Consider the following 115,343-nt stretch of genomic DNA (forward strand, 5'->3'; position numbering starts at 1 on the left):
TCCCTTCTAAAAGCAGATGGGTTCCTATATGGTAATCACAATACTGATTAGCGATTCTTTCAGAAAAAACTGTTAAAGAGTTCTTTTCCATCCAGCATTTTAGTTCATCCCAGTGCGACTGAATCTTTTCTGCATAGTCAGGTTTGTACTGTCTGTCAATCAGCTCTGCACTACATAGTTTAATTAATTCACTGATATCTGTTACCATAGACAACGTTCTCCTTTCATAAATGTCTTTAGTAACAGTATCGGCATTATTATGTAAAGAAATCTACAAATAATTGCTTATACTACATGGGTTGTTATTATTTCTTTACATAAAAAATAACTTGTCATAACCCTTGGATTCCGGATCGTATCCACGACATAAACGGACTTCAAAGTTTACTTCTGAAAGGTAGCTCTGGAAGCCATCTGTATATATGATGTCTCCATGATTCTCGCTTACCGCCAGGATTTTATCCTGATCGTAGACAATCTCTTTGGGACGCCCTCCCAGAAAAGTAAATGCTTTTACATGTGCTATTACAAACGTTTCCGTTGTAAATGGGTGTTCCTGCCATAGTACGAACTTGTACCTTGAATGCGCGAGAACCATTGCAAAGCAGTATATCTTTTTGTTCCTTCCGGTTGTGGTCGCAACATAAATCTCGCCCATATCCACCTGAGCCTGCTGTCCGGGTGGTAGCTCCTCCACAGCTTCATACTGTCTGCTATGTACAGGCTTCTTTATGTCATACTCTTCACGGATACGTTTGACATAATCCCTGAATGCACGCTTTTGGAAATCAAGTGTTTCCAGTCCATTACGCTCCTTGATCCAGTCATAGATCTGAGCTGCGGACATGTCAGGGTAATCGGTAAGGCAGGAGACTATAAAGTCCTTATATTTATCAACCTTACTTTCCCTGTGCTGGGATGCCTCAAGCCTTTGGGCGAACTTATCCGGTGGCATATCCCAGTATGTCCGTACTGTTTCTCTGTTGAGATTCAGCCATCTGGCTGTCTGGGTCTTGTTCAGACCCTTTCTTTTGGCTTCTTGAATCTTGGTGTAAATCATCCAGTCAATCATCCTTTCTTCACCTCCCAAATGCCATTATAAAATGACATCTGAGATGTTGATGACTGCTGGTTTCTGACTGCCAAAAACTGCTGGATCTTAACTGCCTAAATTTGATGGTTTTAGATTACCACTTACAAAGGGATTATCAAAACGGGTATTTTCCTGTGTTTGGTATCCTTTTTGGTGGTTTTTTTAAGGGCTTTCTCTGGAAAATGGAAATTATTCGATGAAAATAGTAATTTGGTATCCCTAAATCTTAGATATAGGGGTACCAAATTGAAGAAAATGTAGTTGTGTTACCAACAGAACAAAATATATCTGGAAAAAAGCGTAAAAAAGGATACCAAATGGGAAAAAAGAGAAAATATTTCCAAATTGAATGAATTTCTATGAGCAAGCTTCTCACTAGCACGCGCGGAGGGAGCCATGCCCGACAGACTCGGAACCGCAAGGGGAGGGATATACCCCGCACGCAAGATTCGGAATCGTGAAACGATTCCTCATTTACGCGGCATTCGCCGCATAAATTAAAAAGAAAGAGGACAACGCCTTAGGTGAGCAAGCTCCTTTCGTACGCGCGGAGTGAGCCATGCCCGACAGACTCGGAACCGCTTCGCTTGTTCCTCGTTGTCGCGGCGTTCGCCGTATAAAAAAGAAGATATATAGAATTCTTAGTGAGCAAGCTCCCACGAATTCTACATATCTTCTTTTTGCATGGCTCTCTTTAACGCGCAAAAAAAGTACCGCCCCATGGGATATACCCACAAAACAGTACTCGGCGTGCGCCTCCAGGGGCTCGAACCCTGGACACCCTGATTAAGAGTCAGGTGCTCTACCAACTGAGCTAGAAGCGCTTGTTTGGTGTTGCTTTCGTGTCGCTGTCTTAGCGACAAGTGATATATTACTACGGTTTTTTTAGGAATGCAAGCACTTTTTTAAATTTTTTTCAAAATTTAAATTTTTTTTACAATAAGTACCGCGGAAAGCGCATAAATACGTGATTCTTTGATTTTAAAAAATCAAAAAGTTTCCACAAATAAATTATATACTAATGTTATCGGGAAGTGAATCGGGAAAGGGCAAAGAATGGGGCAAACCCTTGACAAATCTGGCTTTGACGCATTAACATGAAACAAACTATGCGAATTAGATAGAAAAATAAAATAAAAAAATTTTTTTAGGAGATTTTATTCATGGCACAGGATGGAAAGAAACTTGTATCAGAGATAACCTCAATGGATGAGGATTTTACACAATGGTACACCGACGTAGTTACTAAGGCAGGACTTATAAGCTATTCAAATATTAAGGGCTTTATGGTAATTAAGCCTGCAGGATATGCAATATGGGAGCTTATTCAGAAGCACCTGGATGAGAGATTCAAGAAGACCGGGGTTACAAACGCATATCTGCCAATGCTGATTCCGGAGTCTCTTCTTCAGAAGGAGAAGGATCACGTCGAAGGTTTCGCACCTGAAGTGGCATGGGTTACACATGGTGGTACAGAGCCTCTTACAGAGAGATATTGTGTACGTCCTACATCAGAAACTCTTTTCTGCGATTATTATAAGGGAGAGATTCATTCCTATAAGGATCTTCCCCAGGTTCTTAATCAGTGGTGCAGCGTTGTTCGTTGGGAGAAGGAGACACGTCCCTTCCTTCGTTCAAGAGAATTCCTCTGGCAGGAGGGTCATACTGCTCACGCTACCTTTGAGGAGGCTGAGGAGAGAACACAGCAGATGCTGAATGTATACGCTGATTTCCTTGCTGAGGATATGGCTATCCCGGTAATTAAGGGGCAGAAGACTGAGAAGGAGAAGTTTGCAGGTGCTGAGGCTACTTATACTGTAGAGGCACTTATGCACGACGGAAGAGCTCTTCAGTCAGCTACAAGCCACAACTTCGGTGATGGCTTTGCCAAGGCATTCGAGATTCAGTATGCAGGAAAAGATAATAAGCTTCATCATGTATTCCAGACATCATGGGGCGCTACAACAAGACTTATCGGAGCTATGATCATGGTTCACGGCGATAACTCAGGTCTTGTGCTTCCTCCGAGAATCGCTCCTGTACAGGTTATGATCGTTCCTATCCAGCAGAAGAAGGAAGGCGTTCTTGAGACAGCAGGTAAGATGCTTGAGGCACTTAAGGACTTCAGAGCTAAGCTTGATGATTCAGACAGAAGCCCCGGATACAAGTTCGCAGATCAGGAGATGCGCGGTATACCGCTTCGTATTGAGATCGGCCCTAAGGATATTGAGGCCGGCAAGTGCGTTATCGTAAGAAGAGATACCAGAGAAAAGATCGAGTGCGCTATTGATGAAGTAGCTGCCAAGGTTGGCGAGCTCCTTCCCAAGATCCAGCATGATATGTACGACAGAGCCAAGAACCACCTTGATACTCACACTTTTGCTGCTACAACCAAGGAAGAGTTCGAGGAAGCCTTCAAGGAGACCAAGGGCTTTGTAAAGGCTATGTGGTGTGGCGACAGAGCTTGTGAAGATAAGATTAAGGAAGATTATTCTGTAACAAGCAGATGTATTCCTTTTGAGCAGGAGAATCTGTCAGGAACCTGCGTATGCTGCGGTAAACCTGCAACCAAGATGGTTTACTGGGGCAGAGCATATTAATGCAATACCAAGACGAAAGATAGAAGAAAGATTTGAATAGACAAACAATCAAAATTGATATACCTGCGCCTGCAGCCGAGATTCTGGACAAGCTCCATGATGCCGGATACGAGGCCTATGTGGTTGGCGGATGTGTCCGCGACAGTATTCTGGGCAGGGAGCCCGGAGACTGGGACATCACCACAAGTGCAAGGCCTGAGCAGGTTAAGGAAATATTTGGAAGAACCATAGATACCGGAATACAGCACGGTACAGTTACAGTAATGATGGGCAAAGAGGGCTTTGAAGTCACCACCTACCGCATAGACGGTGAGTATGAGGATGGAAGGCATCCCAAGGACGTGACCTTCACAGCCAGTCTCGTTGAGGATTTAAAGAGAAGAGACTTCACCATCAACGCCATGGCTTACAGCTATGAGGATGGCCTGATCGATGAATTTGATGGCCTTGCTGATATCGATAAAAAGATAATCAGATGCGTAGGAGAGCCCAGGGAGCGTTTTACCGAGGATGCCCTTAGAATGATGAGGGCGGTCAGGTTTGCAGCTCAGCTCGGCTATTCTATAGAAGAGGATACAAGGAAAGCCATAACGGAGCTTGCGCCCACGCTGGACAGAATAAGTGCTGAGAGAGTACAGGTTGAGCTTGTTAAGCTCATCACTTCCGATAATCCGGGAAAAGTTAAAGAGTTATACGAAACAGGCTTATCCGCAGTTTTTATGCCTGAATTCGACAGGTGCTTCGATACACCTCAGAACAATCCTCACCATGCCTATGATGTGGGAGATCACATCGTCAAGTCTGTTGAGAGTATTGAAGGTGACAAGGTTTTAAGGCTTACAATGCTTCTTCATGATATTGAGAAGCCTTCCTGCAGGACTACGGATGAAAAGGGCATAGACCATTTTTATCACCATGCTGAAAAGGGCGCCAAGACAGCAGCTGCTATATTGAGACGCCTTAAGTTTGACAGGGATACCATGGATAAGGTTGAAAAGCTCATTTGGTGCCATGACTGGCGCTTCCCTGCTGAGAAGAAAAATGTCAGAAGGGCCATGAACAAGATAGGGGATGAGCTGTTTCCCTGCTTTATCAAGGTGAAGATGGCTGATACTGCTGCTAAGAGCAGCTATCACCAGGATGAGAAATATGAATGGATCGGGAAATTGAACGATCTGTATGAGGAGGTAAAGCGCGATGGTGAGTGCTTTTCTCTTAAGGATCTTGCCGTAAACGGTAAGGATCTTATCGGAAAGGGTATTACTCCCGGGAAGGAGCTGGGAGATATTCTGGCAGCAATGCTTTCGGATGTTATAGATGATCCGTCTCATAACACCAAGGAGTATCTGCTGGATGAAACTAATTTCGCAAGATTTTCTATGAAAGGGAATGAATAGAGCTTGGGGTTATTTCCAAAAGTATTTTTGGAAAAGGGGGAAGACTTATGAAAAATAAATTTCAGAGATTCTTCATACTGCTGCTGGCGGTGGCATTTACAATGCAGCAGCCGCTAAGTGTGTGCGCTACGGAATCGGTTATAACAGAGGATGCCAAGGTCAGGGTTTCCCTGCTTGGTAAGTACGATTCTGCAGACACGGCATCTGTAAAGCAGGTCAATACATATTCCAAGACTATACAGTTCAGAAATCACGACATTGGTAAAAACTATACCTTAAGCTACGACAACACTTCCATGATATATGACATTCATGGAAGACCGATGTCGGCATCAAGGCTTGAGGTTGGACAGGTGGTTGATATCACCTTCTTAAAGGGTGTGAAGCACCTTAATTCACTGATAATTTCAGACGATGCCTGGGTGGAGGAAGAGGTCAATAATTTTGACCTTGTAAGTGACGATGAGACAGCAAAGGTAAACAGCACAGTTTTTCATATAACACCCAAGACACTGATAATATCAGACGGACAGTCGGTTAACCCGGAAGATATCCTTATGACTGATACGATTCGTGTCAGCGGAATAGATAAAGAAATCTACAGCATAGTGGTCACAAGGGGACACGGCTATGTGAGCCTGTCTTCTGACAGAGTTAATGACAGGAGCCTTGTGGGTGCCTGGATTGAGCTGGACAAGGAGGTAATTCGTAAGATTACCCCCAATATGCTGATTAGCGCTCCTGAGGGTAATTACAATGTCAGCATTCTTGGAAATGGTGCGAAGTTTTCATCTGAGATAGTTGTAAACCGAAATGAAGAGACTGTAATAGATACCAGCGTAGCTGAGGTAGAGCCGATAAAGGAAGGAAATGTCACCTTTGTGGTTACACCTTCTACCGCAAGAATATTTGTGGATGGAGATGAGATTCTGTCAGAGGTGCCTTATACCTTTACCTATGGAAAGCATAAGCTTCACGTTATGGCAGAAGGGTATGAGCCTCAGGACCATACGCTTAAGGTGGCTGAACCCAATGCGACACTTTTCATAGATCTTGAACCAAAGGATGGCACAGGTGATTCATCGGATGAGGCTTCAAGCGATGAAGTGACATCTGGCGATGCGGCAGGCGACTATTCAAGTGAGCCCTATGATTACAGCAGATACAATGTGAGTGATGGAAATGCGTCCGATACCGCTTCCACAAAGAAGAAAAACTCATCAAAGTCTTCTTCAAGTGCTTCAAGCGGAACAACGGCAGGAGTTGACTCTGAGGCGGCAACAACAGTGGCGGCTTCGGATGATGATGACGAAGATGATGATTCCGACAGCTCTGATGGAAATAAGGGTTCAGGTGCTGCTACAACAGGTGATGGATCAAGTTCATCAAGCTCCGGATCAAGTGAAGAGGATGTGCTTATCGGCTACAAGGTGACCTTCGATGCACCTATAGGCGCAGAGGCATATTTTGATGGCAATTACGTGGGAATCATGCCTGTAAGCTTTGCCAAGACACCCGGAAAGCATATGGTCACACTTCAGAAGGATGGCTATGAGACCAAGAGCTATACCATCCAGATTGATAAGGAAAAGAGCAATGTTACTTACTCATTCCCAGCACTTGTGCCTGTAAAGAAGGATGAGGGCAGTGATGACAGCGGAAATGCAGACACAGGAAGTGATTCTGCAGATGAAGATAAAACCTCAGAGCCCGGAGGAACAGATGAAGATCCGGCAGAGGTAAGTGGAGGAGAACCGTGAGACTGGATAAATATTTAAAGGTTACAAGACTTATTAAGAGAAGAACAGTAGCAAATGACGCCTGCGATGCAGGAAGAGTCATGATAAATGACAGAGTGGCCAAGGCAGGCACTGAAGTTAAGGCCGGAGACATCATATCAATAAGCTTTGGTAACAAGGATGTTAAGGTCGAAGTACTGGACGTAAAGGAGACAATCCATAAAGAGGATGTGTCATCGCTTTATCGTTACATTTAATCCTTGCGATTTGACAGTACATTTAGTGCGTACTAAAATAGAATTGAAGGATTTTATCTCCGAAATAACGTTTGTATGTAAAATTTCGGATGGGGAGCAAAAATGGCAACAAGAGCAAAGTACAAAAGAGGTAGTATTCAAAGTACATACGGTATGATTATGGCTACTGTTGCTGTGGCACTTCTTCTTGTGGTGGTATTAGTCAGGAGCTTTGGACTGGTGCAGAAGAGAGACCAGTATCAGAGCAAGATCGAGGCACTGCAGGCGCAGATAGATGAAGAGCAGCAGCGCAGTGAAGAAATTGCAGAATTTGAGACATATACAACAACCAGAAAGTATATTGAACAGATTGCAAAAGAAAAACTGGGTCTTGTATATCCCGGAGAAATAATTTTCAAGGATAAAAGCTCAGCAAACTAAAAGGTGATAAGAGCTCCGGAAATAAAACTTCCGGAGCTTTTTAGATTAAAGATGAATAGTCTGACAGAAGAATTAAAAAAATTTATAAAAGGCGAGAAGCTAATTACGGGTGGAGAGATAATACTTGCCGGCGTGTCCGGTGGAGCTGATTCTGTCTGCCTTTTTCATACTCTGTGCGAGCTTAGGGAGGAACTGGGCTTTGGCCTGTATGTGGTACATATTAACCACATGATACGTGATGTGGCAGAGGACGAAGCGGTTTTTGTGGAAGAGCTGTGTAAAAAATGGGATGTTCCGTTTTACAGAAGAGATATAAACATTCCGGAAATTACTAAGGAGGCGGCGTATTCCGAGGAAGAAGCCGGTAGAAACGAAAGATACAGGGCTTTTTGTGATATAGCAGGAGAGATATCAAGAAAGACAGGAAAGCCTGTGAAAATCGCAACGGCACACAACAGAAATGATCAGGCTGAAACTGTACTCCACAACCTTTTCAGAGGAAGCAGGATAAAGGGGCTCTCCGGAATAAGAGCCAGGGGAACAAGGGAAGGCTTTGAGCTCATAAGGCCGCTTATCATGACGGGAAGGGATGAGATTGAGAAGTACCTGTCTGAAAAGGGGTATGAGCACTGTACTGACAACAGTAATTTTACGGATGAATACACCAGAAACAGGATTAGGCACAATATCATTCCCGTGGCAAGGGAGCAGATAAATCCCAGGGCAGACATACATGTGGCTGAAACGGCGGAGTATCTTGCAAAGATTGATGATTTCCTTGAGGAGCAGGCTCTGGCCGTTAAAAACTGGCTGATAGAGAGTTCTAAGGAGGAAGTGGTTCTTGACTGCATTGTACTTGCAACGGTACCTGAGATAATCAGGGAGAGGCTGATAATAAAGGGAATACATCTGCTGTATCCCCATGTGAAGGATATTCAGTCCGTACACATACAGGAACTGTCCGGAATGGTGCTTAGCACGGACGGTTCAGCAATGTTAAGCCTCCCATATGGGATAAAAGCAGTAAGAAACTATGGGAAACTTTATTTTTACTTTGAATCAGATGAGAAATTATCTCATAATGAGAGTATAGAGCTTGACCTTAGTAAAATGGAGAGCGGGGATATTCTTGAGAAGGAAATTCCAAATCTGGGGTTGGTAAACTTAAGGGTTTTTCCCTATAAAAGCTCATTCAAAATACCGACAACTGAATATACTAAATGGTTTAATTATGATAAAATAAATAATAGTTTGCAATTCCGAACACGAAGGACTGGAGACATCATTTCGGTCGGAAATGGAAATAAAAAACTGAAGAAATTCATGATAGACGAAAAGATCCCAATTAACAAAAGAGATGAGCTCTATATACTGGCTGACGGGGGTAATGTTCTCTGGATTCCCGGATACCGTATAGGCGATTTCTACAAGCTTGGTGATGATTCAGACAGAGTTTTGGAAGTAACAGTAATAAAATGATTAAGAAAGACGGAGTGTATGACATTTCCGGAAGAGAGGTAATTATGGCAGAATCAGTTAGAGTATTACTTTCTGAGGAAGAAGTAGACAAGAGAATACAGGAGATAGGAGAGCAGATCAGCAAGGATTACGCAGGTAAGACAGTACACCTTGTATGTGTTCTTAAGGGCGGCACATTCTTCATGTGTGAGCTTGCCAAGAGAATCACTGTTCCTGTAACTATGGACTTTATGTCAGCTTCAAGCTATGGATCTTCAACAAAATCCAGTGGCGTGGTTAAAATCGTTAAGGATCTCGATGAACCCCTTACAGGTAAGGACGTTCTTGTAGTTGAGGATATCGTGGATTCCGGAAGGACTCTCAGCTATCTTCTTAAGATGCTTGGTGACAGAGGCCCTGCAAGCATTAAGCTTTGCACACTTCTTGACAAGCCTGAGAGAAGAGTTATGGATGTTAAGGTTGATTACACAGGCTTCAACATTCCTGATGAGTTCGTAGTTGGTTATGGTCTTGACTACGATCAGAGATATAGAAACCTTCCTTTCATTGGGGTTGTAGAATTCGATTAAAGGGGATAAACAGTGAATAAAAGCAGGGGATTTAGTTTCTACTTTGGGCTTATTATCGTTCTCCTTCTGGCCTTGGCCTTCCTTGAGTACGGGAAAGGAAGAATCCAGTCTTCGGACACGGCCTATACGAGAGGACAATTGGAACAGGATGTTGAAAGCGGGAAGCTGTTATCTGCGGTTATTATACCTAACCGTGAGACACCTACAGGTGTGGTTCAGATTACACTTGCCGACGGACAGGACAAGGTTCTGTACGCAACTGATGTTTCAGTAATTGAGGAGATTCTTGTCAGCAATGGTATAGATCCTGTAGTGAGGGATGTACCAAGCGAGAATCTGCTGATCAGCAGTATCATTCCGATACTGGTCGGATTATTTGTTATTACCTTCCTGTTCGTGATGATGAACAATGCTCAGGGGCAGTCATCCGGTAACAGCCGTATGATGAACTTCGGTAAGAGCAGAGCTCGTCTTTCAACAGGAGATGACAACAAGATCAAGCTTTCAGACGTAGCAGGTCTTGTTGAGGAAAAAGAGCAGCTTACAGAGATCATCGAATTTCTGAAGGATGCAGGAAAGTTTACCAGGGTCGGTGCGAGGATTCCTAAGGGTGTTCTCTTAGAGGGTGCTCCCGGAACAGGTAAGACTCTTCTTGCAAGAGCTGTCGCAGGAGAAGCAGGTGTTCCCTTCTTTAGCATTTCCGGTTCTGACTTCGTTGAGATGTTCGTCGGTGTTGGTGCTTCCAGAGTAAGAGACCTGTTCTCAGATGCTAAGAAAAATTCACCCTGTATCATCTTCATTGATGAGATAGATGCAGTTGCAAGACGCCGTGGTACAGGTATGGGCGGTGGCCACGATGAGCGTGAGCAGACTCTGAACCAGCTCCTTGTTGAGATGGACGGTTTTGGAGTTAATGAGGGAATCATAGTAATGGCGGCTACAAACCGCGTAGATATTCTTGATCCCGCTATCCTTCGCCCCGGACGTTTCGACAGAAAGATTACTGTTGCCCGTCCTGATGTAAGGGGAAGAGAGGAGATCCTCAAGGTACATGCAAGAAACAAGCCGCTTGGCGAGGATGTAGTACTTAAGGATATCGCTCAGACAACAGCCGGCTTTACAGGTGCTGATCTTGAGAACCTGCTTAATGAAGCAGCTATCAATGCAGCTATGGATGACCGCACCTATATCAAACAGAATGATATTCAGAAGGCATTTGTTCAGGTTGGAATAGGAACCGAGAAGCACAGCCACATCATTTCCGACAAGGAAAAGAAGATCACTGCATATCATGAGTCAGGTCATGCGATACTTTATCATGTACTTCCTGATGTAGGACCTGTCTACACCGTATCAGTTATTCCTACAGGTATGGGAGCAGCAGGCTACACAATGCCTCTCCCTGAGAAGGACGAGATGTTCCTTACAAAGGGCAAGATGCTTCAGGAGATTATGGTTGTTCTTGGTGGAAGAATTGCCGAGGAGATTATCTTTGGTGATATTACCACAGGAGCTTCAAGTGATATTCAGAAGGCAACAAGTGAAGCGAGAAAGATGGTTACCGTATACGGCATGTCAAAGAAGATCGGTATCATCAATTACAACGAGCAGGAAGAGGACGTTTTCATCGGCTACGATATTCAGCATAACAAGAGAAATTCTGAGCTGATGGCAGGTGAAATTGATAAGCAGGTCAAGGATATTATTGATCTTTGCTATGCAAAGGCTAAGGAGATCATAAGATCCTATGAGGATATTCTTCATTCCAGTTCTGCACTTTTGATTGAAAAAGAAAAAATAGGTCGCGAGGAGTTTGAAGAACTTTTCGCTTCTCACCCTGCTGTTTCACTAAGGGAAGACATAGCAGCACTGGCTGAAAAAATCTAAGCTTGTGCAAAATATACAAAAATGGGCAAGGGGTTTTAGTTATTTTGTGAAACGTGAGTATTTACCGGAAAAGAGAGCGGTGCTAATATAATCACGTAACCCCCAATACATTAAAGTTTTTTGCTATACCCATAAGAAAGAAATACCTTCTCTAAAAAAGACAGCAACCCTAAGCTGTCTTTTTTTCATTTCAAGGAGAATTTTTTATGATTAGAAGGGACAGACTGTTCCATGATATGACACTGGACTTTCTTCAGCCGCCGCATCCCAAGCCCGGCAATACAGTGTTTTTGCATTTCCGATGCGGACAGGATGATGCAAAAAAGGTAATACTTGTTTACAGGAATGGTGTTCAGCTTGTAGAAGAAGAGATGAAGAAGCACCACTCCGAGGATGGTTACGACTACTACTTATTCAAGGAAAAGATTCCAGAGAACAGCGATACAATATATTACTATTTCAGAATTGAAGGGGATGGAGAGACACTCTACTATGACAGAAGGGGAGTGAGCTTCTCCGTTCCGGATTACTATAAATTCAGAATGATACTTGGGTATGAGACACCGGACTGGGCCAAGGGCGCAGTAATGTACCAGATTTTCGTGGACAGATTCAGAAACGGTGATCCATCCAATGATGTTTTAACAGACGAATACAAATATGTTGGCGGCCGAAGCATTCAGGTTACCAACTGGAAAAAATACCCGGATCCTGACGGGGATATAAGAGAGTTTTACGGTGGAGACCTTCAGGGCGTTCTTGATAAGCTTGATTATCTTAAGGATCTTGGAATAGAGGTTATATATTTCAATCCTCTGTTTGTGTCGCCATCATGTCATAAGTACGATACGCAGGACTATGATCATATCGATCCTCATTTCGGAGTTATCATCACGGATAACGGCGATCTGCTGGAAGAGAATGATGAAAACAGAAATGCCACCTGTTATATAGACAGGGTTACAAATAAAGAGAATTTAGAGGCGTCTGATGCACTTTTTGCAAAGGTGGTATCGGAGGCCCATAAGCGCGGAATAAGGGTTATTCTTGACGGCGTATTCAATCACTGCGGTTCATTCAACAAGTGGATGGATAAGGAGCGCATATATGAGAATGCCCGTGGGTATGAGCCCGGCGCTTATATAGCCAAGAACAGCCCCTATCACGATTATTTCAGCTTCTACGGAGGAGAGTGGCCCTACAACAATAACTATGAGGGCTGGTGGGGCTATGATACTCTTCCCAAGCTTAATTACGAAGGCTCCAAAAAGCTGGAGAATTATATCTTAGACATCGGAAGGAAGTGGGTTTCTGCTCCTTACTATGCAGACGGATGGCGTCTTGACGTGGCTGCGGACCTTGGTCATTCCTCCGAGTACAATCACAGCTTCTGGAAGAAGTTCAGAGAGGCTGTAAAGGAGGCCAATCCTGATGCGCTTATTCTCGCTGAGCATTATGGAAGTGCCCATGAATGGTTAAAGGGCGGCGAATGGGACAGCGTAATGAACTATGACGCCTTCATGGAGCCCCTGACCTATTTCCTCACAGGAATGGAGAAGCACAGCGATGAGTTCCATGGTGAGCTGATGGGAGATGTAAACAGATTCTGGGATACGATGATTACAGCAGGAGCGGATAACTTCGTTCAGGAATCTGCTCTGGTAGCCATGAACGAGCTCTCTAACCACGATCACTCCAGATTCCTGACTAGGACAAACCATGTGGTTGGAAGATGTGGAACTAAGGGCTTTATAGCTGCTGAAGAGGGCGTGAGAAAGGCCGTGATGAGGCAGGCTGTCACAGTTCAGATGACCTGGCCCGGAGCACCGACTATATACTATGGCGATGAAGCGGGAATGTGCGGCTTTACAGACCCTGATAACAGAAGAACATATCCCTGGGGAACAGAGGATCAGGAAATGATCCGCTTCCACAAGGAGATGATCCATATCCACAAGACAAGTGTGGAGCTGAAAACCGGTTCAATCGTGCGACTTGATGCCGGAGACGGAGTTCTCGCTTTTGGGCGCTTTAACAGAATCAGCGCTACGGTTGTGGTCATAAACACAAATGAGTACCTCACTGTCAACGAGATAAGTCTCGCACCCCTTGGTATTCCTGATGAGGCCAGACTTATAAGAGTCATGGAAAGCAATAATAAAGGCTTTACAACAGACCCCTTAAGCTATACTGTTAAAAACGGTAAGCTTGTAAGGGCTTATGGCAGTGATTCTGCAGTTGTACTACAGTACAACAGAATAACAGCGGTGAACGAGGAAGCATTCTGGTCTACCAACTTCTTCCGTATGTAAAAATAAAACTAAAAAGAGGTTGATAATAATGAAATCTTCATCTGCCGGATCCAGAAGAAAAGCATTTATCTGTTTTACTTTGATTTATATAGTGATTTCCGTTCTTGTTTGGGGATGGTTCTTTAAAAGCGGGAAATCACTTATTAACAGCTCGGATGCCTTTAAGCAGCATATAAATGCCCTGGCAAAGTACGGACGCTTTATACGAGGCATTTTTTACAGACTGTTTACTGAGCACAAGCTATCCCTGCAGAGTTATGATTTCGGAATAGGATATGGCGCGGATTTTTATACATCAATGCAGTATTATGCAGTGGGAGATCCGCTTAACCTTCCTGCGGGATTATTGCCCTCAAAATACATCTACTATTATTTTCAGTTTTTGATATTTCTTCGCCCCTACCTTGCAGGTCTCGCATTCCTTCTTCTTACTGGAAGAAAGGAGCGCTTTGCACTTACTGCAAGGCTCACGGGAGCGTTATCTTATTCTTTTTGCGGTATCGTGTTATTCATAGGCATGTGGAACCCCCAGTTCGTTCAGCCTATGATCTGTCTGCCGCTACTTATCTATGGCGTTCAGAAATATATCGATGAAAAAAGATCACTGCCCTTTATTCTGGCAGTAGCCTTTTCGGCAGTCAGCAATTTCTATTTCTTCTATATGCTGGTGCTGATGATTATTGTTTATACGGTAATCTATATAATCACCGAAAAGACAGCCAAAGATTTCAAAGAGGGAATTACCGTAATTGGAAGCTTCCTTGGCTTTGGCGTGGTTGGAACTCTTATTGCAATGCCGATTCTCCTTCCTGTGGTTCTTTCATTTTTATCAAACCCCAGAGCAGGACTTGGCTCACATGCAGTACCTGTAATATATTCTCTGGACTATTACAAGGAGCTACTCTGCAGCATGATTTCCTATAAATATTTTCCCAGATATGACACTGTTATCAGTCTTACCTTTATTGCGCTACCTGCTCTTGCACTTCTTTTCCTTAAAGCGGATGAGAATAAAAAGGGAGAGGTCGTAAGGTATAGAATAATCGCGATAATCATGACAGCTATGCTACTTATTCCTGTGGCAGGCTATGTCATGACAGGCTTTTCATACACCATCAACAGATGGAGCTTTGCATATTGCCTTCTGTTGTCTTACCTCATCACGTATTTTGCAGAGGAGATCGTTCTGCAGGATTTAAAGAACATTTTTATCGCAGGAATAATCAGTGTGGTTTATGTTGGAATTCTCATATTATTTGGAGAAAAGTCACCTAACATCTATCCGCAGCTTTTACTACTTGCAGTGATGTTTGCGCTTCTCTTCGTAGTTAAGCTCCCTGTGACAGTAAGAAGAGGCGGAGTGCTACTCTTAGTTATTATTGGAATAGTCATAAACGGATATGTTGCCAATGCACCTGATAAGGGCAATCTTCCAAGCGGCTACGTTGATAAGATGTCGCCCGAGGAGTACGATGACCTGGTAATGAATACCGAGCTTAAGGCTCTGGCAGAGACCGTGCCTGAGGGTGCTGATAATTACTATAGCTATTCGGGAAGAAGTCTTACCTGGAATGCGTCACTTCCCTACGGTATACCTTCAACCCAGTTCTACTGGAGTCTTGCAAATGGAGCTGTTTCTGATTTTATGGAGTCTCTTGCAGTTAATGAGATGTCCAATTTCTCATTTTTCGGGCTTGATGACAGAACAATTCCGATGGAGCTTGCAGGAGTGAAGTACTACACCCTTCGTTACAACAATGAGGAGGAGCAGAGATACATTCCTTATGGCTATGCTCCGTTTTCAGAGTGGTACAACTTTGGAATTTTCGCAAATACCTATGCGCCTGCCCTTGGCTACACCTACAGACAGACCATGTCCAGAGAGGACTATGACGCTCTTGATCCTGTAAAGAGGCAGCAGGCTATGCTTTACGGCGCAGTAAGGGAAAAGGAAAACAGCGACGTTGCAGTAGAATTATCAGAGCTTGATACAGCATCTGAGGGATTATTTACAGAGACCTCTGTTTCCTTCGAGGTAACTGATAAGCACAAAGTAAAGATTAAGGACGGTGCCTTTGTGGCTAAGAAGGATGGGGCAGAGTGCACACTTTCCTTCGAGGGAATTCCCGGATCAGAGACATATCTGTATTTTGAGAATTTAAACTGTGACATCAAGGAGGATGCTGCGAATATCACTGTCAGCACAGACACTCCCGAAAATGGTGCAGTAACAAAGACAATTGCATATAAGACACCCTACAGCCAGTTTTACAGCGGATGGCACAATTACCTTGTTAATCTGTGCTATAGCAGCGAGGCCAGAAGCAGAATAACAATCACATTCCCTCAGAAGGGAACCTACAGCTTTGACAGCCTTCAGGTTATATGTCAGCCCATGGATACTTATGCTGAGAAGGCTCAGGCACTTGCAGCTGAGACTATGACAGATAATAACCTTCACAGAAATCCCAAGTCTCTTATGACTAATGAGATTACGGGAACCATAACTGCCGCTGAGGATTCATATCTGGTTCTTAACGTGCCCTATGACAAGGGCTGGACAATATATGTGGACGGAGAGAAGAGAACACCTGAAAAGGCAAATATAATGTTCCTTGGAACTCCCATAGGAGCCGGAACCCACAGCATTGAGATGAGATATCACACACCCGGAGTTGTGCCCGGAATAATACTGTTTATTTTGGGAATTGCAGGAGCTGTAGTACTAAATAACATGGAGAGAAAAGAAAAGTGCGAGATAAGGAAAAGACATTAAACAAAAAAACTATCTATTTCGGTGTTATATATTTAATTGCGATACTATCGAGGCTGATATTTCTTAAAAGCTCACCTGCCGGACTTCACGTGGATGAAGCCGGTATGGCTTATGACGCATACTGCCTTGCAAATTACGGTGTCGACAGGAATCTGATATCCTTTCCTGTTTATCTCATAAACTATGGCGGAGGTCAGAGCGCCCTGTACGCATACGTTGCAGCGCTTTTTATTAAGTTCATGGGACTTAACATGATCTCCATAAGACTTCCCGGAGTTGTCTTTTCACTTATAACTCTGTTTGCGGGAGAGAAGATTGTTAAGAGAGTGTGCGGAGAGGATTCCGCTGCCGCTTACATCTATCCTGTGCTTTATACTATTTGTCCTGCCTTTGTAATGAGTGCAAGGTTCGGTCTTGACTGTAACCTTATGCTTGGAATGACAACGCTCTTCTTATATGGTCTTATGAAGGCTGTCGATTCCGGAAAGCTCACTGATTATGCTCTTGCAGGAGTTTTTGCAGGAGTATCTCTTTATACCTACGCTATCTGTTATGCCATCATGCCTGTCTTTTTGATGGTATTTTTCCTGATTTTGCTTATTTCAAGGAAACTTAATGTTTTAAGAGTGATATGCTTTGTGATTCCTTTGGGGATACTGGCACTTCCTCTTCTTGTGACACAGTACGTAAACATCACAGGAAGTGAGTCCATAGTCTTTGGAATCATCACTATGCCCGCGCTGACCTTCTACCGCGGCGGCGAGATTATGGCGCCTACACTCACAGGCTTTATAAATGCGCTTAAAAACATATTCCTCTACGACAGCCTTGATTACAACAGCATTCCTGCCTTTGGAACAATGTACTACATCACTATTCCCTTCATCGTGGCAGGACTTATCCGCTCATTTATAACAATCGGACAATCCTTTAAGAAAAAGGAGCTTAGCTTTGCGCTTCTTCCCCTTGTGTGGTTTTTGTCAGAGCTTCTTATCGGCTCTATGCTTGGCGGAGACGGTCCAAACGTAAACAAGATGAACGGAATATTCTTTACGCTGGCATTCTTTGCAGCCTTTGGAATGGACGTCTTCCTTAACCTGTTTTCAAAGAATAAGAAGGTGTACCTGGCAGCAGGAACCCTTCTTGGCATTGTATTTTTAGCATTCGGCGGAGCCTTCTTTACAAAGTACCTTGGCAGCTATTCAGATAATCTCTATCTGTTCCAGAAGCCCCTGGATGAGCCCATAAAGGTCCTTGGTGAGGAGGAATTCTTTGCGGATAAACAGGTTGTCGTAATCCATAACAACCAGCCCTACATTCCGCCTTATATCTATTATCTTCTTGGAACAAAGCTCTCTCCCTATGAGTTTAATATGGGGGATACATCCTTCTACGGAAGATATTTATTCAACATGCCTGAGGAGCTTAGTACTGACTATATCTACCTTGTTTTTGGGGGGAATCCCGAGGCCATAGATACTCTGCAGTCGATGGGCTGTAACCAGATCATGGAATTTGACGGATCTAGCATTGTGTGGTGCGGAGAGCCTATAGAGTATGACGAAGCAGCTTATGGTGAAAACGAAAAGGCAAAGGGAATCCCTTTTGGACACGACCTTCCCTTCCATCTTAGAAGAATCGCAGGAATAGCAGAGGGTCTTAAGTGCGGAGAATTCCCTGTAAAGATGCAGCACTACTGGTTTAACAATTACGGATATCCAGTAGGCATTATGTACGGTGATGCGCTTCTCTATATCCCGGCTATCCTTCATGTTATGGGAATGCCGCTGTGGATGGCGTACATGTGGTACTTTGTCCTGATACAGATACTGACTGCAATCACAGCTTACGTATGCTTTAAATATATTTCCGGAGACAGACTTACAGGCGCCTTCTGCATGCTCTTGTACGTCCTCTCATTCTGGAGACTTACTGATTTATTATCAAGAGAGGCAGTTGGTGAATACAGCGCCTTTGCATTCCTTCCGCTTATTGTCCTTGGACTTGCAAGGATACACAGAGATGAGAAGAAGGTTCGCGGATCTATCCTGATATGCGCAGGTATGACAGGACTTTTCATGACTCACCTTCTCAGCGTGGTCATGGCGGCGCTTTTCATATTTATCTTTGTTATCGCGGATATTAAGACCATGCTTTCCGGAGGCAAATGGAAGAACCTTGTTGGTGCAGTATGTGCATCACTTGTGGTTAACATCTGGCAGCTTGTCCCTCTTGTGGATTATTACAAAAACGCACCCATGCTCATAAACTCAGGAGAAAAGACTCCGATTCAGACCTTCGGAATTACCTGGAGACAGATGGGCGGTGCTTTTTACAATGTTCTTGCTCCTATCTTAGAGCTTGGAACAGAGCCTGTGGACGAGCTTCCGCAGTCTCCCGGACTTGCAATGCTGATAATATGCGTGATTGCGGTGATTTACCTGATTGCGAACTATAAGGAAATTAAAAGCAAGGCTATGGTGATAATACTTACAGTGCTTTCAGTATTTGCCCTTGTCCTTAGCACCTGCTACTTCCCTTATGATTTTCTGTTTAATAAGATGCCGTTCGTATTTAAGATACTTGGAAGCATTCAGTATCCTGCAAGATACTTAACAGCTGCAACGGTGCTTATCTGCACATTATATGCGGTTATCAGAAAGCAGAAGCCTGCTTATGTTATGAGCGTGGTTTTACTTGCGCTTACCATCTGGCAGAGCGGCGGATATATTAATACATTTTTGGAAAAACAGACCAATATCGTATCTATAGAAACCATAGATGAGTGGACATCCTTTGACGATGACAGACAGTACATGCTCACGGGAACAGATCTTGAGAGACTTCAGTACGCGTCAGTACTTCCCTCATCAGAGGAGATTACCTATGATGAGGAAAACAGGGATAATGGTGTGTATTCACTTCATCTTGTAAATAATTCCGCAGAGGAGGGCTTCGCAGATCTTCCTATTCTGGCATATCCTTATTACTATGCCACAGACGGAAATGTAAGCTATGCCCTTTCTGCAGGTGATAACAATAAGCTTAGAATCACGCTTCCTGCGGGGACGGATGCAGTGATAAAGATCAGGTTCAGGGAGCCTGTATATTGGAGAATAGCAGAGCTAATTACGGTTGTAAGCATTCTATTTGCAGCTCTGTTTCGAAATAAAGTGAAAAAAGCTGCTAAATAAAATATTTACGCTCGCTTAAAAATAGGCGATAGTAGAGGAGAAATCAAAGAAATGGGGAGTTATCATGGATATTTCACAAAATAAAATCACAATTACGGAAGATGAATTCAGGTATGCACAGGATGTCATACAAAAGCTTTCCGGCTATTTTGATGCCAAGGTTGTTGGTCAGCAGCAGCTCAAGTTTTCCCTTATAGGGGCGATAATCGCTGATGGCCACATCCTTATCGAGTCAGTGCCCGGTCTTGCCAAGACCACGGCTGCCAAGGCAATTTCAGATGCTGTGGATGGAAAGTTTGCGAGAATCCAGTGTACACCTGACCTTTTGCCGGGAGATATCATCGGTACACAGATATTCAACCAGGCGACAGGCAAATTCGAGAATATCTTAGGACCTGTATTTGCTAACTTCGTTCTTCTTGATGAGGTTAACAGATCAAGTGCCAAGACCCAGTCTGCAATGCTTGAAGCCATGCAGGAAAAACAGGTCACAATCGGTGGCACAAGCTATCACATGCCTGAGGATATTTTCATAGTCATCGCAACCCAGAACCCTATCGAGCAGGAGGGCACATATCCTCTGTCTGAGGCGCAGACCGACAGATTCCTGATAAAGGAGGTTATTACCTATCCTTCAGCAGCTGAGGAGGTTGAGATCCTTAGCCGCATTGAGACAGGTACCATCGACAGGGCTACGCCGCCTGTTCTTACTATCAGAGATGTGGACAAAGTGCAGGATATTGTGGAAAAGGTATACGTAGATGAGGTCATCAAATGGTATATCTCCAGCATAGTTGTTGCAAGCAGAAGACCTGACGTTGTTAAGGGACTTGAGCTCTCAAGATATATCAGAATCGGAGCAAGCCCCCGTGCTTCCATCGCTTTCCTTAAGATGGCGAAGGCAGCAGCTCTTCTTAGCGGCAGAACCTATGTAACTCCTGAGGATGTAAAGAGGGTAAGTCATCAGGTACTTCGCCACAGAATAGGTCTTAACTATTCTGCAGTTGCGGACAATGTTCCTGTTGAGGCAGTGATAGATGGCATCTTAAATGCAGTAAAGGCACCGTGATGAAATTAGATTATGAATACCTGTCCAAGATCAGGCGGGCAGTGTCTATTTATACCAAAAGAAAAACTTCAAATGTTTTAGATGGTGATTTTCACTCGGTTTACAGAGGCCGAAGCATGGAGTTCGACGACTTAAAGGAATATGTCTACGGAGATGATGTCCACGACATAGACTGGAAATCCTCATCCCGTATGTCCAGGATTCTTGTCCGCAGGTACATGGCAGACAGAAGACATAACGTAATGTTTATCATGGACAGGGGCAGGCAGTTTCTGGGAGATACCAGCAAGGGAGAAGCCAAGAGGGAGCTTATGCTTATGACCTTCGGAACCCTTGCTTATATTCTTGGAAGAAACGGTGCGGATTTTGCACTTTCATATCCTGGAGATCACAGCGCAAACACCAGCTTCTTTAAGTCAGGAAGTGAGCATCTTGAGAGTCTCCTTTATGGCTATGAAAGGAATTGCACTATCGATTCCGCCTTTAGCCTTAATCAGACAATCAGTGAGATTCTTAATTCTGTACATAAAAGGATGATCATTTTTGTCGTGACGGATATGGACGGAATCGCAAAGCTGAGTGAAGAACTCATAAAGACCATAACCATCAACAACGATCTTCTTATCATCAATATCGATGATGCATTTCTTACAGGAGACATGGTCTATGACAACGAACAGGGATTTTATGAAAAATTCTTTGTTTCCCATAATAAGGCTCTTCGAAAGGAAGAAGAGAAAATAAGATGGGAAATTTTAAGCAATGCTTCCCAGATATGTAAGCGCAGCAGAGCAGCCATGACTACAATAGCTGCCGAGGAGGACATTATTGGAAGCACCATAGCCCTGATTGAAAGGTATAAACATGGTTACTACGGTTGAATTACAAAAGCCATTTGAATATAGCTGGTGGGTCAGTCTTATATGGATACTGCTCATTATTGTGGGAGTTGCTATTTTTGCATTCATGCTCATAAAGATTTTCTTTTTAGATAAAAAGAAGGCAGAAGCTATGGCGGGTAGACCTAAGACCCCGGCTACACCCAGGGTACTTCCCGGTGTGAAGAACAAATATATTCAAAGGGTTCAGGACATAAATAACAGATACGCAGCAGGAACTGTCAGCAAGAGAAATGGCTATCAGGAGCTTAGCGGTGTCATAAGAGAGTTTGTCCATGAGGTTACTGGAATAAATGTAGAGACCCTTACGGCAGAAGAAGTAAGGGCCATGGGAATAATGAACCTTAACGTGCTCATGGAGGAGTATTATGTGCCGGAGTTTGCTGAGGATGAGAGGGCTAAAAATAAAGACCTGACAAAATCCTGTAATACGGCAGTGGGAGTGATCAGATCATGGAATTGATGCATGGAAACATAGTCATCATCGGGATTATGGTGCTGATACTATTGCTCCCGGTGATGGTTTTTTTTAGCAGAAAGAAAAATGGCAGGTTCTACAGAGGAACAAAAGCATCCAACACCCATAGAATAAGGCAGAGCAAATTATATAAAAGCTTAAATACCAGATATCTCATTCTGACAGCGGTGATGATCACCGGACTTGTCGGAAGCGTTATTTCATCGCTTTTCCTTATTGCAAGGCCTTATAAGAATAACGAGGTTACAAGTGGTGTTAAGAAAAGGGATATCATCCTGTGCCTTGACGTTTCATATTCGCTCTATGACCTCAATATCGAGATTACGGAATACTTAAAGCAGGTGGTTGCAGGACTTGAGGGAGACAGATTCGGAATAAATATTTTCAATGCTTCTTCAGTGACCTATGTACCCCTTACGGATGATTACGATTACGTCATTGAAAAGCTTGATGACCTCAATGAATATTTCGTTGATCAAAAGGAGTACATGGAGGTCTACGAGCCACTCTATGAGCTTCCGGATTTCCCTGATGATATGAGGGAGTCCTGCGATGAGCTTGAGAGTAAGCTTTTGTACTTCGACAACGGAACGAGATTTGCTTCTGAGAGAGGATCATCTCTTATAGGAGAGGGGCTGGCAACAGCGCTGTACTCTCTGCCCTATCTGGAGGACTCCGAGAGAACAAGAGTCATCATCATGTGTACGGATAACGAGCTTAATTCCAACGGAGAGGACATTGTTAATTTAAGTGACGCAGCAGCTCTGTGTCAGAAGAACAAGGTTACAATGTTTGGGATTTTCCCTTCAGAGGAGATTTTCTATACACCTGAACTATATGATTATTCAGAGTGCCTTAGTGAATTTGCGGCAGCAGCCGAGAAGACAGGCGGAAAGTGCTATGTAAGAACTGCCGATCAGTCTGTTTCTGAAATAGTCGAGGATATTCAGAAGCAGGAGGCAATGCTTGTTAACGTGGTTCAGACCAGACAGACAGAGGACATGCCTAAAGTGCCCTTTATTACTTTGATTATATGCCTGGCTGCTTTTAGCCTGGCAGGATTGGTATTACAAAAATGAGTATCAGACCTATGTTACCCCTGGGGATAATGATAATCTTCTTTGCTCTGCTATGCGGAGCAACAGCCTTCGTTATCATCAGGAACAAACTAAATATTGCAGATAAAATATTTACACTGATAAGACTCTTTGTCATCTACGCTCTGGTATTCGTTATCGGATGCAGACCCGTGATATTAGAGAAAAAGTATGAGTTTAGCACCAAAAACCTGGATGTTTTATTCGTTGTGGACACTACGATAAGTATGTGGGCAGAGGATTATAACGGAAGGCAGACCAGAATGAAGGGTGTAACAAAGGATGTTGAGTCTGTCATAGACGAGCTTGCGGGAAGCAATTTCGGGCTTGTCACCTTCGATGATACGTCACATGTTCTTTCGCCTTTTACTCAAGATGGACAATATGTAAAGGACCTTTTTGAGACCTTTGTTTCACCTGAGGTCTTCTATGCAAAGGGCTCTGACTTATCTCTTCCTTACAAGGACATTGATGCTTTACTTAGATCCTCAGCAAAGAAGGAAAACAGAAAGACCATCGTTTTTTATATTAGTGATGGTGAGATCACCAATGGAAAAGAGCTTACTGATTATTCCGATCTTGCAGGATACATCGATTCAGGAGCTGTTCTTGGCTATGGATCAGATGAGGGCGGAAAAATGAAGGATGGTGGTGAAGGCACATATTATATTTATGACTACACTACCTACGATGATGCTGTATCAAGAATTGACGAGGGTAACCTTCAGAAGATAGCGACTGACCTTGGCGTGCCCTACTACAACATGTACAAGAACCATGAGAGCCTTCAGGGTGCGGTGTCTATGATAAAGGAAAGCTCCAAGACTGTCACTCAGGATGGTAAGGGAGTAGAAACAGCTAAGGATACCTATTACTGGTATGCTATACCGCTGGCTCTTATGCTTTTACTGGAGATAATAATGATAATAAGACGAGGGAGGTTATGATGAAAAAAATACCTCTTAAAATAATTTTGCTTGGCGGACTGGCACTTGTGGTGCTTATCATTGGACTTCTCCTTGGCGGAAGGGTTATGACTAACCACAGCTTTGTAAATGGTCTGGAGAATGGAGAGTATTCTGCAGAGAAGGAGAAAAAGCTTCTTTTCTTAAATTTCCCTGAGGGCTATGTGCCCTATTACAATCTGGGAAATGCGGCATATCAAAACGGTGATTACACCGCAGCCATATCGTATTACATGGAAGCGCTTAAACGTCATCCTGCAAAGGAGAGAGACTGCGAGACCAGGATAAATCTGGCGCTCTCGATGTGCTACTCTATCGACTTTGATGACCTTGGGACACAGGAAAAGAAGGATGCGGCTATAAGCGTTCTTAAAAAGGCCAGAGACGTACTTCTGGAAAAGGGGTGCGCTACAGATGAGAATGATGGACATAACGATGATGCCCAGCAGCTAAAAAATGATATAGATAAAATGCTGGAACAGCTTGAAAACAATTCTCAGGGAGACTCGGGAGACCAGGATCAGCCTCAGGATAACCAGGGAGATGATTCATCAGATGATAAGACCTCCAAGGATCGTGAGAAGCAGATTCAGAAGCAGCTTGAGCAAAATAGGAAGGATGCCATGAAGGAAGGCATGGATTACCAGAAGGATATGGATAAATGGTCAAGCTATTCTGATGGTGATGGAGACGATGGAAACGGCTACGATAGCGAACAGAAACAATGGTAAAAAAGGACCGCTGCAGGTAAATGCAGCGGTCTTACTATTTTCATATAACGCTTAGAAAGACGAATAGATGAAGGAAGCAGCATCATAACCGGGACCCCAGACACCGCAGGTTACTATAAAGAGTACTGCTGCTATGTAGACAGCCCAGCGGATCCAGAGAGTCTGCTCTGTTAATGCCTTACGTATGGATACGCCCTTGTAGTTAAGTGCGCTTACGATGGCGAGAACAAGTATGGACAGAGCAAGGAGTCTTACATCTGCTGCTGCAAGTCCAAGGTTAAACAGCGTTCCGTCAAGAAGCACCCAGGGCTTACAGGTCCACATGTGTGATAATACGTACCAGGCTACTTTAAAATCAGGAGCTCTGAAGAATATCCATCCGATGTTCACAAGCATAAAGGTTACAACCACGTTTACAAGCTTAAGCGCAAAGCCCTCACGGTTGATTCCGAGATTATCAGTAATAGATTCTCTCAAAGGCTTGGTCAGAATACCAAAAACCTGATAAAGGCCGTGGAGCAGTCCCCAGAATACGAAGGTCCATGCTGCGCCGTGCCACAATCCGCTTATGGCAAAGACTATGCAGATGTTTATGAGCTTTCTGGCAAAACCTTTTCTGTTTCCGCCAAGGGGAATATAGAGGTAGTCCCTCAACCATGAGGAGAGGGATATATGCCATCTTCTCCAGAATTCCGGTATGGAGCGTGACAGATAGGGCTGCTCAAAGTTCTGCATGATATCGATGCCAAGGATTTTCGCTGAGCCTATGGCTATGTTGGAATATCCTGCAAAGTCTGTGTAAATCTCAAGAGTGTAGAAAATTGTAGCAAGGAACAGTAGTGTTCCATTGTAGTTTTCATAAGAGTTGTAGATGTGATCAACGAGGACTGCCAGTCTGTCGGCGATTATTATCTTCTGGAAATATCCCCACATCATAAGGAGAAGGCCGTCTCTCATGTTTTCATAGGAAAAGCTCTCAGGCTCCTTAAACTGAGGAAGCATGTTGCCTGCTCTCTCAATAGGTCCCGACATAACCTGCGGGAAGAAGGATATGAAAAGAGAAAGGCGAAGGTAGTTCTTTTCAACAGGTATCTTACCCATGTAGCAATCGGCGAGGTAGCCTATTGCCTGGAAGATGTAGAAGGAAATTCCTACAGGAAGGGCAATCTTGGCAGCTATTCCAAGGGGCTCAAGTCCCATGGCACTCTGAAGACTCTTAACGGTTTCAAGAAGGAAGCCTGTGTATTTGAAGTATCCAAGTACAAGGAGCAGAATAACGATGCCTGAAATAAGAACCGGTCTTTTCTGCTTTTTTTCAGAGGATTCGCCGTTATCAAGCAGTCTTCCGAAGACGTAGGTGATAAGGGTTATGGCAACAAGCAGTATGAGGAGCTTATGGCTTAGCTTATAGTAGAATCCCCAGCTGGCAATAAGGAGCCAGATGTATCTGAAATTCTTGGGAATTATGAAATAAATCCCTACTGTAATTATCAAAAATAGTAAAAAGGTTAATGAAACGAATTGCATATCATCCTCCGGGGCAGTTATCTCTGGTCATAATCATAGGTGAAGTGGTCGCTTGTATAGTACTGATGTGAGGTGCAGACTCCATTAGAGAAGAAAAGAAGCTGCACATCAGCGTATGCAAGGTCATCAGCATACAGGAAGTTGTTCTCTGTATCTCCGTTTATATATAGAACTCTGTATATGTCGCTGGCAGGAGAATAGGAGAAGGAACCGTCTGTTGTTTCTATGTAGAATTCCTCTTCGGAATCTCCGGCAAAATCAGTAATAACTCCGTGGTCTGATATAAGCATGTAGGAGCACTTTGCGGCAGCAGCCTCGTCGAGCTTTTCGCTGGCACCAAGGGCGTGGAGCTGTCTTAGAAGCATTGCATCACCGTAGACTGAAGATGCGCCTCTTATTGAAACGGCATAGGTTTTATCTGAGTTATCATACTTAAGCATCATGAGCTGTGTGTAGATATCGTCATTACCCTCACGCATGGATGCGAGCTCTGCATGGAAATCATTTAGAGAATCATTCCAGTTTTCATAGGCGGGATCCTCGCGGTGATCCTGAAGCGGACAGTTCTCAGCGATGTAATTACCAAGGTATGAAGTAACCTTCTGGCATCCAAGGATATTCAGGTGTCCGGGATCCTCCATGTCGGTATTTATGTCGATGATGCCAGGAATCTCTAACATGTTAAGTGAGGAAACTCCGTATTCTGCTGCTATCTGAGTAGCGGTGTGGGCAGCAGCCTGATTCTCACCCATGGCAAGGAAGGGAAGAGTTACTACCACAACCTGTATGCCCCTACTTTGGCACTCCTCGATTATTCTTCTGAGGTAAGTTGTGCCAACAGTCTCCTGCTCAAGCATTCCTGCGCCATAGTCCACATAGTTATACTCTGCTGAGTGCACTCCGTATTCCATAACGGCGCCCATCATGCGGTTTATATCAGCGTCTTTGGTAAAACGCTTGAAATCCTCTGCTCCAAGCTCCTTCCATCTGTCGTGATAAACGATGAAATCAGCAAAGTAAGGATATTTTTCGTCCTGATTCTGGAACATGTCATTTATGGCATGATATTTAGTTTTGCTTAACGGGAAGCGGTCGATATTAAGATGAAGCTCATCGCTGTCTACATTGGCTGCAGGATCATCGATATACCTTATGTCATTTTCAAGCATGTAGGAATCCACCACCACAAGCTTTGGCGTGCAGTAATCAAGAGCAAGCATCATCTGCCAGTAGCTGGACAGAAGAACACTTCCGTAGCCCCCCAGATTATAGGAGGTATATCCGTGCTCCTCGAAGAGCTGCAGTGGATTAACTCCGTTTATTACGTGGGATGAACCGAGGAAAAAGGCATCGATGTGATCCTTTTTTGCTTCCTCAAAGAAGGCCTGGTTTTTGTTGAAGCTTGATTTTCGTTCAACTAAAAGCATTACCCCAAAAAAGCAGGTAAACAGTATCGCCAGGAAAGCAAGAGTTTTTATGATCAGTGAAACTTTCTTATTCACTTTTTGTCCTCCAAACAGGTATATTGGATTTTATTATAGAAAGACTTTTTTACAAACAGAAATTCTACGCCTTATTGTAACATAAAAATCCTGTCAAAAAAGGTGTCTGATAGCAAATAAAGATTGTATTTATCGCAATAATTGAGCTATAATGGTTCTAGTGTTTTGTTAACAATATTTACGAAAGGTGGTACAAATTATGCCATTAGTTACAACGACTGATATGTTCAAAAAAGCATACGATGGTGGATATGCTGTTGGTGCATTTAATATCAACAACATGGAGTTCATTCAGGCTATCACAGAGGCTTGTGACGAGCTTAAGAGCCCTGTTATCCTTCAGTGCTCAGCAGGAGCTATCAAGTATGCACAGTTCCCTTACCTTGTAAACATGGTTAAGGCAGCTGCAGAGTCTACATCTATTCCGATCGCTCTTCACCTTGATCACGGTGCAAGCTTCGAAATCTGTAAGGAGTGTATCGACAACGGATTCACATCTGTTATGATCGATGCTTCTTCAAAGCCTTACGAAGAGAACATTGAGCTCTCTAAGAAGGTTGCTGATTACGCTCATTCAAAGGGCTGCACAGTAGAGGCTGAGCTCGGTACTCTTTCTGGTGTTGAGGATGATGTAAATGTTGCTGATGATGCAGCACAGTATACAAATCCTGATCAGGTTGAGGATTTCATGAAGCGTACAGGCGTTGATTCACTGGCTATCGCTATCGGAACAAGCCACGGTGCTTTCAAGTTCAAGCCCGGCCAGGATCCCAAGCTTCGTCTTGATATCCTTGAGGAGGTTGTTAAGAGACTTCCCGGATTCCCGATCGTTCTTCACGGTTCTTCAGCAGTTCCTCAGAAGTACGTTGGAATCATCAATGCTAACGGCGGCGCTATGAAGGATGCTATCGGTATTCCGGATGAGCAGCTTCGTGCAGCAGCTAAGAGTGCAGTCTGCAAGATTAACATCGACTCCGATCTTCGTCTTGGTATGACAGCAGGTATCCGTCAGCACTTCGCTGAGCATCCTGAGCACTTCGATCCTCGTCAGTATCTTGGCGATGGCCGCGCTTATGTTAAGGAAATCGTTCACGACAAGATCATCAACGTTCTTGGTTCTGACGGTAAGGCTTGATAAAAGCGAATATAGAAATACTAAGGCCTGCAGGTTTTCCTGCAGGTCTTTTATAGTTTACGTTTTCTTAACTTTTATTTAGACGATTACTCGTGTACAATTAGTATATATGCTTAAAAAGAGGTAAAAACAATGCACAATCAGCTTACAAAGAAAGACATTGAGGACATGGAGGCGGAAATCGAGCACCGCAAAGCCGTTGTCAGAAAGGAACTCCTTGAGGATGTAAAGGAAGCAAGGGCTCAGGGAGATTTAAGTGAGAACTTTGAATACTACGCTGCCAAGAAGGCAAAGAACCAGAATGAGAGCAGAATCAGATTTCTGGAGAGAATGATAAAGACAGCAGAAATTATAGATGACTCCAGCGAGGAAGACGAGGTCGGAATGAACAAGACCGTCACAGTGCGCATGGCGGATGATGGTTCTGAAGCTACTTATAAGATTGTTACCACAATGAGAGGTAATGCACTTAAGGGACTTATAAGTATAGAATCTCCCCTTGGCAAACAGCTCATGGGACACAAGGTAGGAGACAAACTTACTATCGAAGTCAGCAGTGACTATAGCTACGATATAACCATTTTAAAAATTGAAAACACGGAACTCACAGAGGAAGATAAGCTTAGAGACTTTTAAGGAGGATGTACTATGGGACTTCATGTATTCCAACCCGTTGATCTGGACGAAATATTGGAAGGTGCCTTCCACTTTGGTGGTGATTCATGGGCTCTTCTCACAGCAGGTAATGAAGAAAAAGCCAATACAATGACTGTATCCTGGGGAGGAATTACACATGTCTGGGATAAGACCTGTGCGATTGTATATGTGCGTGAGAGCAGATATACCAAGGAATTCATTGATGCCCAGAAGAAATTCTCTTTGTCCTTCCTTCATCATGAAAAGTACAAGAGTGTAAGGAAATATCTTGGCTCGGTTTCAGGAAGAGATGAGGACAAGATCAGTAACGCCAAGCTTAATCTCAATTTTGATGATGGCATACCGTTTATAGACGAAGCAGATAATATTATTCTCTGCAAGGTTCTGTTCAAGCAGCAGATGAAGGAGGAAAACTTCGTAAGTGGCCGCTTGATAGCAGATTATTATGCAAAAGGAGATTATCACTATATTTATATAGCTGAGATCAAAAAGGTAATGATTCGATGAAACCTGCTAATTGTAGATCTTTTGAAGACATAGGAAAGTTTATTTTTCTCTCGGACGAGCCTGTAAAGGCGGATCTGATATTTATACCGGGAGCCCCCATAAAGCAGCTTGCAGAGCATGGGGCTTATCTCTGGAAGGAAGGATATGCACCTAAGATCCTTGTATCCGGAAAATACTACATGAAATACGAATCCCTGGAGGATGAGTTCAACAGATTCTCTGCCAGCACAGGAGATAGTCTCGGATGCGCTACAGAGGCAGAGTATCTGACGAAGCTCATGGTCATGCATGGGGTTGATGAGAAGGCTATCATTCAGGAGAAGGAATCGACCAACACCTTTGATAATGCGATTTTCTCAAAAAAAATAATAGAAGAGGAATTAAAGGACGAAAAGATTGAGCACATAATTCTGTGCTGTCAGGCGTTTCATGCAAGAAGAGCGCTGATGACTTTTCAATCTGAATTTAAAAATATAAAGATAACAGTTTGTCCGGTAGTTACAAGAAGTATCAGCATCGATACCTGGATGGACGATCTGAAAAGCTATAATTTAGTGCTTTCCGAGCTTAGGAAATGTGGCGAATATTTCATGGGTGACAAAATGTACGAGCTCAGATAGCATTTCACAATGCGCAGTTTTCATGAGGGGTTAATATGCGTGGTGAGAAGAAAGCGTCAAAGTGGACAATGCCTGTAACCATTGCTCTGCTTTTTGTTGTCCTGATTTTTGCGGTTAATACCATTCAGGACAGATTTATCTATAGCGATCGCGTAGTCCAGCTGACAACCTATTTTTCTCAGCTGGAGGCTGTCATTTCGACCAGATTCACAAGGTATTATAAATTACTGCGAAGCTGGTCGTATCATCTTGAGCACGAAGAATCTTCAGGGATAGGTGATTTCAATAATTATATTTCCACTGAAAAAAGAATATGGGATGTAGAGGAAGCATACTTAATTGATGAGAATGGAGCTTATATCAGTGTAAATGGAGATACTGGTCAGATAAGTGGGGGCGAAGAATTTTTTAGTAAGCTTCAGAAGGTAGGACAAAGGCAGGTAACTCATCTGCCGGGAAAAAATGATAACAGAATCGATGTTTTCATTCTTAGTATAAAGCCCGGAGAGCATGACGGGTTTAATTATTGTGCCATCGGACTGGGGCTTAATTCCATGCAGATGAAGAACAGGCTCACTCTGGACAGAGCGGAGATGAAAGGCTCGCAGAATTATCTTGTGGATAGAAGCGGAAAACTCATTGTGACTTCTGTAAAAGTATCCGAAGAAAAGGAAAATATTGTTGATTATATAAAGAAAAAGGGACATGTACTCTATGATCCTCTGGGTGAGGGCTTCGAATTTGAGATAGCAGAGAGAATGACGGGAGTTATAGTCATGGAAATAGAGGGCATAAAGTACTACATCACATATATGCCCTGTGAAATGCAGAACAGTATGCTGATCTGCCTTACCCCTGCAGAGAGTGTGGATGCGAGTATTGCCCATGTAAAGAAGATGAACAACATGCTACTTATCGTTGTTTTTTCAATAATTTTGGTAATTATCATTATGCTGATGCGGTACACTGCAATGCAGACAATGCTTGAGGTGGCTAATTCTGCCAATGATACAAAGACAAGATTCCTTGCAAATATGTCCCATGACTTCAGGACACCCATGAATGCCATGGCAGGGTATATCACACTGATGAAGGAAAATGCTGGTGATGCTAAAAAGGTGAGGGAATACGGAGAAAAGGCAGAGTACGCCCACAGAAATATGCTAAACATGATCAACTGTGTCCTTGATCTTAGCAAGATGGAGGAGGGCGGAGAGGAAATCATCCATGAGAGATTTTCTCTAAATGATCTTCTTAAGAATGTGAAGCAGGAAATAACGCCTCTCGCTGATGAAAAGTATCAGAAATTCACTGTCAGCAGAAGCGATGTAAAGGAGGATGCCCTGGTGGGTGATCCTCAGAAAATAGAGCTTATATTGAAGAACCTTCTGCAGAATGCAGTTTTATATACAGATGAAAACGGTGAGATTGCGCTGAAGGTCTACACCGAAAATGCTGATGAGATCAGTGACAGGATTCAGCTACGATTCGAGGTCTCCGATAATGGAATAGGCATAGGAAGCGAGTTCATTGATCAGATTTTTGAGCCCTTTAAGAGAGAGCAGAGACAGCGCTCCAGTAAGACTCAGAGTACAGGGCTTGGCCTTACCGTAGTTAAAAGGATGACGGATATGCTTGGAGGAACCATAGATGTGGAGAGTGAGGTCGGCTCCGGCACTGTATTTAAGCTGCGTCTTGGCTTTGATATCGCTGAAAAGACAGAGCTTGAAGAGATGAAAGAGCTTGAGGCAGTTTTGGAGGAGGGAAAAACAGAAGTAGAAGCTGCGGATCAGGGAAGTCCGTTTGAAGGGATGCGTTTTCTTGCAGCTGAAGATAATGAGCTCAATGCGGAAATACTGGTTGAAATATTGAAGCTTAAGGGAGCGGAGCTTGTTGATCTCACTGAGGATGGCGAGAAGGCAGTAGCCGCTTTTAAGGAAAAGGATAAAGGCTATTATGACATGATCCTCATGGATATTCAGATGCCTGTGATGGACGGATATGAAGCGGCCCATGCTATAAGGAGCCTTGCAAATGAAGGCCGGGAGGATGCTAAGACCATACCGATTATTGCCATGAGTGCAAATGCATTCAGGGATGATATAGAGAAAACCAGTGAATCCGGAATGGATGCACATTTGCCCAAGCCAATTGACATTAATCTTTTTGAGAGTACTGTCAGGGCGCTTAAAGGCAGGGAGCACGAAAAGCTATGAGAAATAAAAATGAGAGTGCTTTAGATAATCAGGACCGCTGTAAGGAATGGTTTTTTGATTATGTGGTAAAACAGAATAACCTGGTTGCTGCTTTTTTCTCAGCTAAGGATTTCAAGGTCGAATTTTTGACTGATAACGCTGAGGAAATTCTTGGTGTGCCCAGAGAAAAGCTTCTTGCGGATGTCAGGAATCTGATTCAGCTTGGTGTTCGTATAGATAAGGAAGTGCCGCCGTCAGAAGAATCAGTACAAAAGCTTTCGGTGGGCTCAAGAATGGAAGCTGAGGTTCTGAAGGTCAAAAATCCTGCGACAGGGGAAACCAAATATTTCAGGGGCAGCATCAGCCATACGGATATAAGTGGTAGTGACAGATTTCTTCTGGTATGGGCTGATATTACTGAGGAAGTAAAGAGAAACAAGCAGATGGAAGAAATGATAGAGGTCGCAAAGGCTGCCAATGCGGCAAAGACCACTTTCCTGGCTAATATGTCCCATGATTTCAGGACTCCTATGAATGCCATTACCAATTTCAACCTTTTGATTGCAAAGAATTCCGATAATCCTCAGAAGGTAAGAGACTATACACATAAGATTGGACTTGCATGTCAGAATCTGTTATCGCTCCTTAATGACGTTCTCGATATGAGTAAGATAGAGAGCGGAAAGGCGGATATAAATCACGAGGAATTTGCGTTAGGACTTCTTCTTGAGGAAGTAAATTCCATAATCGCTTTTCAGGCAAAGGCAAAGCAGATAGACTATCAGGTTAATTCCGGCGGAATGCGGCAGGATATGTTTATCGGAGATAAAAAGAGAATTAATGAAGTCCTGGTAAATATTCTGGGAAATGCAATAAAATATACGCCTAATGGAGGTAAGGTAGAGTTCTCCATCAGTGAGGAGAGAAACGGAAACAGCGATTACTGGGATGTTCATTTCGCTGTAAAGGATAACGGAATCGGTATGAGCGAAGAATTCCAGCAAAAGCTCTTCGATGCCTTCTCAAGAGAGGTCAGGGAAGAGACCAACGGAATTCAGGGAACCGGTCTTGGAATGGCCATTACCAAGAGTCTTGTGCAGATGATGGGTGGAACGATATCAGTGGAATCCAAGGAGGGAGAGGGATCAACCTTCTATATTACCTTAAGGCTCCAGGGAGTTAAGCAGGATTCAGGTGATTTCTGGACTAACCACGGTATCCACAGAATGCTTATAATTGATGATAACATGGATGAGTGTGAAAAAATCCAGACTGCTCTTAGAGATACAAATATGGAGGTATTCTTCTGCACTAGTGGTTACAGGGCGATCAGACTGATCGAGGCCGGAGAGGAAGAAAACAGAGGGTTTGAAGTTATAGTACTGGGAATGCAGATACGAAGCATCAGCTGCTTTGAGCTGGCAGGCTATCTTAATGACAAGGCCCTTGTGCCCAAGCCTATTCTGATCCTGCTTACGGATGACTGGGAGGAAGTAGCGACAGAGGCCAGAGCTGTGGGAATTTACGACTTTTTGCAGACACCGTTTTTCCTGTCTACCTTCCAGCAGCTCATGGAGGATATACTAAGCAGAACCAGTACGTTGACTGACGAGAAGCGCGACAGGCTCCTTGAGGGAATGAGGTTTCTTGCAGCTGAGGATAATGATATTAATGCAGATATACTCACAGAGCTGATGGATATGGAGGGGGCTGTGGTTGAGAGGGCTTCCAACGGACAGGAAGCTGTGGATATGTTTGAAAAGGCGGAGCCCGGATACTATGACATGATCCTCATGGATATTCATATGCCTATAAAAAATGGTTATCAGGCAGCCGCTGCCATAAGGAATCTTGATAAGACGGATGCCGCGGAGATACCGATTATAGCTATGACTGCAAATGCTTATGCCGACGATGTGCAGAGAGCGATTGACTCCGGAATGAACGCTCATGTGCCGAAACCGATAGATATGAAGGTTGTGGAGTCAACAATTATGTCACTTAAGAGAAATAATCAGTCGACATAAATAGGTAGAGATGTTAAAATTACACTATTGTGATCGTAATAAATTAAGATAGTGGAGCAGGATGTAAAAATGAAAAAAGCAGTAATCATTGGCGCAGGTCCGGCAGGACTTACGGCAGCATACGAATTATTGGATAAATCTGAAGATATCGAAGTCGTTGTGCTTGAAGAGACTGAGAAATTCGGTGGTATTTCCAGAACTGTCGAATACAACGGAAACCGTATGGATATGGGTGGACACAGATTCTTCTCCAAGGTTCCCGAGGTAAACGAATGGTGGGACAAGATGTTACCCAGACAGGGAAAGCCGTCCTATGATGACATAGTGCTGAAGCGCCCCTCATCTCTGGCTAAGGAAGGTCCTGATCCGGAGATGGTTGACAGGGTAATGCTTAGAAGAAACCGTATTTCACGTATTTTCTTCAACGGTAGATTCTTTGATTATCCGATAACACTTAAGGTTGAGACCTTTACAAATATGGGACTGGGAACAACTATTGTTGCCGGCTTTTCATATATAAAGGCAATGCTCTTTAAGCGCAAGGAGAATTCTCTTGAGGACTTCTACGTAAATCGTTTCGGTAAGAAGCTTTACTCAATGTTCTTCGAGCACTACACAGCTAACCTTTGGGGCAGGCATCCTTCAGAGATCGATCCCAGCTGGGGAGCTCAGCGAGTTAAGGGTGTATCCATTATGGCGGTACTTGCCAACGCTTTTAAGAAAAAGAGCGGTAAGACAGGTGGAAAGGTTGAGACATCCCTTATCGAGGAGTTCAGCTATCCTAAGCTTGGTCCCGGACAGCTCTGGGATGTAACCGCAGAGGAGATAAGGAAAAAGGGCGGTACCATCATCACAGGTGCCAAGGTTGTTAAGATAAACAAGGACGGAGATCACCTCACAGGCGTTACCTATGTGAAGGACGGAGAGAATGTTACAGTAGAAGGTGACTATATCATCAGTTCAATGCCTATTAAGGATCTTGTGGCAGGTATGAACGATGTTCCTGCAGATCCCGCAAGAATTGCAGCAGGTCTTCCTTACAGAGATTATATGACTCTGGGTGTTCTTATTCCTCACCTTAACCTTGTGAATAAGACTGATGTTAAGACTATTGGTAATATCGTTCCCGATAACTGGGTATATGTACATGACCGTACAGTATCCATGGGACGTTTCCAGATTTACAACAACTGGTCTCCTTACCTTGTAAAGGATATCGACAATACTGTATGGATGGGTCTTGAGTACTTCTGTAATGAAGGCGATTCCATGTGGAGTATGACCGATGACGAGTTTGCCAAGATGGCAATCAAGGAGATGGTAACAATCAATCTCATCGACGAGGAGAGCGATGTGCTGGATTATCATGTAGAGCGTGTTAAGAAGGCATACCCTGCATACTTCGATACCTATGATGAGATAGATACACTGGTTGATTATCTCAATACTATTGACAATCTCTTCTGCGTAGGAAGAAATGGTCAGCACAGATACAACAACATTGATCACTCAATGTGCACATCATTTGAGACTGTTAAAAATATTCTTAGCGGTACACGCGACAGAAGCAACATATGGAGTGTAAACACCGAGAAGGAATATCACGAATCCACGGAGGAGAAGAGTCCTGAGGATGAAGAGATAGAAATCGATTGAATTTATACGGGCGCCAATTAATGTATTGGCGTCCGTTTTTAAAAAATGTAGTGTTTAAGGAGGAAGATATAATGATCAACTTCAAAAAGATTACTGATGAAACTTACTGGATTGGTGGAAGCGACAGAAGGCTGTCAAGATTTGAGAACATTTTCCCATTGGAGCATGGCGTTTCTTATAACAGCTATGTTATCGAGGATGAGAAAACTGCTCTTTTTGACACAGCAGATATTTCCATATCCGACCAGTTTCTTGAGAACCTGAAGGGTGTTCTTGGTGATAAGAAGTTGGATTACCTGGTAATAAATCACATGGAACCCGATCATTGTTCACAGATTGCTACTGTAGTAGCACTTTATCCGGATGTGACACTTGTAGGTAATGCAAAGACATTTACCTTCCTTTCACAGTTTTTCCCGGAGCTTAATGATCAGAATAAGGTTACTGTATGTGAAGGTGATAAGCTCGAGCTTGGTAAACACACACTTACATTTGTGATGGCACCCATGGTTCACTGGCCTGAGGCTATGTTTACATTTGATGAGACCACAGGTACACTGTTCAGTGCGGATGCATTTGGAACCTTTGGCGCAATCGATGCCGGAATATTTGCAGACGAATATGATTTTGAGAAAACTTTTCTTGATGAAGCAAGAAGATATTATGCTAATATTGTAGGAAAATATGGCATGCAGGTGCAGGCTGTTCTTAAAAAGGCAGCAGGTCTTGATATAAAGGTGCTTTGCCCTCTTCACGGACCTGTCTGGAGAGAGAACATCGGATGGTTTATCGATAAATACCAGAAGTGGAGCACCTACACACCTGAGGATGATGATATCCTTGTGATCTATGGAAGTCTTTACGGACATACAGAGAGCGCAGCGCAGAAGGCAGCAGCCCTCATCAGGGAAAAGAGCGGCAAGAAGGTATGTGTATATGATGTTTCACAGACTCATGCATCGTACCTTACTTCAGAGGTTTGGCGTTGTGGTAAGATCGTACTGTTCTGCCCTACCTACAATAATGGAATCTATATTCCAATGGAGGATTTCCTTTCTGACTGCGTAGCACTTACAGTTCAGAACAGAACCTTTGCACTTGCTCAGAACGGAACATGGGCACCTGCTTCAGGTAAGCTGATGACTGAAAAGCTTCAGTGCCTTAAAAATGTGACAATAGTAGATCCCGTTCTGACAATTAAGAGCGCACTTCATGAGACAGATGAGCAGGAGCTTCTTGCTTTTGTAAATGCTGTCGTTGAAGCATAAAAAATAATATTATAAAGTCCTTTACGTATACAGCTCAAAAAGAGCTGATGCAAGGAGGCAAGGAGGAGTAATGAAAGAATTTTTGAAACGAAAGAATATCGTAATCTCCGGTAAGAGATACGGTATTGAAGCACTGTCCGCAATGGCGCAGGGATTGTTTGCGTCGCTCCTTATAGGAACGATTCTCAACACAATCGGCACACAGGCTGGAATCGCCTGGTTATCAGAGATCGGAAAGTATGCTTCATCCATGAGCGGAGCAGCCATGGCAGTAGCAATAGGCTACGCTCTTCAGGCACCACCGCTGGTTCTTTTTTCACTCGTAACCGTAGGATACGCAGCTAATGCTCTTGGAAGCACAACCTTATCAGGTGGAGCAGGAGCAGGTGGCCCTCTTGCTGTTCTTTTCATAGCTATAATTGCAGCAGAGTTTGGTAAAGCAGTATCCAAGGAGACAAAGGTAGATATCCTTGTAACACCTATTGTTACTATTCTTGTGGGCGTTGGTCTTGCAAGTCTCATCGCACCTGCAATCGGAACTGCAGCTTCTTCAGTTGGAAGCGTAGTAATGTGGGCGACAGAGCAGCAGCCGTTCCTGATGGGAATAGTTGTTTCAGTGGTAGTGGGAATTGCTCTTACACTTCCTATCTCTTCAGCAGCAATATGTGCAGCCCTTGGTCTTACAGGTCTTGCAGGCGGAGCAGCAGTAGCCGGATGCTGTGCGCAGATGGTTGGATTTGCCTGCATGTCATTTAAGGAGAACAAGTGGGGCGGCCTTATTTCACAGGGTATCGGTACTTCAATGCTTCAGATGGGTAACATCGTTAAGAATCCCAAGATCTGGATTGCACCTATTCTTACAAGTGCAATAACAGGACCTATTGCTACATGTGTATTCAGACTTCAGATGAATGATCCTGCAAGTGCTGTCGCATCAGGTATGGGAACCTGCGGACTCGTTGGTCAGATCGGTGTTTATGCAGGCTGGGTTAACGACGTTGCAACAGGTGCCAAGGCAGGCATCACATCCTTTGATTGGATCGGACTTGTTCTTATTTGTTTCATTCTTCCCGCTGTTCTTACAACAGTATTTGGAATGGTTTTCCGTAAGATTGGCTGGATTAAGGAAGGCGACCTTAAGCTTTCATAAGATATTGACGTTTTCATAGTCGCATCATTTTGATAAAAATAGCATGTTTTTTGTATAAAAAGAGGTACCGGGAGTATTAGAATTAGTGACTACAGTGAAGTAATTCCTGTAAGCATCTAAGGAGGATATAAGAGTATGAAGCAATTTCCGGGATTTTCACACGGAATTAATCTTGGTGGATGGCTCTCTCAGTGTGACCATACTAAAGAGCGCTATGATAATTTTATCAAGGAAAGTGATATTGAAACTATAAAGTCATGGGGACTTGACCACATCAGAGTTCCCGTTGATTATGATCTTGTTGAGGAGAAGGACGGAACCTATAAGGAGGACGGCTTTACATATATCCAGAAGGCTATTGTCTGGGCTAAAAAGTATGACCTGAACATGGTTCTCGACCTTCATAAGACCTATGGATACAGCTTCGACAGTGGAGAGCAGGAAGCAGGATTTTTCGAAAATGAAAAATACCAGGAACGCTTCTATAAGCTTTGGGAGGAATTCTCCAAGCGCTTTGGTGAGTATGAAGACATGCTTGCCTTCGAAATCCTTAACGAGGTAACAAAGAAGGAATACTGTGATGCTTGGAACCGTATCTCTACAGAGTGCATCAAGAGAATCAGGGTTTATGCACCTACTATCAGGATTCTTCTTGGCGGATATTATAACAACAGTATTGTGGCGCTGAAGGACCTGTGCGCACCTTATGATGAGAACGTTGTTTACAATTTCCACTGCTATGAGCCCCTTGTATTTACACACCAGGGAGCAGCTTGGATTGACACTATGGATGTGAATTTCCGTATGCCTTTCGACTCAACATATCGTCAGTATGATGATAATGCTTTTGCTCAGCTTGGCAACAGACCTGAAGAAATGAAGGTTGGTGATCCCGATAAGAAGCTCGGAATTGAGTATTTTGAGCAGTACATGGAGGAAGCCGTAAGAGTTGCCGAGGAGAGAAATGTAGCACTTTACTGTGGAGAGTATGGAGTTATCGAAAAGGCAACTCCTGAGGATGCTCTTAAGTGGTACACGGCAATCGGAACATGCTTTAATAAGTACAACATCGGTCGTGCGGCATGGAGCTACAAAGAGATGGACTTTGGTCTTTCTGATGCTCGCATGGATGGCGTAAGAAAAGATATACTTGAGATGATGTAATAAATAATAAAGACTAGATGTACCTGAATGTGCATCTAGTCTTTTTATATTTTGGAATTAGGCGTTTATATAGTGATGCGCCTGTGCATTCCACATTTCGGAATATTTTCCGGGGATGCCGACCAGTTCATCGTGAGTGCCCTCCTGAACTATCCTTCCCTTATCCATAACGATGACTCTGTCGCAGAACTTGCAGGAATAGAGTCTGTGGCTTATGAATATGGTGGTTTTACCTTCAGAGATTTCATTCATCCTGGTGAATATTTCATATTCGGCCTTAGGGTCAAGAGCAGCTGTGGGTTCATCAAGTATGAAAAGTGGTGAATCCTTGTAGATACCTCGGGCTATGGCTATCTTTTGAGCTTCGCCGCCTGAGAGATCTGTGCCGTCTTCGTCGTAATCTTTGAAAAGTGGCTGATCTAATTTGTTGTCGAAGGCTTCAATTCTCTTTCTCATTCCAACTTTTTCAAGTGCATTCCAAACCTTATTTTTATCATAGAGCGCTCCCGCAGCAATGTTATTGCCTAAAGGAAGTGAGAGAAGGCTGAAATCCTGGAAAACAACGGATACAGGCTCATCACCTATGGTTATGCTGCCTTCTGCGATATCATACAGGCCGCAGATCAGCTTAACGAGAGTGGTTTTTCCTGAACCATTCGCACCTACAATGGCTATTTTCTCGCCGTTTTTTATGGAGAGGGAAATATCTCTTAGGGCGTAGGCTTTGGTACCCGGATATTTGAAGGACAGATTGTTTACACTGACTTCACCCTTGGGGAATTCGGGAGTGGTCTTTTCAGAAGAACTTTCTTCATCCATAGAGACGTAATCGAAGTATCTGATAAGGTGCTCGTTGTTGTTTCTAAGGTCTGTAAATGTCATTGCAAAATCAGTGAGTGCCTTTATCAGCATGGTTACAGCCGCATAGATGAGAAGGACGTTTCCGATGCCAATACTTCCATGCATGGCCTTTGCTCCGATCAGGATGTAAACAACACCGCCTGTAATCGCGCTAAGGAGTAAGAGAACTCCGTTTCCTCTGCTGGAAGCATCCTTTTCACGCTTATCACCTTCTGCAAAAGGAATGTAGCATTTATCCAGGACTTCATTAAGGATGAGATCCTTTTGGGAGTAGAGACGAACATCCTTGGCTGATTTATCATCCGACAGGTATTCAAGCTTGTAGTAGTTTGAATAGCGGTTGTACTTTGCGCCGTTTAGGAAAACATCAAAGGAGACATCAAATATCTTTGAGGTCATTTTGCATGAAACGGCTGCAGATACAGCTATTACGACAATGAGAATGAGATACCCCCATAGAGAGTCTGCTATTCCCAAAGGGGAAGGAGCTGCGTTTATAGGTGTTCTTTTTATACCAAAGCCTGATACAAGAATGGTAATGCTTATCATTCCGGAAATGATGGCATTAAATATCGAGCCGCAATCCCAGTAGAGGCTTCCCATTCCGGCACCGGAGCAGTCGATGCTTCCTGATACTTCATCTCTTAGGGCTCTGACCTTCTCGTTTTCAAGAAGAGAGTATTTCATGGCGTTTGCCTTTTCATTTAGCCTTATCTCGTGGGCAGGAAATAGCTGATTATAGCCCACGGATATCTTCTTGTATAACAGGGCGGCAATTATTGTGAGAACAAGAATAAGAACCAGGGAGGTTCCTGTACGTGTCATAAGCATGGTGACGCGTTTGCTGCCGCTAAGCTCGCTGATAATGGCTGATGTCATGTAAATTCCAATATATGGAATTGTCATGGTTATAAGTGAGTGGATGAAAAGGAGCTTCAACTGACCGGGAAGAAAGGTTCCGAACTCTGTCATTCCGCGCCTTATTAGCTTTATGTCTTCTGATAATGTTCTTCCATTTTTATTCATACGGCTTTTGCATCTCACCGCCTGAAAGCTCTGTTCCATTTTCGGAAATGTGCTTGATAAGGGGAGTCTCGATTCCCATATCAAGAGAGGAGATTTTTCTATCAAGGCCGACAAGGGATATTATTCGGTTTAGTTTGCTATCGTCGGCCTCTTCATCGTTCATGGTTATGTTACGCTCTATGCTCACAGGAAGGAGAGCAGAATCCTGGAAAACAGCTGATACGTTATCAGCGAAGGATTTTGCGGATATGGTATCTGTACCCACTCCGTTTATCAGGATTTCTCCTGCCTTAGGGCGAAGAAGTCCGCATATAAGCTTTATGAGCGTAGTCTTTCCTGCTCCGTTTGCGCCTACTATGGCAATCTTTTCCCCGGGCTTTACCTTAAGGGAGATGCCAGTAAGAACCGGTGTCTTATCATTGTATGAAAAGGACACGTTCCTAAGCTCAATGGAGGGAGCAGAGGTCAGTTTAATATCTTTTCCTGAAGAATTATCCTGATCAGGAAGGGCAAGGAATTTCCTAAAATCAGTCACGTTGTTGTCTGCTTCTCTGAAGGCTCCGATGCCTGATGTTATCTGGGACAGCCATTCTCCAAGTCCGTTTACGGCAGCAGCATATAATGCGAAATTACCGATGGTGATACGGCCTTGCAGAGTAAGGCTTATAAGTATCAGGTAAACGATGCCGTCTCTTAGGAAAACAAGGATGCTGTTGATAATAAGTACGCTAAGCTGATAGTCCTGCATCTTTTCATCGATGTGCTTCGTATCGAGTCTTGCCAGAGTTGTCATTTCAGTAATCCATTCCTTCATGGAATAGAGACGAATGTCCTTTGCGATGCTAAGGCCTCTTGTGTTGTAGGCAAAATAGTTCATTTTACGGTCTGCTTTTGCAAGATCATCCTTTAGGAGCTGCTTTTTCTTCTCGGCACGCAGAGTTAAGGACAGGTTTATGGAATAAGTCACGAGGAGTGCAATGAGCACAATAGGGTGAACTGACACCAGTAAACACGCGTAAATAGCAAAGCCAATAAAGCTGATGGCAAGGTCTAAAAGCCGCGGGATGTAGGTTCCGATTCCCCATCTTGTGGTTCCTTCAAGCATAAGTCTTGCTTTACTTGAGGACTGTTTTCCCTCTTCCGAGGTGAAGACCTCATAGTCCATGGTGGATGCCTTTTCAGCCCATAGGCGGTTTAGCCTTACAAGTACGAAGGAATTCATGCTGTGCTCCATGGTGTTCTTGGTAAGGAGCGCAGCAATTGAAGTTACTGCCATTGCAGCAGTTATAATAAGGATCCGTAAAAGGAAGGCATATTCAGTGCTGTGGCTTTCGATTGAATCAATTACCAGCTTGGGGATGAAAATTGTGACGAGAGATTGCAGTATTTTTGATGGAATAAGAAGAACTGCAAATAGAAATCCTATCCTGTCAAAGGAAATGCATTCCCTGCAATAAAAGTACATATTATCTAGAATGGTATATCTGTTTCTGTTCATTAGATATTTGTCCTCCGAAAAATAGTTTTAGGACGGATGATGTATAAAAAAATCCGCCTGCGCTGCGCAGACGGATATTAATTCATAATCATATAGTGATTTTCTGATATAAAAAGAAAAAGCACGATATGCCATAGAATGATATGATCCAAAAATTTAGAAGAAATCGCTTCTAAATTGCGCAACACAAATAAACCCGGTAGGGGCTTTATTTATAGGGTGGATCAAATTCATCTAATACGCATAACGAGCATTTAATATACCTCTCAAAACAAAATTTCTTTAATTATAATTACACGTTAGCGGTTTATAGTCAACAGTCAGTTTTTATTAATGTCCTTTTTCGTGTTAAAATAATTAATGTAAATGCACACTTATTTCGCGAAAAGGGGGTAGCTATGGTTGGAGTTGCATTGATTGTACTTGGAATAGTATTTCTTTTTGTGGGCTTATATCATTTTTTGATTAAGGCACCCAGATCAAGAGCACAGTTCGAACGAAGAACAGCAAAAACAGATGGAACGATATCAGATGTGATAGTTAAGGAGCATAAGACAAAGAGAAAAAATGGTGTCGGATATCATGTAAGCCATACTTACAAAATAACATGCACGTATAAAGTAAGCGGCATGGAATATACCCTAAAGAATATTCCTGCAGCCTTACAGCCGGCTGTCGGCGATCAGCTGGCTATATCATATAATCCTGACGATCCGCAGGACGCTCACGTTGACCAGTACACAGCAGATCCTGATACCAATAGAAAGGCAGGTTTGGGTATTATGGGGGCTGCGGTGATTATGTGTATCTTGGGATTTTTCCTTAAGTGAATACGAAAGAATTCTATAGTTTTATATAAAAAAGAAGGAAGAAGATAGAAGAAATATATAAGGCGGTGTGATTAAAACTCACACCGCCTTATATATATTTGAAATATTAAAATCTTGCAGCGGTAGTGATGATTTCATCAACAGCATCTGAAACCTCCTTTACACGTTCCATTTTATTACATCTGTGTTGATTCTCTGTAAATAAGATCAGTCTCTGTATAGGTTATCCTGTAATTGAGATCAGGCTGCTCAATCCTTGAGATTACAAGGTTGGCAGCTGAATAACCGATTATCTGGCTGTGTATGTGGCTGGTTGAGAGAGAAGGAGACATGATCTTGGACTCGGGAGAGTCATCAAAACCAAACAGCTTAATATCCCTTGGGCATTCAATTCCCATCTTTTTAAGACCATCTATGAGATCAACCGCAACAAAGTCATTAGCACAGATGAACATCTCCGGCATTTCCTTCATCTCTTTAAGTGCGCTGTAGAGATATTCTCTATAGTTGGAATCATGAGGATGCACCTCAGAGAGGCAGTAGGCATCATTAAAGGAGAGGTTATTAATATATATTGCCTCTCTAAAGGCCATGAAGCGCTCATAGAAAGAGCGACAGTGTGTAACCTGTCCTACAAAACCAAATTTGGTGATGCCTTTTTTGCTCATGTCATTGATTACGGTATAGATGCTGCTGAAGTTGTCCATAAGCAGAATATCAGCATTTAATGGCTTCCAATAGCTGGCTACAGGGGCATCTATCATAAGCACGGGAATCTTGAGTGTGCAGAGCATCTCACAGTAAGCGTGATCAAACATCTCAATACATATGATAGCCTTGGTGTTTTCCGGTCTGAAGGAGAGCGGAAGAGATAAAGCTTCTATATTATTAGAATCAACTCTGTGCATCGTAAGGCTGTAACCTAATAGTGATATCTCGTGCTGGAACTTATCAAGCATGGTTGATGCAAAGTGCGAATTATTAAGGAATCTTCCTGCAAAGAGTGCTATCTCTCCTGCGGCCTTGGATTTTGTAATTGTCGGATTTTTGATATCAGATATGGAATTGGCGTAGGAAAACTGCTTATATCCCATTTCAATGGCCTTTTCTAAGACTTTCTGTCTTGTGGCCTCTGCCAATACGCCTGTATTATTTATAGCTTTGGACACAGTATTTCTGGATACTCCAAGAGCATCTGCTATATCCTGCAGTGTAACTTTTCCTGACATGATATTCTCCGTTTTCTTCTATATAAATAATGAAATAATTATTGATGTTGTTGTTCCCTCGATATATGTGACACAGGCTATTGCGAAAAAGATTTTGTTTTACATGTGTCACAATCAACATTATAAAATGTAACATCAAAAGTGTCAAACGTAAAAATATATTGTGCAAATGTAAAATTAAACTATTGACACCTCTATTGGTGCGTGATATATTTTACATACGCAAGAACAATGTTACAAATGTAAAACATCGCGGAGGGGTGTTTATGAACACAAATGTAAAAGGGAACAATTTTCATAACACGATTGTATATATAAAGCAGCATTGGCAGCTTTACGTGTTCTTCTTAGGACCGGCACTACTTCTTACAATCGTCTTCAGGTATCTTCCTATGGGAGGAATTCTGATCGCATTCCAAAAGTACAACCCGTTTAAAGGAATACTTGGAAGCGAATGGGTAGGTCTTAAATATTTCCAACAGTTTTTATCGTCACCGGACTTTATGCAGTATCTCATAAATACATTGAAGCTTAGTGTATTTGGTCTTCTCTGGGGGTTCCCAATGCCGATTATCTTAGCACTCCTTCTTAACAGAGTAGCGAGCAGCAAGATCAAGCAGAAGATACAGCTTGTACTGTACATGCCGAACTTCATTTCAGTCATCGTACTTTGCGGTATGGTCAGAATCCTTCTTTCAGTTACAGGACCGCTTAACATGATGCTTGGAACGAACATCAACTTCCTTACAATTCCGGAAGCGTTCAGACCGATCTACATCGTCAGCGGAATCTGGCAGGGAGCCGGTTGGGCATCAATTATGTACACAGCAGCTCTTTCCAATGCAAGTAAGGAGCTTAAGGAAGCAGCACAGATTGATGGAGCTAACATCTGGCAACAGATCAAGGCAGTTGAGTGGCCGGCCATCAAGGATATGGTAGTTATCCAGTTCATTCTTCAGGCAGGTAACATCATGAGTATCGGTTTTGAAAAAGCTTATGCACTTCAGTCTGACATGAACCTTGCATCATCCGAGATCATAGCTACTTATGTATACAAGAAGGGTCTTTTGAATGGTGACTACAGTTATTCAACAGCAGTAGGACTTTTTAATACAATTGTAAACGTAATACTTCTCATTGCGGTTAACAAGATAGTTGAGAAGCTTAACGATGGACAGGGATTATAAGGGGAAAAAGAAAATGATTAAGACACTAAATAAAAAGAGCGAGTTCGCAAGAGCTTCTCTTGGAGATAAAATATTCCTTCTTGTGGGATATATCATTCTTGCAGCTTTCGTGCTGGCTATAATCGGACCTGTGGTTTATATCATCGTTGCTTCATTTATGGATCCGATAACACTTCAGAATAAAGGTATTGTTTTTGATTTCAGTAAGTGGACACTGACAGCTTATGAGAGAGTTATGACCAACTCACAGATATGGACGGGATTTTTCAATGCGATTCTTTATTCCGTACTGTTTGCAGTTATTTCAGTATTTATAACTCTTTTGTGTGCTTATCCTATGTCAAGAGATGATTTTAAGGGAAAATCAATCTTCAACACGATTTTCATCATAACAATGTTCTTCGGAGGCGGACTTATCCCTACATACTTACTTATAAGTAATATGGGACTTTTAGACAGCATGTGGGCTGTAATTCTTCCGGGATCATTTAGTGTTTGGAACATGATCATAGCAAGAACCTATTATAAGGGCGTTCCCGGCGAGCTTAGAGAGGCAGCTGATGTGGATGGTGCTAATGAGCTTACATTCTTCTTTAGAATACTGCTTCCTGTATGTACACCACTTATCGCAGTGCTTATCCTCTGGCAGTTCGTAGGAATGTGGAACAGCTATTTCGATGCAATGATCTATCTGAATTCAGCAAGTAAGCAGCCTTTGCAGCTCGTTCTTAGAGCAATCCTTATTCAGAATGAGCCTGATCCGGGTATGATCGCAGATATGCAGAGTACTGCACAAAGAGCACAGCTTGCAGAGCTTTTGAAATATGCAACTATCATCATTTCAAGCTTGCCTTTGATAGTTATGTATCCGTTCTTCCAGAAGTATTTTGATTCGGGAATTATGGTAGGTTCAGTTAAAGGCTAACGTTAACTCACCTGTTATACAGGTTTGAATAGTTTCTAATGAAAAGGAGAGGACAATGAAAAAGAAAACAACAAAGTTACTGTCTACAGCGCTTGTCATTGCTATGTCAGCAAGTGCGCTCACAGGTTGTGGCAAGGGGACTTCAACTGGCAGTGGTGCAGCTAAGGTAGATGCTGAGAACATCACTTTCCCTCTTGAAGAGAAGGTTACTATCACAGGTACAATCAGCTATCCTTCAGGAACAGAGGCTGAGCCTAACAACAGAACAATCTTCAAGAGACTTGAAGAGGAGACCAATGTACATGTAGATTGGACAGCTATTTCAAACGATCAGTGGGGAGACAAGATTCAGCTGACAATGGCTAACAAGGACATGCTTACAGATTTCATATTCAATGCAGGATTCAGTAACTCTGATCTTATCAGATATGCAGACCAGGGCGTTATTCTTCCTGTTGAAGAATATATTGACAAAAACATGCCTAATCTTAAGGCTGTATTCGATAAGTATCCTGAATACCGCACAATGTGTGAGGATTCAGAGGGCCATATCTGGGCTCTTCCCTGGATCGAGCAGCTTGGTTCCAACAAGACAGCTATCCAGACAGTAGGTAACAACTTTACTTACATCAACAAGAAGTGGCTTGATTTCCTTGGACTTGAGAAGCCTACAACAGTAGACGAGTTCGAAGAAGTACTTAAGGCATTCAAGGATCACGCTTCAGAGCTTCAGGCAGAGTTTGGCATCGAGGGTGATATCATCCCTATGTCATGCATCATGAACGATCAGGATCCCAGCCTTCTTATCAACGGTTTTGGTGAAGGTTATGGTGATAACGATATAGGACAGCACATCGCTGTAACAGATGACAAGAAGGTTATCTGCACAGCTACTCAGGACGGTTTCAAGTCAGGTATGCAGTGGCTTCATAAGCTCTATGATGAGGGACTTATCGATCCCGAGTGCTTCACACAGGATTGGTCAACATACGTTGCTAAGGGAAAATCTCACAGATATGGCGTATGCTTCACATGGGACGTTGCTAACATCGACAACCTTGAGGACTATGAGCCTCTTGCAGCTCTTCAGGCTGATACCAAGAACGTAACACCTATGAACGGTTCATTCACATCAGGTTTTGACCGCGGCAGATGCGTAGTTACAGCTAAGTGCGACAACCCTGCATTTGTATGTGCATGGCTTGATCGTATGTATGATCCCTTCCAGTCACCTCAGAACAACTGGGGAACCTATGGTGAAGATGATGAGTTCGATATCTTCGAGCTTGGCGAAAACGATAAGGGTGAGAAGATGCTCAAGCACGCGCCTCTTGGCGATGCTTCACCTGTAGAAGTTCGTGAGGCTGAGGCAGTTGGCGGACCTCTTGCAATCCTTGATGAGTACTATGGTGTATATGTAACATGCCCTGATGATGCTCAGTATCGTCTTGACTGGATCAAGGAATACTACACAGATGATATGCACGGCGAGTATGTATATCCTAACGTATTCATGACAGCTGATGACACAGAGAAGCTTACAACAATCCAGACTGATCTTATCAGCTTCATCAACTCCAGCAGAAGTAACTTCGTTATGAACGGCCTTACAGATGCAGATTGGGATGAGTACATCAAGCAGGTTAATGCTTATGGTCTTGAGGATTACCTTGCAATCTATCAGAAGTACCTTGATGAGTTCTACAAGTAATACACATTGTTACATCTTATGGGATTAGCTTGATAAGCGAAAGGTGAGGGAGGAGTTATCTCCTCCCTCTTTTATAAGAGATGAAAAAAAGAACAATAGCTTTATTTGGTATTATGTTATGTTTATTAACCGGATGCGCTGATAAAAAGGGCGAGCAATGCCTTTTCCCAAGAGCAGAGGACAGCTACGTTGGGGATGTAATGGCTCTTTCAACTGATAAAGGCGTATATCTGAATTATTTATATGAAACTGATCACAATGGCGTAGGTTATCACCCGCTTCATCAGTTTTTTACCAAGGATTTTACTACATATGAAGATAAGGGAGAGGTTCTGAAATTCGCAGAGGATTCTGAAGTTCAGGATCTTGCTATAGGAACGGGTTCCTTTATCAGGGATGACAGTGGGAAATATCACTGTTTTTACACAGGTCATAATGACTATTATGACACCTACGGACTTGATAAAGAGTGCTTAATGCACGCAACAAGTAAAGACAACAAAAAATATGAGAAGAATTATGATGAAATAATTCATGCTCCTAATGGCTACAGTACCAATGATTTCCGTGATCCTCAGGTTATTAAGATGGATGACGGCTATATCATGCTGGTTGGCGCCAGAAAAGAAGCAGAAGATGAAAGTGCGATCATATATTATGAATCGCAGGATTTAGAGAACTGGACTTTTAAGGGTGATTTTTATACAAGCAAAGAACTTTATTTTATGGAATGTCCGGATGTGTTCAAGCTTGGAGATAAATACTATCTCGTCTTTAGCTGGAACAATGTAGTTTACTACAGAACAGCGTCTGATTTTTTCGGACCCTGGGAGAAACCGGAGATTGACACATTTGACGGCAATGGCTTCTATGCAGCAAAAACATGTGAGTACGAAGGCAAAAGATATCTGATCGGCTTTCTTGATCGCAAAAAGAGAGAAAGCGATGGCCTCATGTACACATGGGCAGGAAGCGTACTGGTATATGAGCTTAGACAATTGCAGGATGGCACACTGGGGGTGTGCATGCCTGAGAAATATAATGAGTATTTTAATAAGGAGATACTATCTGAGGCAGCTGCAGATAGTTCACTTGATTTGGGAGATGTACCCGATACCTGTCATTTAAGCTATAAACTTACGATGCAGGCAGATGGAATATGCGATCTCGTATTTTCCAATACTGAAAAGGGAGAAGAGTACAAGATCTCTGTAAATAATAAAGAGGACAACATTTCATACAATGCTTTTCCCAATTATCAGGCTATGAAGCTGGAGGAAGGCAGACAATATCAGGTTGATGTTGTAGTTGAAAAAGACATAGTGGTTATCTATGTAGACGGGCAAAAGGCACTGTCAAACCGCATTTATTCAGCAGTTGGAGCTACCTGGAAGCTGAATATGGAAAATGCAGACGCAAGTGATATAAAGATTTATGGTAAATGAGGAATATTATGAGTGATAAGTTAAATAAAGCAAGAGAATATGAAGTAAAAAAGGAAGCCAAGATACCTGAGGAGCAGCGCCCCCTCTTTCATTTAACACCCAGATGCGGCTGGATGAACGATCCTAACGGCTTTAGCATCTATAAGGGAAAATATCATATGTTTTACCAGTATTATCCCTATGAGACAGTATGGGGACCTATGCACTGGGGACATGCAGAAAGTACTGATCTTATCAGCTGGAAATACCTTCCCTGTGCAATGGCGCCCGATGGAAAATATGACGGGTTTGGATGCTTCTCAGGAAGCGCCATTGAGATGGATGACGGCAAACAGCTCCTTGTCTATACCGGCGTAAGAAAAGAAGAGGATGAAAACGGAGAAACCCACGAGTATCAGACACAGTGCGTTGCTATAGGTGATGGTGTTGACTATGAAAAATATGCAGGTAATCCTGTAATTGACGCGGATACACTTCCTGAAGGCGCAGGCAAATATGATTTCAGAGATCCCAAGGTCTGGAAGGAAAACGGCAAGTATTACATGGTTGTAGGTAATAAAACTGTGGATAAGGACGGCCAGATCCTTCAATATGTAAGTGAAGACGGCATCCACTGGACCTATGATAAGCTGGTTATTAAAAATAACCACAGATTCGGCGTAATGTGGGAGTGTCCTGACTATTTCCCTCTTGATGGTAAGCAGCTTCTTCTCACAAGTCCTCAGGATATGCTTCCGGAGGAGCTTGAGTTCCACAACGGAAATGGTACACTTTGCGTAATCGGAAGCCTTGATTCTGAAGGTAACTTCAATGAGGAAAACTGCCAGGCCATAGATTACGGTATCGATTTTTATGCTCCTCAGACAGTTCTTACAGCAGACGGCAGAAGAGTGATGATAGGCTGGATGCAGAACTGGGATACATGCGGAATCAGGCGCGATGACTTCCCATGGTTTGGACAGATGAGCTTCCCCAGAGAGATAAGCCTTCATAACAACAAGCTTGTTCAGAAGCCTATAAGAGAGATAGAGAACTACTACGGAAAGAGAATAAGCAGACAGAATGTGCTTATATCAGATAGTGCATCTCTGTCAAGTATAGAGGGCAGATGCATAGATATGGCAGTAAGAGTCAGATCTACAAGCGATGACCTCTCCTATAAGAGATTTGAAATTCGTTTTGCTGATAATGGTAAGGCATATTCTACTATCGAATATGATCCTGTTGACAATATTGTCAAGATAGACAGAAAGCACTCAGGAAGCCGCAGAGCCATCGTTCATCAGAGACGTTGCAGAGTAGCCAACAATAAAGGCGAGATCATTTTAAGGCTCGTTCTTGACAGATACAGCATGGAGCTTTTCATAAATGATGGAGAGCAGGTTATGTCCATGGTGATCCTTACAGATGTCAGAGCTGAAGGTATCAGTTTTAAGGCAGTTGGAGAACTTCTTATGGATGTTACTATGTATGAGCTTGAGAGGAAATAACTTATGAAAAAAGATGTAGTTGCGCTGGGGGAGTTGCTTATTGATTTTACAGGAAGCGGAGACAGCAACCAGGGAAATCCTTTATTTGAGGCTAATCCAGGCGGAGCACCCTGTAATGTGCTGTCAATGCTTCAGAATTTAGGCAACAGCACAGCTTTTATCGGCAAGGTTGGAAACGACTTTTTTGGGAGAATGTTAAAAGAGAGAATTGAAAAGCAGGGTATAGACTCTACCGGACTTGTCTTTGACGAGGAGGTAAATACTACCCTTGCATTTGTAAACAAGCTTCCAAATGGAGACAGAGATTTTTCTTTTTACAGAAAGCCCGGAGCAGACATGATGCTGACAGCAGAGGATGTTGAGAAGAATGCTGATCTTATCAGGAATGCAGATGTATTTCATCTTGGAACACTGTCAATGACAGACGAACCTGCAAAAGAGGCAACTGTCAGAGCTGTTACAATAGCTAAAGAGAGCGGAGCAGTCATATCTTTTGATCCAAATTACAGAGAACCTTTATGGAAGAACGTAGACGATGCAATAGATGCTATGAAATATGGCTTTGAAAACTGTGATATCCTGAAAATTTCAGATAATGAGATTGAGCTTTTTACAGGCCTTAAGGATATAGAGGCAGGAGCAAGGAAAATGAAGAGAGACTTTGGTATTCCAATCGTGTTTGCCACACTTGGACCTGAAGGAAGTATAGCTCTTTACAAAGATATGGTGATCAAAAAAGACGGGTACAGAAATCCTGTTACTATAGAGACTACAGGAGCAGGCGATACCTTCTGTGCCTGTGCCATAGATTACATCCACAGAAACGGACTTGATAATCTGACAAAAGACGGATTATTTGAATGCCTGTCGTTTGCAAACGCTGCGGCATCTATTATAACCACCAGAAAAGGTGCACTTTCTGTAATGCCAACCCAAGAAGAAATAACAGCTTTTCTAACAAACAAGTAATGATAAGAACAAAGAATATGCGAAAAGGGGCTGTGAAAAAATGAGAAATCATTTTTTCCAGCTCCTTTTTTTAGTTTAAATTCTTAATATCTGTTCTGTCTGGAATTAATATCCGCACGGTAATTTAGTTAACATAACGAATGAAAACCAAAATTCTTTGTGTAATAAGTTCACAAAATTTTAATATTCAATTAGTGCAAGTATACAAAACATACAATAAATGGCAATTTTTGGTTGACCTAAGCAATAAATGTGCATAATATATTAACAAAGTTAATATATTAACAACGGAAATAAATTAATGGGGGCGTTAGTTAATTGGATAACAATCCGATAGTCAATAACAGCGATATGAATGAAGCACACAGAGCGCAGTTATTGAAGATTATTCATCAAAAGGAATTACAAAATGAAATATGTTCCAGGGCAGAGCTTGCGAAGATGACGGGGCTCACCCAGGCATCCATAACCAAGATAGTTGCATCTCTTATTGAGAGTGGAATTGTGCTAGAGACAGGTATTATCAAGGGGAGCGGAAACAGGCGTGCGATCGGACTTAAGCTTAATTCTGAGAAGAACTGTGTGATTGGGGTCAAGTTTTCAAGATATATGTACACAGTTGGTATGTTTGATATATCAGGTAAGTTCTACGAACAGACCGAAGTCGAGTTCGATATTACGGATGATCCGAAAATAGTCCTTAAGGATATAAAGAAACTGATCCGTGAGTATCTTGATAAAAACGAGAACGTTGTGGCAATAGGAATGGCGGTTCCGGGGCCTTATCTTAAAAATGAAGGGCACATAGCTGTTGTGTCACAAATGATGTCGTGGCACGATGTAAATTTCCTTAAGGAATTTGAGAATGAATTCGATAAGCCATTTTTCATAGAACAGGATGCAAACGCCGGAGCCATGGCAGAGTGGTGGTTTGGTAATCATAAAAAGCCCATGAATACACTTGCATACTTCCTAATGGGAGAGGGTGTAGGTTCCGGAATAGTTGAGAATGAGAAGCTTTTATTTGGAAAACAGGGTGCAGCAAGTGAGGTTGGACATATTAGTATAGACTATCGCGGACCCAGATGTGAATGTGGCAATTACGGATGCCTTGAGCTTTACTGCTCTACACGGGTAATGCTTGCAAGAGCAAAGGAAGCTTTGCCATCAATTTTTACTGATAAAAAGCACAAGAGAATTGATGATTACGATGTGATATTCGAGGCTGCAAGAAAAGGCGATGGTGCCATACTCGATATCATGAAGGAAATGGCGCAGTACATAGCCTATGGCTGCGTTACCTTAATAAATGCATATAATCCCGACATCATAGTAATAGGCGATGTCATTTCGAAAGCGGGTGATATTTTATTACCGCAGATAAAAAGAATAGTTGAGGAGAGAACCATTCCTGAGCTGTTTTCACAGGTCGACATTATGATGTCCGAATTAAGTGTTGACCCTACACTTTATGGAGCAGCAGCGATAGCTACTGACAGAGTACTGGGAAAACCCAGTGAATATCTTACGGCAAAATAATTCAGGATATGTATTTCTGATATTTTAGCGATATAAGGGGAGGTTAAAGGCGGCAATGAAAGAAAATCCTTTAATTCTTGAAATGCGAGGAATTACAAAGGTGTTTCCCGGGGTTAAGGCACTTTCAGATGTAACACTCGAAGTCAAAAGAGACTCGATTCACTCGATATGTGGTGAAAATGGTGCCGGTAAATCCACGCTGATGAAGGTATTGTCCGGTGTATATCCTTATGGGACGTATAGTGGTCAGATAATCTTTGACGGGCGGGAGATGAAATTCCGTAATATCAAGGAATCCGAGCAGACAGGAATTGCAATTATTCATCAGGAACTTACGATGATTCCGGAATTGTCAATCACAGAGAATATTTTCATGGGAAATGAGCTGACAAATGGCGGACTTATCGACTGGACAGAGCAGCGAAGAAGGACAGTGGAGCTTCTTGACAAGGTAGGGCTGAATATCAGTCCTGATACGCTTATTAAGAACCTGGGTGTAGGACAGCAGCAGCTTGTTGAGATAGCGAAGGCACTTTCCAAAAATGTTAAGCTTCTCATACTTGATGAGCCTACATCAGCTCTTAATGAGGATGATTCGGCCAATCTTCTTGAACTCATGAGAGGTCTTAAGGAGAAGGGCATCACCTGTATCATGATATCTCACAAACTTAATGAGATTGCGGCAATATCTGATGCGGTTACGGTTATCCGTGACGGACAGACTGTTGAAAGCTATGAAGTAGTAGCCGGACAGGTGGATGAGAACAAGATCATCAGGTCGATGGTAGGTCGTTCGATTGAAAACAGATATCCGGAGCATAAGTCCAATCCAGGAGAGGTCATTTTCGAAGTATCAAACTGGAATATTGAGGATCCTGCAGTCAAGGGCAGGATGGCCTGCAAAAACTCTTCATTTTATGTACGCGCAGGTGAAGTCGTAGGATTTGCGGGACTCATGGGAGCAGGAAGAACAGAGCTCATGCGTTCAATTTTCGGGCAAAACTACGGAATCTATAAATCAGGAACAATCAAAATAAAGGGAAAGAAGGTAAAGCTGAAAACCGTTCAGGCGGCCATAAAGCATGGAATAGCTTATGTGCCTGAGGATCGTAAGAATCTGGGACTTAACCTTTTGGACAGCATCAGAAAAACCATAGTTTCAGCCAACATGGACAAGATTCTGACAAACGGACTTCTGGATTCGACAAAAGAGCTTAAGGCATCTGAGGAGTACAGAAAGGCGCTTCGAATCAAATGCAAGGACGTCGGAGTTGGAGTAAGCACTTTATCAGGTGGTAATCAGCAGAAGGTAGTTCTATCAAAATGGATGTTTACAGAGCCGGATGTGCTGATACTTGATGAGCCTACAAGAGGTATTGACGTAGGTGCAAAATATGAGATTTACAAGCTGATACATGAACTTGCCGATCAGGGGAAGGCAGTCATAATGGTTTCTTCAGAGCTTCCTGAGCTATTAGGGGTAGCTGACAGGATATATACAATTTTTGAAGGAGCCATCACAGGGGAACTGAGAGCTGAGGAAGCTGATCAGGAAGCACTAATGAAGCGAATGACAGTTACATCCGCTTAACAACAAAATAGGGAAGAGGTTTAAAGTCATGAAATATATTAAGCAGGTTTTAGGGGAAGACCTTCGTCAGTACACCATGGTTCTGGCACTGGCCGTGCTGATTGTTGTATTCAATGTTATATCTGATGGAAGAATGCTCACTTCTTCCAATTTCCAGAATCTTTTATCAGGTAATGCTTACGTCCTTATTCTGGCGCTTGGCATGCTGATGGTTATCGTAATAGGTCAGATTGATCTGTCAGTTGGTAGTGTTGCCGGTTTCTCAGGAATGGTAATGGCTAAGGCAGCAAGTGAATTAAATCTTCCTTGGTATCTGGCAGTGCTCATTGCACTTGCAATCGGAGCACTTGTTGGTGCCTGGAACGGATTTTTCCTTGCAAAGCTCGGTATTCCGGGATTCATCACAACACTTGGAAGTATGATGATGTTCAGAGGTGCAGTTATCTGGATATCTCAGTCCATCTCAGTTCCTGCACCTGAAGAACTCAGATTTTTCGGAGCAGGCTACATGCCTGAGTGGGGACCCAAATCTACGGGAATGAATAATTCAACGCTTGTTTTGGGAATAATCGGTATTATCGCTCTTATAATCATTGAAGTCAGAAAGTACAAAAATTCCGGACAGATCGCCGGTGCAAAGCAGCCTTTATGGGTTGTAGTAGCAAGAACAGTTCTGATTTCTCTGATAATAGCTTACTTTACCTGGCTCTATGGAACAGGAAGAGAGGGAACTTCCTTCCCGATACCGGGACTGATTCTCCTTATTCTTGTTATCGTTTATCACATTATTACACAGAAAACCAGATTTGGTCGCCACATCTATGCAGTAGGTGGAAATAAGAGTGCAGCAGCTCTTTCAGGTGTAAATGTAAGCCGCACATATTTCCTTACAATGATGAATATGTCCATGCTTGCGGCAGTTGCCGGAATTCTTTTCGTAGGAAGATCTACAGCAGCAGGTCCTGCTGATGGTAACCAGTGGGAGATGGACGCTATTGCATCAGTATTCATCGGCGGTGCAGCTGTTTCAGGTGGTGTTGGAACCATCATTGCAACCATGGTCGGTGGTATGGTTATGGCAGTTCTTAACAACGGACTTATGCTCATGGGTGTAGGTGCTGATAAGACACAGGTTATCAAAGGTCTCGTTCTTCTTATTGCCGTAGCATTTGATGTTTACAACAAGAAGGTAGGAAAAGCTTCTATTATAGGAAGACTATTCCCTTCAAAGGAAGCAGCAAAGAACTGATAGATTTCCTTTTTTGAGGATAAACAGGAATCTGTAAATTTGTAAGGCGTATCCGGCAGGTAGCGCTGCCTGCCGGCCTTAAATAGAAAAAAGGTTATATTTACCAAGGAGGAAAGTTATGCAAAAGAAAAAGATTATGGCAATGATGCTGTCTGTAGTTCTTACAGCAACTACACTTACAGCATGTAGTTCAGCTCGCGAGGGTTCATCAAGTTCATCTGATGAAAAGAAATCAGAAGCTACAACAGAAACAGCTACTGAAGCTGAGTCAACTGAGGAAGCAGCTGATACAACAGAAGCTACAGAATCTTCAGAAGAGACTGCTTCAGATTCAGAGGCAGAGGCAACTCCTGCAGCTACAGAGGGCTTTGAGGAAGGTGCTACCATCGGCGTTTCACTTCCCTGGCTTGGAACTCAGAACTGGAAAGAAGCTGAGACAATGTTCAAAGAAGAGCTTGAAAAAGCAGGATATAAGCCTTTAGTTCAGGCAGCTGACCAGAAGGTTCCTCAGCAGCAACAGCAGATCGAGTCAATGATCGAGAACGGTGCTAAGGTTATCGTTGTAGGTCCTATCGATGGAACACAGCTTGGTAGCGTACTTGAGCAGGCTAAGGATGCCGGTGTTTATGTAATCGGTTATGACCGCCTCATCGAGAACACAGAAGCAGTTGACGGCGTAGTTCAGTTCGGTAGTGTTCGTACCGGTGAATTACAGGGACAGGCACTCCTTGACGGTCTTAAGAAAGAAAAAGGCGAAGGCCCTTACAACATCGAGCTTTTCGGTGGCGGCCCTGCTGATCCTAATGCTCCTAACTTCTTCAAAGGTGCTATGTCAGTTCTTCAGCCTGAAATTGATGCAGGTAACATCGTTGTAGTATCCGGTCAGACAGAGTTCACACAGTGTGCTACAGAGGACTGGGACAATGCTAAAGCTCAGAAGCGTATGGATTCACTTCTTGCAGGTAACTACTCTGATAAAGAGATCGACGGTGTTCTTTCTCCTAACGATGGTATCGCAAGAGCAATCGTAACAGCATGTGAGGATGCAGGTCAGCCTAATCCTGTAGTTACAGGTCTTGATGCAGAGAACGAGTCAGTTGAATGGGTATGGCAGGGCAAGCAGTACTGCACAGTTGCTAAGCCTACACAGGATCTTGTTGCTAAGTCAATCGAGATCATCAACGACCTTAGAGATGGTAAGGGAATGCCCGCTACAGATGTAACAACAGACAACGGCAAGAAGGAAGTTCCGATCTACGAGCTTGATCCTACAGTTGTTACAAAGGACAACGCTAAGGAAGTTTTCGCAAACGATCCTGATCGTATGGCCCTTATGGACTAATAGTTTTTTGTCATAATAATATAAGTGGTACAGGTGTGTATATGCCTGTACCATTTTTTTGTAGCACAAGACCGGCAAGCGAATGGATGCTTGCATACAAATTCATTTGCCTGTCGTAAGAACATGGAGCACTAAGTGCGGAATGTTCGTGTGCGAAATCGAGTAGGAGTCAGCCTACTCGATTGCACTTAGAAATGCTCTTCACATCTTTTGGGGATACGGAGTATAAAGAGGATATGGTAGAATTCAGACAAAAAAATAAGGATTTGCAAATCTGCAAACCCTTGTAAATACTGAGTCGAAGTGACAGGATTTGAACCTGCGACCTCTGCGTCCCGAACGCAGCGCTCTACCAAACTGAGCCACACTTCGTTATATGTTAAGCGGAAGTCGTGAGAAGACTTTCGCAGCACACATGATAATACAATAAAGAGGAGGCTTTTGTCAATAGCTTTACATATTGGAATTCAATAATAAATGGAATATGATATTATGATATGGAAAGAATAAGCTGAGAAGTCCAAGTAATAAGGACTGTTTGAGAGGAAATATTAATGAGTGAATATGCAAAAATAATTCTTAAAAAGGGCGAAGGACGTACAATTAAGGCGGGTGGAGCCTGGGTTTTTGATAATGAGATAAACAGAGTTGAGGGCAGCTTTGAAAATGGAGATATCGTAGAGGTCCATGACCATGATGATTATTTCATGGGATATGGATTTATAAATACGAACTCTAAGATCCGTGTAAGGATGATGTCCAGAAGGAAGGAACATCCTGTGAATGATGCCCTTTTAGAGACAAGAGTGAAAAATGCCTGGGATTACAGGAAGGCTGTTATGTGCCCTGAGTTGTACGGCTATGAGAGTATTTTGGGCGAGAAAAAGGCTGTATCAGAGGACGAGCTTAAAACCAAAAGACTTAAGGAGCTCTCCTGCAGACTGGTTTTTGGTGAGGCTGATTTCCTTCCCGGAATTACAATTGATAAGTTTTCAGATGTGCTTGTAATTGAGTCCCTGGCTCTTGGTACTGACCGCATGAAGGACAAGATTCTTGATATCTGTAAGAAGGTTCTTGCTGAGGATGGTGTACAGATCCGTGGAATATATGAGAGAAGTGATGCGAAGGTAAGAGAGCAGGAAGGCCTTGAGAGAATAAAGGGATTCATCGGTGAGCCCTTCGATACCAAGGTCCTGATAGAGGAGAACGGTGTTAAATACTACGTTGATGTGGAGAATGGCCAGAAGACCGGATTCTTCCTTGATCAGAAGAACAACAGGAGAGCAATAGCATCTCTTTGTAAGGGTAAGAAGGTTCTGGACTGCTTTACACATACAGGTTCCTTTGGACTTAACTGTGCCAAAGCTGGAGCTGATTCAGTTCTTGCGGTTGATGCTTCCGATGTGGGATGTGCTCAGGCAGAGGAAAACGCAAGACTTAACGGGCTTGAGGATATTATCAAATTTAAGTGTGCTGACGTGTTTGATCTTTTGCCGGATCTTGAGAAGCAGGGAGAGCAGTATGACGTGGTTATTCTTGATCCGCCTGCATTTACCAAGTCCAGAGCTTCTATCAAGAAGGCTGTTACAGGCTATCGTGAGATCAACATCCGCGGACTTAAGCTTGTGAAAAATGGCGGATTTCTTGCGACCTGCTCATGTTCACATTTCATGGATGAGGAGCTTTTTGTAAAGACAATAAGAGAAGCTGCAAGAAGTGCCCATAAACAGCTTAGGCAGGTTGAGTTCAGGCAGCAGGCTGCAGACCATCCTATTTTGTGGTCTAACGACGCTTCTTATTATTTGAAATTCTATGTGTTCCAGGTTACTGAAGAACTTTGATAGAAATACAAAAGAAGGACTCGATTGAGTCCTTCTTTCTCGATCGAGTCCTTCTTTTTAAATAGCAAAAGCCGGTAATTATCAGAACTTAACAACCTTGGGCTCTTCTGTGAAGGAAGAGAAGGTAGCTGTTGCATTCTTGAAATAAAGCACTTCTGTGTTGTCATCCTCAGCAGAGTACATACCCTGAAGTGACGGATAAGCATCGAGCATGTGCTTCTTAGCTTCTATTCTGTCATCGCGTACAAGCTCACCTGCTACGCGAACCCATTTGCCTTCAGCAAAACCGCAGATCTCAACCTTGGGATTCTTCTGAATCTGCTTGGAGACATCTTTTACTTTTCCGGTCTGGATATAAAGCTTGTCCTCGAAAATATCTACTGTTCCGAAGGGGCGAACTCTGGGCTGATCCCCATCAACAGTAGCCAGATAGTAAGTTCCACATTTTTTCAAAAATTCATATACTTCCTGCATACTTGCCTCCTTAAAATAAATTGTATAAAATATATTATAATTCTATTAAAATGGAAAAACAATCTATCATCTCTGAAAAGAGATAATGTATAATCAATAATATGATACAGGATATTTCACCAAAAGTGTTTAACAATATTTATAAAAGAGACCTTCCGGATCCCCGCGATTATGTGTTTTCGTTTCGGGGCAGGGAGGTTTTGTGCGTTTTAGAGGATGATGGAGCATTCAGGTGTCCCAGGGTAGAGGAGCTTGGAATTGATAAAAATGAGCTGATCTACCTTTTTGAAATCGACGGGGACAGGTTTTATCTTCCAAAAAAAGAGTATGGCTGCTATATAAACGAAGTTCAGGGAAAGGGCTCAGATTGTAATTACAACTATGAGAGCATCCGTGTTTTGCGCGGTGCAAATCCCGGTTACCTGTGTTTTGCGGGAATGACGGCCTATCATCTCTATGTCTGGTACCGCGATAATAAATTCTGCGGAAGATGCGGCAGGGAAACGATAATTCATGATGCTGAGAGGGCTCTAAAGTGTCCAAGGTGCGGAAATATAATATATCCAAAGATATGCCCTGCGGTTATAGTCGGAGTTACAAATGGAAGCAAAATCATGATGACAAGGTACGCAGGAAGACCATATAAGGGTAACGCCCTTGTTGCCGGTTTTTGTGAGATAGGAGAAACTGCAGAGGATACTGTAAGACGTGAAGTCTTAGAGGAGGTTGGCATAAAGGTAAAGAATATCAGATACTTTGCAAGCCAGCCCTGGGGATTCGATTCGAACCTGCTGCTTGGTTATTTTTGTGAGCTTGATGGAGATCCGAATATCAATATGGATGAAAATGAGCTCGCCAGAGCAGAATGGGTTGAGCGAGCTGATATAGGTGAGGAAGCAAAGGATTTAAGCCTCACTGCAACCATGATGATGCATTTTAAGGAGCACCCGGAGTATTTTGAAACTAAATAATGGATTTGGAACAATGTCTATCCACGTGCAAACCTACAGGGGGTAAATGATTATGGAAGAACAGATGAGGATAATCGGACGACAGATGGCGATCAGAATGGGCATAATGATGAGCTTTTGCCTCTCACTGGTTGGGATTCTTTCATCGGGACATTTCACAATTCCCGGGTTCATTATCAGCTTTGTTATCAGCACTATAATAAGCCTGATAATTGGCCTGGTGATTCCTATTGGAAAAGTCACGGGTGGTTTGTGTGCGAGACTCCGACTCAGGCAGGGAACCATCGGAGCAAGGACCTTTGAGAGTTTTCTTTCCGATCTGATCTACACTCCCATAATGACGCTGGTTATGGTTGGTCTTGCATATAGAATGATTACCATACAGAATGGCGGCGTAGCGCCGATTCCGTTTTTGCCGATGTTCCTGAAGAGCTTAATTATATGCTTTGTGGTTGGATTTTTCCTGATATTTATTTTCCAGCCATTGTTCCTTAGGCAGATTATGAAAAAACACGGTATAGGAAGACCTGAAGAATAAAAAAATAACGCTTTCCTCTTTGTAGATAACAAGGGGAAAGCGTTTTTCTTTATAAAAGATTAGAAGCCGAGAGAATCGTTAACAAGGATTACATGGATTCTTCCTTCATGTCTGGAATATCTTGTCATAAGGAACTGACAGCAGATAGTGTCGGGAGATTTACAATCCATACAGCTTCCGGTCTTTGCGCAGGGAGTTGAAAGTCCAAAGCGCTGTGCATTTATGGGAGCAGCCACATTGCGAGCTCTTTTCAGGGCGCTGTCCACATCGGGACATACCTTGTTCATGCCGACGATAAATACTACCTTTTTAGGACCCTGGCAGATGGCTGAAACTCTGTTTGAGTTACCATCGATGTTTATGAGAACTCCGTCCTCGGTCATGGCGTTAGCACTTGATAAAAATATGTCTGCGTCATAGGCAGCGAGCATAGCTGCACGCTTATCCTCAGCAGCATCGCGGTCTATGAAATTGTAATCGGAGGTTTTAAGAGCATCCACAAGACCTATTTCGTGGGCACTCATGGCGCCTCCCATGGCAATGGAGCTTCCCTTGTGGATAAGCTCAAGAGCAAGCTTTAATGCTTCTTCCTTGGTCTTTGCGTAGTATCCGCTCATGTTCCTTGATTCAAGTCCGCTTATGATCTTTTTTGCCAGAAGATCATTTCTCTTAGTTATCATTTCGTTCATTTCCTTCTCCTCCCTGATTTTGATGTTATGTAATTAGCTGTTATAGGAATAGGGCCCATGATAACGGGGTTTTCCTTTAGTTAACTTGCCGTATTCTATGGCCTCGGTGGGACACATGCTGATGCAGGCCATACAATGAGTACACTTTGATCCCCAGACGGGCTTATTGTCCTTTAGCGATATATTTCCAAAAGGACAAAGAGATACACACTTTCCGCAGCCTATGCATTTATCTGTGACATGGAAGGCCTTGGATTTCATGAAGTATTTGCAATACAGATTAAGAACGGGAACAGTCATCCTGTACTCGAAGTTACTGATTTTTGTTTGAGGCAGATCCTTTCCTGCTTTAATATATTCAGAAATTTCACGAATGCTTTCCGGAGCATTTTTTATTTTGTCCCTGCATATTTCCTCGGAATCAGCCTTGAAATAGGTAATGTAATTTTGCGGCATTATCATAGGTGCGGTGCCCTTATATTCAAAACCTTTTTCAGATGCGATATTCATGCAGAAAACAGGAGATGCGCTCATACTTGCTGCGCAGCACATGATGAAATATGCTTTGGAGTTTTTGGGAAATTCTGAGCGTTTAATGAAGTCTGTCAGGCACTGGGCAGGAGCTGCTACATAGACGGGCGCAATAAAGATATAGGGACCCTCTTCTGTAAATGTGTGTCCTTTTCCTGTGCGGACAGATTCGAAAATATCAAAGGTTTCATCGCCGGTGAATTCAGCCAGCTTTTCTGCGATAAAACGGCTGTTACCTGTTCCTGTAAAAAATACGATCATTCAGATACCTTTCCTCATAAGTTTATATGATAAATAGTATAACACTATATCGCAGGCAAAGTATATGATAGCATAAGGGGGAAGAAAGGATTGGGGATAGCTGCATGAAAGAGATGATGACAACGGGGGAACTGGCAAGAGTAGCAGGTGTATCGCAGAAGGCACTGCGAATATATGATGAAAAGGGGCTTCTCAGACCGGTTGGATATTCAGAGGGCAATTACAAGCTCTATGACAAGAACTCGCTTATGGTGCTTGAAAAGATCATTGCTCTTAAGCATGTGGGCTTTAGCCTGGATGAGATAAAGGGCCATCTTGAAAACAATGAACAGGAATAGAGCATGACTATTGGGAGCGGTTTTTTGATGAAAACGGCTTCGATAAGTCCTTTGTGTCAAAAAGGAAAAACGACCTGATAAATAGGGAGAATGAATTTATAAAATTGATTTCCGAGGACTTTTCAAAGGTAGAACGGGTTCATCTTCCGGGCCCGATTTACTATGACGATTCCGAGATTTTATTTGAAAGGCTTGTGAAGCATTACAAGGATGGGAATAAGTACCTTTTATCCATTAAAGACAGGCTCCTTCAGTGTTTTGACAGGAAGATCGAGGAGGATGGCAAGATAGTAGTTGATACAGACTCTACCTTTGTTCACTGCTACAAATAGAAGCGTAAAAAAAGAAGATCGCTATGATCTTCTTTTTTATACACATATTTATTCTTCAACTCTGGGATACTCCCATTCGCACACATAACCCTTTATCCAATTTCTCGTATAGTTATAATCTCCAAGGTCATTCCACTGATAATTAAGACGGGCATTCCACATTTCAAGATATAATTCTCCATTACCATATCCGGGATTTTCTGTAGGCCTCTGCCAGTTGGTATAATCAAACGACTCACCGGTAACCCATTTCCAGTCTTTACTCATATCATCATCACGGTATCCGCCAAGCCAGTATCCGGGTTTGACTGTCTCATTACCAATAAGTGTGCCGATAAATGCATTTTCCATTGCTGTAGTTACGGTAGCAAGATGTCCACCAAGCTTTTCACACTCAGTTTTTGCTGTGTGCCAATCCATAACACCATAATAAATTTTATAAGAATGTCCTTCATAAAGCTGTGCATCTTCAGGAACATTTTCATGAATGGTCTTCTTTTTCTCCGGCGGAGTTACAGGCTTTGGTTCTTCAGCTTTTTTCTGAACAGTTACTGAAAGCTTATATTTCTTACCCTTGTACTTGGCGATTATCTTTGTAGAGCCCTCAGCTACTCCGGTTACAACGCCCTTTTTGGAAACCTTGGCAATCTTCTTATTCTTTGAAGACCATTTGATATGCTTATTCTTAATTGCCTTCTTGCCTGAATAAAGCTTTATACGCTTCTGCTCACCAATTGTTATGGTTTGTGTCTTTTCCTGAAGCTTGGTTTTAGCCTGGGCTTCAAGTCCTGTAAAACCACAAACCACAATAATCATAATTGTGATGATGGATAAAAATTGAACTACGCGACTCATTACTTTTTTCATACGAAATCCTCCATTTGAAAATTTTCCCCAAGAGTGATTTTACTATTATTTGGCGCTGTTGTCTTAAGAAAAATGCTGTCTGATATAAATTTTTTGACATGTAAGCGTTATAGGGATATCATTACTACAACATATTTCATTTAGGAGCACTTATGAATCAGCGTTATATGTATAACTACATGGAGATGATGTACAGACATATTTGCTTATAGCAGAGGTTACTTACACAGCTATAAGCCGATAGGTCTTATCTGTCTGTGTAGGTTTTGCATTAGATGATTTTTGGAAAGCACACCAGACAGATAAATTTTAACTGGCTGATGTGCTTTTTTGGTATGAAAAAACAAGGAGGGTTTTGAAGATGAGTATAAACGGAAAAGAGCTGGACGAAATATTTCAGAGGCAGTATGCAGGTGCCTTTGAGGAGGGACGCCTTACTTATACAAAGGCAAATGAGACAGAGTTCATATTGACCATGCATTATATTCATAAATATCTTCAAAAGGGAGCAAAAATCATCGACATAGGCGCAGGATGCGGAGCTTATACCAAAGCTATTTCGGAAGAAGGCTATTTAGTGGATGCCATAGATCTTCATGAGGACAATGTCTCAAGAATGAAAGAGCTTTTTGGGGATGCAGAGAACGTCAATGTATATCAGGGAAATGCTCTGGATTTAAATGAGTTCCCGGATGACAGTTATGATCTGGTACTTTTAATGGGGCCGGTATATCATCTTCATAATTTTCAGGACAGAGTTACAGCAATAAAAGAGGCGTTGCGTGTTGCAAAGAAGGGAGCGCCCGTTTTCGTGGCATTTGTTTTGCAGGATGCACCTCTAATTGAGTATATATTCCAGAGCGAAAACCCTGCTGAGGAAATAAAGGAAATCGGATATATAAGAGAGACGGCACAGGTTACTGAAAATACCGAATCATCTATTTTCCTTCATACCATAGCTACAATCGATGAATTAACTGACAAGGTATGCGAGACACTACCCGTTACTAAAGGACCAAGATTTGCGCAGGATGGATTATCACAGGCTATTCGCGAGGCTGTCAACAATATGTCCGAGGCCTCATATAATGAGTGGATTCAGTACCTCATCGCCACAGCAGAAAGGCCTGATCTCATGGGCTATTCCAACCATGTTGTCCAGGTGTTTATCAAAAGCTGAAGACAGGAGAATGCTATGAGTGTCACGTTAAAAGAGGCAAGTCGTGAAGATATGCATAGTTTATGGGAAATGCAGGTCGAAGCTTTCAAAGGACTTTTGGAGAAATACCATGATTACGATATGAGCCCTGCTGCTGAGAGCTACGAGCGGATCTTACAGAAATACGATTTTGAAGGAACTACCTACTACTATATTGTTTCAGATGGCATAAATGTGGGCGGAATCAGGATTGTTGATAAAAAGGATGGCAGCAGAAAACGGATTTCACCATTGTGGATAATGCCGAAATATAGAAACAAAGGTCTCGCCAGGCAGGCTATTATAGAGGCTGAAAGGATACACGGAGATGACAACTGGAGCCTTGATACTATTCTTCAGGAGGAAGGCAACATACATCTCTATGAAAAGCTTGGATATAAACGGACTGGAAAAATCGAAAAAATAAGCGACTTGATGGACATCGTTTATTTTGAAAAGAATTAGTGGTATTGACCTGGCCCTTGGGGCAGACCTTATCCTTTCATTAAAGCCTTAGGATAAAACGAAAGAAGAGGAAATTGAGAAGGTCAGGAGGAAAAAGTGATGGCGGGGCAGATGACACATATGGAAGTAGCTTACAGGGTTGCTGATAAAATGGGGATCTCTAAGGGAAGAGCAGAATTCATACTTGGATCTGTCGCTCCTGATGCCATCAGCGAGTCGGTGCCATTTCTTGAAACCAAGATTCACACCCATCTTTTTGAAGGCTGCGGACCCTGGGGAGATACTCAGGACTACGACAGATGGCTGGAAAATATCGATGCATTTTGGGATGAATATGGAGCTCCAGAAAAAGATATAAAGAGAAAGATGCTTATTCTTGGAATATGCGTCCACTGCCTCACAGACCACTGTAACGATCTACTGGTGTGGAGAAAAGCCCAGAAAAAGTGCATGCCACCTTTTACAAAGGATGAGTTTAAGGCAGCATATTATCCTGATATGAAAAAGGTGGGAGTGTGGTTATATCAAAACAGTGAGAATACTGCGGAGATATTCAGGCTCCTTTCAGCATCTGCGGAAATAGATATAGGGGACTATACAGATGCAGCCGCTTTAAAGGATATCAAGGACCATCTGATTAATGTCCAGTACAATGTATCAGAACCGGTGGATGTATCCGATTGTACGTACTGTACAGCAGGGCAGATGCTTGAGTTTATAGATATCTGTACGGACAGCATAGTTGATAGAATCAGTAATTACAGTTGACAGGATTTTTTCAAGGAATATATCTCAAAGGGAAAGCTTACGGATAAAGTTATCGTATATAATAAAAATGATTGATTTATTGGATAGCTCATTCAGCTAAAATCTCTGAAGTGTTTAAAACGATAGCTAACGCAAAGTATGGAGTGATGTTTAACTGCACCGCGGGAAAAGACAGAACCGGAGGCTGAGTTCGTAGAGTATCTGGGACAGTAGATTACATTAAAATATTTGGAGATTATTACTGTGGAAGCATTACTGAATGAATTTGTCCAAAATACAAGAGAAATCCTTGATGATAACCTGGTAGGTATATATCTGCATGGTTCCTATGTTATGGGATGCTTTAATCCGAAAAAGAGTGACCTGGATTTTATCATAGTTGTTAATGAGAAAATGGATGACGCTTCAAAGCGAGCATTTATGGATATGGTGACAGAGCTTAATGAAAGAGGACCTGCAAAGGGTATAGAAATGAGCATAGTGACCAAAGATGTTTGTAAGCCATTTGTATATCCGACACCCTTTGAACTTCATTTTTCTGTTATGCATCTTGGATGGTACAGGGACAATCCGGAGGATTATATTCAGAAAATGAATGGTACGGATAAAGACCTGGCTGCGCATTTTACCATAATCGGAAAAAGGGGAAAATGCCTGCATGGACAGTCCATTGAAGATGTATTTGCAGAGGTTCCTCAAAAAGACTATATAGATGCCATATGGGATGACATATCTGAGGCACCGGAGGACATCGAAAACAATACCATGTACATTACATTGAATCTGGTCAGGGTATTGGCTTATAAGAAGGAGCAGCTTGTTCTGTCCAAAAAGGAAGGCGGAGACTGGGGAATAAAGAATCTTCCCCAGAAATATCATACGCTTATATGTGATGCTCTCCGCGAGTACTCAGACGGTGTGGATGTTACTTATGATTTACGTATCGCTCGTGAATACGCTGAATATATGACTAATTCAATAAAGTGACCCGTACTGAATTATGCATTTTTCACTTTATTTAAAAATTTTTTTGGCTGTATGAATAATAGTTTTGGGGATTAATATGAATGGACTTACCTTGTAACGCAGATATTTCGTTTTTGCACAGGTACTCACACTTGTTTATGTATTCCATAATGAAATCCCATGAAATCAATTCCAGGTCCTCTTTAGAACATGAAGGGGCTTCGAACTGCTTATTTACGTTTTCTATCTGGAAATCGATTCTGTCTGCACTAATGGAAGCATCAGGAATGCTAACTTTTTCAAATGGAATATACGGGATATCAAGCTCCTTTTTCAAAAGATAATTAAGTCTCCAGTAGTCCCTGTAAACAATAGGAAATTTCTTCTCGCGGATTTCTTTGGGATAGATTCGCATCGTCTTATCAAAAAAGTCATGATACCATACGGAATCTTCTATAAGATGGCAGTAGTAGCCAAGATAATAAGCATCTGTCATATTACCTGTGTTGTCCACAGCAAAGTTTTGCCAATTGATGCCTCTGAGATTTTCATGATGGTATTCTTCAAAATAGTGTAGTGTGTGATAGCTTCCATCATCCTTGGAACCTGTATCCGGTGCGATGACAGCGCCCATCAGAAAACGAGCGGTGTCCTTTATCTGCATTTGCTCTGCGACTTTTTTAGAAATTATGTAATGTAATACGGAAGATGCCATAGCTTGTCCCTTCTGAAGATGTTTTTCTTTTATATCATAGAGCTTGCCCTTGGGGCATGGTCAAACATCATTTCAGATTGTACTTGTTTATCTCAATGCACTTTTTATCATTATCAAACACGAACTCGACAATCCATGGCATGACAAATCTTATAATTTCAAAGTCGTCGTAGCCAAAAGAACTGTCGTAATAATTGATTATGGTGCTAAGCGCTGTTCCATGGCTGCCGATCACAATATTTTTTCCGGGATACTTATCCAGAACTGTATTCAATGCCGTGATATTTCTGGACTGTACTTCTCCAAGACATTCCCCATCTGAAAGCTTGTAGTCAAAATCGCTCCATTGCTTTTTGGCAAATGCGTTGAAATCCTCGATCCAGCAGCTATCGACCCTTCTTTCACGGAAATCATCTATAGTTTCTATAGGAAGGTCCTCTTTTTCTGCAAAGTCAGCAACAGTATCCACTGCACGTTTAAAGGGGCTGGACAGTACAACATCTATATTTTTATCTGACAAAAATGCTGTAACAAGCTTTCTGTCTTCCATGCCTTTCGGGCTTAACTCACGAAGCATATCATCGTGATTATTATAATTCGGCTCAGCGTGTCGAACAAAATATACTCTTGTCATAAAGTCCTCCTATTAGCTTAGGATCAATTTGCTCAAATATGTTATCCATAATATGCTCCATAAAGCAAAAAAATAATTAGTATGTCTATTTTTTTACAACAGACCATTCATCGCCATTTACGAGATATTGAAACTCTGTAAGCTTTGGATTATTGATTACATCCAGAAGGTCTTCAAAATCGTCAACAGTATTTATTTTAGAAAGTTGGTTATAATTTACCCATTCCATCTGACCTTCTTCAGATGAGACAACCTCTCCTGAAAATTTAGTCACTTTAAATAAAAGCACAATATAGCGTCCTTCCATATAGTTTCCATTTTTCATAGGAAACTGTTTAATGCCCACGAGCATAGGATCATGTATTGTAAGCCCGGTTTCTTCCTTCATCTCACGTTTAACTGCAGCTACAAATGACTCTCCTATCTCAACGTGTCCTCCCGGAAGAGTGTATCCTTTCCAGTCTTCTTTAATGCGATTCTGCAATAATATCTTTTCACCATTCTGAATAAGGCACAGAACCGTTAATTCTACAGTTTCATTTCTTCCCATTTATTTTCTCCCAACGGTGTATTTTCCTTCAGTTATAACTTCAAAAGGTTCTCTTATGAAATTGAAGCAGCTAATCGTATCGACAGATGACAACATATTTTCAAGCCTTATCGTTCTTATCATTGCAGACCAGACCTGCAACCGAAACAAAATGTGTGTATTCCATTTTTCATCCTCCGAGTTCGCTTAGCTAACTTTAAGCCTTTTTCCTTAGTGCACTGATAAACCTTAGCATTTTCTTTTCCGTTTCTTCCGGATAAGAATAGCCGCAGCGCTCAGAAACAGCGCAGCTAACTTTATGAAAGAGCCCTATAACAACATCATATGCTTTCCAAATCTCATCATAATCTGCCACAGGATAAGTTTTTTTATATAAATCAAAAAGTTCTTTTTCAAGCAGCTTTTCCATATTGCTGTCAAGAATTCCCATATCTACAGGAGAGCCATGCTTCAGATAAATATGCCATCGGATCATTTTGTTTAGAAGGTCTCGAACAGCTATGTTCAGATAGAACATGGCAGATGGGAGTTCCTTGCGAAGTGTATATTCCGAAAAGGTCTTGAGAACCCAAAAGAATTCGTTACATGTTCCGAGAAAATCTTCATTTGATGGTTTTTCTGCAAATATAGTCTGAGTTTCTTCCATACGTTCAATTTCAGGCAGAAGACCATCTTTATCCAAAAGCTTTTTGAAGGTATCACCAATCCAAACATTTTCATGAGGTTGTTCTCTGTTGAAACGGGATAAAAAGGTATCTTTATCACTTGCATCTATCGTCAGTGTTATGCCATCTTCAAATACCATGAGATGTGCTTTTGTGTTTGGGATCATTTCGGGATAGTTCTTATCACCGCGATATAGGAGAATTCTTTTCCCGAAGCAGTCTTTGAAAATGTCATTTTCATATTTCTCGACATCATTAACTACAAAAAAGAATTCATAGGAATGTAGATATTGTCTTTTGGGAAATAGATTTGTGCGTATAACTGCCCGGATAGAAGACTCGTTTGTAGCCATCTCTAAAATTTGATTTATTACGTTTAGCTCAGATCTCATGCAATTCTCCCCATTTTTTACAGATGTTTTTATTATACTTTCCATGCGCTTTAAGAAAAAGCCTCTTTGTCATATAAGTGCTGTTGACTTAGCCCCTGGGGCCAGCCTTACCATTTCAATATAGCAAGATAATAAGAAAAAGAAGAAAGGATAAGGGGAAAATGAATATTGGGGAATACATTGAGAACTACAAGAAAGAAGGCGGTTACATAAATGTGATGAGAAAGCATGTTGGGCATGCGCCGCTCATCACCATAGGTGTGGGAACAATTATTGAAAATGATAAGGGCGAGATCCTGCTTCAAAAACGTAAGGATAATGGAAAGTGGGGAATTGTCGGTGGCGGAATGGAGATTGGAGAAAGCTTTGAGGAAACCGCAAGACGAGAAGCCAGAGAGGAAGCGGGAATTGAACTCGGAGAGCTAAAGTTCGCTGCAATCTGCAATGGTTCAGATAGATTTATCACCTATCCAAACGGAGATATATGTTACACATCTGCCGTTGTTTTTTGGACAAAAGAATTCTCTGGAGAAATCAAAAATGATCCGGAAGAAGTTTTTGAGCATAGATTTTTTAGTAGAGACAATGTGCCACAAGAGATTAATGATTTCGACAGACTCTTTATAGATATATGGCTTAATCCTTCTGATAGAATTGCAATATATAACGGAGAAAAGCTTTCATGGCAGTGAGGAAAATTAAAAAGTAGGAGCCCGCTATTATGCAAGCGAACAAAAAAGAACCGGTTTGCTAACCGGTTCTTTTTTGTTCAAGCGATAGACGGGGCTCGAAATATTTTATCAAGTACATCTTCTTCCTTATTACTTGTTTTGGGATTCTTCCCTGGCTTTCTTCATTTCAAGATATTTTTTCTTGATGTCCTCAGGGACATCTAAGTCTAGATCAATAAAATTCTCCATGATATAATCTTCCAGCTTCTGAAATTCATCATCGCTTTGAGCATCAGCACCCAGGACATATGATTCTATGCCAAGCTCTTTGGCGCGTTGTTCTCTGCGTTCTGTGAACTGTCTAAGCTCATCTGATATCTTTAGAGGAGAATTGTATGTACTTGTAGGTTTGGGTTTTTCAACTATATTTACCATAACGAACCTCCTTTATATTTCGCTGTAGACGATTCCAAAAGCACTAATCTGCCTAATTACCGTATCATAGTCAATGTAATTCTTTTTCCAATCAAGTAATGTTTTTCTTGCTGATATAATCTCATTTGGTAAAAGATCGCGGGTCTTTTCTAATATGTATATCGACCCATTATTTCCAAGAACAATAAGGATAGACATATAAACTGCATCTACAAATGCTTTTATATCTGTTCCCGAAAATGGAGAGCTACTTGGATGATTGTGCATAACGAGAAATGCATAGTCTGTTCCTCTCATCTGATTGACAAGAAAATCTATACCAACCTTGTGTGCTTCACCAAATACCGGAAGTAACACCTCGAAAGTATCAAGGTTTACAGCTCTGGCAACTTCCTTCGAATCATTCTTTTGCTGCGCTATCTCTAATACTTTCTAGCACTGTGTATGTATGAAATCGATAATGTCATTGTCCGAAATTGTGCGAAAAGCCAATGGTTTAAGCGTTAGTATGACATCATCTGTTATCTTCTGATCCTCATCAAGGGTCTCATTAAGTATTTCTTACGGCATAAAACTCCTTTCTGTGCCTTCATTATACCATTTATTATTAGCGCTGACTTAACTAAATGATTGTTCACAAAAGTTTAAGGTTTGCTCTTATGAAGTTTGTTGTACTCATCTCTAAGAGCTGAAAGATGATTTATTATATTGGGATTCCATGAAATCATTGAAGGAAGCTTCTCACAAGGAAATTCCGTGCAAAGACCACAAAATTGTACACCGTGTTCCCTTGCACAAGCATGTACCTTACACCTGCCAGATCCTGCCCATTCCGGAACACGTCCATCCGCCTCTATACACCCCGGACATTGACCATCCTTTTTCTTTGAACAACCTACACAGCATTCTCCACATGCTGTTAAAGTAGAAAAATCTGTCATTTATTTATCCGCTCCTAATCTTTTTTTCAAGCTATTCAGTCTTATATCATCCAGTTCCTCTGCTATTAAGCAGCCTGATTGGTAAAGTCGAAGATACTCTTTTGACACATCTGAATCAAAAATAAGTACATCATCAGAGTTGATAGTTACATCTACGCCCTTTCGATATAGTTGTGCTATTGGATGATGAGCCATATCCGTTACTCGACCAAGAAGGACATTGCTGGATGGGGTTATATTCAACCTAACGTTATTTTCTAACAGGTAACCTATTACGTCTTCATCAGATGCTGCAGCGATACCATGCTGTACTTCGTCAAGGTGCAGAACATCTATAGCGGTTATAATATCCTTCGCGGTTCCCCATTCACCTACATGTGCTTTCAACACGAGTCCGTTTTCGGCTGCTTTCTCGTAGATAGGGATAAAGTTTTCTATTGGCTGCGCCAGTTCATCACCATAAAGATCGATGGAATAGAACTCCTTGTGTCCCCAGAAATGTGATAAACAATCCATCAAATAATCAATCGGACAATGTCTGGATAAACCGACTCGAAGGGACCTCGCCAGGTGATTACTTAAAAAGACCACTTCCAGACCACTTTTTTGAGGCATAAACAACAAAAACCCCAGAAAACATCTGGGGTTTAAAAGAGCGATAGACGGGGCTCGAACCCGCGGTCTCCACCTTGGCAAGGTGGCGCTTTACCAACTAAGCTACTATCGCGTATATGTAAACGAGCTAAGCTCGATTACCACAATATTTGATTTTCGAGAGCGATAGACGGGGCTCGAACCCGCGGTCTCCACCTTGGCAAGGTGGCGCTTTACCAACTAAGCTACTATCGCATATATGTGAAGCCGCTTTCGCGACGCAAAATATATAATACACAACGATATATATGTTGTCAATAGAAATTTTATATTATATTTTTAATACATCAAAAAAATTTTATTCAGGTGCAAATAAATGGCTGTCAGGTTATCAGATTATTTGAAAAATATATATGGAGAGAAGGTTTACAGGCTTTCTCTTAGCTCGGGCTGTACCTGCCCAAACAGGGACGGAAGTATCGTTATGCCTGATGGCACACCCCTGACCGGAGGCTGTACCTTTTGTTCTGAAGGCGGATCAGGTGAGTTTGCTGCGGATATTGCTCCGATAGATGTCCAGATAGAGGAAGCAAAAAAGTGGATACGAAATAAAACAGATGCCGGCAGATTCATCGCATATTTTCAGTCCTACACAAATACCTATGGTGACATAGACAGACTAAAAGCTCTTTATATGGAAACAATAAAAAGAGAGGACATAGAAATTCTGTCTTTGGGAACCCGTCCTGACTGCATTAACAGTGATGTTCTGGATATGCTGCGAGAACTAAAAGAAATAAAGCCGGTGTGGATAGAACTGGGACTTCAGACTATTCATGAAAAGAGCGCTGAGATTTTTCACAGAGGTTATAGGCTTAGTGTATTTGAAGAGGCATATCATAAGCTTAAGGATATCGGAATAGAAGTGATAGCCCATGTCATTTTTGGACTTCCGGGGGAAACAAAGGAAGATATGCTCGCTACCATTAAATATCTCGCTGATTTAGAACCTAGCCTTGATGGAATAAAGATTCAGAATTTGCAGATATTAAAGGGAACGCAGCTATATGATGAGTATAAGGAGGATCCTTTCCACATACTTACTCTTGATGAATATGCAGAGCTCCTGGAGCAGAGCTTTGAGATACTTCCGAAAAACACTGTTGTTCATCGTATGACTGGTGACGGACCCAGGGCACTTCTTGTAGAGCCCCTGTGGAGCCTTAATAAAAAGAACGTGCTTAACACAATAAACAGGAAGGTGAACCACTTGTTTTTATAAAATACACATTCATAAAAGATTACTATTAATGATTTCCTAATGCCCAGAAGGCCACGGCGCTGGCAGCAGCTACGTTCAAGGAGTCCACATCATGGGACATCGGGATTTTTACGCAGAAATCACAGACCTCTATGGTTTCAGGAAGAAGACCGTCTCCCTCAGCACCAAGGAAGATAGCGAGCTTGTCCTTCGAAGTGATTTCGCTGTCATCTATCTGGCGGGAATTATCTCTAAGAGCCATGGCGACAGTAGAATATCCAAGGCCTTTGATCAAATCCATGCTTCCGTCTTCCGGAAGAAATGTCCAGGGTATAAGAAAAATATTGCCCATACTAACCCTGATGGCGCGCCTGTAGAGCGGATCAGTGCATCCGTGGGAAAACAGTACTGCATCGATTCCAAGAGCAGCTGCGCTTCTGACGATAGCGCCCGCATTTGTGGGATTAGTCACGTTTTCGAGAACTGCGATTCTTTTTGCATTTTCGCAGACTTCATTTACAGTGGGGAGAACTCTCCTTTTCATTGCGCAAAGCACACCTCTTGTAAGGTGAAAGCCTGTAATATGTGTGAGAAGCTCATCACTAGCGGTAAATACAGGAACATCAAAAGAAAGGGCTTTCATTTTATCTAATAGAAGAGCGCCTTCTCCCTTTATCTGTCCGCTTTCAATCAGTAGAGAAATGGGCTCATAGCCTGCACTAAGAGCACGCTCAATTACCTTAGGACTTTCAGCTATAAAAATACCGGGCTCGGGCTCGTTGATTCTAAGAAGCTGAACCTCAGACTGCTCGTTATATATCGAAAGCTCCGGGGCTTCAAGATTTGTTATTTCTTCTATGTGTATCATAATTATCTCCATAAAAAATGTTAGAAAAAGTATAGCACAATTTTTCTTGCAATATCCTTATCTCATACATAGGGCAAGCATGGAAATAAGAGTAATCATCTGTTAGAATAGGGTAGTTATACTTTGATTTACAGGAGATATTCTTATGGGGAATACTTTTTATTTTGAATTTGAGCCAATGCTGATGCAGTGGCTGCAGGATATACTTGGTGAAAAGGGCATTGCCCTTATTTCCAACTTTTCTGCATTTGGAGAGGAAGTCATGATGCTTCTTGTTATGGGATTTTTGTATTGGTGCTATGACAAGAAGTTTGGAGTATATGTTGGTACTATGGGGCTTATTGCTTCCGGGCTTAATTCGATGGTGAAGAATGTTGCTATGAGAAGGCGCCCCTACATGGTTCATGATGAAATAAAATGCTACAGGCCGATCGATAAGAAAGCAGATCTGTATGATGTTGGCGCACAGGGCTTTTCGTTCCCCAGCGGACATTCAATGAATTCAGCTGCAGTATATGGTTCTGTTGCATATTATCTGAAAAAGCGCCTGTTCACTATTATCGCTTTTGTCTTGCCGTTTTTTGTGGGGCTTTCAAGAGTCGTAGTAGGAATGCATTATCCCTCAGATGTGCTTACAGGCTGGATTGGTGGTGCGATAGTAGTTCTTGTATTTTCATTTATTTATGAAAAAGCAGGAGAGGAAAGGCGCGGACTTGTGAATCTGATTGTATTCCTGATCTTTTTAACAGGAATTTTCTTTTGCAGAACAGCGGATTATTTCACAACAATAGGAGTCATGGCAGGTTGTTTTCCTGCGTTAGAGTTTGAGAAAAAATATGTAAACTTCGAAGAGACAAGTGACCCCAAGGTGGCAGTTTTGAGACTTGTTGGCGGTGCTGTTATTTATCTTGGACTTAATACGCTTCTAAAGCTGCCTTTTTCAAAGGCGTTTCTGGCATCCTCCACTATGCCGTCATTTTTGGTGAGAACCGGCAGATATGCGATAATTGCGTTTATTCTGATGGGAATCTATCCCATGTTATTTAATAAAAAATTGAAAAATGAAATCGGAGAAATAGATGAAAGAGCTTGATTATCCCTTTGATTCAGAGGACTTACTGACAAGAAAAAGGGCTATCAGAAAGGCAATACGAAAAGAGACAGAAGGGCTTAATCTTCCGGAAAAGAAGATAGCAGTACTTGGCGGATCAACCACACACGGCATAATAGAGATGCTGGAGTTATTCCTTCTTAATAAAGGTATAAAGCCTGTTTTTTATGAGTCAGAGTACAATATGTACTGGGAAGACGTAATGTTCGATGCAGGCGGGCTTTCCGAGTTTGGACCGGATATTATTTTTATCCACACAAGTACAAGAAATATCAGAAATACTCCCAATGTGAAGATGAGCGACAGCGATGTGGATGAGGCACTTGGCCTTGAGTATGATCACTATGAGAAGCTCTGGGAGAAAATCAGGGAGAAATATGGCTGCCCTGTTATTCAGAACAACTTTGAGCAGCCCTTTTACAGGCTCCTTGGAAACAGTGATGTGGTTAATATTCATGGACTTCACAGCTTCGTTCAGAGACTTAATGCAAAGTTCTACGAATATGCAAGAAGTCATGAGAACTTTTTTATAAATGATATAGCCTTCCTGGCGGCGTCCTATGGACTTCAGAAGTGGTCGGACCCGTACTATTATCACATGTATAAATATATAATGTGTGTTCCGGCTATACCAGAATTTGCTTATAATCTGGCAAATATCATAGGCTCTGTTTATGGAAAGAATAAGAAGGCCTTCGCGCTTGACCTTGATAATACCCTCTGGGGAGGAATTGTGGGCGATGACGGCCCTGAAAATATTGAGATAGGTCAGGAAACACCTAAGGCTCAGCTGTACAGCGAGTTTCAGAAATACATTAAGGCTCACAGGGATATCGGAGTGCTTCTTACCGTAGATTCTAAGAACGAGGAAGAGAATGCGATAGCAGGATTAAAGAGGCCTGACAGCATTCTTACACCGGATGATTTTTCAGATATAAAGGCCAACTGGGATCCGAAGGATCTAAATCTCAAGGCTCTTGCAAAGGAGCTGAACATCGGAGAAGATGCCTTTGTTTTTGTTGATGATAATCCTGCTGAGAGACATATAGTAAGAGAGCAGATAGGCGGCGCTGCAGTGCCGGAGCTTTCTGTTCCTGAGCACTATATATCAGAGATAGACAGGGGAGGATATTTCGAAGTTACCTCGCTGTCAGAGGATGACCTTAAGCGCAATGATATGTATAAGGCCAATGCTGAAAGAGGAAAGCTCCAGGAGAGCTTTGCTGACTATAGTGAGTACCTTAAGTCACTTGAGATGAAGGCGCATATCGCTCCCTTCGAGGATATGTATATGGCGAGGATTGCGCAGCTCACTAATAAGTCCAATCAGTTTAACCTTACCACCAGAAGGTGCTCTCAGTCTGAGATTGAAGCCGTTGCAGCAGATGATAAATATATTACTTTATACGGGGCCCTTAGTGACAGATTTGGGGATAATGGCGTGGTTTCAGTTGCTTTCGGACATGTTGATGAAAAGGATGCCGAGACCTTCCACATCGATCTGTGGCTTATGAGCTGCAGAGTATTAAAAAGAGACATGGAATATGCCATGATGGATAAGCTTATAGAAAAGTGCAACAGTAAGGGTATTAAGCGTATTCTGGGATATTACTACCCCACTGCAAAGAATAAAATGGTGGAAAACTTCTATGAGCTTCAGGGCTTTGAGAAGATAACGGAAGCTGATAACGGAGACCTTACCTTTGAGCTGGAGCTTAATTCTGCTCTTGAAGGCTTTTCATCAAGAGGAATTAAAAATAAGGTAATTACCGTAGAATAAATAGCGGTTATTTAGGAGGATAAAATGGGAAGAGAAGAGATTTTTGAGAGATTAAACGAAGTATTTCGTGAGTATTTTGATGATGACAGTATCACAGTTACAGACGATACTACAGCAGCAGACATTGAGGATTGGGATTCTCTTGAGCATATCAATCTGCTTGTTGCCATCGAGAGAGAATTCGACATCAAGTTCACAATGGGTGAAACCTCTGAGATGAAAAATGTGGGAGAAATGGTTACAGCCATCAGTGAGCATCTGAAATGAGAACTGTTCTAAATCTTTTGTCAGAATATCATATGTCGCTGATATCTGCTGAGTTTTTGCTGTTTATAGCGATAGTGATAGCCATATTTTATTGCGTTCCCGGCAAGGCTAAGAGGCTTTGGATAGGGGCAGCGAATATCGTCTTTTTGTATTTTGCAGGCGGATTGTATGGATTATCGCTTTGGTTTTTGGGAGCTGCAGTTGTATATCTGGGCGCTATGGGAATATCAAAGGGAAGCGGCTTTTTAAAAAAGCTCTGCTTTTGGGTTCCCCTAATAATTAACCTGGCGATACTTATTATCACAAGATATCAGTATATTCATCCTGTCAGAGCACCCTTTGGTGTTTCGTTTTATACGCTTATTCTTCTAAGCTATCTGATAGATGTTTACTGGGGAAAATTTGAGGCAGTACTTAATCCTGTAGACTATTTTTCCTATGCGGGATTTTTTCCTGCAATGACATCAGGACCTATCATCAGATACAAGGAATTCGAAGCTAATTTCAAGGACAGAATAAGACCTGATTACAAAAATATAGTCTTCGGAATGGAGAGAATTCTCTGGGGCTTTTTTAAAAAGCTTGTAATATCAGAGAGGTTTGCTGTTCTTGTAAATACTGTTTTTGGAGATTACAAAACCTATTCCGGAGTATACATTATTTTCGGAGTAATATGCTTTGCTTTCCAGCTGTACACTGACTTTTCCGGATGTATGGATATTGTAATGGGTGTATCGGAAGCTATGGGCATGAAAATTCCGGAGAACTTCACGACACCATTCTTTTCAAGGTCAGAGAGTGAGCTCTGGAGACGCTGGCACATTACACTGGGAACCTGGTTTAAGGATTACATCATGTATCCTCTCCAGAAGACTGACCTGATGGTGAATTTTTCAGATATATGCAGGAAGAAATTCGGCAGGAAAACCGGCAAAAAGGTCGGAGTATGGCCGGGACTTCTTATTCTGTGGTTTTTAATAGGCTATTGGCACGGCGGACTATTAAAGTTCGTGATAGGTTCAGGACTTCTCCATGCGATCTATATGATCTGCGGACAGATTAACGAGCCATGGCTTAAAAAGGTACATGAAAAGCTTGGAATTAAGCCTGAAAACGGATGGTATGTGATACTGTGCAGGGTTAGGACATTTCTTCTTTTGTGTTCAGGATTTATGTTCTTCAGAGCAGATTCAACGATTACTGCATTAAGGATGTATGGGGCTATTTTTACAGGAAATATGGGACTGTTTAGCGCGGAGGGAATTACCTCCTTGGGACTTGATGTTCCGGACCTTGTTGTGGCAGCAGTCAGTCTTTTGATCATGTTTATTGCTGAGTGCTTCATGCAGACAGGCAGCGTCAGAGAGAAGCTTTATGAGAAAAATGTGTTTGTAAGAGCACTTACCTGGTCACTTCTTGCAGGCGCCGTAATGATATTTGGAATGTACGGTCCCGCATTTGAGGCTGGCTCCTTTATCTATCAGAACTTTTAATTATCAGAGTGTAATATTATGAAAATTGTAAAAAGGATCATAGCCTGTGGTTTGGCAGGTCTGATGATTTTTGGAATTTATACGGTATCCCTCAGGGCTACAAGGGTTGAGTATGCACATTTAAAATACGAGCAGTTTTTTAAGGATAAAACTGACTACGATGTAATGTTTTTTGGTGCAAGCCACACCCAGAACGGACTGTATCCGATGCAGCTCTGGAAGGATTACGGAATAACTTCATATAATATGGGAGGTCCCGACAGCTCACTTCCAACGAGCTACTATATGCTAAAGCTTGCGCTTAAATATCATAAGCCCAAGGTTGCGGTCCTTGATGTTATCATGGCGGATAAAAACGATATCAGCTGGGATTACAGCGTGGCTCACCATTATCTTGATGCGTTTCCTTTAAGCGAGACAAAAATAGAGGCTGTGGATTTTCTTTTTCCTGATACCAAGAAAAAGCTTGAGATGCTGTTTCCTTACTATGTGTACCACGGTGGCTGGAAGGATATAGACAAAGAGGCTATTGAAGGCGTTTTCAAAGAGAACCACTGGCCAACCTTTGGTGCTGAGTATGAATCACTTATACAGACACCGCCTGAGCCCCTACAGTTTGTATCACAGGATGCGGGCTATGATGGAGACGAGACCACAGGCCATCAGTATATAAGAAAATTTGTTGAGCTCTGCAGAGAAAATGATATAGAGCCAATGCTCATGTTTTTCCCCTGCGGATGTGAGGAATCTGCTCAGAGAGCTGCAAATGAGGTATATAGAATTGCAGGAGAGATGGAGATTCCTTATGTGAATCTCATATACGAAGAGGGCCTCATCAATCAGACGATTGATTACACAGATGGCGGCGGACATCTGAATCCTTCGGGAGCAAGGAAGGTTACTGAGTGGATGGGAAGTTTCCTGACCTCCAATTTTCAGCTTCAGGACCACAGAGATGATGATAATTATTCAGAACTGTGGAATGCTACCTTTAGCAATTATCTGGAATTTATAGAAAACTACCTCCAGGAGTCCACTGACCTTATGACAGCGCTTATGAATATGTACAATGACGAGTACTATTCATATATAGAAGTAAATCCCGGCTTTGAGGCTGATGAAGCAGAGCAGATGCTTATCGACCAGCTTCTCAATGAGAACCTTGCAGAGATAAAAGAAGCGGATACTCCGGGAGAAAACAGGATAAAAATCAGGGTTACGGAAGTAGAATCCGGAAAAGAAATTTGCACATTGGCATTTTGATGACTTGACTTTTTTTATTGCTGTGAATAAAATAAATCGTAACTTCATAGAAAAAGCTATGACGAAGACAGTATGTATTTTTGAAAGCTGCAGAGAGCCTGCGGATGGTGCGAGCAGGTGCGAGTAAGAACTACAGAAAATCACTTCCGAGCTGCATGAGTGAAAGGTAATCGCTTAGCGAGGTACTTTCGAGCTTGGCATACTACCTTGTTCTGGCGAGAGCAAAGCTCGAGAACAGAACTTCCTATTTCTCTTAAGTAACTCATGACGGAGTCTCCCCGTTATGGAGAAACATATAAAACCGTAAATTCGGGGAGTATGCGTAAACAGGTGGTACAGCGAGTTCAGGCTCGTCCTTTTTACAAGGACGAGCCTTTATTTATTCTTGAAAGGAGTTTCAAATGTACAAGAAGGTTGACACTGATATGAATTTTGTCGCCCGCGAGAAGGAAGTCGAGCAGTTCTGGAAAGATCAGGATATTTTCCAGAAGAGCGTAGATACCAGAAGCAAGGGCGAGATGTATATGTTCTATGACGGACCGCCGACTGCAAACGGTAAGCCGCATATCGGACACGTACTTACACGTGCGATCAAGGATATGATTCCGAGATACCGTACAATGAAGGGATACACAGTTCCTCGTAAGGCTGGTTGGGACACCCACGGTCTTCCGGTTGAGCTTGAGGTTGAGAAGCTCCTTGGTCTCGATGGAAAAGAGCAGATCGAAGAGTACGGTATGGAGCCCTTCATCAAGAAGTGTAAGGAATCCGTATGGAAATATAAGGGAATGTGGGAGGATTTCTCCGGCACAGTTGGTTTCTGGGCTGATATGGATCACCCCTACATCACCTATGATGATAACTTCATCGAGTCCGAGTGGTGGGCTCTCAACGAGATCTGGAAGAAGGGTCTTCTTTACAAGGGCTTCAAGGTAGTTCCTTACTGCCCTCGCTGTGGTACACCTCTTTCTTCACACGAGGTAGCACAGGGCTATAAGACTCTTAAAGAGCGTACAGCAGTTGTTCGTTTCAAGGTTAAGGATGAGGATGCATATTTCCTCGCATGGACAACAACTCCCTGGACACTTCCTTCAAATATCGGTCTTTGCGTAAACCCTGATGAGAAGTACATCAAGGTTAAGGCTGCAGACGGCTATACATATTATCTTGCTGAGGCACTTGCTGATACAGTACTTGGCTCACTTGCCAAGGAAGAGGGCGAGAAGGCTTACGAGGTTCTTGAGACTTATGTTGGTACAGACCTCGAGTATAAGGAATATGAGCCTCTTTATCAGTGCGCTGCTGATGAGACAGAAAAACAGCACAAGAAGGCATTTTTCATCTATTGCGATAACTACGTAACAATGTCAGATGGTACCGGTATCGTACATATCGCTCCTGCATTCGGTGAAGATGATGCCCGTGTTGGTAGAAAATATGACGCTCCTCTTGTACAGATGGTTGATGGAGAGGGTAGACTTAAGCCCGAGACTCCTTTTGCAGGCTACAGATGTAAGCCCACAGAGAAGGAAATCGAAGAGGGTGCAATCAGTGCGGATCCCGAGGTATTAAAGGATCTTGATGCAAGAAGCCTTCTTTTCTCAGCACCTAAGATGGAGCATGATTATCCTCACTGCTGGAGATGTGGAACACCGCTTCTTTACTATGCTCGTTCCTCATGGTTCATCAAGGTTACAGAGGTTAAGGATGACCTTATCAGAAATAACAAGGAGATCAACTGGGTTCCTGAGTCAATCGGTAAGGGACGTTTCGGTGACTGGCTTGAGAACATTCAGGACTGGGGTATCTCCCGTGACAGATATTGGGGAACACCTCTTAACATCTGGGAGTGCGATGACTGTGGCCATCAGCTTTCAGTAGGTTCAAGAAAAGAGCTCGCTGAGCTTTCAGGAGATCCTTCTGCTGAGACTACAGAGCTTCACAGACCTTATATCGATAAGTTTGAGATTACATGTCCTAAGTGTGGCAAGAAGATGCACAGAGTTAAGGAAGTTATCGACTGCTGGTTCGATTCAGGAGCAATGCCTTTTGCTCAGCTCCACTATCCTTTTGAGAACAAGGAGCTTTTCGAGAAGCAGTTCCCTGCTCAGTTCATCTCTGAGGCTGTAGATCAGACAAGAGGATGGTTCTACTCACTCCACGCTGAAGCAACACTTCTTTTCAATAAGCCTGCATTTAAAAATGTTATAGTACTCGGCCTTGTGCAGGATGAGAACGGACAGAAGATGAGTAAGTCAAAGGGCAATGCGGTTGATCCGTTTGAAGCTCTTGAGAAATACGGTGCAGATGCAATCAGATGGTACTTCTATACAAACTCTGCTCCCTGGCTTCCTTCCAGATTCGCTGGTAAGACAGTTCAGGAAGGACAGAGAAAGTTCCTTGGAACACTTTGGAATACCTATGCATTCTTCGTACTTTATGCAAATATCGACGGATTCGATGCTTCGAAGTACACACTTGAGAAGGACAAGCTTACCGTTATGGATAAGTGGATCCTCTCCAAGATGAACACCATGATCGGTGAGGTTGATAAGAACCTTGAGAATTACAGAATTCCTGAAGCAGGAAAGGCACTTGATGCATTTGTTGATGACCTTTCCAACTGGTATGTAAGAAGAAGCCGTGAGCGTTTCTGGGCTAAGGGAATGGAGCAGGATAAGATCTCTGCATACATGACACTTTACACAGCACTTGTAAATGTATGTAAGGCAGCAGCACCTATGGTTCCTTTCATGACAGAGTCTATCTACCAGAACCTTGTAAGAACAAGTGACAGCACAGCTCCTGAGTCAATCCACCTCTGCGATTTCCCTACAGTCTGCGAGAGCTTCATCGACAAGGATCTCGAGGAGAACATGGATGAGGTACTTCAGATCGTAGTTCTTGGACGTGCATGCCGTAACGCTGCAGCAATCAAGAACCGTCAGCCTATCGGACAGATGTATGTTAAGGCTGAGAAGACAGTTTCTGAGTTCTATCAGGAGATCATCGAGGATGAGCTGAATGTTAAGAAGGTTATCTTTGCAGATGATGTAAGAGACTTCACAACATATACATTTAAGCCTCAGCTTAAGACAGTAGGACCTAAATACGGTAAGGTACTCGGCGGAATTAAAGAGTATTTGGGTTCACTTGATGGAAACAATGCAATGGATGAGCTTAAGGCAAACGGTGCTCTTAAGTTTGAAGTAAATGGAACAGCAGTTGAGCTTACTGAGGATGACCTCCTCATCGATATGGCTCAGAAGGAAGGCTTTGAGAGCACAGAGGATCATGGTATCACAGTTGTTCTTGATACAAACCTTTCAGAGGAGCTTATCAATGAAGGCTTCATGTATGAGGTTATCAGTAAGGTTCAGACAATGCGTAAGGATTCTGGCTTCGAAGTTATGGATCACATCAAGCTGTCTGTAAACGGCAACGATAAGATCGCTCAGATCGTTAAGGACAATGCTGATTCTATCTCTACCAAGGTACTTGCTACAGAGCTCGTATATGGCTGCGATGTTGCTAATTCCAAGGAATGGGATATCAACGGCGAGAAGGTTACAATCGGCGTAGAGAAGGTTTGATTCGTTTGATCATGAGGTCGAGCGAAGAAAGAGCAGATTTTTCCGTTGAAATAAAGAAGTAATAAAAACCCGGAACGGATTTAATTATCCGTTTCGGGTTTTTACATAAGTAGCTATCCTTTACTTTTTCGGGGATCGATTTTTGATTTATATACGCGATTTTTGTTATATCAGCTTATTAAGCAAGGTTCTCGTCCTTAACGATCTTAACGATTCTGCTTGTTCCAAGTCTGTCAGCACCAAGTTCCATGAACTTTTCAGCATCAGCGATGCTTCCGATTCCGCCTGCAGCCTTCATCTTTACGTCGGGACCAACATGCTTTGCAAAGAGTGCAATGTCATCAAAGGTAGCACCTGCTGTTGAGAAGCCAGTAGAAGTCTTGATGTAATCAGCCTTGGCCTCTGTTACAAGCTCGCACATCTTGATCTTCTCTTCATCTGTGAGGAGGCAGGTCTCGATGATAACCTTGAGGATGTGGTCACCGCAGGCAGCCTTGATCTCTTTGATCTCATTGAGAACATAGTCATAGTTCTTAGCCTTGAGCTCACCGATATTGATAACCATATCGATCTCGTTAGCGCCCTTTTCGATGGCATCCTTTGTCTCGAATACCTTTGTCTCAGTTGTCATGTTTCCGTTGGGGAAACCGATAACAGTACAGATGTTGAGCTTTCCGTTTGTGTAGTCGTGAACACGCTTGATGTAGCAGGGAGGAATGCAGATGGAAGCTGTCTCATATTTCATTCCATCATCAGCGATTTCCTTGATCTGATCCCAGGTTGCTTCCTGCTTTAAAAGTGTGTGATCACAGTGGTTTAATATTGTTTTGATATCCATAATTATCTCCTTTTTAGAAAAATATATCCCGGCCAGGTCTACGACACAGCCGGGATAAGCATAAAGTTTTTATCTTTGTCCCTTATCGTAGGGGATACCTTCTGCCTTAGGAGCTCTGGAGTTCTTGGATGTGAATGCAAGAACGAGGAGTGAAATTACATAAGGCATTATGTTGTATACAGTACCTGAAATAGGCAGTGCATGAAGGATTCCAATTCCCATATATACATTTGATAAGGATCTGAATACTGCGAACAGTACAGCAGACCATGCGATTCTCTCAGGCTTCCACTGACCGAAGATCATAACAGCCAGAGAGAGGAAACCTGCACCTGCAACACCGTAATCGAAGTGCCAGGTTGAGTTAGCAGCAGCGATATAAATGATACCACCGATTCCTGCAAGGAAACCGGAAATGATAACGCCTGAATATCTCATGGCATATACGCTGATACCAACGGATTCTGCAGCCTGAGGATGCTCACCGCAGGCACGAAGTCTTAAAGCAAACTTTGTCTTGTAGAACATTACGATTGCAATAACAAGAAGTATTGCAGCTACTACTACGAACCAGGAGAGCTGAACCGGTCCAATGCTGAACATGAATGCATCGTGACCTCTTACATAGTCAAGCTTTGCTGAGAAATCAGTTCCGTTTGATCTGGATGTATTAAATGCTTTAACAATAACGGTTGCTGATGCAGTAGCAAGCATGTTCAGAGCAGTACCGATAAGGGTCTGGTCAGCATTGAAATGAATGCAGGCAACAGCTATAAGAAGTGATGATGCCATTCCGGCTAAAGCAGCAGCTATAAGTGTCAGAGACACGATAGTGAACTTGGATGCATCGGCAGGAAGGAGAACCATTACCATAGCTCCGGCCATAGCGCCGAATACCATGATTCCTTCAAGTCCGAGGTTGATGATACCGCTTCGCTCAGAGAACATACCGCCAAGTGCTACCAGGATCAAAACAGCGGAGAAAATAAGTGTGTACTGAATAAGTAATGCCATATTCTTACACCTCCTTCTTATCAGCCGCTTTGTCTTCGGCAGTTTTATTTGTATCTTCTGCGTTAGCATTAGAAGAAGTTCCAAGCTTGCTTACAGGCTTTGTCATGAGCTTTCTGAAGAAAAGAACAAAGCCGCACAGATAGATGATAATAGCGATCATAAGATCTGCAACCTGAGGGTTGTAATAGTTTGTATTGAGGTACTGACCACCCTGTGTGATGTAGGTTACGAACAGACCTGCGAAAATTGTTCCTATAGGATGAAGACCACCGAGGAATGCAACTGCAATTCCAGAGAATCCCATTCCGGGAACAGAGGATGAAATCTTGTAATGCTCAATACCTGTCAGGTAGTAGAGACCAGCAGCCATACCGGAAATAGCACCGGAAATAACAAGGCTGAGGATGATGTTTCTCTTTGCGTTCATTCCGGCGTATTTAGCAGCGTCCTTGCTGTGACCTGTAGCCTTGAGCTCATAGCCGAAAGTTGTCTTGCCGAGAATGAAAAGAATTCCAATAGCAATGAGAATTGTAAGCGGAACAGCAATGGTAATGTACTTATTCTTTCCAAAGAACTCGCTGAGGAAAGAAGGAAGAAGGCTGGCATCCTTAACTGCAAAGGTCTCGGATTTTGTGGTGTTCATAACCTTCTTATCGCCCAAAATGATGTTACATATATATAGGGCTATCCAGTTAAGCATGATACCTGCGATAACTTCGTTTACATTGCAATAAGCCTTGAAGAATCCGCAGATGCATCCCCAAAGGGCACCTGCAAGGAATGCAGCCAGGATACAGAGCAGCCAGTTCCAATGAAGAGCCAGAGCTGTATAAAGGCTGGCGATGATACCAACAGTATACTGTCCGGCACATCCGATGTTGAAAAGACCTGTTTTGTATGCAAAAAGAATGGCTTCTGCACAAAGTATTACGGGAACGGACTTTACAAGTACGGATCCCATGGCGCTCATGAGCTTTTTCTGATTGCCGGCGAACTTGAAGAAGTTACGAAGGATGGCAAACATTCCTTCAGAAGCGTGAGCCGGGTTCATGAGAAGCAAAATGACATATCCCAGTAATATTCCGAGTATTGCGCATACGATGGATGCAAGCAGTGTCTGAAAACCGGGTTTTCTTAAAAGACTTGTTTTTTCTTCCACGCTTATGCCTCCTTTCTGGTGTCGCGCTTAGCGCCTGACATATAAAGACCAAGTTCCTGAAGAGTAGTTGTCTTGGGATTAACCTCTCCAACGATCTCGCCTTCATACATAACTAAAATTCTGTCTGAAAGATTCATTACTTCATCGAGCTCGAGGGATACCAGAAGAATGGCATTACCTGCATCTCGCTCCTTAACGATTTCTTCGTGGATTGTTTCGATAGCGCCGACATCAAGACCTCTTGTAGGCTGAACAGCTATAAGAAGCTTGTGATCGCGGTCCATCTCACGGGCGATGATGGCTTTCTGCTGGTTACCACCGGACATTGCTCTGACAACAGTGGTAGCACCCTGACCTGAACGGACATCAAAAGCCTTGGCAAGCCTGTCTGAGTACTTTCTCATCTCAGCCTTTTTAAGAAGACCGTTCTTGGAAAAAGCGGGCTCAAAATAGCGCTGGAGAATCATGTTCTCTTCAAGAGTATAGTCGAGAACCAGACCGTGCTTATGTCTGTCCTCAGGAATATGGCTCATGCCATGTGTGTTCTTATAGCGGATTGACTTATTGGTGATATCCTCACCGCAGAGAGTGATCTTACCGCTGGCGATATCATCAAGACCTGTGAGTGCTCCGACAAATTCTGTCTGACCGTTTCCGTCGATACCTGCGATACAAACGATTTCGCCTGCGCGTACGTTAAAGGAAACGTTGTGAACAGAGTCGTTGGAATGGAGCTTACTCTTAACGCATACGTTTTCAACCTTCAGAACTTCTTCTGCAGGCTTAGCTTCATCCTTATCAACAGCAAACTTGACGTTACGACCTACCATCATGGAAGAGAGCTCTTCCTTTGTGGTGTTCTTAACATCAACAGTTCCGATATATTTACCTTTTCTGAGGATTGAGCAGCGGTCAGCAACCTCCATAATCTCATTGAGCTTATGAGTTATGAAAAGAATGGACTTACCCTCGGCAGCGAGATTCTTCATGATCTTCATGAGTTCGTCAATTTCCTGAGGTGTAAGAACTGCTGTAGGCTCGTCAAAAATGAGAATCTCATTATCTCTGTAAAGCATCTTGAGAATCTCAACTCTCTGCTGCATTCCTACAGTAATGTCTTCGATTAGAGCATCGGGATCGACCTTCAGATTGTACTTGTTTGACAGGTCAAGAACCTTCTTCTTTGCTTCAGCTTTAGTCAAAAAGCCCATCTTACTTGGCTCTGAACCAAGAATAATGTTATCTAAAACTGAGAAAATATCTACCAGCATGAAGTGCTGGTGAACCATTCCGATACCGAGAGCTGTGGCATCGTTAGGATTGGCAATTTTAACTTCCTTGCCATCTTTTTTGATTACACCCTTTTCAGGTGTGTAGTGACCGAAAAGTACACTCATAAGTGTGGATTTACCGGCACCGTTCTCCCCCAAAAGTGCATGGATTTCCCCGCGCTTAAGCTGCAGTGTTATATCATCATTAGCTATGATGCCAGGGAATTCTTTTGTGATATGCAACATTTCAATTACATAATCTTCCATAAATAGCACACCTTTCTGTATTTTATTGCACAAAAAACATGAATTCCTTTGGGAATTCGTTCTTTGTCTTCTAGTTTATCATTTTTTAGGGCGTAAAAAAAGCGCCTTCCTTATAAAAGGAAAGCGCTTTTGGAGTTATTTATGATTAGTGGATGTTGTCAAACTCGTTAACAGTGATCTCTGTCTCAGGCATAGCCTCGATATCGCTGGAAACTGTTACATCACCTGCATACATAGAAGCAACAAGTGCCTTGTAATCATCAACTGTGAACTTCTTCATTGACCATGTTTCTGTAGGAAGCTGTACATAGTTGAGAGTCGGATCATCACCTGATACAAGACCAAGGTTCTCGATCTTACCAGCGTAAGAATCCCACTTACCTGCGAAGAGGTCTGTAAGAGTTGAGTTAACTGTTGCAGCAAGACCCTTCATAGCAGATGTTACGCAGATGCCGTCGCCGTAAAGACCATCGATTGTGCCAGACTGGTCAACGTCAACACCAACAACCTTGCCGCCTGCCTTCTTAGCAGCCTCACCAGCTGATGTGAAGATACCGCCGCCGCAAGCGAATACGATCTCTGTGCCACCCTGGTACCATGTATCCATAACAGCTGTAACAGACTCGTCACCGAAGAACTGTCCGCCGTATACATAGTTAACTTCTACGTCAGCAGCGTTGCCAAGATCCTTTGCAGCATCGTTAGCACCCTGAACGAAACCAAAACCATAACGGATAACTGCAGGAACTGCCATACCGCCAAGGAAACCAAGCTTTGTGTAGCCTTCCTTAACTACAGCATAACCAGCCATGTAACCAGCAAGCTCTTCCTGGTATGTGAATGAGCATACGTTTGAAGGAAGCTCTGTCATGCCAGCGCCTTCGAAGTCACCCTCTGAGCAGTCAAGAGCGATGATTGTAACATCAGGGTTCTCCTCTGCGCAAGAAGCGATCATGCCTGCGAAAAGATATCCGGGAACTACGATTACGTTGTAACCGTCAGAAACAGCGTTATCAAATGCTGCGATACGAGCCTCGTCAGAATCCTCTGTGGGCTTGTAGTACTGATAGTCAACACCCTGAGCCTCAGCGAATGCCTTTGAAGCCTCATAGGTTGTCTGGTTGAATGACATATCTGTGATGTCACCTGAATCTGTGATCATAGCGATCTTGTAGTCGCCTGAAGCCTCTGTAGCTGTCTCATCAGCAGCTTCCTCAGTAGCTTCTTCTGTAGACTCCTCAGTAGCTTCCTCAGTTGAAGCTTCCTCAGTAGCCTCTTCAGTTGTCTCCTCTGTAGCAGCCTCTTCAGTAGAAGTCTCTTCTACAGCAGTGTCAGCTGTGTTGTCAGCACCGGTTGAAGAACCGCCACAAGCAACAAGGCTGAATGTGAGTGATGCAGTAAGCATCATAGCCATTAACTTCTTCATAATGTTTGTCTCCCTTTCTTTATTAAATAAACATTAGAATCATTGCGCAGAATTAACCACACAATCTATACAGATTATAATCATTTATTAATTTTTTCACAAGATATAAAGCATTTTTTTGTGGCTTTTGCCATAGGCTTTATATTTCTATAATATTTTTTGGGTAGAGATATATGCGGAATTACGTTATAATAAACTAGTATCTGTACTTTTCCATGAGGAGGGAAGTCATGAAAAGAAAAAAATTATCTTTTGACAAAGAACTTTTTAAGAGGAGTGTTTTATATAATGTAAAAACACTTTATCGAAAAAATATTGAGGAGGCTACTCCGCAAGAAATCTTCCAGGCATCTGCTTATGCAATAAAGGATGCAATCGTTGATCATTGGATGACTACGCAGAAGGCTGCGAACGAACAGGATCCAAAGATTGTCTACTACATGTCCATGGAATTCCTGATGGGACGTGCCCTTGGTAACAACTTAATAAACCTTCAGGCATACAAGCCGGTAAAGGAAGCTTTGGATGAGCTGGGCGTAGATATCAACGTTGTTGAGGATCAGGAACCGGATCCGGCTCTTGGTAACGGTGGTCTTGGAAGACTTGCTGCATGTTTCCTTGATTCCCTGGCATCATTGGGATACATGGCATATGGCTGTGGTATCCGCTATAAATATGGAATGTTTAAGCAGAAGATCAAGGATGGTTATCAGGTAGAGGTGCCGGATAACTGGCTTGAGTTCGGTAATCCCTTCGAGCTTAGACGTCCTGAATATGCAAAGGAAGTTAAGTTTGGCGGATACGTAAATGTATTTGTTGATGACAGAGGCCGCAACATTTTCAGACAGGAGGGCTATCATTCTGTTAGGGCTATTCCCTATGATCTTCCTGTAGTAGGATATGGCAACGGCGTTGTTGATACTCTTAGAATATGGGATGCAGAGCCTGTTAACTGCTTCGAGCTTGATTCCTTCGATAAGGGTGATTATCAGAAGGCTGTTGAGCAGGAGAACCTTGCAAGTCAGCTTTGTGAGGTGCTTTACCCCAACGATAACCACATAGCAGGTAAGGAACTTCGACTTAAGCAGCAGTACTTCTTTATTTCTGCTTCAGTTCAGACAGCTTTAAAGAGATACCTTCGTCGCCATGACGATATAACCAAATTCTATGAAAAGGCTGTTTTCCAGCTTAATGATACACACCCGACAGTAGCGGTTGCAGAGCTTATGCGACTTCTCATGGATGAATATTATCTTCCCTGGGATACTGCATGGGACGTAACAATGAAGACCTGCTGCTACACAAACCATACAATTATGGCTGAGGCTCTTGAGAAGTGGCCTATTGATCTCTTCCAGAGACTTCTTCCCAGAATCTATCAGATTGTTGATGAGATCAACAGAAGATTTGTGGATCAGATCATGCGTCAGTACTCAAATCTTCCCAGCATTGATGTTCAGGGCAAGATTCGCAGCATGGCTATTTTGTATGACAATCAGGTAAAGATGGCTCATCTGGCAATCGTTGGCGGACACTCTGTAAACGGTGTTGCAAGACTTCATACAGAGATCCTTAAAAAGAGAGAGCTCAGGGACTTCTACGAGATGTATCCTGATAAGTTCAACAACAAGACCAACGGAATTACCCAGAGACGTTTCCTTATGCATGCAAATCCTTTACTCGCAGACTGGGTAACCGAGAAGGTTGGAGAGGACTGGATCACAGATCTGTCCCTTATCAGCGGCCTTAAGAGTCTTGCTAACGATAAGAAGGCGCAGAAGGAATTCATGGAGATCAAGTATGAAAACAAGAAGCGTCTTGCAGCTTATATTAAGGAACACAACGGAATAGAGGTTGATCCCAAGTCAATTTTCGACTGCCAGGTTAAGAGACTTCATGAGTATAAGCGTCAGCTACTCAACATACTTCATGTTATGTATATCTATGATATGCTGAAGAGCCATCCGGATATGGAGTATACTCCCAAGACATATATTTTCGGAGCTAAGGCAGCAGCCGGATATCAGACAGCTAAGCTGACAATCAAGCTTATCAACTCTGTGGCAGATGTTATTAATAATGATGCTTCCATTAATGGAAAGCTCAAGGTTGTATTTATAGAGGATTACAAGGTTTCAAATGCTGAGCTCATCTTTGCGGCAGCTGATATCTCCGAGCAGATTTCAACAGCAAGTAAGGAGGCTTCCGGAACCGGTAACATGAAGATGATGCTGAACGGTGCCATCACCCTCGGAACTCTGGACGGTGCTAACGTTGAGATGCTCGAGGAGGTTGGTGAGGAGAACATGTTCATCTTCGGTCTGACCTCTGAGGAAGTAATCGCCTATGAAAAGAACGGCGGATATAATCCCGGAGAAATCTATGACAAGGATCCTAATGTAAAGAGAACTCTGGATCACCTTGTTGATGGAACATATTCTAAGGATAGAGAGCTTTTCAGACCACTGTTCAATTCGCTTCTTAATACAATCAACTCAAATAAGGCGGATCAGTATTTCATATTGAAGGATTTCGAATCCTACATTGAGGCTCAGAGTGCTATATCCGAGGCATACAGAGATGCTAAGAAGTGGGCTAAGATGGCTATTCTTAATACTGCTTCATGTGGTAAGTTCTCATCAGACAGAACCATTCAGGAGTATGTAGATGAGATTTGGCACATTGACAAACTGGATCTTTCAAATGTATAAATAGTTTTATAATCACGAGGCTGTGTGTGGGGAGACCTGCGCACAGCTTTTTTCATAATTGGGATAAACAAATTTGAGATTTATGGTACAATACGTGGGAGTAGATTAATAATTTGTTGGAAAGGTAGGAGTTTAATGGTTAAGACGTATGATAGCGGTGCATATTTGGTTAATGGTACTGAACTGATTCCGGATGGGGCCGGAGCATTAGATGCAGTTCAGGCTAAAGCAAATAAGCAGACAGACAAGACAGAAGCAAAGAAGAACACAATAGCTTATGGCATTCTGAAGAATCACAACACTTCAGATAATATGGAGAAGCTTGAGATCAAATTTGATAAGCTTACCAGCCATGACATTACTTATGTAGGTATTATTCAGACCGCACGTGCGTCAGGACTTGAGAAATTCCCGATTCCTTATGTACTTACCAACTGCCACAATTCACTTTGTGCAGTAGGTGGAACTATAAATGAAGATGACCATATGTATGGTCTTACAGCTGCCCAGAAATACGGCGGAATCTATGTACCCCCTCATCAGGCAGTAATTCACCAGTTCGCAAGAGAGATGCTTGCAACAGGTGGCGGAATGATCCTTGGTTCTGATTCCCACACCAGATATGGTGCACTTGGAACCATGGCTATGGGTGAAGGCGGACCGGAGCTCGTTAAGCAGCTTCTCAGCCAGACCTATGACATCAACATGCCTGAGGTTGTCGCTATTTATCTTACAGGCGAGCCTATGCACGGCGTAGGACCTCAGGACGTGGCTCTTGCTATTATCGGTAAGGTATTTGGCGATGGCTATGTAAAGAACAAGGTAATGGAGTTCGTAGGACCCGGTGTTAAGAGCCTCAGCGCTGATTTCCGTATTGGTGTTGATGTTATGACTACAGAGACTACCTGCCTGTCATCTATCTGGCAGACAGATGATGAGATCAAGAGCTTCTATGATACTCACGGCAGAGGCGGAGACTTCAAGGAGCTTAAACCCGGCGATGTTGCTTATTATGACGGAGTTGTAGAGGTTGATCTTTCTACAATCAAGCCTATGATCGCTATGCCTTTCCATCCCAGCAACACCTATGAGATCGAGGAGGTTAATGCCAACCTTGAGGACATCATAGCTGATGTTGAGAAGCGTGCTAAGGTTAGCTTCGGAGATAAGGTACAGTATTCACTTAAGGAGAAGATCAAGAACGGTAAGTTCATGGTTGATCAGGGTGTAATCGCAGGCTGTGCAGGTGGCGGATTTGAGAATATCTGTGCTGCTGCTGATATCCTTGAGGGAAGATTTACAGGAAATGACAGATTTACACTCAGCGTATATCCTGCTTCTACTCCTATCTTTATGGAAATAGTTAAAAATGGCGTAGCTGCCAAGATTCTTGAGACAGGTGCAATTTTAAAGACAGCTTTCTGCGGACCCTGCTTTGGTGCCGGTGATACTCCTGCTAATAACGCATTCAGTATCCGTCACTCAACAAGAAACTTCCCTAACCGTGAAGGTTCTAAGGTTCAGAGCGGTCAGATCGCTTCTGTTGCTCTTATGGACGCAAGATCAATTGCTGCAACAGCTGCTAATCAGGGTGTTCTTACTCCTGCAACAGCTTTTGACGGCAAGTTTAATAAGTATACTTATCACTTTGATAAGGAGATATATGCTAATCGTGTATTTGATTCACACGGAGTTGCTGACAGCAATGTTGAGCTTCAGTTTGGGCCCAACATTAAGGACTGGCCGAAGATGGAAGCACTTACAGATAACCTTCTGCTTAAGGTTGTATCAGAGATTCACGATCCTGTAACAACTACAGATGAGCTTATCCCTTCAGGTGAGACATCATCCTACAGATCCAATCCTCTTGGACTTGCAGAGTTCACTCTTTCAAGAAAGGATCCTGAATACGTAGGACGCGCAAAAGAGGTTTATGCTAATGAGCTCAAGAGACGTGAGGATGTGGCTCTTGATGCAATGGGAGATGAGATCTCAGGCGTAGTTAAGGCTCTTTTGGCTGAGTATCCTGATGTTAATGCTAAGAATACAGGAATCGGCTCCACAATTTTCGCAGTAAAACCCGGTGACGGTTCTGCGAGAGAGCAGGCAGCTTCCTGCCAGAAGGTTCTTGGCGGCTGGGCTAACGTGGCTAACGAGTATGCTACAAAGCGTTATCGTTCAAACCTCATCAACTGGGGTATGCTTCCGCTTGTAATTGAGAAGGGTGATCTTCCCTTCAAGAACCTTGATTACATCTTCCTTCCCGGAGTTAGAGCTGCGGTTGAGAGCAAGGCAGATTCTATCAAGGCAGTTGCTGTATCAGATGGAAAGCTCAAGGAGTTTACAATGACTCTCGGAGACCTTACAGATAACGAGCGCGAGATTATCCTTGACGGATGTCTTATCAATTACAACCGCGCAGGTAAGAAATAATAAGCAGGGTATAAGATAAATATCATGTTTAAAGCTTTTTATAAAAAAAGAATACCGGCTCTTTGCATGGCTGCAGCAGTGGCGATCACTGCCTGTGGCTGTGGAGGAACGGCTAAAAATGAAAGTGTAACACCGGAGCAGGAGGCGCAAGGGAGCGAGCCTGCTCCAAATGTCGTCTATGAAGTTCCTGTTATGGTACCTGGAGCACTCGTGGATCAGAACGGCTATAGGACCGGGGCAGAGAAATCCGTAATTTTTAAAGGAAATGATCTGCCGGATGTTTTTTATGTGTATAACGCGGAGAATGATGAGCTTGAATACACAGGCCAGATGAGGACCACGAATCACACGGATGATGGTGATGAAATAAAAGAAGGCTATTTTACCGATTTGATAGAGGACGGAACCTACTATATATATACGGATAAAATAGGAAGCTCTTATGCATTCAGAATTCAGAATGATCTGTATGATGACATTTTTAATGAGGCATGCAAGACCTATTACAAGAACAGATGCGGCACTGCGGTTTCGGAATCTTTGGCGGGTGATAGTGCTCATGCTGCCTGTCACACGGCTGAGGCTCATTTGCAGGAGGACCCTTCCAAGGCCATTGATGTGTCGGGAGGATGGCATCTCAATGCTCAGGCGGACAGAGATGTTGTAACCGGCTGTAAGATAGCTCTGAATCTCCTTCTGGCCTATGAGATGAATTCCAAGGTGGTGACCGATGACTCGGGAATTCCTGAGAGCGGAAACGGCATACCGGATCTTTTGGATGAGGTCAGATATGAGGTTGAGTGGCTCATGAAGATGCAGGATGAGCGCACCGGAGGAGTTTATGGTTCTGCGCTCACCGTGATGGATGAAAACACTGACCTTATGCAGGCAAATGTTGAGGTTACGCCTATTACTATGGAGGCGACCATCAGCTTTGCAACGCTTTTATCTGATTTTGGATACTTATATCAGAGCTATGATTCGGGATTTGCCACAACCTGTCTTAAGTGTGCAGACAGGGCGTATGCTCTTTATGCAGGTACTGAGAATGTAAAGGAAAAGCCTGAGGGCTTTTATGCGGCAGCGCAGCTCTACAGAGCAACGGGCGCTTCCAATTATGAGCAGGTGCTTACTGCAAACTTTGAATCAAGTAAGTTTGATCAGCTTTTTGCAGAAAACGAGGATGTTTTCCTTGGAGCTATTACCTATATTTCCACCAACCAGAAGGTAAATGTGGATGTATGCTCCAGGATAATGAAGCTCCTTATGAAAAAGACCACAGCAATCGTTAATGCTGCAAGGAGCTCCGCGTTTATGGTTACCAGTGAGGACCATGCACAGCTCCTTGATGATATGAGAACCATAACAATAACGGATCATATAATATATAATTATGAGTATACGACCATCATCGAGAACCATGCGCATTACCTTATGGGTAGAAATCCCGAGGCCGTAAACTATGTGACAGACTCTACTGAGCGCACATATCTGGACACTGATGAAGGAACAGGAATTATGAATCAGCCCCTTCTTAACGCAAAGCTCATTTTCATGCTGAGTGTTATCAAGGAGTGATGAGACAGGAAAACTTAAATGAATACAGAAATAGATGGATTAAAAATAAATTATCGGGATGAGGGACAGGGAACGCTTCTGGTTCTCCTTCACGGATGGGGATCAAATGTAGACCTTTTTGATGGCATATTTAAATTTGCTTCCAAAAAGTATCACGTTGTCGGCATGGACATGCCGGGCTTCGGTAAGAGCGATGAGCCCACTGAGCCCTGGGAAGTAAGCGACTTTGTGGATTTCGTGATTCATTTTATAAATAAACTCTATCCGGATGACAAGGAGGTTATTCTTCTTGGTCATTCCATGGGCGGACGCGTTATCATTAAGATGATCGGCACGAAAAGTGAGGAGGAGCTTGGCTTTAAGGTTACCAAGGTTATTCTCACTGACAGTGCGGGAATCAAGCCTGTTCCGTCAGGTAAGCAGTCCAGCAGGACAAAGAGATATAAATTCTACAAGGGAATTCTTAATAAGACAGGAATTGCAAAGGCATTTCCGGGAACCCTTGAGAGTCTTCAGAAGAAATTCGGCTCAGCTGACTATGCGGCTGCAACTCCTATCATGAGGGCAAGCCTTGTAAAGGTTGTAAATGAGGATCTTGCGCCATATATGCCCAAGGTGACAATGCCTGCTCTTCTTATCTGGGGAGACCAGGATACTGCAACACCTCTTTCTGACGGGCAGCAGATGGAGAAGCTTATGCCGGAGGCAGGTCTTGCGGTTATACCGGGAGTTGGTCACTACTCCTTCCTGGAGAATCAATATATGTACAACAAGATTTTGGGAAGCTTCCTGAAAATAGAAATGTGAGGAACCTTATATGAACACAATAATCTTTTTTATATATATTGCGGCTTATATAGCAGCAACGGTTATGGGGCTTAGGCACTATACTCATATGCTGCAGCTTTCGTCCTACCAGTTCCAGGGGTACTTCAGGTATCTTAAGTCAAAGCCCCACAGGTATGGACTTCATGTTGGCTTTTTATTTGTGACAGCTATTCTGGGAATACTTGGCAGAAACAGCCTCAGCAAGGCTTTTGCTATTTTATCCCTGGTATTTTTGATCTTTCTTATTTTTCAGTATCTGCCGAAGCCTGCAAAGAAGAAATTTGTTGTAACCAAGAGAGTTCAGCGACTTTTCATAACCTATGCGGTAGTATTCCTTATTTTCTGGGGAATATCAAGCTGGTGCTATTACACAAGCGGAGAGACACTGGCAGGTGTATTTATTGCTTCTAAGAACAGCGTTTCTAACTTCACGATAGAGACTAATCCCAAGAAGCTCACAGCAATGTTCCTTGTTGCTGTTTTCATGGGATTCCTTCCTCTTGTTACAGCGCTTTGTAATCTGATAAACAAGCCCATCGAGAAGAAGGTAAACGATTGGTTTATCCATGATGCTCAGAGAATGTTAAATGAGCATCCGGGACTTAGGATCATCGGTATTACAGGAAGCTATGGTAAGACAAGTGTTAAGTATTACCTCTGGACTCTTCTTTCAGAGGGCTTCAGGGTTCTGATGACACCTGAGAGCTTCAATACACCGATGGGAGTTGTTCGTACTATCAGAGAGCAGCTCACACCTATGCATGAGATTTTCATCTGTGAAATGGGAGCAAGACATGTGCATGACATCAAGGAGATAACAGATATCGTTCATCCCGATGACGGTATGCTGACATCCATTGGACCTCAGCACCTTGAGACCTTCCATTCCATGGAAAATATTGTTGATACCAAGCTTGAGCTCTTTGATGCGGTTCAGGAAAAGAGCAGCGAAGGTCTTAAGTTTGCAAACGGTGATAATGAGATAATTAAGGATAATCTCAGACACAACAATGTGGTTCTGTACGGCTGCAGCGAGGGCTGTGACTATAGGGCAACAGAGGTCAGATTTACAGCAGACGGCGCATCCTTCAGGGTTACTGCTCCTAACGGGGATACAGAGAGCTTCTCAATGAAGCTTCTCGGTGAGCACAATGTAACAAATGTTGTAGGTGCGATTGCCATGGCTCACACAATGGGAATTCCCATGAGCAAGCTGAAGATGGCGGTAAGACGTATTACTCCTGCACCTCACAGACAGGAGCTGAAAAAGCATGGCAATGTATCAATCATTGATGATGCTTACAACTCAAATCCGATGGGTGCAAAGAGAGCCCTTGATACACTTTCTAAATTCGAGGACAGCGTAAGAATCCTTGTAACACCCGGAATGGTTGAGCTTGGTGACAAGGAAGCTGAATATAACAAGGAATTTGGTAAGCAGGCTGCCGAGGCAGCAGATTATATCATTCTTGTGGGATCAGACCACACAAGACCCATCAAGGAAGGAGCTCTTGAAGCAGGCTTCTCAGAGGACAGACTTTTCGTCAAGGAAGCGCTTAAAGAAGCTACTGATCTGATGTACGAGCTGGAGGCAGGTAAGCCCAAGGTAATTCTTTTGGAAAATGATCTGCCGGATAACTATCTGTAATGCTTACACAATAGAGGATAATTAAGGAAGAAACATGAAACTGGAGAGAGGTCTTGAAATAAAAAAGACTATCTGTGGCGAAGGAGAAAAGGCAGTAACACTTGATGCTGCCTTTTCTCTCGTTATGGCATTCATTACGGTGATCAACCAGAATGCTATCATGGATCATCTTTTTTTCAGTAAATATAATATTGCCAGATATGTCATCCTGTTTATGGTGTACACGGTTTTATTCTATGTGACCACAAGGATTATATGGGCTGTCTATAAAGATAAAGGTAAGGAAGCAGCGATCTGCGAAAAGAGACTTCCAAGACTTAAGCTGGCTCTTATTATGCTTGCAGCTTGGCTTCCGTATCTTCTGGTATTCCTTCCGGGAGTTGCCAATTACGATACGGTCAATCAGGTGAATGACCTTTTCGACGGTGTAGGTCCAGTGCCCTTTGGGTTTATTGAAGGACAAAAGACAGTAAATGTATTCCTAAATGCTCATCATCCAATAGTTCCGACCTTTATCTTTTCAGCTTTTATCGCGATCGGAACCTTACTGGGAAGTGCCACACTTGGCTTTTTGATATATGTTATCTGTCAGATGGCAGCAGGAGCATTTCTTATATCCGGGATTCTCTGCGATATATATGAAAATGCTAAAACAAATAAGGGACGTAAGCTAATAAAGCTGGTGAGACTTTTCTACATGTTTATGCCCTTTATTCCGATGTACATGATCTGCATGCTGAAGAATACCATGCACGGTCTGTTGTTTATCCTTCTCATCTATGTCCTGTACAGATACTTTACAGGCAGGGATGAAAAGCCTGCAGGCTCCTTTGCACTTTTGTTTTTGATAGAGATAATGCTGTGTGTAACCCTTAACACCGGAATATTTGTGGTTATCTTTACAGCGATAGGAATTTTATTCTTAAAGGACAAAAACAGGCTTAAGATTCTGCTTGTATCCCTTGGCTGCGCAGTGGTGTGGTTCATAGTTTTCCCCAAGGTAATATATCCTGCAATGAATATCTTTCCCGGAGGAAAGCAGGAGCTTTACGGAACACTTTTCCAGCAGACTGCAAGGCTTATAAGGGATAAGGAAGAAGACCTTACGGATGAAGATAAAGAAATCATAAATGCGGTTTTAGACTATGATAGAATAAAAAAGGATTTCACCTTTAATGTGACGGATCCTGTGAAGGATACTTATCGAATCGACTGCACAAAAGAAGATATGAATGCGTATCTTAAGATGTGGCTAAGACAGGGGATAAAGCATCCTGTGGTATATTTCAGGGCGACGCTTTCAATCTGCGGATATTTCTTTGCGCCCGGTGCAGGGATTCAGATATTTAGTGATATTCCCAAGGCTAAAGGAATATTTGGTGAGATTCACTCCCTGGTGCCCAGCAGATTTGGAGAAAAGGCAGCGGAGCTGTATTTTCAGATTACGATCATGCCTGTGATAAAATGGATATTCCAGACAGTGCTCTATGCCTTCTGGATTCCGGTGTATCTGTTCTATATACTTGTTATCAGGGATAAGGCTGAGGATGAAAAAGGTAAAAAAAGGCCGGAGCTGATTGTGCTTTTGCCACTTTTTGTTACTGTTCTGTTTTTGGTAGTAAGTCCCATGAACTACAGCAGATATGCGCTTTGTCTTATATTTGCATCGCCTCTTGTGGTGGCGCTTTTGGGACCTCTTTATAAAAGAAGTTGAATTTTTCACAGATAAGATTATACTTTTTGATGTATGATTTTTTGTCGAAGCAATTTGAAAGGAAGTGTTTATTTTGAAGTTAAAGCTTGCAGTTCTCTTTGGCGGTAAAAGTACAGAGCATGAGATTTCCATTATCTCTGCTATTCAGGCAATAGGATATATGAACAGGGATAAGTACGATATCATTCCTGTTTATATGACTAAAGAGAATGATTTTTATATTGGTGAAGATATGGATAAGATCGAGGAATACACACATATTCCCGAACTCCTTAAGAAGAGCACAAAGGTAGTGTGGATAAAGGATGGCAATAAGGTCAATCTCGTCCGCTACCCCATGAAGAAGTTTGGTAACAACGTGGTTACCAGCGTAGATATCGCTTTTCCTATCGTTCACGGAACAAACGTTGAGGATGGTGTTCTTACAGGATACCTTCAGACACTTGGTCTTCCCGTAGTTGGCTGTGACGTTCTTTCTTCAGCTGTTGGAATGAACAAGTATGTTATGAAAACTGTTCTTAAGGACAACGATATTTCCGTTCTCGACTGCAAGTGCTATACATGGAAAGATTATGAGGATGCTGAAGGTCTTATGAACAAAATCGAAGGCGCATTCAAGTATCCCGTTATTGTAAAGCCTATCAACCTTGGCTCAAGCATCGGTATTTCCAAGGCTGGTAACAGAGAAGAGCTCACAGAGGCTCTTGAGCTTGCATTTGAGTTCTCAAGAAAGATCCTTGTTGAGCCTGCTATCGTTAAGCTCAAGGAGATCAACTGCTCTGTTCTTGGTGATTACGAGGAAGCGGAGGCTTCTGAGTGTGAGGAGCCCATCAACTCAGATGAGATCCTTTCATTTGAGGATAAGTATATTGGCGGCTCAGGTGCTAAAGGAGCTAAGTCAGGTGGCGCTAAGACCGGTGGTTCTAAGGGAATGGCCAGCCTTAAGAGAAAGATCCCTGCTGATATCACAGATGAGCAGAGATCAGAAGTTAGAAAGATGGCAGTTGATGCATTTAAGTGCCTTGGCTGCAGCGGTGTTTCCAGAATAGACTTTATGCTTGATGAAGAGACCGGAAAAATCTATCTCAACGAGATAAACACAATTCCGGGATCACTGTCCTTCTATCTTTGGGAACCCCTTGGCAAGAAGTATTCACAGCTTCTTGATGACATGATTAATATAGCAATTAAACAGGACCGCGAGAATCACAAGCTGGTATTCTCTTTTGAGACTAACGTTCTTGAGGGAGTTAAGCTTGGTGGTGGCTCTAAGGGAAGTAAAGTTTGATTAATAAAAAATAAGGCGTTAAACCAACGCCTTATTTTTTTCATATGTATCCTGAATTATTTTGTGACAATAGAGTTCGATATTTTTCTTGTCCTCGGGCTCAAGCTGATCCATATAGATGGGAGCGCCGTACTCGAGAACTACATGAGATTTTTTGATAAAAGGAAGATGATCTTCAAAAATTGCATTTGAATTATTGATGGTCATCGGAACAATGGGGCATCCGGTTTTCTGAGCTATTTTAAAGCTCCCCTTATGGAACGGAAGCATCTCATCAGATTTGTTTCTGGTGCCTTCCGGATAGATGGTAATTGAAATGCCGTTTTTTACCTTATCGATAGCGGAGAGGATAACCTGCAGTCCCTGTCTGATATCGGATCTGTCAAGGAAGAGACAGTCCATATTTCTCATCCACTGGGAGAGAACGGGAACCTTGAGGATTTCCTTCTTGGCGATATAGCCTGTGAGTCTCGGAACTCTTGAGTAACTAAGAACTATATCAAAATAACTTCTGTGATTACCAACATAGAGTACTGCTTTGTCCTTTGGAACATTTTCCTCACCGATGACTGTAAGCTTCGCGCCGGAGAGAAAAGCCACACATCTAAAGGCCCAGCTCACTATGCGGAGTGAGGCGGTCTTTTTCGCTTCAAGGTTAAATTTACCTACAATCCAGAGCACAAACTGAATAAGTATGCTGCAGAGCAGGAAAATAAACAAAAATAAAAAAACTAAAATAAGACGTATCATGAATGAATCTCCGATAAATTTATAGTATGATGTATACGGATTTTGCAGGAGATATTCATCAACCTTAAATCCATACAAATAATTATTATACCACAATAAACATACAGGAAAAGGAAATCAAAATGCTTCTGATTAAAAACGGACGACTTATAGACCCGGCAAGCGGTCTTGACGGATACAGAGATGTCCTCATTCACAATGGAAGAATCGCCAAAGTGGGCTACTGCGGAACACTTGATGACATGGCAGCTGAGGCTGCGTCCATGTATACAGAAGGCGGAGTGGCAAGACTTGATGAGATTGATGCAGGAGGAATGATTGTTGCTCCGGGACTTGTGGACGCACATGTTCATTTCAGAGATCCCGGCTTTACTGATAAGGAGGATATCCATACCGGCGCAGAGGCTGCCAAGAAGGGTGGATTTACCTCTGTTGTGATGATGGGAAATACCAATCCTTCACTGGATAATCCTGAGACAATAAGATATGCCCTCAAAAAAGGAGCTGAGACCGGCATTAGAGTTTTTACCTGTGCCAATATCACAAAGGGAATGCAGGGAAAAGAGCTGACTGATATGGAAGCCCTTCTGGATGAAGGCGTAGTTCTCTTTACAGATGACGGTAAGCCTCTCATGGATGAGAGCATCATGAAGAAGGCCTGCGAGAAGGCAGCTGCCCTTAATAAGGTGTTGAGTCTCCACGAGGAGGATCCTTCCTTTATAACTGACAATGGAATTAACGCCGGAGAAGCTGCTTGGGCGCTCGGAATAAAGGGCTCTCCAAGAGATGCCGAGATTGCTATGGTAAAAAGAGATATAGCACTGGCGAATGAAACAGGCGCACACATTACCATACAGCATATAAGTACTAAAGAGGCTGTGGATATGATAAGGGAGGCAAGGAAAACCAATCCCGGAATCCATGCGGAAGCAACGCCTCATCACTTTACACTTACAGATGAAGCAGTAGCAAAATACGGAAGCCTTGCCAAGATGAATCCGCCTCTTAGAAAAGAGAGCGACAGACTTGCGATCATCGAGGGATTAGCAGATGGAACGATTGAGACCATTGCGACAGATCACGCTCCCCACACAAAAGAGGAGAAGGAGAGGGAGATCACGAAGGCTCCCAGCGGAATTATAGGGCTGGAGACATCCCTCGGACTTGGAATAAGGGAGCTCGTGGAGAAGGGGCACATGGATATGATGACTCTGCTTTCCAGAATGACCTGTCTTCCTGCGGCCATATATGAACTGTATGCGTTTGTACCCGGGGATGAATTATCCTCAGACGGAAGGAATGTTATAGAAGCACTTCCTGTCGGAAGAATATATGAAGGCGGCCCCGCTGATCTTGTGATTTTCGCTGAAAAAGAGACCTATAAGGTTGAAGAATTTGCATCAAAGGCTTCGAATTCGCCTTTTTTAGGGGAGGAATTACCCGGAAGGATTCATTTCACCATATGCGGTGGAAATGTTGTTTACAATATATAAATCATATTACGTGAAAGGAAAATACCAATGTCCAAGAAGAAAAAGATATCGGCTGAAGTAATTTCGCAAAGCAGCTTAGCAGAAGGAATAATGGATCTCAGGCTAAAGACAGATCTTGCTGAGGATGTAGGTCCCGGACAGTTTATCGGAATCTATCCCTCTAACAGATCGACACTTCTTCCAAGACCCATAAGTATCTGCGGCTATGACAAAACCGAGAAGACACTTCGCATAGTTTACAGAATAGCAGGAAGCGGAACAGCAGAATTTGCCCTGTACAGACCGGGAGACTGTGTGGATATACTGGGAATTTTGGGAAATGGGTTCCCTGTGGATAAGGCAAGTGGAAAAAAGGTTCTTATTATAGGTGGTGGAATAGGTGTACCGCCCCTTCTTGGCCTTGCAAAGGAACTGAAGGAGAATGGCTGTGCAGCAGAAATATCCATGGTTATGGGATATAGAAATTCCGAGACCTTCCTTTCAGATGAGTTTGAAAAATATGGAAAGCTTTATATAGCAACAGAGGATGGAAGCGTTGGAACCAAGGGTAATGTAATAGATGCCTGCAGGGAAAATAAGATAGAAGCGGATGTGATCTTTTCCTGTGGACCTATGCCCATGCTACGCGGCGTTGCAGCTTATGCAAAGGAGATATCCGCAAAGGCATATATTAGTCTTGAGGAGCGTATGGCCTGCGGTGTCGGAGCCTGCCTTGGATGTATATGCAAAACAAAAAATGTTGATGACCACTCACATGTAAACAACGCTCGCATTTGTACAGACGGTCCGGTATTCGATGCCGATGAGCTTGAGCTTTAAGGCTTTTGATAGTGCGGAAACCAGAGAATATATGCAACAAGCATCATAAATAGTAGGAGAATGGGATGAATACATCAGTAAATATAGCCGGGGTAACCTTCAAAAACCCCGTAATGACAGCTTCAGGAACCTTTGGCTCAGGAATGGAATATGCGGAATTTGTTGATCTTAACAGACTTGGCGCAGTAGTGACCAAGGGTGTTGCAAGTGTTCCGTGGCCGGGAAACCCCACACCCAGAGTTGCTGAGGTTTATGGAGGCATGCTGAATGCAATAGGACTCCAGAACCCCGGAGTGGACGTTATGATAGAGAGGGATCTGCCCTTTCTTAAGGATTTTGATACAAAGGTAATAGTAAATGTGTGCGGAAAGAGCACCCAGGATTATGTGGACGTGGTAGATAAGCTTGCAGATCAGGACGGCGTTCACATGCTGGAGATAAATGTGTCCTGCCCCAACGTAAAGGAAGGCGGAATAGCTTTCGGACAGGATCCCAAGGCTCTTTTTGAGATCACAAAGGAGATAAAGAACCACGCTAAGCAGCCCATTATCATGAAGCTCAGCCCCAATGTCACAAGCATCGCTGAGATGGCTAAGGCTGCAGAGGCAGCAGGTTCAGATGCGATATCTCTTATAAATACCATAACCGGTATGAAGATTGATATTTATAAAAAGACATTTGCCATAGCAAATAAGACAGGAGGCCTTTCAGGTCCTGCAATTAAGCCAGTGGCTGTACGCATGGTTTATGAGGCTTCACATGCGGTAAAGATACCTGTAATTGGAATGGGTGGAATCGCAAATGCAGAAGATGCAATTGAATTTATGCTGGCAGGAGCAACTGGAGTTGCTGTCGGTGCCATGAACTTCCATGACCCCTACACAACACTTAATGTGGTAGAGGGCATAGAAAGATACATGAGAGAGCAGGGAATAAGCGATATCAATGACCTGATCGGTGCTGTAGATTAACGCTTTTCTGCCTTTAATCAAAAATAAAAGAAACTCTAACCTTTGAATCAGAGATTTTTTCTCCGTCCATCTGCAGTTCGTACTGCACATGGGCGGATATTTTTTTTGAGCTTATCTCCATCATGAGATTCCTTGTGATGGCTGTCATTTTCATAAGGCCATAGGGTGTCTGGTAATCGGTGTTCCAGATCTCGCCTAGACGAAAGTAAAGATCGGAGGAGAGATCTCCGGTTTTCATCATGCGAAGATATCCTTCTCCTATTTCAAGCCTGTTGCCTACATTAGCGGATGAATCATCTGAAGGGGCCTCCGAGATTTTGTCGTTTTCGGAAAATGTAATTATGTAGTTTAGTCCATCCTGTGTGCAGTGGGCTCTGTGCTCGGTTTTTATTATCTCAGGCTTACCGTCGCCGTGATCGTGAGCACCGATGATCTTAATAGTTCCTTCCATATATATCCTCGCGAAGTTATGATTATTAGTCTGTAGTTAAAGGTGTGGTGATAAACAGCTCGGGAGCAATGCCTCTGCTTCTGAGCTCATTTACTGCGTGCTCTGCGCCTGCAAGATTCTTGTTTTCAAAAATCCCGAATACTGTAGGGCCGCTGCCACTCATGCGGGCACCCATAGCTCCATTGGAAAGAAGAATCTGTCTGATATCCTCTATGACGGTATATCTTCCTGAGGTTATGGGCTCAAGAACATTGCCAAGGCGTTCTGTGATACCTGTAAGGTCCTCATTCTCAATGGCATTTACCATTCCGTCGATGTCGGGATGATTCTCGATTGGAGCAGAATCAAGGGTTGTATAAGCCCATGCAGTTGAAACATCAATCGGAGGCTTTGCGATAACTATATGACAGGAAGGCATGTCCTTAAGCTTGGTGAGCTCTTCGCCGATGCCCTCTGAAAGTGCTGTGCCACCTTTAATACAATAGGGAATGTCCGCACCCTTTTTTACAGCGAGAGCACATAGCTCGTCAGTGCTAAGGGAGAGATTCCAAAGCTCATTTAATGCAACATAGGTTGCTGCAGCGTCGGTACTTCCGCCTGCCATGCCGGCAGCCATGGGAATGTTCTTATCAAGGTGGATGGTAACACCCTTATCCTCAGCGTGGCAATGAGTCCTCAGCTGATCAGCGGCTTTCCATATAAGGTTGTGCTCATCTGTGGGGATTCTGGGATCTGCAGTTTCTATAACTATTTTATTATCATCACGCTCAGTGAAGGTGAGCTCATCAAACAGATCAATGCTCTGCATTATCATTCTGACAAGGTGATAACCGTCCTTACGTCTACCGATGACATCAAGGCCTAAGTTTATTTTTGCGTATGCTTTTCTTTTTAACAAATCTTTATCCTCCATTATTAATATGGCTGTTTGTATCATAGCATAAAATCAGGTGAAAACGGAAATCTGTAGGAGTTTATAAAATGTTTATAAGTGGCGGCATTATGGGGAACTGTATAGGAAATTTTATAATTATTTAATTGAAAACATCAAATAAAAATCTTAAGGTTAAGGTGAAAACAGTCGATAAATAAGATGAGTAATACTGTAAGTATGCCTTGGCATACCAGTCGTATCGGCGTCAGATCAATTGGCGTAGAAAAGGAGTTCATATGGGCGTAAACGGAGTTACAGGTTTAGACCAGACCACCGCATATTACGAGCCGACTGCGACCGCAAAAGCCACAGAAGAAAAAGCTGAAGAGAAAACAGCTAAGACCGCTGAAGCAAAGGATACAGAAAAGGCTGCGGTTTATGAGAAATCGGATAATGTTGCGGCATCGTCGACCAACAAGACTTATGTAAAAAATGAAGCTGTCATCAATATGCTTAAGAGTGATCTTGAGGATAGACAGAATCAGCTCCAGGATATTGTAACCAAGATGATGAGTAAGCAGGGTGTTGCAATAGGAAAAGCTGATGATATCTGGTCATTCCTTGCATCAGGCGATTTCACGATTGATGAGGCAGCTAAGAAAAAGGCACAGGAAGAGATTTCAGAGGACGGCTACTGGGGCGTAAAGCAGACCTCACAGCGTATCCTTGATTTTGCCAATGCTTTAACAGGTGGAGATCCCGATCAGATTGAAAATATGCGTTCAGCATTTGAGAAGGGCTTCAAAGAAGCAACAAAGACCTGGGGAAAGGAGCTTCCTGATATATCAAAGCAGACCTATGATGCAGTCATGAAGGGATTTGATGATATGGCAGCTAAGAACCAGCAGACACAGGCTCCTGTAGAAACCGGTGAAATAGAGGCATGAGTATAATTAAATATATGTAATATTAAAGGACTGTGGGCAATGCTCACAGTCCTTATTTCATGTACTGATATAAAATTATTTAATCGGCTTAGCGCCTGCCTTCTCCTGAGCCTTAGCAACAAGGTCCTTCCAGAAGCCCTTCTTCTTTTTTTCAGGAGCTGCGTTACCGCCTCTGATTCCCTTTACTGAGATAACATAGATTCCGCTGACCTCAGCCTTAACTTCCTTTTTAACAGGAACAGAATCAAAAATCTTCTCATCACATACAAGGTTCATGATCTGAGGACCAACCTTAACCTTAAGGATCGGAAGCTTGGAACGTCTAAGAAGCTTGGGAGTATTCTCCAATACTGCAGAGGGAAGACCTGCTTCATTGATCTTCATGCGCTTCTTGTCAATGATGAGCATTGATACACTCTGCTTCATGGACTCCATCTGAGCCTGCTGCTCTTCCTGACGCTTCTGAGCCCTTTTACCAAGAATTGTGAGCACTATAAGTGCGATTGTAAGTACAACAATAATTACTAAAAATACGATTAATACCGGATTCAAAACATTCCTCCAAACTAAAAAAATAACAATTAATTCCGATTTGCCCATCGCTGCGCAAAGACCATTTTAACATTGAATTAAGACGTAGGCAACAAAAATACTTTAATATAAGTATAAACTGTGCTAGTATTAAAAAAGTTTATTTTAATCTAAGAAAGCACTAAGGAGTAAATACTTATGAGAAAATTTTTAGCGGCTGTTTCCGCTGTGGTAGTCGCAGCAGGAATGCTTGCCGGATGTTCCAAGGCAGCAGACAATAAGGACGCAGCATATCTTAAGGATCTTAATCTTGATGATTACGTTACACTTGGAGAATATAAGGGAGTTAATATAGAGGTTGCATCACCTGAAGTAAGTGATGAAGAGGTTGAACAGTACATGCAGTATATCAGCTCTTCAATGAAGGCAACTGTTGAGGTTACAGACAGAGCCGTACAGGAAGGCGACACAGTTAATATTGATTATTCAGGAAAAAGAGTTGACACCGGAGAAGTATTTCAGGGTGGTACAGCAGAAGGTTATGACCTTACAATCGGTTCACATACATTTATCGATGGTTTTGAAGACGGTCTTATCGGCGCAGCTATAGGAGAGACAAGGGATCTTAATCTTACATTCCCCGAGAACTACAGCTCAACAGACCTTGCAGGCGTAGATGTAATTTTCACAGTAAAAGTTAATGGCATCAAAATCAAGCCCGACCTTGACGATGCATACGCAGCATCACTTGGAATCGAGAATGTATCAACCATAGATGAGCTTAAGACATATCTTAAGGACAGACTTATGGAGGATAAGCAGGCTCAGTATAAGAACGAGATCAATTCCAAGATCCTTGATGCAGTAACAGCTAATTGTTCATTTAATCAGCCGCCTCAGGCTACTCTTGATCGTTTCAAGGGCCTTTACACAGAGCAGGCTGACCTTGTTGCTTCATATTATTCAGCAAATTACGGCACAAGCTACACAACAGATCAGGTTCTTTCAATGATGATGGCTCAGGAAGGTTTCTCCGGAGAGCAGACAGATTATCTTGATAATAAGTCTGTAGAGCTTGCAGAGCAGTTCATTATGCTCGGTGCTATCGCTAAGCTTGAGGGAATTGATGTAACTGAAGACGAGCTTAATGAGAAGCTTGAGTCTGATATGTCAAATGCTAATGCAACAGCAGAAGAGGGTAAGGCAATTGCCAGCCTTGATGATTACAAGAAGACAGTAGATGTTGAGAATATCAAAGAGAATCTTCTTACAAATAAGGTTATCGAGTTCCTTGGTGAGAATGCAAACGTAACTGAGCCTGCTGAAGATGCTACAGAGGATGCAGAGGCAGCTGAGAGCACAGAGAATACAGAGACCGAGAGCACAGAAGAAACAGAAGAGGCAGAAAGCGCAGATTCAGCAGATACTGCTGAATAATCATATAAATGATTTATTGGATGGAGGCAAAAGATGGAACTGACAGATATCAGAGAGCTTTTTCAGGCTCCCGAAAAATTCGCAGATAAAGAAGTTACAGTTGGAGGATGGATCCGTAATATTCGTGATTCCAAGACTATCGGATTCGTTTCATTAAACGATGGTACATATTTCTCACCCCTTCAGGTGGTTTATTCTGATGAACTTGGCAATTTTGCAGAGGTAAGCAAGCTCAATGTAGGAGCAGCTATCATTGCTACAGGTAAGATTGTAATGACTCCTGATGCAAAGCAGCCCTTTGAGATGCAGGCAACAGGCATTGAGATTGAGGGACCTTCAACTCCTGATTATCCTATTCAGCCTAAGCGTCACACACTTGAGTATTTGAGAACACTTCCTCATCTTCGTGCAAGAACAAACACATTTGAGGCTGTTTTCAGAGTTCGTTCACTTGCAGCATATGCTATCCACTCATTCTTCCAGGAGAGAGGATTCGTATATGTTCACACACCTCTTATCACAGGTAGTGACTGTGAGGGTGCAGGCGAGATGTTTCAGGTAACAACCCTGGATCTTAACAATGTTCCCAAGACAGAGGACGGAGAGGTTGATTATTCAAAGGACTTCTTCGGAAAGCCGGTTAACCTTACTGTTTCAGGACAGCTCAATGTTGAGACCTATGCATTCGCTTTCAAGAATGTTTACACATTTGGACCTACATTCCGTGCTGAGAATTCAAACACAACACGTCACGCAGCTGAGTTCTGGATGATCGAGCCTGAGATGTGCTTCGCAGATCTTAAGGACGACTGTGACTGCGCAGAGGCAATGCTTAAGTATGTTATCAACTATGTACTTGAGAATGCACCTGCTGAGATGGAGTTCTTTAACACATTTGTAGATAAGGGACTTATCGACAGACTTAAGAATGTTGCAAACAGTGACTTTGGCAGAATTACATATACAGAGGCAGTTGAGATTCTTAAGAAGCACAATGACAAGTTTGATTACAAGGTAGACTGGGGCTGCGACCTTCAGACTGAGCATGAGAGATACCTCACAGAGGAGATCTTCAAAAAGCCTGTATTCGTAACTGATTATCCGAAGGAAATCAAGGCCTTCTACATGAAGCTTAATGAGGACGGCAAGACTGTAGCAGCTGCTGACTGTCTTGTTCCCGGAATTGGTGAGATCGTTGGTGGAAGCCAGAGAGAGGATGATCTTGAGACTCTTGAGAAGAGAATGGATGAGCTTGGACTTAAGAAGGAAGATTATCAGTTCTACCTTGATCTTCGCCGTTATGGTTCAGTTCGCCACGCAGGCTTCGGTCTTGGATTTGAGCGCTGCGTAATGTACCTCACAGGTATGGGCAACATCCGTGACGTTGAGTCATTCCCTCGTACAGTTGGTAACTGCGAGCTATAATAGAGTATTTTGAATTATTTGGGCTGTTGTATATTTTCTTATACAGAAAATGTACAGCAGCTTTATTTTTGTTATGCCGAATCATGGTATAATTAGAGTGTAAAAAAAGTTTTGTTTTATTTTCAAATGGGGATTCAATGAAAAGATTTTCTAGAAACATTTTAAATAGAGGTATTTGCGGAGTGCTGGCAGTGGCAATGCTGACAGTTACGGGTGCTCCTGCGCTGGCTTCAACAAGTGAAGAGCTTAAAAAGCAGCAAAAAGAGCTTGAGAAGCAGCAGAAGGATCTCGAGAAACAGCAAAATGCCATTGAGTCACAAAAAAAGGAGAGCCAGAGCGGACTCAACAATGCCAATCAGAATATCAGTAATATTGAGGGTGAGCAGGCTGAGCTCCAGGAAGGTATTGATGCAGCTAATGAGGAGTTGGTAGGCCTTCTTACAAGTATAGATCTGATACAGGCAGATATTGATGATACTCAGGTCAGAATAGAGAAGACCCAGCAGGAGTATGATGAAGCCAAGCTTCAGGAGGAGACTCTCTATGATGCGATGAAGAAGAGAGTTAAGTTCATGTATGAAAAGGGAGAGGTTTCATACGCAGAACTGCTTCTTCGTGCTGAAAGTGTCGGCGATATGCTGAATAAGGCCGGATATGTTGAGGAGCTGTATGATTATGACAGAAAGAAGCTGTCTGATTTCATTGAGGCTAAGAACGCAGCAGAGCAGTACGGAAT

Annotated in this window: 99 protein-coding genes, 4 tRNA genes and 1 other annotated feature (1 of these 104 running past the window's edge); of the genes, 70 read left to right on the forward strand and 33 right to left on the reverse strand. The window is 42.7% G+C overall.

Annotated elements, in window-relative coordinates; all coding sequences use genetic code 11:
- From G601_RS21295 to G601_RS0100015, 3 genes are all read right to left on the reverse strand, one after another.
- Positions 1–208, reverse strand: a 208-nt coding sequence (locus G601_RS21295; RefSeq protein WP_035790125.1) for a hypothetical protein, incomplete at its 3' end; no start/stop codon positions are given.
- 105 nt (positions 209–313) lie between these two features.
- On the reverse strand, positions 314–1,072 hold the full coding sequence (locus tag G601_RS21300; RefSeq protein WP_035790126.1) for a DDE-type integrase/transposase/recombinase: 759 nt from the start codon (positions 1,070–1,072) through the stop codon (positions 314–316).
- A gap of 772 nt (positions 1,073–1,844) precedes the next feature.
- Positions 1,845–1,917: transfer RNA gene (locus tag G601_RS0100015), tRNA-Lys, on the reverse strand.
- 339 nt (positions 1,918–2,256) lie between these two features.
- Between G601_RS0100015 and proS the strand changes: the two genes are divergently transcribed.
- The 17 genes from proS to G601_RS0100100 all read left to right on the forward strand — a co-directional run bounded on the left by proS (position 2,257) and on the right by G601_RS0100100 (position 24,962).
- Positions 2,257–3,693: a proline--tRNA ligase gene (gene proS / locus G601_RS0100020; protein ID WP_026664074.1), complete on the forward strand. Its 1,437-nt coding sequence runs from the start codon at positions 2,257–2,259 to the stop codon at positions 3,691–3,693.
- 47 nt (positions 3,694–3,740) lie between these two features.
- On the forward strand, positions 3,741–5,090 hold the full coding sequence (locus tag G601_RS0100025) for a CCA tRNA nucleotidyltransferase (RefSeq protein WP_026664075.1): 1,350 nt from the start codon (positions 3,741–3,743) through the stop codon (positions 5,088–5,090).
- Between the two features lie 47 nt (positions 5,091–5,137).
- Entirely contained in the window at positions 5,138–6,850 is a 1,713-nt protein-coding gene (locus G601_RS0100030; RefSeq protein ID WP_026664076.1) for a PEGA domain-containing protein, read from the forward strand.
- Complete coding sequence (locus G601_RS0100035; protein ID WP_026664077.1) at positions 6,847–7,086, forward strand: RNA-binding S4 domain-containing protein; 240 nt, start codon at positions 6,847–6,849, stop codon at positions 7,084–7,086. Before G601_RS0100030 ends, G601_RS0100035 begins: the two co-directional genes overlap by 4 nt.
- 102 nt (positions 7,087–7,188) lie before the next feature.
- Entirely contained in the window at positions 7,189–7,506 is a 318-nt protein-coding gene (locus G601_RS0100040; protein WP_026492302.1) for an FtsB family cell division protein, read from the forward strand.
- Between the two features lie 51 nt (positions 7,507–7,557).
- Positions 7,558–8,985, forward strand: a complete 1,428-nt coding sequence (tilS, locus tag G601_RS0100045) for a tRNA lysidine(34) synthetase TilS (RefSeq protein WP_155834427.1) — start codon at positions 7,558–7,560, stop codon at positions 8,983–8,985.
- A 44-nt stretch (positions 8,986–9,029) separates the two neighbouring features.
- The gene (hpt, locus tag G601_RS0100050) at positions 9,030–9,554 is read left to right on the forward strand and encodes a hypoxanthine phosphoribosyltransferase (RefSeq protein ID WP_026492300.1); all 525 of its coding nucleotides are present in this window, start codon (positions 9,030–9,032) and stop codon (positions 9,552–9,554) included.
- A 12-nt stretch (positions 9,555–9,566) separates the two neighbouring features.
- Complete coding sequence (gene ftsH / locus G601_RS0100055) at positions 9,567–11,441, forward strand: ATP-dependent zinc metalloprotease FtsH (protein WP_026492299.1); 1,875 nt, start codon at positions 9,567–9,569, stop codon at positions 11,439–11,441.
- 209 nt (positions 11,442–11,650) lie between these two features.
- Entirely contained in the window at positions 11,651–13,753 is a 2,103-nt protein-coding gene (locus tag G601_RS21305; RefSeq protein WP_081673339.1) for a glycoside hydrolase family 13 protein, read from the forward strand.
- A 28-nt stretch (positions 13,754–13,781) separates the two neighbouring features.
- Positions 13,782–16,529 (forward strand): YfhO family protein, encoded by a 2,748-nt coding sequence (locus G601_RS0100065; protein WP_026664079.1) that lies wholly within the window; start codon positions 13,782–13,784, stop codon positions 16,527–16,529.
- Positions 16,505–19,723, forward strand: coding sequence for a glycosyltransferase family 39 protein (locus tag G601_RS0100070; protein WP_026664080.1), 3,219 nt, complete (start codon positions 16,505–16,507; stop codon positions 19,721–19,723). The genes G601_RS0100065 and G601_RS0100070 overlap by 25 nt, the downstream gene beginning before the upstream one ends.
- Before the next feature lie 64 nt (positions 19,724–19,787).
- Entirely contained in the window at positions 19,788–20,792 is a 1,005-nt protein-coding gene (locus G601_RS0100075; protein WP_035786427.1) for an AAA family ATPase, read from the forward strand.
- Complete coding sequence (locus G601_RS0100080; RefSeq protein WP_026664081.1) at positions 20,792–21,673, forward strand: DUF58 domain-containing protein; 882 nt, start codon at positions 20,792–20,794, stop codon at positions 21,671–21,673. The genes G601_RS0100075 and G601_RS0100080 overlap by 1 nt, the downstream gene beginning before the upstream one ends.
- Complete coding sequence (locus tag G601_RS24545) at positions 21,657–22,154, forward strand: hypothetical protein (RefSeq protein WP_155834428.1); 498 nt, start codon at positions 21,657–21,659, stop codon at positions 22,152–22,154. Before G601_RS0100080 ends, G601_RS24545 begins: the two co-directional genes overlap by 17 nt.
- Positions 22,145–23,248, forward strand: coding sequence for a vWA domain-containing protein (locus G601_RS0100090; RefSeq protein ID WP_026664082.1), 1,104 nt, complete (start codon positions 22,145–22,147; stop codon positions 23,246–23,248). The genes G601_RS24545 and G601_RS0100090 overlap by 10 nt, the downstream gene beginning before the upstream one ends.
- Positions 23,245–24,213 (forward strand): vWA domain-containing protein, encoded by a 969-nt coding sequence (locus tag G601_RS0100095; protein ID WP_035790128.1) that lies wholly within the window; start codon positions 23,245–23,247, stop codon positions 24,211–24,213. The genes G601_RS0100090 and G601_RS0100095 overlap by 4 nt, the downstream gene beginning before the upstream one ends.
- A complete protein-coding gene (locus tag G601_RS0100100; protein ID WP_026492291.1) occupies positions 24,213–24,962 on the forward strand; it encodes a tetratricopeptide repeat protein in 750 nt (249 codons plus the stop codon). The genes G601_RS0100095 and G601_RS0100100 overlap by 1 nt, the downstream gene beginning before the upstream one ends.
- A gap of 51 nt (positions 24,963–25,013) precedes the next feature.
- Here the strand turns inward: G601_RS0100100 and G601_RS0100105 are convergent, their stop codons facing one another.
- Together G601_RS0100105 and G601_RS0100110 are read right to left on the reverse strand one after the other, a co-directional pair.
- Positions 25,014–26,456 (reverse strand): MBOAT family O-acyltransferase, encoded by a 1,443-nt coding sequence (locus G601_RS0100105; RefSeq protein WP_207637998.1) that lies wholly within the window; start codon positions 26,454–26,456, stop codon positions 25,014–25,016.
- A gap of 50 nt (positions 26,457–26,506) precedes the next feature.
- Positions 26,507–27,991 (reverse strand): hypothetical protein, encoded by a 1,485-nt coding sequence (locus G601_RS0100110; RefSeq protein WP_026664085.1) that lies wholly within the window; start codon positions 27,989–27,991, stop codon positions 26,507–26,509.
- A gap of 199 nt (positions 27,992–28,190) precedes the next feature.
- Between G601_RS0100110 and fba the strand changes: the two genes are divergently transcribed.
- The 10 genes from fba (at position 28,191) to G601_RS0100160 (ending at position 40,370) form a co-directional block, all read left to right on the forward strand.
- Positions 28,191–29,126 (forward strand): class II fructose-1,6-bisphosphate aldolase, encoded by a 936-nt coding sequence (gene fba, locus G601_RS0100115; RefSeq protein ID WP_026492288.1) that lies wholly within the window; start codon positions 28,191–28,193, stop codon positions 29,124–29,126.
- Positions 29,127–29,258: 132 nt separating this feature from the next.
- Positions 29,259–29,762: a transcription elongation factor GreA gene (greA, locus tag G601_RS0100120; RefSeq protein WP_026664086.1), complete on the forward strand. Its 504-nt coding sequence runs from the start codon at positions 29,259–29,261 to the stop codon at positions 29,760–29,762.
- Between the two features lie 12 nt (positions 29,763–29,774).
- The gene (locus G601_RS0100125) at positions 29,775–30,290 is read left to right on the forward strand and encodes a flavin reductase (RefSeq protein WP_026664087.1); all 516 of its coding nucleotides are present in this window, start codon (positions 29,775–29,777) and stop codon (positions 30,288–30,290) included.
- Positions 30,287–30,910, forward strand: a complete 624-nt coding sequence (locus tag G601_RS0100130; RefSeq protein WP_026492285.1) for a YdcF family protein — start codon at positions 30,287–30,289, stop codon at positions 30,908–30,910. The genes G601_RS0100125 and G601_RS0100130 overlap by 4 nt, the downstream gene beginning before the upstream one ends.
- A 35-nt stretch (positions 30,911–30,945) precedes the next feature.
- Positions 30,946–33,126, forward strand: a complete 2,181-nt coding sequence (locus tag G601_RS24550; protein WP_051205405.1) for a hybrid sensor histidine kinase/response regulator — start codon at positions 30,946–30,948, stop codon at positions 33,124–33,126.
- On the forward strand, positions 33,123–35,132 hold the full coding sequence (locus G601_RS21320) for a response regulator (protein ID WP_051205407.1): 2,010 nt from the start codon (positions 33,123–33,125) through the stop codon (positions 35,130–35,132). Before G601_RS24550 ends, G601_RS21320 begins: the two co-directional genes overlap by 4 nt.
- Before the next feature lie 69 nt (positions 35,133–35,201).
- Complete coding sequence (locus tag G601_RS0100145; RefSeq protein WP_026664088.1) at positions 35,202–36,788, forward strand: NAD(P)/FAD-dependent oxidoreductase; 1,587 nt, start codon at positions 35,202–35,204, stop codon at positions 36,786–36,788.
- 71 nt (positions 36,789–36,859) lie between these two features.
- Complete coding sequence (locus G601_RS0100150) at positions 36,860–38,056, forward strand: FprA family A-type flavoprotein (protein ID WP_026664089.1); 1,197 nt, start codon at positions 36,860–36,862, stop codon at positions 38,054–38,056.
- Positions 38,057–38,126: 70 nt separating this feature from the next.
- Entirely contained in the window at positions 38,127–39,206 is a 1,080-nt protein-coding gene (locus G601_RS0100155; RefSeq protein ID WP_026492282.1) for a PTS transporter subunit IIC, read from the forward strand.
- Positions 39,207–39,341: 135 nt separating this feature from the next.
- Complete coding sequence (locus G601_RS0100160; RefSeq protein ID WP_026492281.1) at positions 39,342–40,370, forward strand: glycoside hydrolase family 5 protein; 1,029 nt, start codon at positions 39,342–39,344, stop codon at positions 40,368–40,370.
- 57 nt (positions 40,371–40,427) lie between these two features.
- On the opposite strand, the gene G601_RS24555 is transcribed toward G601_RS0100160, so the two are convergent.
- On the reverse strand, positions 40,428–42,257 hold the full coding sequence (locus G601_RS24555; RefSeq protein WP_051205409.1) for an ABC transporter ATP-binding protein: 1,830 nt from the start codon (positions 42,255–42,257) through the stop codon (positions 40,428–40,430).
- The gene (locus tag G601_RS0100170) at positions 42,250–43,755 is read right to left on the reverse strand and encodes an ATP-binding cassette domain-containing protein (RefSeq protein WP_026664090.1); all 1,506 of its coding nucleotides are present in this window, start codon (positions 43,753–43,755) and stop codon (positions 42,250–42,252) included. Before G601_RS0100170 ends, G601_RS24555 begins: the two co-directional genes overlap by 8 nt.
- 398 nt (positions 43,756–44,153) lie before the next feature.
- On the opposite strand from G601_RS0100170, the gene G601_RS0100175 reads away from it, so the two are divergent.
- On the forward strand, positions 44,154–44,585 hold the full coding sequence (locus G601_RS0100175) for a DUF3592 domain-containing protein (protein ID WP_026664091.1): 432 nt from the start codon (positions 44,154–44,156) through the stop codon (positions 44,583–44,585).
- 176 nt (positions 44,586–44,761) lie between these two features.
- Here the strand turns inward: G601_RS0100175 and G601_RS0100180 are convergent, their stop codons facing one another.
- A complete protein-coding gene (locus G601_RS0100180) occupies positions 44,762–45,814 on the reverse strand; it encodes a LacI family DNA-binding transcriptional regulator (RefSeq protein WP_026664092.1) in 1,053 nt (350 codons plus the stop codon).
- A gap of 266 nt (positions 45,815–46,080) precedes the next feature.
- On the opposite strand from G601_RS0100180, the gene G601_RS0100185 reads away from it, so the two are divergent.
- From G601_RS0100185 to G601_RS0100230, 10 genes are all read left to right on the forward strand, one after another.
- Positions 46,081–47,001 carry an ABC transporter permease gene (locus tag G601_RS0100185; protein WP_026492276.1) on the forward strand — a complete coding sequence of 307 codons (921 nt, stop codon included), beginning with the start codon at positions 46,081–46,083 and terminating at the stop codon, positions 46,999–47,001.
- 13 nt (positions 47,002–47,014) lie between these two features.
- Positions 47,015–47,926 carry a carbohydrate ABC transporter permease gene (locus G601_RS0100190; RefSeq protein WP_026492275.1) on the forward strand — a complete coding sequence of 304 codons (912 nt, stop codon included), beginning with the start codon at positions 47,015–47,017 and terminating at the stop codon, positions 47,924–47,926.
- A gap of 55 nt (positions 47,927–47,981) precedes the next feature.
- On the forward strand, positions 47,982–49,637 hold the full coding sequence (locus G601_RS0100195) for an ABC transporter substrate-binding protein (RefSeq protein ID WP_026492274.1): 1,656 nt from the start codon (positions 47,982–47,984) through the stop codon (positions 49,635–49,637).
- 113 nt (positions 49,638–49,750) lie between these two features.
- A complete protein-coding gene (locus G601_RS0100200) occupies positions 49,751–51,082 on the forward strand; it encodes a family 43 glycosylhydrolase (protein ID WP_196808779.1) in 1,332 nt (443 codons plus the stop codon).
- 8 nt (positions 51,083–51,090) lie between these two features.
- Complete coding sequence (locus G601_RS0100205) at positions 51,091–52,572, forward strand: glycoside hydrolase family 32 protein (protein WP_196808780.1); 1,482 nt, start codon at positions 51,091–51,093, stop codon at positions 52,570–52,572.
- A 3-nt stretch (positions 52,573–52,575) separates the two neighbouring features.
- On the forward strand, positions 52,576–53,541 hold the full coding sequence (locus G601_RS0100210) for a carbohydrate kinase family protein (RefSeq protein WP_026492271.1): 966 nt from the start codon (positions 52,576–52,578) through the stop codon (positions 53,539–53,541).
- A 318-nt stretch (positions 53,542–53,859) separates the two neighbouring features.
- Positions 53,860–55,080, forward strand: a complete 1,221-nt coding sequence (locus G601_RS0100215) for an ROK family transcriptional regulator (protein ID WP_026492270.1) — start codon at positions 53,860–53,862, stop codon at positions 55,078–55,080.
- Between the two features lie 55 nt (positions 55,081–55,135).
- Entirely contained in the window at positions 55,136–56,671 is a 1,536-nt protein-coding gene (locus tag G601_RS0100220; RefSeq protein WP_026492269.1) for a sugar ABC transporter ATP-binding protein, read from the forward strand.
- A 28-nt stretch (positions 56,672–56,699) separates the two neighbouring features.
- Positions 56,700–57,920 (forward strand): sugar ABC transporter permease, encoded by a 1,221-nt coding sequence (locus tag G601_RS21330; RefSeq protein ID WP_035786423.1) that lies wholly within the window; start codon positions 56,700–56,702, stop codon positions 57,918–57,920.
- A 118-nt stretch (positions 57,921–58,038) separates the two neighbouring features.
- Positions 58,039–59,262 (forward strand): substrate-binding domain-containing protein, encoded by a 1,224-nt coding sequence (locus G601_RS0100230; RefSeq protein WP_026664095.1) that lies wholly within the window; start codon positions 58,039–58,041, stop codon positions 59,260–59,262.
- A 298-nt stretch (positions 59,263–59,560) separates the two neighbouring features.
- On the opposite strand, the gene G601_RS0100235 is transcribed toward G601_RS0100230, so the two are convergent.
- A tRNA-Pro gene (locus G601_RS0100235) sits at positions 59,561–59,634 on the reverse strand.
- Positions 59,635–59,816: 182 nt separating this feature from the next.
- Between G601_RS0100235 and G601_RS0100240 the strand changes: the two genes are divergently transcribed.
- Positions 59,817–61,103, forward strand: a complete 1,287-nt coding sequence (locus tag G601_RS0100240; RefSeq protein WP_026664097.1) for a class I SAM-dependent rRNA methyltransferase — start codon at positions 59,817–59,819, stop codon at positions 61,101–61,103.
- Between the two features lie 81 nt (positions 61,104–61,184).
- Here the strand turns inward: G601_RS0100240 and G601_RS0100245 are convergent, their stop codons facing one another.
- On the reverse strand, positions 61,185–61,577 hold the full coding sequence (locus tag G601_RS0100245) for a pyridoxamine 5'-phosphate oxidase family protein (RefSeq protein ID WP_026492251.1): 393 nt from the start codon (positions 61,575–61,577) through the stop codon (positions 61,185–61,187).
- A 200-nt stretch (positions 61,578–61,777) separates the two neighbouring features.
- On the opposite strand from G601_RS0100245, the gene nudC reads away from it, so the two are divergent.
- Both nudC and G601_RS0100255 read left to right on the forward strand, forming a co-directional pair.
- Complete coding sequence (gene nudC / locus G601_RS0100250; protein WP_242830073.1) at positions 61,778–62,548, forward strand: NAD(+) diphosphatase; 771 nt, start codon at positions 61,778–61,780, stop codon at positions 62,546–62,548.
- Between the two features lie 52 nt (positions 62,549–62,600).
- Entirely contained in the window at positions 62,601–63,086 is a 486-nt protein-coding gene (locus G601_RS0100255; RefSeq protein ID WP_051205412.1) for a hypothetical protein, read from the forward strand.
- Positions 63,087–63,145: 59 nt separating this feature from the next.
- Here G601_RS0100255 and G601_RS0100260 read toward each other — a convergent pair whose 3' ends face one another.
- The gene (locus G601_RS0100260) at positions 63,146–63,775 is read right to left on the reverse strand and encodes a lactate utilization protein (RefSeq protein ID WP_026664099.1); all 630 of its coding nucleotides are present in this window, start codon (positions 63,773–63,775) and stop codon (positions 63,146–63,148) included.
- A gap of 33 nt (positions 63,776–63,808) precedes the next feature.
- On the reverse strand, positions 63,809–64,567 hold the full coding sequence (locus G601_RS0100265; protein WP_026492338.1) for an EFR1 family ferrodoxin: 759 nt from the start codon (positions 64,565–64,567) through the stop codon (positions 63,809–63,811).
- Positions 64,568–64,671: 104 nt separating this feature from the next.
- Here G601_RS0100265 and G601_RS26695 point away from each other — a divergent pair, with 104 nt between their 5' ends.
- Both G601_RS26695 and G601_RS26700 read left to right on the forward strand, forming a co-directional pair.
- Positions 64,672–64,905, forward strand: a complete 234-nt coding sequence (locus G601_RS26695; RefSeq protein WP_051205414.1) for a MerR family transcriptional regulator — start codon at positions 64,672–64,674, stop codon at positions 64,903–64,905.
- A 53-nt stretch (positions 64,906–64,958) separates the two neighbouring features.
- Positions 64,959–65,237 carry a hypothetical protein gene (locus G601_RS26700; protein WP_242834356.1) on the forward strand — a complete coding sequence of 93 codons (279 nt, stop codon included), beginning with the start codon at positions 64,959–64,961 and terminating at the stop codon, positions 65,235–65,237.
- A 48-nt stretch (positions 65,238–65,285) separates the two neighbouring features.
- Here the strand turns inward: G601_RS26700 and G601_RS24560 are convergent, their stop codons facing one another.
- Positions 65,286–66,104, reverse strand: coding sequence for a lectin-like protein (locus tag G601_RS24560; RefSeq protein ID WP_051205416.1), 819 nt, complete (start codon positions 66,102–66,104; stop codon positions 65,286–65,288).
- A 361-nt stretch (positions 66,105–66,465) separates the two neighbouring features.
- Here G601_RS24560 and G601_RS0100285 point away from each other — a divergent pair, with 361 nt between their 5' ends.
- The 5 genes from G601_RS0100285 to G601_RS0100300 all read left to right on the forward strand — a co-directional run bounded on the left by G601_RS0100285 (position 66,466) and on the right by G601_RS0100300 (position 69,522).
- On the forward strand, positions 66,466–67,284 hold the full coding sequence (locus tag G601_RS0100285; protein WP_026664101.1) for a class I SAM-dependent methyltransferase: 819 nt from the start codon (positions 66,466–66,468) through the stop codon (positions 67,282–67,284).
- A 15-nt stretch (positions 67,285–67,299) separates the two neighbouring features.
- A complete protein-coding gene (locus tag G601_RS0100290; protein ID WP_026664102.1) occupies positions 67,300–67,767 on the forward strand; it encodes a GNAT family N-acetyltransferase in 468 nt (155 codons plus the stop codon).
- 99 nt (positions 67,768–67,866) lie between these two features.
- On the forward strand, positions 67,867–68,535 hold the full coding sequence (locus tag G601_RS0100295; protein WP_026664103.1) for a zinc dependent phospholipase C family protein: 669 nt from the start codon (positions 67,867–67,869) through the stop codon (positions 68,533–68,535).
- A 71-nt stretch (positions 68,536–68,606) separates the two neighbouring features.
- On the forward strand, positions 68,607–68,723 hold the full coding sequence (locus G601_RS27400) for a tyrosine-protein phosphatase (protein ID WP_081673326.1): 117 nt from the start codon (positions 68,607–68,609) through the stop codon (positions 68,721–68,723).
- A gap of 55 nt (positions 68,724–68,778) precedes the next feature.
- Positions 68,779–69,522 carry an aminoglycoside adenylyltransferase domain-containing protein gene (locus G601_RS0100300; RefSeq protein ID WP_242834357.1) on the forward strand — a complete coding sequence of 248 codons (744 nt, stop codon included), beginning with the start codon at positions 68,779–68,781 and terminating at the stop codon, positions 69,520–69,522.
- Between the two features lie 31 nt (positions 69,523–69,553).
- Here G601_RS0100300 and G601_RS0100305 read toward each other — a convergent pair whose 3' ends face one another.
- The 4 genes from G601_RS0100305 to G601_RS0100320 form a co-directional block, all read right to left on the reverse strand.
- On the reverse strand, positions 69,554–70,216 hold the full coding sequence (locus G601_RS0100305) for a zinc dependent phospholipase C family protein (RefSeq protein WP_026664105.1): 663 nt from the start codon (positions 70,214–70,216) through the stop codon (positions 69,554–69,556).
- Between the two features lie 67 nt (positions 70,217–70,283).
- Positions 70,284–70,850: a histidine phosphatase family protein gene (locus G601_RS0100310; RefSeq protein ID WP_026664106.1), complete on the reverse strand. Its 567-nt coding sequence runs from the start codon at positions 70,848–70,850 to the stop codon at positions 70,284–70,286.
- Positions 70,851–70,935: 85 nt separating this feature from the next.
- Complete coding sequence (locus G601_RS0100315; RefSeq protein WP_026664107.1) at positions 70,936–71,400, reverse strand: 8-oxo-dGTP diphosphatase; 465 nt, start codon at positions 71,398–71,400, stop codon at positions 70,936–70,938.
- 196 nt (positions 71,401–71,596) lie between these two features.
- Positions 71,597–72,457 carry an aminoglycoside 6-adenylyltransferase gene (locus G601_RS0100320; RefSeq protein WP_196808781.1) on the reverse strand — a complete coding sequence of 287 codons (861 nt, stop codon included), beginning with the start codon at positions 72,455–72,457 and terminating at the stop codon, positions 71,597–71,599.
- A gap of 161 nt (positions 72,458–72,618) precedes the next feature.
- Between G601_RS0100320 and G601_RS21345 the strand changes: the two genes are divergently transcribed.
- Positions 72,619–73,149: an NUDIX hydrolase gene (locus G601_RS21345; RefSeq protein WP_051205418.1), complete on the forward strand. Its 531-nt coding sequence runs from the start codon at positions 72,619–72,621 to the stop codon at positions 73,147–73,149.
- 129 nt (positions 73,150–73,278) lie between these two features.
- On the opposite strand, the gene G601_RS0100330 is transcribed toward G601_RS21345, so the two are convergent.
- The 6 genes from G601_RS0100330 to G601_RS0100355 all read right to left on the reverse strand — a co-directional run bounded on the left by G601_RS0100330 (position 73,279) and on the right by G601_RS0100355 (position 75,353).
- Positions 73,279–73,563, reverse strand: coding sequence for a hypothetical protein (locus tag G601_RS0100330; protein ID WP_026664109.1), 285 nt, complete (start codon positions 73,561–73,563; stop codon positions 73,279–73,281).
- 12 nt (positions 73,564–73,575) lie between these two features.
- Positions 73,576–73,920, reverse strand: coding sequence for a hypothetical protein (locus tag G601_RS0100335; RefSeq protein ID WP_026664110.1), 345 nt, complete (start codon positions 73,918–73,920; stop codon positions 73,576–73,578).
- Positions 73,921–74,207: 287 nt separating this feature from the next.
- A complete protein-coding gene (locus G601_RS21350; protein ID WP_051205420.1) occupies positions 74,208–74,504 on the reverse strand; it encodes a DUF3795 domain-containing protein in 297 nt (98 codons plus the stop codon).
- The gene (locus tag G601_RS21355) at positions 74,505–75,020 is read right to left on the reverse strand and encodes a hypothetical protein (RefSeq protein WP_330368777.1); all 516 of its coding nucleotides are present in this window, start codon (positions 75,018–75,020) and stop codon (positions 74,505–74,507) included.
- 138 nt (positions 75,021–75,158) lie between these two features.
- A tRNA-Gly gene (locus G601_RS0100350) sits at positions 75,159–75,231 on the reverse strand.
- A 49-nt stretch (positions 75,232–75,280) separates the two neighbouring features.
- A tRNA-Gly gene (locus tag G601_RS0100355) sits at positions 75,281–75,353 on the reverse strand.
- A gap of 121 nt (positions 75,354–75,474) precedes the next feature.
- On the opposite strand from G601_RS0100355, the gene G601_RS0100360 reads away from it, so the two are divergent.
- Entirely contained in the window at positions 75,475–76,380 is a 906-nt protein-coding gene (locus G601_RS0100360) for a TIGR01212 family radical SAM protein (RefSeq protein WP_026664111.1), read from the forward strand.
- A gap of 25 nt (positions 76,381–76,405) precedes the next feature.
- Here G601_RS0100360 and G601_RS0100365 read toward each other — a convergent pair whose 3' ends face one another.
- Entirely contained in the window at positions 76,406–77,227 is an 822-nt protein-coding gene (locus tag G601_RS0100365; RefSeq protein ID WP_026664112.1) for a TrmH family RNA methyltransferase, read from the reverse strand.
- Positions 77,228–77,372: 145 nt separating this feature from the next.
- Here G601_RS0100365 and G601_RS0100370 point away from each other — a divergent pair, with 145 nt between their 5' ends.
- The 6 genes from G601_RS0100370 (at position 77,373) to ileS (ending at position 86,734) form a co-directional block, all read left to right on the forward strand.
- The gene (locus tag G601_RS0100370; protein WP_026664113.1) at positions 77,373–78,320 is read left to right on the forward strand and encodes a phosphatase PAP2 family protein; all 948 of its coding nucleotides are present in this window, start codon (positions 77,373–77,375) and stop codon (positions 78,318–78,320) included.
- Positions 78,307–80,118: an HAD-IIIC family phosphatase gene (locus tag G601_RS0100375; RefSeq protein WP_026664114.1), complete on the forward strand. Its 1,812-nt coding sequence runs from the start codon at positions 78,307–78,309 to the stop codon at positions 80,116–80,118. The genes G601_RS0100370 and G601_RS0100375 overlap by 14 nt, the downstream gene beginning before the upstream one ends.
- Before the next feature lie 24 nt (positions 80,119–80,142).
- Entirely contained in the window at positions 80,143–80,385 is a 243-nt protein-coding gene (locus tag G601_RS0100380) for an acyl carrier protein (RefSeq protein WP_026492351.1), read from the forward strand.
- Complete coding sequence (locus G601_RS21360) at positions 80,382–81,878, forward strand: MBOAT family O-acyltransferase (RefSeq protein WP_051205422.1); 1,497 nt, start codon at positions 80,382–80,384, stop codon at positions 81,876–81,878. Before G601_RS0100380 ends, G601_RS21360 begins: the two co-directional genes overlap by 4 nt.
- An 18-nt stretch (positions 81,879–81,896) precedes the next feature.
- Positions 81,897–83,141, forward strand: coding sequence for an SGNH/GDSL hydrolase family protein (locus G601_RS0100390; RefSeq protein ID WP_026664116.1), 1,245 nt, complete (start codon positions 81,897–81,899; stop codon positions 83,139–83,141).
- Positions 83,142–83,190: 49 nt separating this feature from the next.
- Positions 83,191–83,502 (forward strand) — a binding site (T-box leader).
- A 40-nt stretch (positions 83,503–83,542) separates the two neighbouring features.
- The gene (ileS, locus tag G601_RS0100395) at positions 83,543–86,734 is read left to right on the forward strand and encodes an isoleucine--tRNA ligase (RefSeq protein ID WP_026664117.1); all 3,192 of its coding nucleotides are present in this window, start codon (positions 83,543–83,545) and stop codon (positions 86,732–86,734) included.
- 178 nt (positions 86,735–86,912) lie between these two features.
- On the opposite strand, the gene deoC is transcribed toward ileS, so the two are convergent.
- The 5 genes from deoC to G601_RS0100420 form a co-directional block, all read right to left on the reverse strand.
- A complete protein-coding gene (gene deoC, locus G601_RS0100400; protein WP_026492355.1) occupies positions 86,913–87,572 on the reverse strand; it encodes a deoxyribose-phosphate aldolase in 660 nt (219 codons plus the stop codon).
- Positions 87,573–87,641: 69 nt separating this feature from the next.
- Positions 87,642–88,586: an ABC transporter permease gene (locus G601_RS0100405; RefSeq protein WP_026492356.1), complete on the reverse strand. Its 945-nt coding sequence runs from the start codon at positions 88,584–88,586 to the stop codon at positions 87,642–87,644.
- A 4-nt stretch (positions 88,587–88,590) separates the two neighbouring features.
- Positions 88,591–89,745 (reverse strand): ABC transporter permease, encoded by a 1,155-nt coding sequence (locus G601_RS0100410; protein WP_026492357.1) that lies wholly within the window; start codon positions 89,743–89,745, stop codon positions 88,591–88,593.
- A gap of 2 nt (positions 89,746–89,747) precedes the next feature.
- Positions 89,748–91,283: an ABC transporter ATP-binding protein gene (locus tag G601_RS0100415; protein WP_026664118.1), complete on the reverse strand. Its 1,536-nt coding sequence runs from the start codon at positions 91,281–91,283 to the stop codon at positions 89,748–89,750.
- 145 nt (positions 91,284–91,428) lie between these two features.
- Positions 91,429–92,709 (reverse strand): BMP family lipoprotein, encoded by a 1,281-nt coding sequence (locus G601_RS0100420; RefSeq protein WP_330368778.1) that lies wholly within the window; start codon positions 92,707–92,709, stop codon positions 91,429–91,431.
- Positions 92,710–92,939: 230 nt separating this feature from the next.
- On the opposite strand from G601_RS0100420, the gene G601_RS0100425 reads away from it, so the two are divergent.
- The 7 genes from G601_RS0100425 (at position 92,940) to G601_RS0100455 (ending at position 104,909) form a co-directional block, all read left to right on the forward strand.
- Complete coding sequence (locus G601_RS0100425; RefSeq protein ID WP_026492360.1) at positions 92,940–95,420, forward strand: glycogen/starch/alpha-glucan phosphorylase; 2,481 nt, start codon at positions 92,940–92,942, stop codon at positions 95,418–95,420.
- 135 nt (positions 95,421–95,555) lie between these two features.
- The gene (locus G601_RS0100430; RefSeq protein WP_026664120.1) at positions 95,556–97,853 is read left to right on the forward strand and encodes a hydratase; all 2,298 of its coding nucleotides are present in this window, start codon (positions 95,556–95,558) and stop codon (positions 97,851–97,853) included.
- Positions 97,854–97,877: 24 nt separating this feature from the next.
- Positions 97,878–99,431: a glycoside hydrolase family 9 protein gene (locus G601_RS0100435; protein ID WP_026664121.1), complete on the forward strand. Its 1,554-nt coding sequence runs from the start codon at positions 97,878–97,880 to the stop codon at positions 99,429–99,431.
- Positions 99,432–99,449: 18 nt separating this feature from the next.
- On the forward strand, positions 99,450–100,238 hold the full coding sequence (locus tag G601_RS0100440) for an alpha/beta fold hydrolase (protein WP_026664122.1): 789 nt from the start codon (positions 99,450–99,452) through the stop codon (positions 100,236–100,238).
- 10 nt (positions 100,239–100,248) lie between these two features.
- Positions 100,249–101,907, forward strand: a complete 1,659-nt coding sequence (locus tag G601_RS0100445; RefSeq protein ID WP_026492364.1) for a Mur ligase family protein — start codon at positions 100,249–100,251, stop codon at positions 101,905–101,907.
- 34 nt (positions 101,908–101,941) lie between these two features.
- Positions 101,942–103,621, forward strand: coding sequence for a DUF6020 family protein (locus G601_RS0100450; protein WP_026664123.1), 1,680 nt, complete (start codon positions 101,942–101,944; stop codon positions 103,619–103,621).
- 73 nt (positions 103,622–103,694) lie between these two features.
- Positions 103,695–104,909 (forward strand): D-alanine--D-alanine ligase family protein, encoded by a 1,215-nt coding sequence (locus tag G601_RS0100455; RefSeq protein ID WP_026664124.1) that lies wholly within the window; start codon positions 103,695–103,697, stop codon positions 104,907–104,909.
- Between the two features lie 18 nt (positions 104,910–104,927).
- On the opposite strand, the gene G601_RS0100460 is transcribed toward G601_RS0100455, so the two are convergent.
- Positions 104,928–105,659: a lysophospholipid acyltransferase family protein gene (locus G601_RS0100460; protein ID WP_026492367.1), complete on the reverse strand. Its 732-nt coding sequence runs from the start codon at positions 105,657–105,659 to the stop codon at positions 104,928–104,930.
- Between the two features lie 122 nt (positions 105,660–105,781).
- Between G601_RS0100460 and G601_RS0100465 the strand changes: the two genes are divergently transcribed.
- The 3 genes from G601_RS0100465 to G601_RS0100475 all read left to right on the forward strand — a co-directional run bounded on the left by G601_RS0100465 (position 105,782) and on the right by G601_RS0100475 (position 108,942).
- A complete protein-coding gene (locus G601_RS0100465; RefSeq protein WP_026664125.1) occupies positions 105,782–107,152 on the forward strand; it encodes a dihydroorotase in 1,371 nt (456 codons plus the stop codon).
- 27 nt (positions 107,153–107,179) lie between these two features.
- Positions 107,180–107,971, forward strand: coding sequence for a dihydroorotate dehydrogenase electron transfer subunit (locus tag G601_RS0100470; protein WP_026664126.1), 792 nt, complete (start codon positions 107,180–107,182; stop codon positions 107,969–107,971).
- Positions 107,972–108,036: 65 nt separating this feature from the next.
- Positions 108,037–108,942, forward strand: a complete 906-nt coding sequence (locus tag G601_RS0100475; RefSeq protein WP_026664127.1) for a dihydroorotate dehydrogenase — start codon at positions 108,037–108,039, stop codon at positions 108,940–108,942.
- A gap of 13 nt (positions 108,943–108,955) precedes the next feature.
- On the opposite strand, the gene G601_RS0100480 is transcribed toward G601_RS0100475, so the two are convergent.
- Positions 108,956–109,393 carry a DUF1934 domain-containing protein gene (locus G601_RS0100480; protein WP_026664128.1) on the reverse strand — a complete coding sequence of 146 codons (438 nt, stop codon included), beginning with the start codon at positions 109,391–109,393 and terminating at the stop codon, positions 108,956–108,958.
- Between the two features lie 25 nt (positions 109,394–109,418).
- Positions 109,419–110,291, reverse strand: coding sequence for a 4-(cytidine 5'-diphospho)-2-C-methyl-D-erythritol kinase (gene ispE / locus G601_RS0100485; RefSeq protein WP_330368779.1), 873 nt, complete (start codon positions 110,289–110,291; stop codon positions 109,419–109,421).
- A 272-nt stretch (positions 110,292–110,563) separates the two neighbouring features.
- Here ispE and G601_RS21365 point away from each other — a divergent pair, with 272 nt between their 5' ends.
- Positions 110,564–111,214 (forward strand): hypothetical protein, encoded by a 651-nt coding sequence (locus G601_RS21365; RefSeq protein WP_035790132.1) that lies wholly within the window; start codon positions 110,564–110,566, stop codon positions 111,212–111,214.
- A gap of 75 nt (positions 111,215–111,289) precedes the next feature.
- Here the strand turns inward: G601_RS21365 and G601_RS0100495 are convergent, their stop codons facing one another.
- Positions 111,290–111,766, reverse strand: coding sequence for a hypothetical protein (locus G601_RS0100495; RefSeq protein WP_026492373.1), 477 nt, complete (start codon positions 111,764–111,766; stop codon positions 111,290–111,292).
- Between the two features lie 177 nt (positions 111,767–111,943).
- On the opposite strand from G601_RS0100495, the gene tig reads away from it, so the two are divergent.
- The 3 genes from tig to G601_RS0100510 form a co-directional block, all read left to right on the forward strand.
- Complete coding sequence (tig, locus tag G601_RS0100500; protein ID WP_026664130.1) at positions 111,944–113,182, forward strand: trigger factor; 1,239 nt, start codon at positions 111,944–111,946, stop codon at positions 113,180–113,182.
- A 33-nt stretch (positions 113,183–113,215) separates the two neighbouring features.
- Positions 113,216–114,607 carry an asparagine--tRNA ligase gene (gene asnS, locus G601_RS0100505; protein WP_026664131.1) on the forward strand — a complete coding sequence of 464 codons (1,392 nt, stop codon included), beginning with the start codon at positions 113,216–113,218 and terminating at the stop codon, positions 114,605–114,607.
- A 137-nt stretch (positions 114,608–114,744) separates the two neighbouring features.
- Positions 114,745–115,343, forward strand: the beginning of a protein-coding gene (locus G601_RS0100510; protein WP_026664132.1) for a C40 family peptidase. Its footprint extends 787 nt past the window's final position; 599 of the gene's 1,386 nt are visible here — the first part of the coding sequence; its start codon is at positions 114,745–114,747; the stop codon falls past the right edge of the window.

This window comes from Butyrivibrio sp. FC2001 (genome assembly GCF_000424125.1).
Taxonomy (GTDB): domain Bacteria; phylum Bacillota; class Clostridia; order Lachnospirales; family Lachnospiraceae; genus Butyrivibrio.

Bases quoted from the DNA above. Each gene is read 5' to 3' on its own strand.
- G601_RS21300 (WP_035790126.1), bottom strand. From the start codon at position 1,072: ATGATTGACTGGATGATTTACACCAAGATTCAAGAAGCCAAAAGAAAG.
- proS (WP_026664074.1), top strand. From the start codon at position 2,257: ATGGCACAGGATGGAAAGAAACTTGTATCAGAGATAACCTCAATGGAT.
- G601_RS0100030 (WP_026664076.1), top strand. From the start codon at position 5,138: ATGAAAAATAAATTTCAGAGATTCTTCATACTGCTGCTGGCGGTGGCA.
- G601_RS0100040 (WP_026492302.1), top strand. From the start codon at position 7,189: ATGGCAACAAGAGCAAAGTACAAAAGAGGTAGTATTCAAAGTACATAC.
- tilS (WP_155834427.1), top strand. From the start codon at position 7,558: ATGAATAGTCTGACAGAAGAATTAAAAAAATTTATAAAAGGCGAGAAG.
- hpt (WP_026492300.1), top strand. From the start codon at position 9,030: ATGGCAGAATCAGTTAGAGTATTACTTTCTGAGGAAGAAGTAGACAAG.
- G601_RS0100065 (WP_026664079.1), top strand. From the start codon at position 13,782: ATGAAATCTTCATCTGCCGGATCCAGAAGAAAAGCATTTATCTGTTTT.
- G601_RS0100075 (WP_035786427.1), top strand. From the start codon at position 19,788: ATGGATATTTCACAAAATAAAATCACAATTACGGAAGATGAATTCAGG.
- G601_RS0100080 (WP_026664081.1), top strand. From the start codon at position 20,792: ATGAAATTAGATTATGAATACCTGTCCAAGATCAGGCGGGCAGTGTCT.
- G601_RS24545 (WP_155834428.1), top strand. From the start codon at position 21,657: ATGGTTACTACGGTTGAATTACAAAAGCCATTTGAATATAGCTGGTGG.
- G601_RS0100090 (WP_026664082.1), top strand. From the start codon at position 22,145: ATGGAATTGATGCATGGAAACATAGTCATCATCGGGATTATGGTGCTG.
- G601_RS0100095 (WP_035790128.1), top strand. From the start codon at position 23,245: ATGAGTATCAGACCTATGTTACCCCTGGGGATAATGATAATCTTCTTT.
- G601_RS0100100 (WP_026492291.1), top strand. From the start codon at position 24,213: ATGAAAAAAATACCTCTTAAAATAATTTTGCTTGGCGGACTGGCACTT.
- fba (WP_026492288.1), top strand. From the start codon at position 28,191: ATGCCATTAGTTACAACGACTGATATGTTCAAAAAAGCATACGATGGT.
- greA (WP_026664086.1), top strand. From the start codon at position 29,259: ATGCACAATCAGCTTACAAAGAAAGACATTGAGGACATGGAGGCGGAA.
- G601_RS0100125 (WP_026664087.1), top strand. From the start codon at position 29,775: ATGGGACTTCATGTATTCCAACCCGTTGATCTGGACGAAATATTGGAA.
- G601_RS0100130 (WP_026492285.1), top strand. From the start codon at position 30,287: ATGAAACCTGCTAATTGTAGATCTTTTGAAGACATAGGAAAGTTTATT.
- G601_RS24550 (WP_051205405.1), top strand. From the start codon at position 30,946: ATGCGTGGTGAGAAGAAAGCGTCAAAGTGGACAATGCCTGTAACCATT.
- G601_RS21320 (WP_051205407.1), top strand. From the start codon at position 33,123: ATGAGAAATAAAAATGAGAGTGCTTTAGATAATCAGGACCGCTGTAAG.
- G601_RS0100145 (WP_026664088.1), top strand. From the start codon at position 35,202: ATGAAAAAAGCAGTAATCATTGGCGCAGGTCCGGCAGGACTTACGGCA.
- G601_RS0100150 (WP_026664089.1), top strand. From the start codon at position 36,860: ATGATCAACTTCAAAAAGATTACTGATGAAACTTACTGGATTGGTGGA.
- G601_RS0100155 (WP_026492282.1), top strand. From the start codon at position 38,127: ATGAAAGAATTTTTGAAACGAAAGAATATCGTAATCTCCGGTAAGAGA.
- G601_RS0100160 (WP_026492281.1), top strand. From the start codon at position 39,342: ATGAAGCAATTTCCGGGATTTTCACACGGAATTAATCTTGGTGGATGG.
- G601_RS24555 (WP_051205409.1), bottom strand. From the start codon at position 42,257: ATGAATAAAAATGGAAGAACATTATCAGAAGACATAAAGCTAATAAGG.
- G601_RS0100170 (WP_026664090.1), bottom strand. From the start codon at position 43,755: ATGAACAGAAACAGATATACCATTCTAGATAATATGTACTTTTATTGC.
- G601_RS0100175 (WP_026664091.1), top strand. From the start codon at position 44,154: ATGGTTGGAGTTGCATTGATTGTACTTGGAATAGTATTTCTTTTTGTG.
- G601_RS0100180 (WP_026664092.1), bottom strand. From the start codon at position 45,814: ATGTCAGGAAAAGTTACACTGCAGGATATAGCAGATGCTCTTGGAGTA.
- G601_RS0100185 (WP_026492276.1), top strand. From the start codon at position 46,081: ATGAACACAAATGTAAAAGGGAACAATTTTCATAACACGATTGTATAT.
- G601_RS0100190 (WP_026492275.1), top strand. From the start codon at position 47,015: ATGATTAAGACACTAAATAAAAAGAGCGAGTTCGCAAGAGCTTCTCTT.
- G601_RS0100195 (WP_026492274.1), top strand. From the start codon at position 47,982: ATGAAAAAGAAAACAACAAAGTTACTGTCTACAGCGCTTGTCATTGCT.
- G601_RS0100200 (WP_196808779.1), top strand. From the start codon at position 49,751: ATGTTATGTTTATTAACCGGATGCGCTGATAAAAAGGGCGAGCAATGC.
- G601_RS0100205 (WP_196808780.1), top strand. From the start codon at position 51,091: ATGAGTGATAAGTTAAATAAAGCAAGAGAATATGAAGTAAAAAAGGAA.
- G601_RS0100210 (WP_026492271.1), top strand. From the start codon at position 52,576: ATGAAAAAAGATGTAGTTGCGCTGGGGGAGTTGCTTATTGATTTTACA.
- G601_RS0100220 (WP_026492269.1), top strand. From the start codon at position 55,136: ATGAAAGAAAATCCTTTAATTCTTGAAATGCGAGGAATTACAAAGGTG.
- G601_RS21330 (WP_035786423.1), top strand. From the start codon at position 56,700: ATGAAATATATTAAGCAGGTTTTAGGGGAAGACCTTCGTCAGTACACC.
- G601_RS0100230 (WP_026664095.1), top strand. From the start codon at position 58,039: ATGCAAAAGAAAAAGATTATGGCAATGATGCTGTCTGTAGTTCTTACA.
- G601_RS0100240 (WP_026664097.1), top strand. From the start codon at position 59,817: ATGAGTGAATATGCAAAAATAATTCTTAAAAAGGGCGAAGGACGTACA.
- G601_RS0100245 (WP_026492251.1), bottom strand. From the start codon at position 61,577: ATGCAGGAAGTATATGAATTTTTGAAAAAATGTGGAACTTACTATCTG.
- G601_RS0100255 (WP_051205412.1), top strand. From the start codon at position 62,601: ATGGAAGAACAGATGAGGATAATCGGACGACAGATGGCGATCAGAATG.
- G601_RS0100260 (WP_026664099.1), bottom strand. From the start codon at position 63,775: ATGAACGAAATGATAACTAAGAGAAATGATCTTCTGGCAAAAAAGATC.
- G601_RS0100265 (WP_026492338.1), bottom strand. From the start codon at position 64,567: ATGATCGTATTTTTTACAGGAACAGGTAACAGCCGTTTTATCGCAGAA.
- G601_RS26695 (WP_051205414.1), top strand. From the start codon at position 64,672: ATGAAAGAGATGATGACAACGGGGGAACTGGCAAGAGTAGCAGGTGTA.
- G601_RS24560 (WP_051205416.1), bottom strand. From the start codon at position 66,104: ATGAAAAAAGTAATGAGTCGCGTAGTTCAATTTTTATCCATCATCACA.
- G601_RS0100285 (WP_026664101.1), top strand. From the start codon at position 66,466: ATGAGTATAAACGGAAAAGAGCTGGACGAAATATTTCAGAGGCAGTAT.
- G601_RS0100290 (WP_026664102.1), top strand. From the start codon at position 67,300: ATGAGTGTCACGTTAAAAGAGGCAAGTCGTGAAGATATGCATAGTTTA.
- G601_RS0100295 (WP_026664103.1), top strand. From the start codon at position 67,867: ATGGCGGGGCAGATGACACATATGGAAGTAGCTTACAGGGTTGCTGAT.
- G601_RS0100305 (WP_026664105.1), bottom strand. From the start codon at position 70,216: ATGGCATCTTCCGTATTACATTACATAATTTCTAAAAAAGTCGCAGAG.
- G601_RS0100310 (WP_026664106.1), bottom strand. From the start codon at position 70,850: ATGACAAGAGTATATTTTGTTCGACACGCTGAGCCGAATTATAATAAT.
- G601_RS0100315 (WP_026664107.1), bottom strand. From the start codon at position 71,400: ATGGGAAGAAATGAAACTGTAGAATTAACGGTTCTGTGCCTTATTCAG.
- G601_RS0100320 (WP_196808781.1), bottom strand. From the start codon at position 72,457: ATGAGATCTGAGCTAAACGTAATAAATCAAATTTTAGAGATGGCTACA.
- G601_RS21345 (WP_051205418.1), top strand. From the start codon at position 72,619: ATGAATATTGGGGAATACATTGAGAACTACAAGAAAGAAGGCGGTTAC.
- G601_RS0100330 (WP_026664109.1), bottom strand. From the start codon at position 73,563: ATGGTAAATATAGTTGAAAAACCCAAACCTACAAGTACATACAATTCT.
- G601_RS21350 (WP_051205420.1), bottom strand. From the start codon at position 74,504: ATGACAGATTTTTCTACTTTAACAGCATGTGGAGAATGCTGTGTAGGT.
- G601_RS21355 (WP_330368777.1), bottom strand. From the start codon at position 75,020: ATGGATTGTTTATCACATTTCTGGGGACACAAGGAGTTCTATTCCATC.
- G601_RS0100360 (WP_026664111.1), top strand. From the start codon at position 75,475: ATGGCTGTCAGGTTATCAGATTATTTGAAAAATATATATGGAGAGAAG.
- G601_RS0100365 (WP_026664112.1), bottom strand. From the start codon at position 77,227: ATGATACACATAGAAGAAATAACAAATCTTGAAGCCCCGGAGCTTTCG.
- G601_RS0100370 (WP_026664113.1), top strand. From the start codon at position 77,373: ATGGGGAATACTTTTTATTTTGAATTTGAGCCAATGCTGATGCAGTGG.
- G601_RS0100375 (WP_026664114.1), top strand. From the start codon at position 78,307: ATGAAAGAGCTTGATTATCCCTTTGATTCAGAGGACTTACTGACAAGA.
- G601_RS0100380 (WP_026492351.1), top strand. From the start codon at position 80,143: ATGGGAAGAGAAGAGATTTTTGAGAGATTAAACGAAGTATTTCGTGAG.
- G601_RS21360 (WP_051205422.1), top strand. From the start codon at position 80,382: ATGAGAACTGTTCTAAATCTTTTGTCAGAATATCATATGTCGCTGATA.
- G601_RS0100390 (WP_026664116.1), top strand. From the start codon at position 81,897: ATGAAAATTGTAAAAAGGATCATAGCCTGTGGTTTGGCAGGTCTGATG.
- ileS (WP_026664117.1), top strand. From the start codon at position 83,543: ATGTACAAGAAGGTTGACACTGATATGAATTTTGTCGCCCGCGAGAAG.
- deoC (WP_026492355.1), bottom strand. From the start codon at position 87,572: ATGGATATCAAAACAATATTAAACCACTGTGATCACACACTTTTAAAG.
- G601_RS0100405 (WP_026492356.1), bottom strand. From the start codon at position 88,586: ATGGCATTACTTATTCAGTACACACTTATTTTCTCCGCTGTTTTGATC.
- G601_RS0100415 (WP_026664118.1), bottom strand. From the start codon at position 91,283: ATGGAAGATTATGTAATTGAAATGTTGCATATCACAAAAGAATTCCCT.
- G601_RS0100420 (WP_330368778.1), bottom strand. From the start codon at position 92,709: ATGAAGAAGTTAATGGCTATGATGCTTACTGCATCACTCACATTCAGC.
- G601_RS0100425 (WP_026492360.1), top strand. From the start codon at position 92,940: ATGAAAAGAAAAAAATTATCTTTTGACAAAGAACTTTTTAAGAGGAGT.
- G601_RS0100430 (WP_026664120.1), top strand. From the start codon at position 95,556: ATGGTTAAGACGTATGATAGCGGTGCATATTTGGTTAATGGTACTGAA.
- G601_RS0100435 (WP_026664121.1), top strand. From the start codon at position 97,878: ATGTTTAAAGCTTTTTATAAAAAAAGAATACCGGCTCTTTGCATGGCT.
- G601_RS0100440 (WP_026664122.1), top strand. From the start codon at position 99,450: ATGAATACAGAAATAGATGGATTAAAAATAAATTATCGGGATGAGGGA.
- G601_RS0100445 (WP_026492364.1), top strand. From the start codon at position 100,249: ATGAACACAATAATCTTTTTTATATATATTGCGGCTTATATAGCAGCA.
- G601_RS0100450 (WP_026664123.1), top strand. From the start codon at position 101,942: ATGAAACTGGAGAGAGGTCTTGAAATAAAAAAGACTATCTGTGGCGAA.
- G601_RS0100460 (WP_026492367.1), bottom strand. From the start codon at position 105,659: ATGATACGTCTTATTTTAGTTTTTTTATTTTTGTTTATTTTCCTGCTC.
- G601_RS0100465 (WP_026664125.1), top strand. From the start codon at position 105,782: ATGCTTCTGATTAAAAACGGACGACTTATAGACCCGGCAAGCGGTCTT.
- G601_RS0100470 (WP_026664126.1), top strand. From the start codon at position 107,180: ATGTCCAAGAAGAAAAAGATATCGGCTGAAGTAATTTCGCAAAGCAGC.
- G601_RS0100475 (WP_026664127.1), top strand. From the start codon at position 108,037: ATGAATACATCAGTAAATATAGCCGGGGTAACCTTCAAAAACCCCGTA.
- G601_RS0100480 (WP_026664128.1), bottom strand. From the start codon at position 109,393: ATGGAAGGAACTATTAAGATCATCGGTGCTCACGATCACGGCGACGGT.
- G601_RS21365 (WP_035790132.1), top strand. From the start codon at position 110,564: ATGGGCGTAAACGGAGTTACAGGTTTAGACCAGACCACCGCATATTAC.
- tig (WP_026664130.1), top strand. From the start codon at position 111,944: ATGAGAAAATTTTTAGCGGCTGTTTCCGCTGTGGTAGTCGCAGCAGGA.
- asnS (WP_026664131.1), top strand. From the start codon at position 113,216: ATGGAACTGACAGATATCAGAGAGCTTTTTCAGGCTCCCGAAAAATTC.